The following is a 115,343-nucleotide window of genomic DNA, read 5'->3' on the forward strand; positions in this document are numbered from 1 at the left end:
CGATCGACAACAACGCGGCGGAGCGCGCGATAAAGCCGTTTGTAATCGGGCGCAAGGCATGGCTGTTCAGCGACACGCCCAAGGGTGCCACCGCCAGTGCGCAGATCTACAGTTTGGTCGAGACCGCCAAGGTCAACGGCCAGGAGCCTTATACGTGGCTGCGCCACGTACTGGAAAGACTACCGCAGGCACAATCGGTTGGGGACTACGAAGCCTTGCTGCCATGGAACTGCTCGCCAGAGATGCCACGGTAAACGACTGCCTCATCTTGAGGTAGGTGTAGTTCGTGGATCGGTTACAACGAAGACACTCTCTACGAAGACCTTCTGCGAAAGCATTTACCTGATCGTACTGATCTGGATGAGTGGTTCCACGACCTCTACACACCGCTGATCAGGGCGATGTACGCCACCGAGCCTGAAGAATCCAGCGATTTGCTAAAACAATATTGTGAGGCGTGGTATCCCGCTTTCGCCTCGCTACAAACCAACTGGCATGACAGTCATTTGGACATGGAAGGCGACGATGGCAACTACGTCGGCTACTGGGCTTTGGAAGCAGGCGCGATCGCCTTTTTATACGGCATCGACGATAGCAGAATCGATCACAGGGTTTATCCCAAAGATCTCGTTGAATATGCCCGGCACCAGAAAGCCTTGAATGCATCGCCCTCGGGCATTTAGCTTTAAAACCTGCCCCACAGGAGGCAGGCTTGTTCCAGAGGCTTCAGACCGGCGCCTTCCACCCCATCATCTGCTGCTGCGCAACCAGCAGCAAATCGGACCCATCCTGCGTCAGCAGATAAAGCGCGTGAGTAATGTGTGGAATATCTTGAACATCACCGTTCTTGAAACACTGGCAATGGAGCGTTTCAAGCAACTGGCTGGCGGCTCGGACACGCTGTAAAGCGGCTTCGAGTATGTCTTGGGGATTGGCCTCGGTGTCGATGACCATTGGGCTTGTCTCGGTAACGCTGCTTTTGATTGAGCGATAGCGATCGGGGAATGGATTTAGCGTTGGCATAGTAATTACTCGATGATTAGTAAATAACCGCCAGTACCGTGACCAAACGATGGGAGGCGGACTGTGTACAGGCTTGGTCAACCGATACCATCAAATCGGCTCGCCCGAAGGCGTCCAGCACACAGCCGCCATTGCAACGCATTACGAGGACATAGATGTCCGCAGCGCGAATGATGGCACAGATATGTGTGATGGCATCAGGTGACCAAACCTGCTCGCTGATTTTGCAGCGAGGTCAAACAGTAAACGCTGGTACCTTGCCGACGAAAGACGACAAAGAGTCCGACCGTGTAGGAACGGGCCGAACCTCCCTCAGTTTTTTTACCTACATGAAACCTCTGTCAGAAACCTCCTCACGACAGGCGGCATTCAGTCGGGTTAACCATCGCTTAACCCCGCGGTCCAAAACTTTACTGGACCGCACGCCCTCAGAGTTCTCTGACGCCCAGTGCGGCAGGTTCGACGCCTAAACGTCGAGCTGACATTAAGCCTGCATCGGAGATCGTTCATGAACATGCCCACCTTGCTGATCACCACCGCCCTCGCCTGCACCGCGTTTGCCGGTCTGGCTCAGGCCAATGACACGTCATCCTCCCAGGCCGTGCCCTATCACTACGGCATGCCGCTGCACGTGGGCAAGGTCATTACCTTGACCGAACCGTCGACGCTGGACTGCAAAGTGGTCACAGCCGACATGAAGTACATCGACAGCACCTCGGGCAAGCCTGCGGAAATCTCCTATCGGAAGCTTTCTGACGCTTGCAGTTATCAAAACTGACGGAAAGGTCTGATTCAATACTTTGCGGTATTCCTGTGAGGGGTTCTGGCGCTATGCTCAGCGCCTCTCCCCACTGCCGCAAGGATTCGCCATGCAGTTATCGTTTCGTACCTTGTCGACTTTTACCGCCGCGCTGTGTTTTCTGTTGGCCCTGGTCTGGGGTTTGATGCCGGACAGGTTGCTGTCAATCTGGAGCATCGAATATTCGTTGGCGGTGGGCGTTGTCGCAAGGCGCAGTGCAATGCTGTTCGCAGCATTGGGCGTGATGTTTTATCTGGTTCGAAACGAGTCGCCTTCGATCACCCGCAATGCGCTGACCAATGGTTTCATGGTCGGCTGCTGGGGGCTGGCAGCACTGGGCTTCGGCGAATGGCTCAATGGCCATGCCGGTCCGGGCATATTGCTTGCTGTGGTGGTCGAACTGGCGCTGGGCCTGGCGTTTCTCCAGACCAAGCGCGTGTCGATGGAACTCGAAACCGTGGGTTAAAGCGCTTTCCGGTCTGGATGCAGGGTCCGGGCAATGGTTTGGTGCTGCATGTCAGAGCGCAGCCCAGCGATCAGGTCATTGATTTCTCGGCAACCATTTAGCTGTTTGGCATTTATTCCTGTCTTCATTAGATCGAGGTGATCGGTTTCACGATCGGAATACACCTTGACGGTCATCGACAGGTCCGGCGACAGCGTGCATTGACAACGTTTCGGCAAAAAACTGCTTTCAATGATATTGCGAAGTTCCAAGGCAGAAAGAAACATGGCGACCCTCTCCTTAATGTGAGACTGCCAATCAACTATCGATACTGACGCAATGAAATCCCCGGTCAGCTTAAGACCAGCTTCAGCATAAAACATGCCTTGGATTTCGCACTGCAGCTCATCGGTAAATCAACGATTTAGCGAAACCGCACGTAAATAGCCCCTGCAATATGCAAGAAAGGCGTTGTGGTGCCCCTGCAATTTGCATACATCCAGCGACAAGTTTGCATTGGCCGACCACCCCAGTAAGAATGCGGCCAATCAAATCAGTATCCGCTGACCCCACTCGCAAGCAAGGAGGCATTATGGGTTCTTTGACCTGTATCACTACCGTCGGGCTGATTCTTGCCGGGCTGTCGACCATCGCTCACGCCGCGAAAGTCGAAGAAGTCGCGCCGTTCCCCAAAGCTGAGAGCGGTTTCACCCGCCAGGTCATTCACCTTGCCCCACAGACTCAGGAAGACGGTTTCCAGGTCGAAATTCTCGCCGGCAAAACCCTGACCGTCGACTGCAATCGCCAACGCCTGGGCGGCATTCTCGATGAGAAAAACCTCGAAGGCTGGGGCTACCCGTTCTACCGACTGGAAAAAGTCATCGGCCCGATGAGTACGCTGATGGCCTGCCCGGACGGCAAAAGCAAAAAGGACTTCGTGCCGGTGGTCGGTGACGGTTTCATGTTGCGCTACAACAGCAAACTGCCGATCGTGCTCTACGTGCCCAAAGACGTCGAAGTCCGCTACCGGATCTGGTCGGCGTCGAGCAAGGTCGAGAAAGCCGTCCAGGAATAACCGTTCTATCCCGTTACAGGAGCGCCATTTTGATTACCTGCCACGTCAAATATGTGATCGATCCGTACCAACTCAGCGAATTCGAAGCCTACGCCAAGGCCTGGCTTGGCATCGTCGAGCGTTTGGGCGGTACGCACCACGGGTACTTCCTGCCTTCCGAGGGAGCGAGCAATATCGCCTACTGCCTGTTCAGCTTTCCTTCGCTGGCGGACTACGAAAGCTACCGGCATATCGCGATGACTGACGCCGAAAGCACCGCGCTCGTAGCTTCGCTGGTCGAGAAGAAGTTTATCGTCAGTTATGAGCGAACCTTCCTGCGCCCGCTGCTGGCCTGACACCGCTCACGCCGGGGCGCCGCTCAACGCGGCGCGCTCGGCCACATGGCGCAAACTGTCGAAATTGATGTTGGCGCCCGAGTCGATCGCTACCAGTGTCTGACCACGGGCACCGGTTTGCGCCACGTATTTCTTGATTCCGGCCACGGCCAAGGCACCGGAAGGTTCGGTGATCGAGCGGGTATCGTCGTAGATATTCTTGATGGCGGTGCAGAGTTCGTCGTTGCTGACGGTCAACACCTCATCGACGCAAAACTGGCAGACCTCGAAACCATAAGCACCGATCTGGGCGACGGCGACACCGTCGGCGAAAGTGCCTACGTTCGGCAGGACAACTCGCTCGCCGGCCTGTAATGCCGCGTACAAACACGCGGAATGTTCCGACTCGACACCGATGATGCGGATTTCAGGACGCAGGTATTTGACGTACGCCGCGATACCGGCGATCAGGCCGCCACCACCCACCGGCACGAAGATCGCGTCCAGTGGACCTTGATGCTGGCGCAGGATTTCCATGGCAACGGTGCCCTGCCCCGCGATCACGTCCGGGTCGTCGAAGGGCGAGACAAAGGTGCGACCGGTTTGCCGCGCCAGGTTCAGTGCATAGTCCAGCGCAAACGGAAAACTCTCGCCATGCAGCACGGCATCGGCGCCCCGACTGCGCACACCCAGCACCTTCAGTTCCGGCGTCGTACGCGGCATGACGATGGTCGCCGCAATTCCCAGTTCACGGGCCGCTAATGCCACGCCTTGAGCATGATTACCTGCGGAAGCGGTGATGACCCCGCGAGCCTTTTGCTCATCGCTCAACTGCACCAGTTTGTTGTAAGCGCCGCGGATCTTGAAGGAAAAGGTCGGCTGCAAGTCTTCGCGCTTGAGCAGGATCTGGTTACCCAAAACCTCGGACAGTGCCGGTGCTACCTGCAACGGCGTACGCACCGCGAGCTCATACACGGGCGCGGCGAGGATCTTTTTCACGTAGTGCTCAAGCAAGGTCTGCTGGGCGGTGGTGCTCATGGTTGTCTCCTGTCGTACACCGAATGTGTGTAGGAGCTGCCGAAGGCTGCGATCTTTTGATCTATCTTGCGGACGCCAAGATCAAAAGATCGCAGCCTTCGGCAGCTCCTACGCCGGTCGGCGTTGGTTCAAGACCCAGGAGACAGAAAGTAAAAACCCGCCTCTAGGGCGGGTTGGGTGCTGCAGTCGTGAGCTAGCCCGCCAAATAAGGAATGGCGGTAATAATGCTTGGCTGGCAGCGCAATACAGTGGAAGTCATGTCCGGAAATTAGCCGGGCGCTGATGGCAAGTCAATGGCCAATTTTCCTCGGCCTCTGTAGGCTGACGACTCTGCTCATTGTCCCAAGGAAGGAAACCATGAAGTCTGTCGCCCTGCCCCTCATTGCCCTGATCGCGTTCGCCGGCTACACCGTTTCGGTGATGCTTCAGGCCGAACAGTCATTGATCGACTTCGGCCTCAGCCTGATGTCGCGCCCCGACACGGCGCAGATCGTGATTGATTTGTACCTGCTGGCGACGCTCGCGGGCATCTGGATGTACACGGATGCGCGCAAGCGTGGGCAGTCAGGGCTGTCGGTGGTGCCGTATCTGTTGCTCACCGCAATATTTGTGTCCATCGGGCCGTTGTTGTATTTGGTGGTGCGTGGGCAACAGGATCGGAAGAAATCCGTAACCGTCCATCAAGAGGTCTGATCCTGGATTTGTAGAGCTGTTGAGATTGCCTTCGCGAGCAAGCCCGCTCCCACAAGGGTTCTGTAGAGGACTCGGAACTTGCGTACACCCTGATCAAAATGTGGGAGCGAGCTTGCTCGCGAAAGCGATCTGACAGCCGCCAAAGTTATTTCGCCAACCGTCTGAGCCCGAGCACCATCACTCCAGCCCCCATTATCATCGCAGTCAGAAACAGCGGATACGAAACCCACCACGGCACGCCCGCCGTCATCATGCTGAACTCGGACATGCCGCCGATACTTGCAATCAGGTTCAGCGGCAAAAACACCACATTGATCAACGTCAGTTTGCGCAGCAGGTTGTTCATGCTGTTGTTCATCAGGTTGCCCCGGGCGTCGATCAGCCCGGAGAACACCGTGGAGTAGATTTCCGCCTGTTTGTAGCACTGGTTGTTTTCGATGATCAGGTCGTCGATCAGGCCAATGGCTTCGGCGCTGAAATGTTCCTTTGCGGCGTGATTGCGCAACCGGGTCAGGACTGCGCCGTTGCTGTGAATCGCGTTGATGTAATAGATCAGGCTTTCGCTGAGGTTGAACATCTGGATCAGGTGCTGATTCTGCATCGACGCGTTGAATTTCTGCTGCAACTCCCGGGCAACCAGTTTGATCACCTTCAGGTGGCCCAAGTAGTGATGGATGTTGTTGAACAGCAGGTCGAGCAACACATCCAGCGGCGTGTTCAGGGGCTGGCGCATGCCGAGACCACTGAGCGGCGAGTCGTCGGTGGCGATCACCAGCAAACGATGCTCGGAAAACAGCAAACCGCAGGACGACACTTCGAAGGCCAGGCTGCCCGCGCCGGAATAGTTTTCCGGGCGTTTCCAGATCAGGAACAGGTTATCAGGGTGAAACTCGATGCGTGACACCTCATCGGGGTCCAGGGCCGAGGCCAGGGCGTGTTCATCAACTTTGAAATGGCTGTGCAGCAGATCCCGTTCGGCCGCATCGGGATTACTGAACAACATCACGTCGGCATCCAGCCGTTCGACTTTGTGGAGGGCGCCGTGGATCAGTTGAAAGCTCTTGATCATCGGCCGTTCACCAGGCCTGGCCGCGGCGCTTGAGTTCCAGGCGACGGACGAACTCTTCCAGCACCAGTGAATACAGATCGTCCTGCAAGTAAGCGTCTTCGATGCCGGCGTCCATGTTCGGATTGTCGTTGACCTCGATCACCACCACTTTGTCGCCGGACTGCTTGAGGTCGACGCCGTAGAGGCCATCGCCGATCAGGTTCGCAGTCTTCACCGCCAGCTCCACCACCGCCCGCGGTGCTTCGTGAACCGCCAGGGTGCGGCATTCGCCATTGATGTCCTGGCCCTTGGCCTTGTGGTTGTAGATCTGCCAATGGCCCTTGGACATGAAGTACTGGCAGGCAAAGATGGGTTTGCGGTTGAGCACGCCGATGCGCCAGTCGTATTCGGTGTAGAAGAACTCCTGGGCCAGCAACAGCACCGAATGCTCGAACAGTTCGGCCGTGGCTTCGAGCAAGGCTTGCTGGCTTTCGACCTTGATCACACCCCGAGAGAAACAGCCGTCGGGGATCTTCAGCACCAACGGGAAACCGAGGCGCTCGCCGACCCGTTCAAAGTCTTCCGGTCGCTCTTTATAGAGAATCTCGGTGGCGGGCATGCCCAGTTAATGACTCTTGAGCAGATCGGTCAGATACACCTTGTTGGTGCAACGCAGAATCGACGCCGGGTCGTCCATCACCACCAGCCCTTCGCTCTCGGCTTTCTTGGCAAAACGGTAGGTGTGGTTGTCGACGCTTGTCGTCTCGCGGATCAGCAGCCCGTCGTATTCGGCGATACGTGCGTAGTCCTTGCGCTCGATCAGCTCGACGTCGATACCCAACGTCTTGCCAACCCTGACGAAGTTGTCCAGCGCCTTGGCATTCGACGGCGGCAACGCTTCCTGGGGATCGTGCAGGATGGCCAGGTCATAACGGGCCAAACGCCGGGAACGCGGCACGCGCCAGATCTTGCGACTGAAACTGTCGAGTGAGTGGGCGAACTGATCTTCCTGATCTTCGCGTAACTTATGTATGGCGCCGGACTTTACCCCTTCAATGTGCCAGCCATTAGTTCGGCGAAATTCAACTAACAATATCGGACACGGAAACAATTCAAACAACTGTCGTGCCAGATCCTGTAACGGCTCGATATGAGTCTTGCCAAAGTAGAGCGTCAGGGTAAAGCCTTCGGTATCGCTGTAAAGATGATGACTGAGGGCTTTTTCCAGGGTTTTATCCAAATCATCCAGGGCCAGGCCGTACAAGGATTTTCGAGTCAGTTCGCTGATGGTCCGCACCGAGGGAATCACCTTGTGCCCACGGGCTTCGGCCAGCAGCGAGCAGTAGTAACCGTGCCCCAGGTACTTGTAGCTGCGGCACAGGTTGATCACCTGGACCCGCTTGCCCTGCTCGTTGGCCCGGGGTTTCTCGAGGTATTCCTGGGCGCTGACGATGTCTTCACTGGGGAAGTAGGAGATCCAGTCTTCCTTGCGCTCGACGATGATAATCAACTGACTGGAAGTTCTAACACTGTCATTTAAATAAGTTGCTGCCGGCAAAGTTTGCTCGGATACTTCGCGCCAATGACCCTGTACCGCTGACATAGTGATTGATCCGTTGGAGAACAAGACCTTTCCTATTAAGCACGAACTTTTTAGAAAGTCCCGTTTCGTTACGCAACTTTTACGGTGGTCATATGAACCTGGTTTTTCGCCTGGCGGTGGTTGAAGACTTACCGGCGCTGCTGGAACTCGAACAACACTGTTTCACCACGGATCGGCTTAATCGTCGCAGTTTTCAATGGATGATCACGCGCGCCAATGGGCAACTGTTGGTGGCCCAGCGTGGCGAACACCTGGTCGGTTACGCCGTGGTGCTGTTTCACCGGGGTACTTCGCTGGCGCGACTTTACTCGATTGCGATCGCCACCGACGCGCGCGGCAGCGGCCTGGGCAAGCAATTGCTCCAACGCATCGAGGCCTGCGCCCTTGAGCACGACTGCACCTACCTGCGGCTGGAAGTACGCATCGACAACCCGACGGCGATTGCCCAGTACGAGCGCAACGGTTACCGACGCTTTGCACTGATCCACGACTATTACCAGGACCATGCCGACGCGCTGCGGCTGGAGAAGCGCATCCTCCAGCACCGCGACTCGCGCAACATCAAGGTGCCCTGGTACCCGCAGACCACCGATTTCACCTGCGGCCCGGCTTGTCTGCTGATGGCCATGGGCGCGCTGCAAGCGGATCGCGTGCTGGAGCGTCTCGAAGAACTGCAGATCTGGCGCGAAGCGACCACCGTGTTCATGACCTCCGGCCATGGTGGCTGCAGCCCTCAAGGCCTGGCGCTGGCGGCATGGCGACGGGGTTTTGGAGTGCGTCTGCAACTGAGCATGGCCGGGGCACTGTTTCTCGATGGCGTACGCAATGCGCATAAAAAAGAGGTAATGCGTCTGGTGCACGAGGAGTTTACGGCGCAGCTGCACACCACTGACGTCGAACAGGTGATCGGCGGGCCGCTGGATCTTCCGGGTTTACTGGACGGAGGTGGACAACCGCTGGTGCTCATCAGCAGCTATCGACTGACCCGTTCCAAATCGCCGCATTGGGTGATCGTCACCGATTGCGATGAAGAGTTCGTCTACCTGCATGACCCAGATGTCGATCACAGCCAGCATCGCCAACACATGGACTGCCAGCATTTGCCGGTCAGCCATGGGGAATTTGAAAAGATGTGCAGTTTCGGTCGGGGCAAGCTTCGGGCGGCAGTGATCCTGTACGCCCGAACGTGTCCAAAAACACCCTTGTAGCAGCTGGCGAAGCCTGCGTCCGGCTGCGCAGCAGTCGTAAAATCAGCCACGCGGTCATTCAGGTAAACCAAGGTGGCAGAATTGGCGACTGCTACGCAGCCGGACGCAGGCTTCGCCAGCTGCTACAGGTGTCGGTTACTTCAGTCCGATTTTGTACAACGCCCCGTCGTCCTCGTCGGTCAACACATACAAATACCCGTCCGGCCCCTGCCGAACATCGCGAATCCGCGCCTTGAGTTCACCCAGAAGTCGCTCTTCGTGAACGACCTTGTCGCCATCGAACTGCAAGCGGATCAACTCCTGGCTCACCAGTGCGCCGATAAACACGTTGTGCTGCCAAGCCTTGAAGCGGTCAGCGTCGTAGAACGCCATGCCGCTGAGGCCGGGGGACTTTTCCCAGACATGGTGCGGGGCGACGGTACCTTCGGCGGTCTTGCCTTTGGCTTCCGGAATCGGCTGGCCGGAATAATTGATGCCATGGGTTGCCATCGGCCAGCCGTAGTTCTTGCCACGCTCGATGATGTTGATTTCATCGCCACCCTGGGGACCGTGCTCGTTTTCCCAAAGGGTGCCGGTCCAGGGATTGAGCGCTGCGCCTTGCGGATTGCGCTGGCCGTAGGACCAGATTTCCGGGCGCACGCCCGCCTGACCGACAAAGGGGTTGTCATCCGGCACCTTGCCGTCCGGGTAGATCCGCACAACCTTGCCTTGCAGCTTGTCGAGGTCTTGGGCGGTCGGCCGGTCATTGTTCTCGCCAAGGGTGATGAACAGATAGCCGTCGCGATCGAACACCAATCTTGAGCCGAAGTGGTTACCGACTGAAAGCTTGGGTTCCTGGCGGAAGATCACTTTGAAATCCTTTATGGCTGTCAGGTCGTCAGACAGACGTCCGCGACCAACTGCCGTCCCGGCCTTGTCGCCCTCACCGCCACCTTCGGCATAAGACAAGTAGACCGTGCGGTCTTGCTTGAAGTCGGGCGACAACGCTACATCCAGCAAGCCGCCCTGCCCCTTGGCCCAGACCTCTGGAACACCACTGAGCGGTGCGGAAAGTTTACCGTCGGCGCTGACCACCCGCAGGTTGCCGGGCCGTTCAGTCACCAGCATCCCTTGGCGATCGGGAAGAAACGCCAAAGCCCAGGGATGTTCGAGCCCCTTGGTCATTGTCGTCACCTCAAGGGTGCCCTGTTCGCTTTTCAAATTCTGGGTTGGCGCTGCGAAAACGGGCGCCGTGAAAGTGATCAGTGCGCTGGCACACAGTGTGGCCAGAAGGGTTTTACACAACATGCACGATTCCTTTTGTCGTTTGAATGGCTGGCAAGAACGCTGTCGTGCCGTTCAACGGTTGCTGGTGTCCGCGTCTCGATGAGGTGGATTGGGAATGAATTTCGGAGGGGTGGCGGGAGGCGAGCGATCCTGTGGATAGCGGTTGCCGACGCCACCATTATCAAGCGTCGGTGGCCGCGGCACGGGCACTGTATTCGGCCCACGAATGCTCGGCGCGTTGGGTTGCGTGCCTTGCATGCTGTTGGGATTGGCCCGGCGAATCGGGCTGTTGTAAGGATTGCTGGTGTGGCCCGTCGGGCTCTGGACCAACAGCAATGATGAAGGTGGCGATGCGGTGTCAGCCTGGGCCAGATTGCTCAGCACGCCACTCAACGCCAATGCGGTGCAGCCGAGCACAAATCTGTTCATGGGGAGCCTCTGGACATCAGCGTGGATAGGAACTTCGATATCACGCTACGCCCGGGGTTCGGATTTGTTAACTAAAACCTCCTTCACAAGATGTAACACGAGTTGACCTGACCGCCGATAAGCCCGCAGGACCGGGTCGCAGCCTGCTGAAACTTTTGCACAGCGTCACAGGTCACCTGAACATCACTCGCGAGAAGACGACCATGGCACGGGCAATCTGGAAAGGCGCGATCAGTTTCGGTCTGGTGCATATCCCTGTGGCGCTGGTCTCGGCGACGTCCTCGCAAGGGGTGGATTTCGACTGGCTCGACAGCCGCAGCATGGACCCGGTCGGCTACAAGCGCGTCAACAAGGTCACAGGCAAGGAAGTGACCAAGGAACACATCGTCAAAGGTGTGCAATATGAAAAGGGTCGGTATGTGGTCCTCAGCGAAGAGGAAATCAAGTCGGCGCACCCTCTGTCCACTCAGACCATCGACATCTTTTCCTTTGTCGACAGCGAGCAGATTCCCCTGCAAAACATCGATACGCCCTACTACCTCGCGCCGGATAAACGCGGTGGCAAGGTCTATGCGCTGTTGCGCGAAACGTTAAGCAAGACCAATAAAGTCGCCCTGGCTCATGTTGTGCTGCACACGCGCCAGCACCTCGCCGCGCTGATGCCGCTGGAATCGGCGATGGTATTGGTGATGCTGCGCTGGCCCGCCGAAGTGCGAAGTCTGGATACGCTGGAGCTGGGCAGTGAAGTCACCAAGCCCGAACTGGCCAAAGGTGAACTCGATATGGCCAAACGTCTGGTTCAGGACATGAGCGCAGACTGGAAACCCGAGGATTATCGCGACAGTTTTGAAGACAAGATCATGGCCTTGGTCGAGAAAAAGGCTAATGAAGGCAAGATCGAGGATGTGGAAACGGCGACTGGCGAAGAGGAACGGAAAACCGCGGATGTCATTGATTTGACCGAGCTGCTTAAACGTAGTCTTGGCGGCAAGAGCACGGGCAAAACAAAGTCGGCCGCGAAACCCGCCGCAAATAAAAAAGCCACGAAGACTTCTCGTGGCTGAATAAGCAATGCGTGTCAGTAAGTTACTGGTTGAAAATGCCGGCCTCTTCGCGAGCAAGCCCGCTCCCACATTTGAACGCGGTCGAATGTGGGAGCGGGCTTGCTCGCGAAGGCGTCATACGCCACAACGCGGAAATCAGATCAGAACGATAACCGCCAACAAACCACCAAAAATCGCCCACTTCTCCAGGTAATAGAGCTTGCGGTTGCGCTTTTTCAGCGCTTTGCCGCGCAGGCGAATCTTGTAGATTTTGGCAAACAAGCGGTTGATGCCTCCGGTCTTGTCACCGACATCGTTCGGTGCGCCCGCCGCCGACATCACGTTACGGCTGAACCAGCCATTGAACGCCGCCGCCCAGCGATACTTCATCGGCCGCTCCACGTCGCAGAACAGAATGATGCGGTTCTGCTCGGTGGTGTTTTCGGCGTAATGAATGAAGGTCTCGTCGAACATGACCGCTTCACCGTCGCGCCAGTGGTAGTTCTCGCCATCGACGTTGATGTAGCAACCGGCATCGTTCGGTGTTTCCAGGCCCAGGTGATAGCGGTAGGAACCCGCATACGGATCGCGGTGACGGACCAGTTTCGAACCCGGTGGCAGCTCGGCGAACATCGCAGCCTTGATCGAGCCGATGCTTTGCACCAGTTCGGTGGTGCGCGGACAGAGTTTTATGGCCGAAGGATGGCTGTCGCCGTACCACTTCAGGTAGAAACGTTTCCAGCCAGTCTTGAAGAACGAGTTGAAGCCGACGTCGTCGTATTGATTCGAGCGCTTGATCTCCCCGGCCCTGAGCAGGTTTTGGCCCTCGGCGCGAATGTCTTCCCAATGGTCCTGCAACGGACTCAGATCGGGAAAATCGGCCGGGTTCAGATAAGGCTTGTTGGGGATTTTCGAGAACAGATAAAGGAAGCAGTTGATCGGCGCCAGAAACGTCGAGTGGTCGCTCAGCTGGCGGCCCAGCTTGTGACGCACGCGTCCGCGCAAGTGAACGTACGCAATGGATACAACGTAAATAGCGGCAATGATCAATTTCACAAAAAAACGTCACATGTCAGAAGTGAACAAACTGCGTCCCTTGCCGGCCAATCGGCCCAAGGGTCTTGTGCAGTGTCTGAATACGAAACAACGGTCCCGATGGCGCGTCCTTGAGCCTATGCCGTCTGTCGGCATCAGGTGAGAGTTGGCATTTTAGTCACAGTTTGTAACCAATAGTTAACCTTCAACTGTGAAAATCTGTCCACTGATGCTGCCAAAGTGGCCGTGCGGCCTTAACGCCCTATCGTTTAAAGAGCCAGACCAGTACAATCGCCGCCAAACATTACGCGCCCCCCTTGGTTGATGACGGGAATGAACCCCGTCTCAGCGCACTTCGACTCGGGCCAAGCGCTCCATATGCTGCTGTCCACTTATTGCCAGATGGACCTTCCGCTTCTGACCGGGATGCATTTCCTGTGGTTCGAAAACCGGAAACGGGTACTGAATCGGTACTGCCGCAACCCTAGCTACTCTGAATGCTTCGCAGGAAAAACCTTTGATCTCTACAGCTAACATCACGATGCAGTTCGGCGCCAAGCCGCTATTCGAAAACGTTTCGGTCAAATTCGCCGCGGGCAACCGCTACGGCCTGATCGGCGCCAACGGTTGCGGCAAGTCGACTTTCATGAAAATCCTCGGCAACGACCTCGAGCCGTCCGGCGGCCAGGTCATGCTCGAGCCGAACGTGCGTCTGGGTAAATTGCGCCAGGACCAGTTCGCTTACGAAGAATTCACCGTGATCGATACCGTGATCATGGGTCACGAAGAGCTGTGGAAGGTCAAGGCCGAGCGCGATCGTATCTACTCGCTGCCGGAAATGACCGAAGAAGACGGCATGGCCGTTGCAGAACTGGAAACCGAGTTCGCCGAAATGGACGGCTACACCGCCGAATCCCGTGCTGGCGAACTGTTGCTGGGCCTGGGTATCGGCATCGAGCAGCACTTCGGCCCGATGAGCGAAGTGTCCCCAGGCTGGAAACTGCGCGTATTGCTGGCTCAGGCGCTGTTCTCCGATCCTGAAGTGCTGTTGCTCGATGAACCGACCAACCACCTGGACATCAACACCATCCGCTGGCTGGAAAACATCCTGACCCAGCGCTCCAGCCTGATGATCATCATCTCTCACGACCGTCACTTCCTGAACAGCGTGTGCACCCACATGGCTGACCTGGACTACGGCGAGCTGCGCCTGTTCCCGGGCAACTACGACGAGTACATGACCGTGGCGACCCAGTCCCGCGAGCAACTGCTGTCGGACAACGCCAAGAAGAAAGCGCAGATTTCCGAGCTGCAATCGTTCGTCAGCCGCTTCTCGGCCAACGCCTCGAAAGCCAAGCAGGCCACTTCCCGCGCGAAGGCGATCGACAAGATCCAACTGGCCGAAGTCAAGCCTTCGAGCCGCGTGAGCCCGTTCATCCGTTTCGAACAAACCAAGAAGCTGCACCGTCAGGCGGTCATCGTCGAGCGCATGGCCAAAGGCTTTGACGGCAAGACACTGTTCAAGGACTTCAGCTTCCAGGTTGAAGCTGGGGAGCGCGTGGCGATCATCGGCCCGAACGGTATCGGTAAAACCACCCTGCTGCGCACCCTGGTCAACGAACTGACCCCGGATGCCGGTACCGTGAAGTGGACCGACGCCGCGGAACTGGGCTACTACGCCCAGGACCACGCGCACGATTTCGAAGACGACTGCAACCTGTTCGACTGGATGGGTCAATGGACCCAGGGCGGTGAGCAAATCGTTCGCGGCACCCTCGGCCGGATGCTGTTCTCCAACGACGAGATCCTCAAGTCGGTCAAGGTCATCTCCGGTGGCGAGCAAGGTCGCATGCTGTTCGGCAAGCTGATCCTGCAAAAGCCGAACGTGCTGATCATGGACGAACCGACCAACCACTTGGACATGGAATCCATCGAGGCGCTGAACCTGGCGCTGGAGAACTACCCGGGCACGCTGATCTTCGTCAGCCACGACCGTGAGTTCGTATCGTCCCTGGCCACCCGCATCATCGAGTTGAGCCCTAGTGGCGTGATCGACTTCAGCGGCACCTATGACGACTACCTGCGTAGCCAGGGCGTTGTGTTCTAAGCACCGACTGAAAATGGAAAAGCCCTGTCCTGGTGACGGGGCTTTTTATTGTCTGAAGATCAAAAGATCGCAGCCTTCGGCAGCTCCTACTTTGGAATGCGCCCCCCTGTAGGATCTGCCGAAGGCTGCGATCTTTTGATTTTCGTTAGCCTGCTTCCTTTTATTTGCAGCCCGCGCCATGATGCAGTTCTCCTACCGCCGCCCGCGAACGAGCCCTCATGTCTGTGCAGCAACTGCCACCACAAAGCTCCATGGCGATCACCCTGCAGATCGTCTCTATCGTCTTCTATACCTTTATTGCCTTCCTCTGCATCGGTCTGCCGATTGCGGTATTGCCGGGCTACGTCCACGAACAGCTGGGTTTCAGCGCGATCATCGCGGGTCTGACCATCGGCTCGCAGTACCTGGCCACCCTGCTCAGCCGCCCGATGGCCGGGCGCCTGTCGGACAGCATCGGCACCAAGCGGGCGATTGTTTACGGGTTATCAGGGATTGTGTTGAGCGGCGTGCTGACGTTGATTTCAACGCTGCTGCAAAGTTTTCCGTTGCTGAGCCTGCTAATCCTGATCGCCGGCCGCTTGTTGCTGGGGATTGCCCAGGGCTTGATCGGGGTCGGCACCATCAGTTGGTGCATGGGTCAGGTGGGCGCTGAACATACCGCGCGCTCGATCTCCTGGAACGGCATCGCCTCCTACGGCGCCATCGCCATTGGTGCGCCGCTGGGCGTGGTGATGGTCGGCGAGCTGGGGTTCGCCAGTCTTGGGATCGCGCTGTCGGTGCTGGCGCTGGCGGCGTTGTTGCTGATCCGAAACAAACCCTCGGTGCCGGTGATTCGCGGCGAACGCCTGCCGTTTTGGGCGGTGTTCGGGCGTATTGCGCCGTTCGGCGCGAGCCTGAGCCTTGCCTCCATCGGTTACGGCACGCTGACCACTTTTATTACCCTGTATTACGTCAGCCGTGGCTGGGCCGGTGCGGCTTATTGCCTGACGGTATTCGGCGCGTGTTTCATTCTGGCGCGACTGTTGTTCATCTCTAGCATCAGCCGTTTCGGTGGGTTCACCTCGGCCATTGCCTGTATGAGCATTGAAACGGTGGGCCTGGTGTTGCTGTGGCTTGCGCCTTCGACCGGCTATGCACTGATCGGCGCAGGCCTGACCGGATTCGGTCTGTCGTTGGTGTATCCGGCGCTGGGGGTCGAAGCGATCAAGCAAGTGCCCAATTCCAGTCGCGGGGCGGGATTGAGTGCCTACGCGGTGTTTTTCGATCTGGCGCTGGCGATTGCCGGGCCGTTGATGGGCGCGGTGGCGTTGAACCTGGGGTACACGTGGATTTTCTTCAGCGCGGCGTTGCTGTCGGTGACCGGCCTCGGTTTGACCCTGTTACTGAAACGCCGCGCAATGGCCTGACGCTGCAATCCACTGTGGGAGCGGCGGTGCGGCGATCCGACTTGCTCGCGAAGGCGGTGGGTCAGTTGACATTAATGCTGACTGCTACACCGCTTTCGCGAGCAAGCCCGCTCCCACATTATTGATCCGCCGTCTGCATCCCGGCCCGGGTCGGTTTGCCAAGCGCATGAGAGAAGAAACGCCCGGCTTCGGACACCATGGTGCGATGGATGTCTTTGCGATCGACGCCATCGGCATCGGTGCACAGCGCCGGCATGGCGAGGATCTGCTCTTCATTGCAAGGCGCCAGGAACACGAAGTGCCCTGCCCCGGCCAGCAACTTGAAGTCCGGTGCAATCGGCAGTTTGCGCGCCAGGGCGGCGGCATTCTTGTCGAACGCCACCAGTTTGTCGCCGTCGCCGCTGTAGAGCAGCACCGGCACATGCACGTCGGCCAGGGTATGGCGACCAAACTTCAGGCTCAGCGGCGCCATGAGCAGCAAGGCGCGAACCCGCGGGTCAGCCACCGGTTGCAAGTCATCGCGGTCAGCAATCAATTCGCCTTGGGTGTTGCAGGCATCGCGGTCGTCCGGGCGTTCCTGACAATAGCGGCGCAGACGGTCCAGGTCGGGCGTCGCGCCGGACAGAATCAGCGCCGTCTCTCCGCCCGCCGAATAACCGATCACACCCACCTGATCGGCATTGACGAAGGGCGCGAGCATACGATCGCCCAGCGTCGCGGTAATGGCTTCGGAAATCTGGATGGGCCGACCGTAAAGGTTACTCAACGTACCGAGGCGGCTGTGGTCTTTGGAGTTGTCACCGGGATGGATCACCGCCACCACCACAAACCCTTTGCGTGCCAGCGACGTGGCGAGGTCGTTTAGGGCCAGCGGGGTTCCGGTGTTGCCGTGGGACAGCATTAGCATCGGGAAATGACCGATGGCGACTCGGGTGTCTTCCCCCGCTTCGACCGTGTAGCCCTCGATGATGCTGGAGTGCTCCTTGTCGCTGGAGGGATAGAAGGCGATGGCGCGCATCGGCTGCAAGTCCAGAGGGTCGAGAAAGCTCATCTCATGGAAGCCGACGCTCCAGTGAGGATGCGGCGCAGGCGCGGCGTGCACTGAGTTCAGGCTGCTGAGCAGGCAAATCAGTAACGTTGCACAAAGACGCACCATGGGATGCCCACCTTGTTACTTGACCGGAGACGGTAACCCTCGACTGCATAACTCGGGCCAGGAGATGAAATAGCCAGAAACAAAAAACTCCGTATCTGGCACTTGCGTGATCAGAATACAGAGTTTTTTGGGTATTGCCCGAGCTGTTTGATTTTCTTTACACAGGCCTTACGCTGCGGCGAACAACTGCTCGCTGATTTGTGTGTGAGCGTCGCTCATGGCTTTGGTACGAACTTCGTCACCGTAGGCAAGGCCATGGGCACGGACGAACTCGAGGTCAGTGATACCGATGAAACCGAACAGCACCTTCAAGTACTCTTCGTGAGCAACACCAGTCGCCTGACCCGCATGCAGACCGCCGGAAGTCGAGACGATCACGACTTTCTTGCCACCGCACAGGCCTTCAGGGCCGGCTTCGGTGTAACGGAAGGTCTGACCGGCAACGGCGATGCGGTCGATCCAGGCCTTGAGTTGGGTCGGGATGGTGAAGTTGTACATCGGAGCTGCAATCACCACGGCATCGGCGGCGAGGAATTCGGCCAGGGTAGTGGCGCTCAGTTCGGATTCGTGCTGCTGCGCGGCGTTACGCAGTTCAGCGGTGGTACCGGCGGCAACCAGGGTTGTGGCGGAGAAATGGCTGATGGCATCGGCGGCCAGGTCGCGATAGGTCACCACGGCAGTCGGCTCGGCGGTTTGCCAGGCTTTAACGACTTCGCTGCTCAGCTGACGGGAAGCCGAGTTGTCACCAAGAATGCTCGAATCGATATGCAGCAGTTTCATGTGGGATCTCCAGGTGAGGATCGCTACGAGGCGATCTGATGAGGAGAATCCTACAGGCGAAACCAATAGCTGATTAGACTGCAACAATGCGATAGTTCGTCCTACTGATAGAACAATCGAGCTCATACCATGCAAGACCTCAATGATCTCTACTACTTCGCCAAGGTGGTTGAAGCCGGTGGCTTCGCGGCGGCCGGGCGTTTGCTCGGAATTCCCAAGTCGCGTTTGTCGCGGCGCATCGCCGAGCTGGAAGAACGTCTTGGCGCGCGCCTGCTGCAACGCACGACCCGACAACTGAAGCTGACCGCCGTGGGTGAACGTTACCTGCGGCACTGTCAGGCAATGCTGCTGGAAGCCGAAATGGCCGACGAAGCCGTCGCCAGCATGTCCAGTGAACCTCGCGGGCGATTGCGGGTGTCCTGCCCCGTCGGGTTGGCCCACGAAATTCTGCCGACAGTGATCAGCGATTTCCTTGAGAAGTTTCCTCAGGTTCAACTGGAGGTCATGTTGCTCAACCGCCGCGTCGACCTGGTGACCGAGGGCGTCGATGTGGCGCTGCGGGTGCGTGAGTTGGGCGATGAGGATCCGCTGCTGGTCACCCGACGTTTGCGCCAGGCGCAGATGGCAATGGTCGCCAGCCCCGGGTTTTTGCAGGGACGTGAAATCAACCACCCCGAAGACCTGAAAAACCTGCCCGTGCTCGGCGCCCTGGAAGCCGACCGCCTGGTGCATATCCGCATGCTCGACCAACAGGGCAAAAGCTGCGATCTCACCCTCGAAGCGCGATTGGGCATCGATGACTTTATCGTGCGCAAGGCCTGCACCCTCGCCGGCCAGGGTTTTACCATGCTGCCGATGATGTATTGCGAGCAGGAACTGGAAAACGGCGCCCTGGTGCAGTTGCTGCCCGAGTGGTCGCTGCCTGGCGGCTGGCTGCAAGCGGTCTACCCTCATCGACGCGGGGTGATGCCGGCCGTACGTGCCTGGCTCGACCATTTGATCGAGTCATTCAATGACTGTGGGGACCGACTGATATGAAGGCTGGACGTATGAACGAAGAGGATGTCGCACAATTCTGTCTCGCGCTGCCGGGTGCGCGGGAAGACTACAAGTGGGGCGGCGTGCGGGTGTTTTCGATTGCGGGGAACAAGATGTTCGCCTTGCAGAATCTGCGGGGCGAATCCCTGGCCTTCAAGGTCGACAAGGATTTGTTTCTCGGTCATTGCGACCGCCCGGGAATCCGCCCGGCGCCTTATCTGGCGCGGGCTCAGTGGATCATCATGGAAACGCCCTACCCGTTGGGCCCTGAAGAGCTGCAAGGCTTGTTGCAGCGCTCCCATCAATTGGTGGTGAGCAAGTTGCCCAAGCGCACCCAGGTTGGACTGCTGCTTTAAGGCAGCGCGAAAAGATGGGCGCCGAGAAACAACTGGTCGATCCAGAACACCTGATGCATCAGCACGATGATCCAGAACACCAACTGAAACGAGAGCTTTCGCGTCTTGTGCCGAAACACCTGTTGGGCCAGTAAAGCGCCCGGCCAGCCCCCGGCGAGTTCCACCGCATGCAACACGTTCTCCGGTGTGCGCCAATGGTCGGCGCGCGCCTTGCGTTTGTCGCTCCAGTACAGCAAGAACGCCAGCAGGCTGACGACCCCGTACGCCGCCAGGGGAATCACCGAAACCCCGCGCAGCCACAACGACATCGAGCCGTACAGCGGCAGCGCGCACAGGACCGCAAACACCAACAGTTTCAGCTGAAGATTGCGAATCTCTCCTGCGGGCTTGCGTCCGGGGTTGTTGCGCTCGCTGGCGTCACTCATGGCTTGACCGCGGCCCAGTCAACCCAGCCAAACTGCCAGGTGGCCAGGATGACCAGGCCGAACGCGATGCGATACCAGGCAAACGCTGCGTAGCTGTGGCTGGCGATGAACTTGAGCAAGCCCTTGACGGCAATCATTGCAAAGATGAACGCGGTAACGAAGCCGATTGCGAACACCGGAAAATCCGACGGGACGAACAGGTGGCGGTATTTGTAGCCCGAGTAAACGGCCGCAGCGACCATGGTCGGCATCGCCAGAAAGAACGAGAACTCGGTAGCGGTCTTGCGCGACAGCCCGAACAACAAGCCACCAATGATCGTCGAGCCGGAACGCGAAGTCCCGGGAATCATCGCCAGGCACTGGGCGAAGCCGACTTTCAGGGCGTCTTTCCATGTGATTTCATCAACGGTTTCGGCATGCACTTCATGCTGACGCTTTTCGGCCCACAACATGACGATCCCGCCCACAACCAACGCCGTCGCGACGGTGATCGGGTTAAACAGGTACTCGTGGATCAAATCGGAAAAAATCACCCCCAGTACCACGGCCGGCATGAAGGCAATCAGCAAGTTTGCGGTAAAGCGGCGAGCGCCGGGCTGCGTTGGCAAACCGGTCACCACATCGATGATCTTGCGGCGGAACTCCCACACCACTGCCAGAATTGCCCCCAGTTGAATAATAATGTTGAAAGCGATGGCCCGCTCGCCACCGAAGTTGAGCAAGTCCGCGACAATGATTTGGTGACCGGTGCTGGAAATCGGCAAAAACTCCGTCAGCCCTTCTACAACCCCAAGAATCAATGCCGAAAAGGCAGTCCAAAGATCCATCAATCCCCCAAGAAGCGATGCGCCACGGCATGCCCCGTTAATATTTTTTCAGAACGTTTACTGCGATCAGCCTAGCTGAAGTCCCGCGCGCACAGGATCCAGACGGAACCATAAAAATTCCGTGAAAATCAACTTGGATTCAGGTTTTTCCGTGCGGGGCCGAAATCCTATCAGACAAGTCCGATTAACGCTGCCGCGTTATTGGACTTGGGTCGGATATGACCGATCGGAAAAGTGTGGTTGGATGCTGGCGATCATTTATTACAAGAAAAAGAAACCGGAGTGACAGCGTTATGAACAGCTTGCGCAGTATGTCGATCAGCCGGCGTTTGTGGCTCATCTTGATCGTGGCCGTCCTGATGCTAATGACGTTGGGCGTCTTGATGCTCAAGCAGATTCACGATGACCTGTACCACGCCAAGGCCCAGAAAACCCAGCATGTGGTGCAAACCGCCAGTGGCATTCTGACCTATTACCACGACCTCGAAACTGCCGGCACGCTCACTCGCGACGCCGCGCAAAAGCAGGCACTGAGTGCCGTTCGCGGTTTGCGCTATGACCAGAATGACTACTTCTGGATCAATGACCTGACGCCGGTGATGATCATGCACCCGGCCAACCCGAAGCTTGATGGCCAGAACCTCTCGGCGATCCGCGACCCCGACGGTTTTGCCCTGTTTAACGAAATGGTCGCCGTCGCCAAGACCAAGGGTGCCGGCACCGTCGACTATCGCTGGCCGAAACCGGGCGCCAGTGCACCAGTTGAAAAAACCTCCTTCGTCAAACTGTTCGAGCCTTGGGGCTGGGTGATCGGTTCGGGCGTGTATATCGATGACATGCAGGCCGAGTTCTATGGCCAGGTCTGGAAGGCTTCGTTCGTGGGGCTGGTGATTGCCCTGATCATGGCGCTGCTGGTCATCCTGATTGCCCGCAGCATCGTGCGTCCACTGCAGGAAACCGTGAACGCCATGGCCAACATCGCCAGCGGCGAGAGCGATCTGACCCGCAGTCTCGACACCCACGGCCAGGATGAAGTCACGCAACTGGCACGCCACTTCAACGCCTTCACCGCCAAGCTGCGATTGGTGATCAGAGAACTGCAAGTGTCCGCCAGTGCCCTGGGCCAGTCTTCCAGCGAACTGGGCAACGACGCCGCCCAGGCCCAGCAACGCAGTCAGCAACAGTCCCAGCAAATGGAACTGGTGGCCACGGCCATCAATGAAGTGACGTATGGCGTACACGATGTCGCGAAAAACGCCGAGCACGCCGCCAGCGAAATGCGCGATGCCGAGTCTCAGGCGCAGCAAGGTCAGGTCAACATCGATGGCAGCCTGCAACAGATCGACAAGCTGTCGTCGACCATCGATCAGGCGGTGGAAGTGATTCGTACCCTGGCCGCCGAAAGCACGCAGATCGGCAGCGTTCTCGAAGTGATCCGCTCCATCGCCGAGCAAACCAACCTGCTGGCCCTCAACGCGGCCATCGAAGCCGCCCGGGCCGGCGAGCAAGGTCGCGGTTTTGCGGTGGTGGCCGATGAAGTGCGACTGCTGGCCCAGCGTACCCAGAAGTCCACGGCCGAGATCCAGTCGATGATCGAACGCCTGCAAAGCCACTCCGAAGCGGCGGTCAAAGTGATCGGCGACAGCAGCCGTGCTTCGCAGTTGACCATCGAGCAGGCCGGCCTGGCCGGTGCAAGCCTGAATGCCATTGCCCAGGCGCTGCGCAACCTCAACGGGTTGAACGCCTCCATCGCCAGCGCGACCTTGCAACAGGCGCATGTGGTCGAGGACATCAACCAGAACGTCACCCAGGCGGCCGGTTTGTCCCACAGCACGGCGCTGGCGGCCGAACAGTCGAGCGTGGCCAGCGTTCACCTGAAGGAACTGAGTGAGCAATTGAACGGGCTGCTCAAGCAGTTCCGGGTATAACCACCTTTGTAGCAGCTGCCGAGCCTGCGAGGCTGCGTTCGGCTGCGAAGCAGTCGTCAATCCGGTATGCAAGTTTTTTCTGACACACCGCGGTGTCTGATTTCACGACTGCTACGCAGCCGAACGCAGCCTCGCAGGCTCGGCAGCTGCTACAAAGGGCGGCGCACACCGGTTCTACTTGGCTGCGCCTGCCGTTACAATCCGCCCCCTCTTCGACTTCCCCCAAGGAACCTCCATGTCCGGGCTTGAACTGTTTGCCGCTGCCCTCGGTGTCATTGCCGTCTGGTTGACGGTCAAACAGAACCCCTGGTGCTGGCCGATCGGTCTGGTCATGGTGCTGCTTTATAGCTGGATCTTTTTTGAGGTGAAGCTCTACTCGGACATGCTTTTGCAGGTGATCTACGCCGCATTGCAGCTCTATGGCTGGTGGCAGTGGACGCATGCGGGGGACGCGCGCCATGGTCGGCAGGTCAGCCTACTCGACAGTAAATCGGTCGCTATCAGTCTGGTCATTGGAGCGATCGGCAGTCTGTTGCTGGGCGCTGCAATGGCGAACTGGACCGATGCCGCACAACCCTGGCTCGATGCGGCACTGACTGGCTTCAGCCTGGTGGCGCAGTTATGGATGGCGCAAAAACGCGTTCAATGCTGGCCGCTGTGGTTCACCCTGGATGTGATCTTCGTCGGGCTGTTTATCTACAAAGACCTGTACCTGACCGCCGGGCTCTACGCGCTGTTCGCCCTGGTTGCCGTGCAAGGCTGGCGGGAATGGCGGGCCGATCCGGCGTTGCGCACATGAAAGTTCTGGTACTCACAGGCCCCGAATCCAGCGGCAAGAGTTGGCTGGCAGCCGAGTTACAACAGCATTTCGGCGGGGTACTGGTAGATGAATATGTACGCTGGTTCATCGAACAAAACCCACGAGACACCTGCCTGGCCGACATTGCGGAAATCGCCCGAGGACAGCTGAAATGGGAGGACGAGGCACGCGCCCGGCAGCCGCATTTGCTGATTCTCGACACTCACTTGTTGAGTAACATCCTCTGGAGCCAGACCTTGTTTGGCGCTTGCCCGACGTGGATAGAGCAAGCATTGTTGGCACGGCACTACGACCTGCATCTGCTGCTGAGCCCCGAAACCGTGGCCTGGCATGACGACGGGCAGCGTTGCCAACCGCAACTGGCAGCACGCCAGGCGTTTTTCCAGGACAGCCGCCAATGGCTTGACCTGCACCGCCAGCCTTGCCAGGTGCTGCAAGGTGATTGGAAACAGCGCAAGGACGCGGCATTCGAGGCTGTGACGCGCTTGCTCAAGGCCTGACAGGGGTACCCAGCCCTGCCGCAAATGTCCATTCCTGAAACACCCCCCCCTGCGCAAACCTGCGAGCTGAAGCGGCCCGAGCACTCCAGCAAGAAAACGTTAAGCCACTGATACAACCTGCCTTCAGCGCCCCTAGCGAGCAATACCGCCGGCATGGACGGCGTTTTTGCGTGGCTCTGTCTCAGTGGCGTTACAAAACTTATTGACCACCTCGACAATTAAAGCCAACCAACTGTTTTTAAAAGAAAAGCGAAAACCGGCACACCTTCTGCTCTCTTCCTCACAACGCTGATAAGGGCCAGCGTTCCACTTACAGAAGGAATTGCCGCCGTGGGGAAACTTGTAAACAACATCTATAGCCTCCTGCTGATCGGATGCGCACTGGGCTCAAGTGTCTGCCTGCCTGTACAAGCTGACAACGGCATCATCATTATCAAACGTGATGTCCAACCACGCATGGCAACGCGTGCTCCGTTGATGCCCGACCCTAGCCCCACGACCGCCAATGCCAATCCGTCCAAACAGATCATCAGTCAAACGAACGAGTTGAGCGACGGCGACTTTGCCGGTGTCGCCAGTGGTGCAGGCATCTCCCGCCTGATCACTCAAAACACCAACAACCTGGGCGGCAATATCAGCAACCAGACCCAGCTTTCCAACCTCCCCGCTGGACGTTCGGGAAATGCCGGCAACGGTATTGCCAACATGGTCAATTCAAGCGTCCAGCAAGGCCTGGGTGCTCTGAAAGTCATAACGGGAGACCGTTAAGATGAATCGTACGCTGCTGATTATCGCCATGTTTTGCAGTGCATCGACCTTTGCCCAATCTCCCGTCATCAACAACGCCGAAATCGACGGCTCGGGCACGCAGTACCAGGGCAACCTCGCGGTCAACCAGGCTGCCGGCGATCTACAGCAACAGGCTAACGCCCGGGCCATCGCCGTGGGCCATGGGGCCAGCGCGACCACACAGATTCGCCAACGGCTGCGTACGGTGGTCGACCCCAGGATCGATGCTCGATCCAGCATTCAAGGCGACTCCTTCAGCCACGGCAACGGCGTACTGGGCGTCAACCAGAGCGCGGGCGCCAGCAACCAGCAAGCCAATGCCCTGCGGATAAGCATCAGTACACAGCCGCAAAGCATCGACGACAGCGTCCTCAGGCAACAGAACGTGACGCTGATCACTAACTCCGATCCAACTGACTCTGCACCAGGCTATCGCCAGGTCGCTACCAGCGATCAGGCCTTCACCGGTAGCCGTGGGGTGATCCAGTTGAATCAGAGCGCCGGGGTGGGAAACCGAACGGCCAATACCCTGAGCGTACGGGTCACGGATTGACCCAAACAGGTAAGAACAACACTTAACCTAAAATAAGTACGGAGAATCACCATGAAACCTTCGATGGCAATAAAACCTCTGGTTTTTGCAATCGCTGCGGTCTTGGCTGTTGCTGCTCAAGCTGGACAGAACGATCGACGTAATCACCATAACAACGGTCACCACACCCCTCCTCCAACATGGATCCATACCGACGCGACCGCCAATGCGAACGATAGGCAGACCAGTACCGGCAACCGCATCCACAACGAAGGGACTCAGAACTCAGCCGAGATGAGCAGCTCTGGCGGAGGCGCGAGCGGCAACGTCGGCGTCAACGTGGCAGCAGGCGCCGGCAACCAACAAGACAACGCGGCCGCCATCGCAAACGCTGGCTCCACCTCCAGTCTCGATAACAGCTTCGTGTTCGGCACTTCCGAAGCCACCGCTCGAGTCTCGCAATTCAGCAACAATAACAAGGTCAACAACTACGGCGTCACAAACTCTGCCGTGATGAGCGGTTCGGGCGATGGCAGTAGCGGCAACATGGGTATCAACATTGCTGGCGGCGACCTCAACCAGCAGAAAAACACCATGGCAATTGCCAACTCCAATGCCCCGCTGGGTAACGCAACAGCCAGCGCCTCTGCCAATCAAAGCGGTCCTGGCCTGACAGTGAATAACACCGCTGATCGGACCTACCGCGTGGATACGATTACCGTTACCAACACGGCCAGCGGTAGTTTCTCTAAAGATAAGTCGTTCGAGGTTAGCGGCAGTGAAAGCGCTTCTTCGAGCTGGGCCGCGGCCGGTGCCAAGAGCTCTAATTCCAGCGGTTCCCTTAGCGTTGATATAAGCGGTTCGAAGAGCAGCAATGCGAGCGGTTCCAACAGCAGTTCTGCGAGCGGTTCTAACAGCAGTTCTGCGAGCGGTTCCAACAGCAGTAGTGCAAGCGGTTCTTCGAGTGCATCCTTGGATGCTTCCTTGAGCGCTACGTTGGACGCTGCTACTGCGGCTTCCCATTCCACTACCGTCAATAATGGCAATGGCGATCGCACCCGCAGCAGCAGTTCCGACGCATCGCTTACCGCATCGCTTGACGCAACGCTTAACGTAGCGGTAAACAAATCGTTCGACACATCGCGCGATTCCTCCTTCGACAGATCTCGCGACTCCTCGTACGACAGATCGAGCGATTCCTCGTACGACAGATCGAGCGATTCCTCGTTCGCAAAATCGTTCGATAAGTCGTTCGAGAAATCGAACGCCTCCTCGTTCGAAAAATCGGGCAGTAAATCGTCCGAATCCGAGTTCGCAAAAGCGGGAAGCTTCAGTGAGAGCAGTTCATTTGATTTGAGCAACACCTATTCCTATCAAGTGCTGACTCCAACTGGCTGGGCCAACCCTGTGACCAACACTGCAACCCTGAGCGGTTCGGTGAATGGCGGCAGTGGCAACCTGGGCGTCAACGTGGCTGCCGGTGTGGGTAACCAACAAAGCAACTCGCTGTCCATTGCCAACCAGTCGTTCTAATTGCTGTCTCTGGAGGCCCCCTTATGGGGGCCTTTTTTCAACACAACCAGAAGGCGTCCCACTATGCGCATTATCGCCTTGGTATTTTTGCTTTGCGTGGCCAGTGTGATCGAGGCTGCACAACTGCCGCTTTCCGTCCTGCCGGGCGGCGCGGTGGTGTTCAAGCCGATCCAAAGCGTGCGTGAGCGCAAGTTTGCCGACCTGGTGCAACAGAAAACCGACTTCAGTTGCGGCGCAGCTGCGCTGGCTACCGTCTTGCGCCAGGCCTATTGGCTGGACGTGAACGAAGAACAAATCATCGAAGGCATGCTGTCACACTCCGATCAGGATCTTGTCCGCGTCCAGGGCTTTTCCATGCTCGACATGAAGCGCTACGTGGAAAGTATCGGCATGCGGGCCCGTGGCTACCGGGTAGCGCCGGAAACGTTGAGCGAGATCAGAATTCCGGTCGTGGTACTCATGGATATCCGTGGCTACAAACATTTTGTGGTCATGCAAAGAGTCCATCAGGGCTGGGTATATATCGGAGATCCGGTACTCGGTCATAAACGTTACAAAGTCGAAGACTTTGTAAAAGGCTGGAACGGCATCATCTTTGCCGTCATCGGCCAGGGCTACGACAAAGCCAATGCGTTGCTCGCCCCCCCACTGCCACTGACCGCCAAAAACCGCATCAACACCTTCAGCCCGGTGCAAGACGCAGAGTTGATGGATTTCGGATTCATCCAAAGCGACTTCTTCTAATAACAAGGGAGCACGACGCTCCGGGAGCATTCCAATGAAGACTCCAATCTGGCTGGCCGTGGTTTGCCTGGCCGCCAGCCTGCCGACCCAGGCACAGACGTTCAAACCCATTGAACTGAATGATCAGGAATTGGCGACCCTGCGAGGCCGCTATGTCATGCCGGGACGGATCGTCAGTTTTGGCATTGTCATGACCAGTACTTGGCAAAATGCCAACGGTGAAGTGATCGGGGCAACTTCCTCGATGCAAATTCAACAATCGACCATCAAGCCACAGTTCTATGTATTGATGATCGACGAAAAAGGTAACGGTTCAGCGAGTTCGCAAGGCACCGGCACTGTCATTGGCGGCAGCGGCCTCAACAGCACCGAAGGCGTCACTCAGGTCGTGCGCGCTGCCGGCGACCATAACACTGCCTACAACAACGTTGATATAAACGTCACAAAAGCTAACCAAGCACCAGCAACGCAACAGCAGGGCCAGGCACTGGCCGCAGGCTCGACGTTGGTCGGCGCCAATGGCGCGGGCTCGCTGAGCATTTCCTCGACCGGTACGGGTGTGCAACTCAACATCGTGGCCAACAACAACCAGGGGAGTACCGAACAACGCCTGGCACAGGGTGGGCTGATGCAGAACACGACTTTGCTCGGCGGTGGTAACCAGGTCCGCAACTTCACGTCCCTCAATGTCGTGCTGAGTGACAACGTGGCGACAGGCGGGTCGCTGAATGGCAACCTGGACCAGCTCAAAGGTCTTCGCACTCAAGGATTCTGATCTACGCTCAGTCTCATCAGATGAAGTCAGAAGGGACGGCTAACCTATGCACCGATCGTTAACGTTCAGAGCTATCGTTTGTTTGAGTAGCCTGGCCCCGGCGGCACTGCTACACGCAGCACCGGACCCCCAGGTCGAAATACTAAAACAAGAACTAATGGAGTTGAAACAGCGTTACGAAGCACAACAGAACGCGCTGATGGTACTCGAGCAACGCGTTCGCCAAGTCGAAGAAACACCTGCGGCACCGGCTCCCAAACGCCTGACCAAATCCCCTGCCGAAACGACCAAGGGTGCCCAGACGGTGGCCGCCGGTGCGCCGGGAACCACAGGCAGTTCATACGGCCAATCGCTCAAGGATGATTCGGAGCCTGCGCAAAGCGTTTCCAACCTGTATGACGAAGCCAGCGGCTTCTTCGGTGGCGGCAAGTTCAGCCTCGAAACCGGCATCACCTACACGCACTACGATACCCGTGCGCTGACGCTCAATGGCTTTCTGGCACTGGACTCGATTTTTCTCGGCAACATTGATATCGACCGTATCAAGGCGGATAACTGGACACTGGACCTGACCGGCCGCTACAACGTGGCACAACGTTGGCAGTTCGACATTAACGTTCCCGTAGTTTATCGCGAATCAACGTATTCCTCCGGTGGCGCAGGTGGCGCAGGCCCGGTGACGTCGGACGCAACCGTTACCCGCGACCCGACCATCGGTGATGTGAACTTTGGCGTTGCTTACAAGTTTCTGGATGAGTCGGCCAGCCTGCCCGACGCGGTCGCTACACTGCGCGTCAAGGCGCCGACCGGCAAGGATCCATACGGCATCAAGCTGGTCAAGGACCCGGGCAACGATAACCTCTCGGTACCCGAAGACTTGCCTACCGGCAATGGCGTCTGGTCCATCACCCCGGGTATCTCGCTGGTCAAGACCTTCGACCCGGCCGTGCTGTTCGGCAGCCTGGCCTACACCTACAACATGCAAGACTCTTTCAGCGACATCAGCCCTCAGGTCAACTCCAAGGTACGCGGGGACGTGAAACTGGGCGATTCCTGGCAGGTCGGCGCAGGCATTGCATTCGCCTTGAACGAGAAGATGAGTATGTCGTTCTCGTTCACCGATCAGTTCGCCCGCAAGAGCAAGATCAAGCCGGACGGTGGCGATTGGCAATCGATTACCAACAGCGATTACAACTCGGCCAACTTCAACATCGGCATGACCCTGGCAGCAACCAATAACCTGACCATCGTTCCCAACCTGTCCATCGGACTGACCGACGACTCGCCAGACTTTTCCTTCAGCCTGAAATTCCCGTACTACTTCTAATCCACAACAACAAAGCCCCGCTGCGACTTCAATCCCAGCGGGGCTTTTTTTGTTGTAGATCAAAAGATCGCAGCCTCCGGCAGCTACAGGATGAACCCATTCCAATGTAGGAGCTGCCGGAGGCTGCGATCTTTTGATTTTTAGATCTTGCGTCTAACGTATCTGATGCTTGTGCAACAAACGGTAGAAGGTAGGCCTGGATATCCCCAGCACCTTGGCGGCGATGCTCAAATTATCGCTGTGGCGGTTAAGTACATCACACAAGGCCTGGCGCTCTGCCCGGTGCTTGTAGTTCTCCAGCGTGCCCATCGGCGCGGCAATGGCCTGCTGGCTGATCAGCCCCAGGTCTCGCGCTTCGATCTGCCGGCCTTCGGCCAGTACCAACCCGCGACGTACCCGATTGGCCAGCTCGCGCACATTGCCCGGCCAGTCATGCTTGCCCATGGCAATCAAGGCATCTTCACTGAAGCTGCGCGGACGGCGGCCGGTTTCATGGCTGTAGAAATGGGAAAAGTGGTTCGCCAGCATCGACAGATCGCCATTGCGCTCACGCAGGGGTGCGGTCGCGACCTGCAACACGTTCAGGCGATAGTACAGATCTTCGCGAAAGCGTTTCTTCTCGATCGCGGCCTCAAGATCGACATGGGTCGCGGCCAACACCCGCACATCCACGGGAATCGGCTGACTGCCGCCCACCCGCTCGATGTGCTTTTCCTGGAGGAAACGCAACAGGTTCGCCTGCAGCTCCAGGGGCAGATCACCGATTTCGTCGAGAAACAGCGTGCCGCCATTAGCCGCTTCGATCCGCCCGACCTTGCGTTGATGGGCGCCAGTAAAGGCCCCCTTCTCGTGGCCAAACAGTTCGGACTGGATCAAGTGTTCGGGAATTGCGCCGCAATTGATCGCAACAAAGGGTTTGCTGTGACGCTGGGATTGTCGATGGAGCGTGCGGGCGACCAGTTCTTTACCGGTACCGCTTTCACCACGGATCAATACCGGAGACTCGGTGGGCGCCAGCTTGCTCAGCAACTTGCGCAGTTCGCGAATGGGTTTGCTGTCGCCAAGCAGCTCGTGTTCAGGCTGATCAATGTGAACCGTGCCCTGCCCACGCAGGCGTGCCATCCCGAATGCCCGGCCCAGCGTCACCTGAACCCGGGACACATCGAATGGCAAGGTATGGAAATCGAAGAACCATTCGCAGACAAAGTCCCCGACATTCTGCAATCGCAGGACTTCCTGGTTGAGTACGGCGATCCACTCGGTACCGCTACGGCTGATCAGCTCTTTGACGGCTTCCGGGCGTTCGAGGTGAAAAGGCTGCAAACGCAACAGGCCGACATCGCAGGTTTTGTCGGCAACGTTTTCCAGGGTGCAGCTGTCAACGTCCCAACCCACAGAGCGCAAAACCGGCAGCAGACGATGACAGTCGTCGCAAGGGTCCACTACTAACAGACGTCGTAAGGCAGGCGCTTCGATCATGACTGTTCCTTGGCGCCAAATTTATGAAATATTATTAAAAACAGTCGTTTGGCGGACCTGGCTGTAACGTTAGCAATAATTTGACGTGACCTTGTACCGTTTGACTATAGAGCAGTTGCGTTATTAGTTATAAGAAGCGACTTAGTTAGTTACCTAACGAGTCCTGCCTTTCATTCAGCTTTCAAACCCTGTCCAAACCTTGAGCCAATGAAAGAAAGTTGATATTTCTTTTAATTGTATGTGACCCACCCCCCGGTTGCGGGCATCAGTACAAGTAACCAGCCGAACGGTAAGCCCAACCGACGGCACATCACTTGATTGGGCATACAGAGAGAAAAACCCATGAACGCCCCGCTCCGCATCAACGAAGCTCTTTTGATTGCCGACCGCGCATTCCAACCGTTCCAATGCGTGGCCTGGGCCCCACAAGACGGCAATGGCGAACTCAGCCTGACCGTTATCGATCGCACCAACACCCGCAGCATCGGCCGCAAGCAGATCCCAAGCAGTGCCTATACCGATCCTGCGCAACTTGAATGCCTGCTTGAAGCGGCACGTGCGGAATTGAGCGAGGAGGGTTACAAACTCCAATCGTGGTCGATGCCACACTAAGCGTTTTGCGGGTTACTAAACGGTAACCCGCACCCTCCCCGATTATTCTTCGAACTTGCACGCACCCAACTACTTGGCAGGCTTGTCAGTGGGTCGAAAAGACACTGTTCTGGCACACAGCGACCCTCCGCCTGTTAGTTATGACAGTTGTGCATCCAGGCGTTCAGGGATTGAATGTTTCCTTATACAGTCGCCACCCAAACTCCCGGTTCAGGACGACTCGCAAGGAGCTGCGTGCATGTCAATCCAGACCGCATTTGCATTACCGGCAACCCTGAACAACGCCGGCAAACTTGATACAACCTTTGCCTCGTCTGGCAAAACCCAGGTGTATTTCGCTGGCAGCCTCTCAAGCATGGCCAATGGGGTCGCGATTGACTCTCGTGGCAGGTTGCTGGTGGCGGCGAAGGTCGGAACGCCAGGCGGTAGCCGCTTCGGCGTGGCACGCTTGCTTGAGGACGGCTCGGCGGATCTGGCGTTCGGCAATCAAGGCAGCGTCATCGGGCAATTTGAACACGGCTTCGAGGCCATGGCCGGCAAAGTCAACGTACTGCCCGACGGGCACATTCTGGTAGCCGGCCTGCACTACGAAAATGCTCACCGGACACTGCCCGCCCTCGCCCTGTTTGATCAGCATGGCCGCCCGGTTCAATGTTTTGGCGACAATGGCCGCTGCGTCGTGCGTCTGCCGGGCGGCCTTTCCCAAGGCGTGCGTGACACCTGGCTCCCCCCTGGCGTATCGGGCGCAGAAGGTTGTGATATCTGCGTGCAGGAGGATGGTCGAATCCTGCTGCAGGCCAATCATCACTTCGAACTGTCCGATCATGTCGGCATGCTGATACGCCTCAACACCGACGGCTCGCTGGACGATACCTTCAACGGTCGTGGCTTCGTGATTGTCAGGCACTTGTTGATGAACACCTGGCTCAGCAGCCTGATGGTGCAACGAGACGGCCGGATCCTGGTGGGCGGGTCGATCAACTTCCCTGAAGAAGGTCTGTTGGCCCGCTATCAAACCGACGGCAGGCTCGACGATTGTTTCGCCGTGGATGGTTTCATGACCTTCAAGGCACGTGGGTATAGCGCTCAGGTCAGCCGGATCGTCCAACAGGAAAATGGCGATGTGCAGTGCTTTGGCAGCAGCCGCGACCCGATGCATTGCCTGGCACTGAAAGTACACAGCAACGGCCGCCCGGACATTCATTGCAATGGAGGCCAGGCCCAACTGCTGGAAATCGGTCACAGCGGCTGCCAGTGGACCGACGCAAAGGCACTGCCGGACGGCTGCGTGGTGACGGTCGGAGCCACGATCGGCGGCGTCGAGGCGGATTTCATTCTGGCGCGACATCTACCCGACGGGCAACTCGATCGCAGCTTCGGCAATGGCGCCGGCTGGGTTCGCACCCGCCTGAGCCGCAGCCTGGATACCGCGACTTCAGTGGTCATGCAGGCCGATGGAAACATCGTCGTCGGAGGCTATTCACTGGACGGCAACTATCGATCGATCGTCGCACGCTATCTTGGGTAGGCCTGCACAGTTTTCCTACACTTGATCTTCCGTTCCGCTTACGGCAAGTTGCGCGCTTCTTAATACAAGGAGTAGCCGATGCCCGGTTCAATGGCTCAGGCGTTCGCGCACAATTTTCTCGGGCATTCACCCCGCTGGTACAAGGCAAGCATTGTCGGTTTCCTGATTCTCAACGCATTGGCGCTGTGGACCGTAGGCCCGGTGGTGGCCGGCTGGCTGCTGGTGCTGGAGTTCATCTTCACCCTGGCCATGGCGCTCAAGTGTTATCCGTTAATGCCCGGCGGCCTGTTGTTGATCGAAGCACTGTTGCTGAAGATGACCACGCCCCAGGCACTCTACGACGAGCTGGTGCACAACTTTCCGGTGATCCTGCTGCTGATGTTCATGGTGGCCGGCATCTACTTCATGAAAGACCTGCTGCTGTTTCTGTTCTCACGGCTGCTGCTCGGGATTCGCTCCAAGGCGCTGCTGGCGTTGATGTTCTGCTTCCTGTCGGCGTTTCTGTCGGCGTTTCTTGATGCCTTGACCGTGACCGCCGTGATCATCAGTGCAGCCGTAGGCTTTTACTCGGTGTATCACCGCGTCGCCTCCGGCAATGATCCGCGTCAGGACAGCGCGTTTGGCGATGACCAGCACCTGCCCACACTCCATCACGCCGACCTCGAACAATTCCGCGCCTTTCTGCGCAGCCTGCTGATGCACGGTGCCGTGGGTACCGCACTGGGCGGTGTTTGCACATTGGTCGGTGAGCCGCAGAACCTGCTGATCGGCCACGAGATGGGCTGGCACTTCTCTGAGTTCTTTCTGAAAGTCGCCCCGGTTTCATTGCCGGTCCTGGTGGCCGGCCTGGTGACCTGCGTCCTGCTGGAGAAACTTCGCTGGTTCGGTTACGGCACGCTGTTGCCGGACAACGTGCGTGCGGTTCTGGCCAATTACGCCGCCGAAGACAATGCCGAACGCACCTCGCGCCAACGTGCAGCGCTCATCGTGCAGGGATTGGCAGCGCTGATTCTGATTGCGGGGTTGGCGTTCCATGTTGCTGAGGTCGGCCTGATCGGTTTGATGGTGATCGTGCTGATCACCGCATTCACTGGCATCACCGACGAGCACCGTATCGGCAACGCGTTCAAGGACGCCATGCCGTTCACAGCGCTGCTGGTGGTGTTTTTCGCGGTGGTGGCGGTGATTCACGATCAGCAACTGTTCACGCCTTTGATCCAGTGGGTGCTGGCGCTGCCAGCGGATCAACAGCCGGGCATGCTGTTTATTGCCAACGGCTTGCTGTCGGCCATCAGCGATAACGTGTTCGTCGCGACCATTTACATCACCGAAGTCAAACAGGCCTTCATCTCCGGCCACATGAGCCGTGAGCATTTCGAGACGCTGGCGATTGCGATCAACACCGGCACCAACCTGCCGAGCGTGGCGACGCCCAATGGTCAGGCTGCGTTTCTGTTCCTGCTGACCTCGGCGATTGCACCGCTGATTCGACTGTCGTACGGACGGATGGTGTGGATGGCGTTGCCGTACACCGTGGTGATGGGTGTTCTTGGCTGGTATGCAGTGAGTTTCTGGCTGTAAACACCGGCCAAACCTGTGGGAGCGGCGGTGCGGCGGTCCGACTTGCTCGCGAAAGCGGTGTGTCATTCAACATTAACGTTGCCTGACACGGCCTCTTCGCGAGCAAGCCCGCTCCCACAGGGGTTTTGTGTGGTTATCGAGGGAGAATGTAGCGCTCGATCGCCTGGGCCGCACCGTCCTCGGTATTGGCGCCCGTCACCACGTCCGCCTGGCGCTTCACTGCCTCTTCCGACTGCCCCATGGCAATCGACAAGCCTGCGCGGTGAAACATCGCCGGGTCGTTGCCGCCATCGCCCAGCGCCGCGGTCTGCTCCAGCGGCACACCGAGAAATTCGGCCAGTGTCGCCAGCGCTGCACCCTTGTTGGCTTGCATCGCGGTCACGTCCAGATAAATCGGCTGTGAACGGGAGACCTGTGCCTGGCCTTCCACTTTGGGCAGCAGGAGCGCTTCCAGCTCAATCAACAACTGCGTGTTGTTGCTGGTGGCGACGATCTTGTCGATGCGTTCCAGGTACGGCTCAAAACTCTCGACCACCACTGGCGGATAACCCAGGCCGTGCTGTTCACGAGGCACCATTGGGCCGTTCGGATCTTTCAGCAACCAGTCGCCACCACTGAACACCCAGATTTCGATGTCCGGCCGGTCGGCAAACAGCGCCAATGCCGTCAGCGCCGCCGTTGCCGGCAAGTAATGCGCGACCAGCAAACTGCCGTCCGGATTGACGATGGTGCCGCCATTGAAGGCTGCCGTCGGCAGGTCGACGCCCAGGGCTTCAATCTGCTGCAACATGGCTTTGGGTGGACGGCCGGTGGCCAGGCTGAACAACACGCCCGCCTCGCGCAAGGAACGGACCGCTTCTATGGTGCGTTGGCTGAGACTGTGATCAGGCAGCAACAAGGTGCCGTCCATATCACTGAGCAGAAAACGGATGGGTTGCGACGTGGTATCACTCATCCGAGACCGTGCCAGACGCGACCGTCGCGAGTCAGCAGATCTTCCGCAGCCTGCGGGCCGTCTTCGCCAGCGGCATAGCTCTGCACGCTCACGTCCTGCTGCCAGGCATCAAGGAAAGGCTGTACGGCGCGCCAGCCGTTCTCGATGTTGTCGGCGCGCTGAAACAGCGTCTGATCGCCGGTCAGGCAATCGTAGATCAGGGTTTCATAGCCGGTGGACGGCTGCATTTCAAAGAAATCCTTGTAGGCAAAGCCCAGTTCGATATTGGCCATTTTCAAGGCCGGCCCGGGCCGTTTGGCCAGCAGATCGAACCACATGCCTTCGTTAGGCTGAATCTGAATTCGCAGATAGGTCGGTTGCAGCTCATCGACCTCGGTATCGCGGAACTGCGCATACGGCGCCGGTTTGAAGCAAATGACAATCTCGGTGTCGCGCACGCTCATGCGCTTGCCGGTGCGCAAGTAAAACGGCACGCCGACCCAGCGCCAGTTGTCGATCATGACTTTCAGCGCGACGTAGGTTTCGGTATTGCTGTCGGGCGCCACGTTGTTTTCCTGGCGATAACCCGGCAACGGCTTGCCATCGATTTCGCCGGGCGCGTATTGGCCGCGCACCGAGTTGGCCAGTGCTTCCTCGACCGACCAGGGGCGAATCGCACCGACCACCTTGGCTTTCTCGCCGCGTACCGCATCGGCGCCAAAAGCGGCCGGCGGCTCCATTGCGACCATCGCCAGCAATTGGAACAGGTGATTGGGCACCATGTCCCGCAAGGCGCCGGTGTGTTCATAAAAACTGCCACGGGTTTCCACGCCAACGGTTTCGGCGGCGGTGATTTGTACGTGGTCGATGTAGTGATTGTTCCAGAACGCTTCAAACAGGCTGTTGGAAAACCGGCTGATCAAAATGTTCTGCACGGTTTCCTTGCCCAGATAGTGATCGATCCGGTAGATCTGGTTTTCCGTCATCACCTTGAGCAAGCAAGCGTTCAAGGCTTCGGCAGTATGCAGATCGGAACCGAAGGGTTTTTCGATCACCACCCTTCTGAACGCTTCTGGCGACTCTTGCAGCAAGCCGGCGGCGCCGAGACGACGCACCACCTCGCTGAAGAAACGTGGCGCGGTGGCCAGGTAGAAGACGGCGTTGCCGGTGCCGCTGGCGGCGATTTTCGCCGCCAGGGCTTGATAGGTGCTGTCGTCCAGGAAGTCACCCTGGACGTAGCTGATGCCTTTGGCCAGCTTGGCCCACAAGTCCGGGTCAAGGGCCTGATCGCCCTTGCCGACCTTGGTGGCCACTTCGGCTCGAATGAAGTCTTCGAGTTTTTTCGCAAAGGCTTCATCGGTGATGGCGTTGTGGTCGACGCCGATGATCCGCAGTCCATCCCCAAGCAGACCGTCACGACTCAGGTTGTACAGCGCCGGCATCAGCAGACGCTTGACCAGATCACCATGGGCACCGAACAGGAACAGCGTGGTCGGTGGTGCGGGTTCTGCCTTGGATTTATTGCGGATCAAACGGGTCATTTTTTCGAAGTCTCCACGTGGCCGCCGAAGCCGAAGCGCTGGGCCGAGAGAATCTTGTCGCCAAAGGTGCCTTGCCCGCGCGAACGGTAGCGGGAGAACAGCGAGTTCGACAGCACCGGTACGGGAACCGATTGCTCCATGGCGGCTTCGATGGTCCAGCGACCTTCACCGCTGTCAGCCACTTCACCTGTGTAACCGTCGAGTTTCGGATCGCTGGCCAGCGCGTCGGCGGTCAGGTCGAGCAACCAGGACGACACGACGCTGCCACGACGCCAGACTTCGGCGATGTCGCCGACGTTAAGGTCAAAACGCTGATCTTCCGGCAGGTTGGTGCTGGCCTTGGTCTTGAGGATGTCGAAGCCTTCAGCGAAGGCCTGCATCATTCCGTATTCAATGCCGTTGTGGATCATTTTCACGAAATGGCCCGAACCGGCCGGGCCTGCGTGGATGTAACCGCGTTCGGCACGATCGTCTTCGGACTTGCGGTCCTTGGTCCGAGGAATGTCGCCCAGGCCCGGTGCAAGGCTTTCGAACAGCGGATCAAGGCGTTTAACCACCTCGGCTTCGCCACCGATCATCATGCAGTAGCCCCGCTCCAGGCCCCAGACGCCGCCGGAGGTACCGACGTCGACGTAGTGCAGGCCTTTTTCCGAAAGGGTTTTCGCCCGGCGGATGTCGTCCTTATAGAAGGTGTTGCCGCCGTCGATGATGGTATCGCCAGCTTCGAGCAAGGTGCTCAGGGTGTCGATGGTGTCTTCGGTCGGTGCGCCGGCCGGCAGCATGACCCACACCGCACGTGGCTTGGCCAGGCCAGCGACCAGCGCCGGCAGGTCGATGACGCCAGAGGCGCCTTCTGCGGCCAGGGTGTCGACAAAGGCGGTATTGCGATCGTAAACAACGGTGGTATGACCGTTAAGCATCAGGCGCCGCGCAATATTACCGCCCATGCGGCCCAGTCCAATAATCCCGAGTTGCATGTGCTGATGCTCCCTACTACAAATAATGTGTGTCAAAGGTTATAGCCCAACGCGACTCATTCGACTTAGTCCAGCGTTGGGGCACATAGTTTCCGGGCATTGTGCCCGATCCAGATTGATAACGTCGGTAATCGCGCCGAAGACACAACGACCATAAAAAATAAAAAAGTTCCCTTCCGGGGCAAAAGAAATCAAAATCGCAGCCGATAGTAAATAAGCACCGATGTCGGGGCGGATTTACAGTTGAGACAGCCATTTGCGAGGTGAGCAATGGGCACAGTACACGCAGCACTGCCAGCACAAACCCTTTACGTCACGATCCGTCGCGATGAATTGCGCCAGTTGAAAGACGAGCGCGACCAGTTGAAGCAGGAGCTCGCGCATTTGCGCTTGTTGACACAAAGCAATCAGGCCCAGCCTTTGCCCGTCACTCACCGTGTGCCTCACGCCTGATCCCCTCGCTTGATTCGGAAGCAGCCCAGTGCTGTTTCCGACCTGCCATCCCCCTTTCCCTACGCCATTGCGCGACTGCTCTGTCAGACACCCCCCCCAAAGATAATAACTATTCTCGTTTAGAGCTAAATCCCGCCTCTCCCCTTCGTCTTTTAACAAACGGAATTTTTTCTTCGAAGACAAGGAGTCGGCTGCGATGTTCGCGCCTATCACCCGTTCCATGACTTTTACCCTGGGCCTGTGCAGTGCCGCCCTGTGCCCCGACTTGCTGGCTGAAACCGGCCCTGACAAAGAGCCTGGCCGCCCCCTCGAACTGGGCGCCACCAATGTCACCGCCCAAGGCTTGGGCAGCACCACCGAAAACACCGAGTCATACACCACCGGCGCCATGAGCACTGCGACGCGCTTGAACCTGTCGATCAAGGAAACACCGCAATCGGTGTCCGTGGTCACGCGTCAGCAAATGGACGATTTCAAACTCGGTACGCTTTCCGAAGCCATGGGCCAGACCACCGGCGTGGTGGTTCAGCACAACGATTCGGATCGGGTCAGTTATTCGTCCCGGGGTTACACGATCAGAAATTTCCAGGTCGATGGCATGCTGAACACCTTCAGCTACATGAAGTCCGACTCGGACACCATCATCTACGACCGCATCGAAGTGGTTCGCGGAGCAACCGGCCTGACCACTGGCGCCGGAGACCCTTCGGCCACCATCAACATGGTGCGTAAACGGCCGACGTCGCAGTGGGAAGTCCAAACCGGGGCCAGCGGTGGTAGTTATGACGACTACTACAGTTATCTGGATGTCGGAGGCCCAATGGCTTTCGACGGACGCGTGCGCGGACGCAGCGTGCTGGCCTATCGCGACAGCCATTCGTTCCGCGACAAGTACCAGCAACAACGTGAAGTCGGCTACGGGATTCTTGAAGCCGATTTGACCGATGACACCGTATTGGCGGTGGGTTACGACTATCAGAACAAACACGTCCAGGGCTCCTCCTATGGCACCACGCCCTATTGGAACGCTGACGGAGGCAAAGCGAACCTGGGACGCTCCACCAACATGGCCACGTCCTGGAGTTCCTGGCCGTTAAAGGACAAGACAGCGTTCGCCACTCTGGACCAACAACTGGGCGCCGGCTGGCACTTCAAAGCAGCCTACACGCACCGCGAAAGCGATACGGACGGCAAGTTGTATTACGGCGGTGGCGGCTTCCCGAATGAGGACCGCAGTGGCATGAGCGCCTACTTGGGCCATATGCTCGGGACGCAGAAAATGAAGGCTTACGACTTTAACGTGGCAGGCCCCTACTCGCTGTTCGGTCGGGAACACGAAATGATGTTCGGGTATGGCGAGGCCGAACGCCGCGAAGAAAGTCCCTACCTGGTTGAGGGCGCACAGCCGTCGGGTTACTTGAACATCCCCGACTGGAAGTACATGGGCGGCATCGCCAAGTATCCCGACACCGTCACCCACCTTTCAGGTTCAAAAACAATACCCGCCAGAAGGCTGGCTATCTGGCCACTCGCCTGAGCCTGACGGATGACCTGCACGCGGTGCTCGGCAGTCGTTATGGCAGTTGGAAAGCCTCGAGCACGACCAACAGCTACGACGACAACCTGCAGTTGAGCAGCGTCGATGCTACCCGTCAGGAACACAACGACATGTGGACGCCCTACGCCGGGCTGCTCTACGACCTCACCCCCGAATACACGGCGTACATCAGCTACACCGACATCTTCAACCCGCAAGACAACCGCGACAGCCATCGCAAATACCTCAAGCCAGTGGTGGGCAGCAACTATGAACTGGGCCTCAAGGGCAGCCTGCTTGAAGAACGTCTGAACCTCGCCACCGCGTTGTTCTGGAGCAAGCAGGACAACGTTGCCGAACGCGACGACTCGGTACCGCCGGACCCGGTGACCGGCGAGGAGTTCTTCAAGTCAGGCGGCAAAGGCAACAAGGTTCAGGGTTTCGAAGTCGAGGTCTCTGGCGAGGTCATGGCCGGCTGGAATATAACGGCCGGCTACACCTACACCCACTCGGCCAATGGCGAGAAGAAACGCGCCAATACCAACCAGCCGCTGAATATGTTCCGGCTCTCCACGGCCTATCGCCTGCCCGGCGATTGGCAGGCACTGACGGTGGGTGGCGCGGTGAACTGGCAGAGCGATGTGTCCCGCGCCGCCAGTCGCCCGGTGGGACGTAATACCGATGGTGCGGTGATCACCGAAAGGACCAACATCCGGCAGGAGGCTTACACGGTGGTCAAACTGATGTCGCGTTATGAGTTCGACAAGCACCTGTCCGCCTCGCTGAACGTCGATAACCTGTTCGACAAGAAGTATTACGACAACGTCGGGTTCTATAACGGTGTGTTTTGGGGTGACCCGCGCACGGTGACCCTGAGCCTGGACTGGAAGCTCTAGACGCAGGTAATTCCCATTTAACGGAATCGGCGGATAATGTCCCTTCGACATTGCTTCATGGAAGAAAGGACCCGACAACTCGTAGTGGGGCACACCATGAAACGTACAACCATGATCCTCGCCGGCCTGATGATGTTCAGTTCAACAGCTGCATTCGCCGAAGGTGGCGCTGAACGCATGCGGTACTACTTTGAGAGCCTGCGGCTCAGCCAAGAGGCGAATCAAAGTAACGCCAGCAACACCGCTGAAATCAGGGTTCCGGATGATCAAACTGCGCAAGTGACAGAGCACTACAAACCGTAACGACAAAGGGCGTCCTGATGGACGCCCTTTTTGTTTGCTCGTAATACCTTAAAGCGCCTTGGTCCAGAACAGCATCCGACCGTGCGCCGGGTCGAACATGCCTGCAGCAAAACCGAACTTGCCATAGGAAGCCTGGGCGACAGCATTACCTTCCAGCACCTCCAGTGTGATTTTGCAGCAACCGCGCTGGCGAGCGATGTCCTCGACCTTTTGCAGCATCTTCTGGCTCAACCCCAAGCCGCGAAACTTCTTCACCACCACCACATCGTGCACATTGACCAACGGCCGACAGGCGAAGGTCGAGAAACCTTCAAAGCAATTGACCAGTCCGGCCGGCTCGCCACCGACAAAGGCCAGAACGCTGAACGCGTGGGGACGTTTGGCCAGTTCCGCCGGCAGTTGCTTCAACAAGTCGGCGGGCAACGAGTGGCCGCCACCCATCGGGTCTTCGGCGTAAGCATTCAGCACCAGTCCAATAGCCTCGGCATGCACTGGATTGGTATAGCTGGCCTGAAGTACAAGAATTTCTGCGGATTCCATTTCCACCCTCGTTCACACATTAAGTTGCCCCAGTGCATCTCGCACTGAAGGGCCGACCGACAATATCGCGGGCACAGCCGTGTCGACAACCCGATCCTGCTGTAATTTTTCGCTCAAGCGCCCCAGATCAGCGCCTCGGTCCACCCCAGCTCGGCAAAATCCTCAGCCCTCAGGCCTGACTCACCAGCACAGAAAAACTCGTCCAGTTGCGGTGGTTTGACCGAGGTACCGCTGAGCATGGCGTGAACCTGCCCGCGATGATGAATCTGGTGCTCGAACAGATGGGAGAGCATGCGTACGCGGCTCTCATGTTGCGGCGTGTCCCGGGCGATGGTCACGATCTTGCCGAGGTCGGCGTCGCGCATTTGCTCGCAGTAGGCGATCAGTCGACGGTCCACCAGCGCTTGTTCGCGCTTGAGGTGTACCGCTTGCGTAAACGGCTCGTCCTGATTGAAAAACACGTAGCAGTCGGGATGCGGATCGTCGCCGCGCAACTCCCGCTCCAGCGCATCCACGTAAAACCAGTCGCAGGTCAGGATGTGATTGAGGGTCGCGCGCAGACTGGGAAAGAAGCTGACCCGCCGTGCCGCCAGATCGGCCGGGCTCAACTGGCTCCAGGCCTTGGCGAGTCGATGATTGGCCCAAGCGTTTTGATAGGCCATGGTCAGAAGATGGTGCGACAAAGGCTGATTCATGTTCGCGGCTCCTTGTTCAAGCTTCGGCGAAACGTTGCAGCTGCATTTCCTGTAAACGGCTGAGGGTGCGGCGGAACGGAAACTCCAGATATCCCTCGGTGTACAACGATTCCATGGGCACCTGCGCTTCGAGGCACAGCGGCACCTTGCGGTCGTAGCACTCGTCCACCAGGGCAATGAAACGCCGTACACCGTCGTCATGCACCGACAATTGCGGCAGCTCGCGATCACCCGCCACCACCCGTTCGACGCCGTCTTCAGTGCCTCGGGCGATGCGCCCTTCGCGCTTTTGCGCGCTAAGGTTGGGCACGTCACTCAACAGAATAGCGCTGAAGGTATCGCACAGGGCGATGAAATCCATGGCGGCAAAAGGCTGTTCACAGAGATCGGCGTAACGAGTCCAGAGTACGGCTGGGCTGGCCTGCACGACATTGAGTGGGCGGTAGCCCACCTTGATTGGGTCACTGGACACCAACTGGCCGACGGTCAATGCCTTGAACACTTCTCCCAGAGCGCTGGGTTGCCCCGGTGCCGCCACCCAGTAACGTTGCAAACCTTTGCCGGGGTGCAGGCGATGATCTTCGCCGCCATCCACCGCAATCACCTGCATATGTTTCTTGATGGCCTCGATGGCGGGCACGAACCGGTCGCGATTGAAACCATCGGCGTACAGCTGGTCCGGTGGCTGATTGGAGGTGCAGACCACCACCACGCCCTGCTCGAACATCACCTGAAACAAACGCCCGAGAATGATCGCGTCGCCGATGTCGTTAACGAACAATTCGTCAAAGCACAGGACCCGCACTTCCTCGCTCAGTTCGCGAGCCAGCGCCTTCAACGGGTCGGCGGTGCCGGTCAGTTGAAACGAACGCTGATGGACCCAGCCCATAAAGTGGTGAAAGTGTTGGCGACGGGCCGGGACCTTCAGGCTTTGGTAAAACTGGTCCATCAACCAGGTTTTGCCGCGCCCGACCGGGCCCCAGAGGTACACGCCAGTGATCGGCGTACGCCCTTCATGCAGCGCCTCGTAGCATTTCTGCAGCGCCCACACGGCATGTTCCTGGGCTTCGTCCTGGACGAAGCCCTTCTGTTCGATGGCGTGTTGCCAGGCGCTAAAGGGGGAGTCGACATTCATGCGCGGCAGTATGCCACGCGGTCTGGTTAGAGAGAGATGTCTAGCCGGGCGATCTTGCCCTGTTCATTCAGGCGAAACATGTAGCGCAATTCCAGCGGGCTGCCGGGAAACGTTCCGGAGATCAGGTTATGCACCAGCACTTTGCCGGTGCGCAGTTGCACGTCGAGTACTTCGACCCGTGGCTGGTAACGCTGGGCGGTGTCTTGCATCCATTGCGCGATGGCGTGAGTGCCGACCTGGTGCTGGCCTTCATCGAACACATTGGCATCCTCAGCGAAAAAACTGGCGACCCGCGAGGTGTCGCGAGCATTGGCCGCAGCGATATAGGCGGCGATGGCGGGTGCCAGTGGAGAGGCGGGATTGGACATGGTTACGGCTCCTTGTTTGTTGATTCTGGAGCCATGCTAAAACAAGCCTGTGTCAGTTCTTGTCAGGAGTGAAGCGCCCTGCTTCATCCAGTTGCATCTGCTTGCGCCAGGTGCGCAACAGGTCGCTGCGTCGCCCCGGATAACGCTCGCCCTGCTCGTTCGCCGCCGAGATCCGGTCAGTGCGAAAGGTGCGATAGGCGCTGCGCAATTCACACCAGGCGACGATGATTCGCACCTCGTTTAGAAACCCCAGGGCCAGCGGCCAGATCAACCGCTGACTCGGCACCTGGTTGGCGTCCGCGTAATCGATGTGCAGCTTGGCCTGATCGCGGATGGCCTGGCGGAACACATTCAGTGGCACGACGTTGGGCGCAAAGCCATAGCCGGGCGGCCCCGGCAACACCGTCGGGTTGCGTAACGCGTCCAGCGCTTCAGGCGCCAATACCGCGGCAATCTTGGCCAACGCATCTGCCGCAGCCTTGCTCAACACCTCATCGCCGCGCTGATCCACATAGCGCAACCCCAGCACGATGGCTTCGGTTTCATCGGCGTTAAGCATCAACGGCGGCAGAAACAAACCGCTGCGCAGCACGTAGCCGATCCCCGCTTCGCCGTAGATTGGCGCGCCAAGGGCGGTGAGTTCGGCGATGTCGCGGTACAGCGTACGCTCGGAAATCTCCAATTCGCCAGCAAGTGTTGCCGCGGTCACTGGACGACTTTTGCCACGCAGCACTTGCAACAAGGTCAGTAAACGAGTGGTACGCGACACGATCAGCAGGCTCTGTCCGTAAAAGTTGTCGGAGCTTAGCAGAGGACCCTGTCAGAAAGTGGCAGTAGCGATGACGCCGATGGTCGGCCTTTCTCTTGCGAACGGGAAAGCGCCTTGACGGCCGTTGCCGCGGAACTGGGCGCGGCGGGGCATATTCGACTGGGGTTGGTGGTGGATCAGCTGAAGCTGGCGGATGCGTGCCAGCGGATTGCGTTGTGTGCGGCGGACCTTCTGGAGACCCGTCGGGCCTGAAGTTGTGCTGGCTTTGATGGCCCCTGCGCAAGACACAAGCGGGCTTGCTCGCGAAAGCGGACTGACATTCAGCTTAAATGTTGAATGTTATGTCCACTTCGCGAGCAAGCCCGCTCCCACATTTTTCTTGTGTGTTACCGGTCGACCTTATGTTTAGCTGCATACAAACACAGCATTTCCATCGCCAACGTCGCCGCCGCCAGTGAGGTAATGTCCGCACTGTCGTAGGCCGGCGCCACTTCCACGACGTCCATTCCCACCAGATTAATCCCGCGCAAGCCACCCAGGATTTCCAGCGCCTGCACCGTGCTCAAGCCGCCGCACACCGGCGTTCCGGTGCCTGGAGCGAAAGCAGGATCGAGGCAATCAATGTCGAACGTCAGGTACACCGGGTTATCACCGACCCGCGCCCGAATGGCCTCGACAATCGCATCAACACCACGTCGATGCACTTGTCGCGCATCCAGCACCTGGAAACCCTGGTGATCATCATTGGTGGTGCGCAAGCCGATCTGCACCGAACGCGACGGATCCACCAACCCTTCCTTGGCCGCGTGCCAGAACATCGTGCCGTGATCGACGCGCTTGCCGTCTTCGTCCGGCCAGGTGTCACTGTGGGCGTCGAAGTGGATCAACGACAGTGGACCATGTTTACGCGCATGGGCCTTGAGCAGCGGATACGTGATGAAGTGATCCCCGCCGAACGTCAGCATCGCGCTACCGGCGTTGAGTATGTGTTCGGCATGGGCTTCGATGCTTTCCGGCACCGAATGCGGTGTGCCGTAATCGAAGTCGCAATCGCCGTAGTCGATGACCGCCAGATGGTCGAACGGGTCGAAGGCCCACGGCCAGTGACGTTCCCAGGCAATCCCGGTGGACGCGGCACGAATGCCGCGTGGTCCGAAACGCGCACCGGGACGGTTGCTGGTGGCAGTGTCGAACGGGACACCGCTGACCGCTACGTCAACGCCGCGCAAGTCGCGACTGTAGCGACGACGCATGAAACTGGTGATACCGGCGTAGGTACTTTCGGCGGCGGTGCCATAGAGGCTGTCGCGGGTCATGGCCTGATCGTTTTGCATCGGGACGTCCATCTCAGGTTCCTTATTATTGGCGGCTACGGAAAGTGGTCCACAAGCGAGTGCGTTGACGCATGTCCTTGAGGCTCATGCTGCGGTCGGCGTACAGCCGGTCACGCACGTCGGCGGGTGGGTAAATGTCCGGGTCGGTGCGCACGGCCTCATCCACCAGCGGCGTGGCGGCCTGGTTGGCGGTGGCAAAGAACAAGGTGTTGGTCAGTGCTGCGACGGACTCCGGACGCAACATGAATTCAATGAACTGGCGTGCGGCTTCGGGATGGGGCGCGTCCTTGGGGATCGCCAGGTTGTCCTGCCACACGATCGTGCCTTCCTTGGGAATCCGGTAGGCGATTTCATAGGGTTTGTTGGCCTTGCGCGCCTGATCGGCGGCCATGCTCGCGTCACCGTTATAGGCCAGGGCCAGACAGACACTGCCGTTGGCCAGATCATTGATCTGTCGGCCACTGGCGATGTACAACACGTTAGGCTGCAACTGATGCAGCAACGCTTGCGCCGCGTCCAGGTCGTTCTTGTCTGTGCTGTAGGGATCTTTACCCAGATAGTGCAACGCCAGACCGATCACCTCCTGCGGCGAGTCAATGATCGCGATGCCGCAGTCCTTCAGTTTGCTGGCGTACTCCGGTTTGAACAGCAGGTCCAGGCTGTTGAGCGGCACGTTCGGCAAGCGTTTCTGCACCGCTTCGACATTCATCCCAAGCCCCAGCGTGCCCCAGGTATAGGGGACACCGTAGAGATTGCCCGGGTCGACCGCGGCGAGTTTTTCCAACAGATCCGGATCAAGGTTGGCGTAGCCCTTCAGGCCTTCGTGAGGAATGGCCTTCAGCGCACCGGCCGCCAAGCCACGGGCCAGCACGCTGGACGATGGCACTACCACGTCATAGCCGCTGCCACCGGTGAGCAGTTTGGTTTCGAGCACTTCCGGCGCGTCGAACGTGTCGTAACGTACGTGAATGCCGGTTTCCTGCTCGAACCGCTGCAAGGTTTCCGGCGCTACGTAATCGGCCCAACTGTAGAGATTGACGACTTTTTCCTCGGCTTGAGCCGATACGGCCATGGCGAGAAACAGCGCGGGGAAACACAGTTTGAAGGTGGGAGCCATGACGAACACCTGACCAGAGGAAGTGGATGCAGAATGCGTCGTCGGATACATTGGTGAAATATCAAGTTTGTTATCCTGACTTTATCCCGGAGTAATGTTTGATGCTCGGCCAACTCCATGATCTCGATCTGCAACTGTTGCGCCTGTTCGTCAACGTGGTGGAGTGCGGCGGTTTCAGCGCGGCTCAGGGTGAGTTGGGCTTGAGCCAGTCGAGCATCAGCCAGCAAATGGCCAAACTGGAAACCCGACTCGGCTATCGCCTGTGCAGTCGCGGCAAGGGTGGTTTCAAGATCACGCCCAAGGGTGAACAACTGCTCAACGCGACTCGTAGCCTGTTCGAGTCCATCGAAGCCTTCCGCCACCAATCCAATGGTGTGGCCGGGCGTTTGATCGGCGAGGTTCGTCTGGGGCTGTCCGAAGCACTCGATCAATCCGTGCTGCAACGGGTGGCCGATGCGATCCGGCGCTTTCGTGAACGGGACGAGTCGGTACGTATCGAGTTGATCAGCGCCATGCCCGGCGAAATGGAACGGTTGCTGCTGCAACAACGACTGGACCTGGCGATCGGCTATTTCTCACAAGTGCAAAGCGCTTTTGACTACCGCGAACTGTTTACCGAAACCCAGCACCTGTATTGCGCCCCCGGCCATCCGCTGTTCACCGACGATGCGCCTGATGATCTAGCGCTACAGGCTTGTGATCGGGTCGATCACCCTTACCGTTTCCTGCGCAGCGACGAGCCCTTCCAGGGGAAGATGTGTTCGGCGCGCTCGGAGCAAGTCGAAGGCACCCTCGCCTTCATTCTCTCCGGCAAGCATGTCGGTTATTTGCCCGAACACTTTGCCCGGAGCTGGGAAGACAAGGAATTGCTGCGCGCCGTGCGTCGTGGCGATATGAGTTTCGACGTGGCATTCCATCTGGCCCGCCATCGCGCCCAGGTGCCGGGGGATGCGCAAAAAGCCTTTGAAGAGGATTTGTTGGCGGCGTTTGCCTGAAGGTCAAAAGATCGCAGCCTTCGGCAACTCCTACATGAGATTGGCGTAGGAGCTGCCGAAGGCTGCGATCTTTTGATCTTGCTTCGGTCGTTTTTTTGCCGTGGCCCGACCGTTCTGGCATCCTGCGCCTCCATTTTTTGACCCGGCCCGCCTTCTGGCATGCACACCACCATGACCGCCTCTGAAAAAGCCCCTGCCCCGCGCAATAACGACCTGATTTACGGCCTCGACGATCGCCCGCATCTGACCGCCACCGTCTTCGCTGCCCTGCAACACGTACTCGCCAGTTTCGTCGGCATCATCACCCCGACCCTGATCATGGGGGGCGCCCTCGGCCTGCAAAGCGAAGTGCCGTACCTGATCAGCATGGCGCTGTTCGTCTCGGGGCTGGGCACGTTTGTTCAGGCACGACGTTTCGGCCCGATCGGTTCCGGCCTGCTGTGTCTGCAGGGCACCAGCTTCTCATTCATCAGCGTGATTCTCAGTGCCGGTTTCATGGTCAAGGCCCGGGGTGGCGGCACCGATGAAATCCTGTCGACGATCTTCGGTGTGTGCTTTTTCGCCGCCTTCATCGAAGTCGTGTTGAGCCAGTTCATCGGCAAATTGCGGATGCTGATCACCCCGGTGGTGACCGGCACGATCATCACGCTGATGGGCCTGTCGCTGATCAAGGTTGCCATGACCGACATCGCTGGCGGCTTCGGTGCGGCGGATCTCGGCGCGGCCAGTCATCTGGCCCTGGCGGCCCTGGTGCTCGGAACGATTGTGCTGTTGAACCGGGTCGATGTGCCGTTCCTGCGCCTCGGTGCGATCGTCATCGGCCTGACCTTCGGCTATGTCGTGGCCTGGCTGATGGGTGACGTCAACTTCACCAGCCTGCCCGACGTACCGCTGATGAGCGTACCGGTGCCGTTCAAGTACGGCTTTAACTTCGATTGGGTGGCGTTTGCGCCAGTGGCGGTGATTTTCCTCGTCTCGCCGCTGGAAGCCGCCGGTGACTTGACCGCCAACTCGATGATTTCCCGGCAGCCCGTCAAAGGCCCGATCTACATCCGCCGGATCAAGTCCGGTCTGCTCGCCGACGGCCTCAACTCGGCCATGGCCGCAGTGTTCAACAGCATGCCGATGGTGACCTTCGCCCAGAACAACGGCGTGATTCAGCTCACCGGCGTGGCCAGCCGTTACGTGGCGTTCTTCATTGCCGGTTTGTTGGTGGTGCTGGGGTTGTTCCCGATGATCGGCGCGGTGCTGCAGCTGATGCCCAAACCGGTACTCGGTGGCGCTGAACTGGTGATGTTCGGCACCGTCGCCGTCGCCGGGATCAAGATCCTCGCCGAAGCCGGCCTGCACCGGCGCAACATGCTGATCGTGTCGATTTCCCTCGGCATGGGCCTGGGTGTTGCGGCGGTTCCGGAAGTGCTGCGCGAGTTGCCGAAGGCGCTGCACAACATCTTCGAATCGCCGATCACCGTCGGCGCGTTGTGCGCTATCGTGCTGAATATCTTCCTGCCCGAAGAGTTCATTGAGCTGGAGGAGGACGATTTCGATCCGGAAGCCTCGATCCTGCGGGTCATGGAAAACCCGGATGTCCCGGCCAAGGGTGAACCCGTCTCGCCTGCCGCTGTCGCACCCTTGAACCGCTAGAAAATGCTCGAGGCCGAGCCACTGGCGGTTCGGCCTTTTCTTTAAGAGAGCACGTTTATGCGCAGTGTCCACGCCGTTATCCTTTCCCTGCTTTTGCTCTCCCTGAGCGCCTGTGCCCTGTTCCCCAATCGCGACCCGCTGAACATCAACGTGGTCGGCTTCGAGCCGCTGCAAAGCCAGGACATGGAAGTACGCTTTGCCGTGAAAATACGCGTGCAAAATCCCAATGAAGCCGCGATTGACTACAACGGCGTGGCCCTGGACCTGGAGGTCAATGGCCAGCCACTCGCCTCCGGTGTCAGCGATCAATCGGGTTCGATTGCACGCTTTTCCGAAACCGTGCTGACCGTTCCGGTAAGTGTTTCGGCGTTCTCCGTGCTGCGCCAGACCCTGGGCCTGAGCAAAACCCAAACCCTCGACAACCTGCCCTACGTCCTGCGCGGCAAACTCGCGGGCGGCTTGTTCGGCACGATGCGTTTCGTGGACAGTGGAAAACTCAGCCTGCCAACGTCGACGACCGGCACCTGGTAAGTTCGATTCAAGGAGCGACAAAGAACATGGAAGCCACCTTCACGCTCTACACCGAACTCTATTCATGAACACAACAGGTGTGAACGTCACAAATCAAATGTGGGAGCGGCGGTGCGGCGATCCGACTTGCTCGCGAAGAGGCCGGCACATCCAGCATAGATGTTGAATGTTATGGCCCCTTCGCGAGCAAGCCCGCTCCCACAGGGGGTTATGCGGTGAAGCTAACACCCGGTTTGGCGCGCTCATCTACTGTCAATTCGAAGACGTCCGGGCGCGCGTAGTGCCCCACCACGTCGAAGTCGTAACGGGCACGGACCAGATCATCGGTGTCGATTTCTGCGGTGAGCAAACCGGCGCTGTCACGCAGAGGTCCTGCCAGAATATCGCCCATCGGCCCGACGATCACGCTGCCACCGGCAATCAATGGCCGGTCCGCCGGCCAGTTGGCGATCTCCACGCCCAAGGCTTGCGGTGAATCCTGAACCTGACAGGCGCTGACCACAAAGCAGCGTCCTTCATGGGCGATATGGCGCATGCTGACCTGCCACATTTCCCGCTCATCCACCGTTGGCGCGCACCAGACTTCCACGCCTTTGGCGTACATCGCGGTGCGCAGCAACGGCATCATGTTTTCCCAGCAAATCACCGCACCGATCCGCCCGATCTGACTGTCGATCACCGGCAGCGTCGAGCCATCGCCTTTGCCCCAAATCAACCGCTCGGTGCCGGTGGGCATCAGTTTGCGGTGCTTGGCGACCAGCCCGGCCTGCGGATCGAAATACAACGCGGTGCAGTACAAGGTGCTGCCGGCGCGTTCGATGACACCGATCACCAGGTTGGCGCCGGTGCGCGCAGACAACCCGGCCAATGCTTCGGTTTCCGCGCCGGGCACGTCGATCGCATTGGCGAAATACCGGGCAAAGGCTTCACGCCCTTCCGGCAGTCGATAACCCAGCTGAGTACCAAAGCCCTCGCCTTTGGGGTAACCGCCGAGCAACGCTTCCGGCATGACCACCAGCGCAGCGCCGGATTCGATAATCGCGTTTTCCCAGGCAAGGATCTGTTCCAGGGTCTCGGCTTTGCCGCCGGGTAAAGAGCCGATTTGCAGTGCAGCAACGATTGACTTGGGCATCGCAGTAACTCCGAAAGCAATGAGGTGTTGCTCATTCTCAGGCGCCACGGGATCATGAATAAAGCCCCATTCACTGCTGAATGATATGAACCAAATGAATATCGCCACCGTCGATCTCAACCTGCTGAAAGTCTTCGAAGCGCTGCATGAAGAGTCCAGCGCCAGCCGGGCCGCGTTGCGTCTGGGCGTGACGCAATCAGCCGTCAGCGCCGCACTGCGAAGGTTGCGCGAGGTGTATGGCGATCAGTTGTTCGTGCGCACCGGTCGAGGACTCGCGCCCACACTCAAGGCCAACCAGTTGAAACCGGTGGTCAGCGATGCCCTGAACAAATGCCGGCAGAGCCTGGCGATGGTCGATCCGGCCGCCCACCATTACGACGGGCGCTCGGTGACCGTGGGGATGTCAGATGATTTCGAGATCGCTTATGGGCGCCGGCTGATCGAAGAAATCGCCCGCGTCGCGCCGAAGCTGCGGTTGATCTTTCGTCAGACCCATAGCCAGATCGTCGCCCAGGCGTTGATGGAACGCAGCATTGATCTGGCGATCACCGCCGGTGGGTTTGCCGAGCGCTTGCTCAGCCGTCAGGTGTTGGGAGAAGGCGGTTATCTGTGTTTGGTGGACCCGCTCAGCCTGGCCGAGGGACAGCAAACCCTCAGCCTTGATGAGTTCGTCGACCGCGAGCACATTCTGGTGTCGTCGGGCGGCTTTATCGGGATCACCGATGAGGGGCTGGCGGCGCTGGGGTTGACTCGGCGGGTATGCGCTTCGACCACACACTTTGCCGCGTTGCCGCACTTGCTCAAGGGCAGTCAGGCCGTGGCGACCATTCCGGCCCATGCGGCCCAAAGCATTGCAGCGCTCAGCGGGCTGGCACTGCTGCCCTGCCCTTTGGCGTTGCCGCGTTACCCGATCGAACTGGGCTGGCGCACCAGTACACAGCTCGATCCGGTGGTGCTGAAAGTACGGGAAGCGATTGTCGCGAGTTTTGCGAGCGCGTAGGAGCTGCCGCAGGCTGCGATCTTTTGATTTTGCTTTTTTAAAACAAGATCAAAAGATCGCAGCCTTCGGCAGCTCCTACAGAGATGTGTGTCGGGTTCAGGTTACTTGGCAGCCATCAGACGATTAATCTCGCTGCGCACCATGTTCGCGAATTCCGGGGGCGACATGCCGTCAAGCTCGGCACGGACCCACTCCGCCCATTTGCCTTTGCGCTTGGCGCGTTCACCGAACAACCGCGCGGCCTCGCCCTTGGACTTGCCCAGGTTGCTTTGCCAGAGATCGAACAGACGGGATTTCTCATCTTCAAGCGCAGCGCGCTCGGCAAGGGGTTTGTCGGCCAGATTGAAGCTCATGGGAGTTACCTGCTGCGTAAAATAGGCGCCATCTTACACTGTAGGAAGAAATGTCCGACTCAGGATTTTTCCTCAGGGTTGGGTCAACGCGAAAATCCACTGCAACTTTTTCGCTGACGACAGACTCCATTGTTCACTGTCCATTTATCTGCAAGGAGTACCTCAATGGCCCGAAAAACCGCCGCACAAGTCGCCGAAGACCAGATCAAGGATCAAGCCTTCAGCGAACTTCAGGCTCTGATCGAAGAGTCGGAAAAGCTGCTCAAGAGCAGTGCCTCACTGGTGGGTGAGGAAGCGGACACACTTCGTGGGCAGATCGCCCAGAAACTTCAGCAGGCTCGGGACTCCGTCACCAGCGTTCGAGACCGGACCAAACCTGCGGTCGAAGCCACTGAAACCTACATCGGTGGTCATCCGTGGCAAACCGTGGCGATCTCTGCCGGTTTCGGCCTGGTAGTCGGGTTGTTGCTGGGCCGGCGTTAAGCGGTTCTGCTTTAGGTACAAAAGCAAAAAGGCGAGCATTGAGCTTAATGCCAATCAGTTAAGAAACGACACAATCCGTAGCAGCTGGCGAAGCCTGCGTTCGTCTGCGCAGCAGTCGTAAAACCTGGGTTTGCGGTCTTCCTGAAACACCGCATCGTCTGATTTCACGACTGCTGCGCAGCCGAACGCAGCCTTCGGCAGCTGCTACAAGGAAGTGCGTCGCAGCTGAAATTGCTTAACTGACCGGCATTAAGCAACGAGCTCGCCTTTTTCTTGCCCGGGTTTTATGCAGGACTCAGAGTCCGGCCAATTCCCGCAAACTCGCCAACGTCTGAGTATCGAGCCGGATGCCTTCGGTGCTGGACTTGGCCCGTTGTTGGTGACGTCGATCACCTGGCAAACGCTTGAGCCCCACACCGTGCATCTGCCGGACCAGTTCCTGACTGCGCTCGGCAAAACTCTGCCCGGCCGCCTTGCTCGGGTCGATCACGATCAACAGTTGGCCAGTCCACGGTGTCTTGGCGCCCGGATGATTCGACCAATCGAACTCGAAGGAAAAATTGCCACCGGTCAACGCCGCCGCCAACAGTTCCACCATCATCGACAGCGCCGAACCTTTATGCCCGCCAAACGGCAGCAATGCGCCACCCTCAAGAATCGCTTTCGGGTCCTGGGTCGGCTGGCCGAGACCGTCCACCCCCATGCCTGGCGGCAGACGCTCACCCTTGCGTGCGGCGATCTGCACATCGCCATGGGCAATGGCGCTGGTCGCCAGGTCGAAGACAATCGGATCGCCGTCAGCCCGAGGGGCGGCAAAAGCAATCGGGTTGGTCCCGAACAGCGGACGATCGGCACCGTGCGGCACCACGCAGGTCATGCTGTTGACCACGCTCAGCGCCACCAGCCCTTCATAGGCAAAGGGCTCGACATCCGGCCACAAGGCTGCGAAATGGTGGGAGTTACGAATCGCCAGCACCGCAATGCCGGCACTCCGGGCTTTTTCCACCAACAAACCGCGTGCTGCGGCGAGGGCCGGTTGGGCGAAACCATTACCGGCGTCGACCCGGACAAAGCCCGAAGCCACGTCCTCGACCACCGGCACGGCCTGGCCATTGACCCAGCCGCTCTGGAGCGTCGACACGTAACCGGGAATGCGGAACACGCCATGGCTATGGGCGCCATCGCGTTCTGCGCCGGCGCAGTTGAGGGCCAGTATCCTGGCCACCTCGGCGGAGGTGCCATGGCGCTGAAAAATCTGCTCAAGCAAAAGAACGAGCGCGTCGAAATCGAGCGTTTGAGTGTTCGAACTGACGGCCACTTCGGGCGTTGCGGTCATCTGAAGCTCCAGTTTTATTATTGAGTACGGGCAACAGGGTGAAGCGAGGTTGCAGGGCAACCCAAAACAGTTGTCGATTAAGCGCTGTTCTACCGGCTTCCTGTCAAGTCTCGACAGTCTGTTCGGCTCAAGCAATATGTACCGCCCCCGAGCCTTCCACTGACCGTACTGTTTTTCCTCAATCCAACGACCGGCGATTACCCGCCGATCGCAGCACAACGAGGAAAAACCATGTCTGCTCCCCTACTCCCGTATTTTTTCGACGAGGCAGAACTTGCATCCAATGCCAGACAGCCCGATGAACGTGAAATGGCACTGTCCTTCACGATTGATGACCTGAAGTGGTTGAAGGTTGTTTATCTGGCGACGCATGCAATCCGTGGCGCCAATAGCAAGCCTATGCACGTCGATCAGCTGCTTTTAAGCGTGCCTGATGCACCCGATATCCCCCTGGCCGGCGCTTTTGCCATGAGCCGGCCCAACGATGGAGAAGTCACGCTCTACACACCGTGGAAAGGCCTGATCAAATTCGCGGACATGGAGGACCTCAAAAGCAGACTCAAGGAATGGTTGGCACAGCCCACCGGGAAGCGTGAGTTATTGCGCTTTCTCTCCATCGAACAACGCAGCGCTTTACCCGCCACCACTGCGCCAGACATTGCCACGCAAATAGTCGAAGGTGCGGTGTTCCAGGACCAGGAGCTCACCCTCGAGCGCAATCAGGCTCAGAACATCAAGACGATGATGGGTGAGCTGGTCAAGCTGCCAACGCTGCAATCGATGCTGGACGATACCCTCAAGAACGCGTTGCACAAACCGTTCCCCAGACTGGACCAGCGCCTTACTCGACTGAAGAGCTTTGTCATCGACAGCGATGACCAACAATTGCTTTCCTCGCATTCACTGAGCGATGCCCTGCTGCATTACTACCTGACCAACGAGTGGCCGACTGGCGATTCCAGAGTCTTTTCCAATCCCCAACACAGTGTGAGCAGCGACGCCGATAACCAGGCCTGGGAAAGCGCAGTCAAAGAGATCGCGCAAAGTTTTACCCCTCACTTGCAGAGCCTGCTCAAGACGTTCTGGAACACACCGATGAGCAACGGGCAGTCACGCTCGGAGTTTTTTGCCGAGGGTTTGCGCGATACCTATCACGTGAAGCTTTTGCTTCAGCGTCAGCAAGGTGTTCTGACGACGCAGGAATACCTGCGACTGATGAATGTCAGCCTCGAACCTGAAACCGTCGATCCTCTTCGCATCGAAAAAGTACGTATCACCGCGCCCTTCAAGCATTACGCGCAGCTGGCCTCGACCTTGATGATCGGCAGCCGCGAAACCCTGGGCTTTCTGTACACACAGTCCAGAGGCATTGAGGCGACGAGCGACCTGCCCGCTGTCAGGAGAATCGTCCTGGAGATGATGAAAAGCGAAGGCCACGAAGACACGCTGCTCAACTTCATGTCTTTGGGCGAACGCGGCACGTTTCTTTCATTGGAGCCGGATGAGCGCGTCATTGTCGGTGAACCGATCATCAGCCCGGTGTTTGAACAATTGATGGACGACATCCTTGGCAAACAACGGGAGAACCTGTCCCACGCGCTGAGCCGTTACCGTGAAAGCGAAGGTACACAGGATCCTCATGCCTTGATCGACAAGGCACTGGATGTCCGGGGATTGATCGACGACCGACTGCTGGCGGCCGATACCGCAGGACGTTGGAGTACACACGCGGACCAGCGCTGGAGCGCACAACCGGCCACCGTTCGTGCCGAGTCGGCCAAAGAGCAACTGGCCCGACTCTCCTCCGTTAAGGTGGCGCTCGACCAACTCCTCGACAACCATCCGGTCATTCCCACAACAACCCGCACGATTACCGAGGCGCAGCGCATCGTCGGTTCGTCGCTCGGGAGCTTGCAATCGAGTTTCACTCACACCCTGTCAACGGCATTGCGCAGTGAATTGAAGCTGCACGCCGTCACGCGCACCCTGGGTGCGATGGAACAGGCGATCATCAAAACCGTGCTTGATACCCCGGTACGCTTGCAGCGAGCTGCATTGAACGGCTTTTTGCCGGACGTATTTTCCTTGGCGTTGAAGGCAAGCGAAGCCACGGCCCCGTTGAAACTGGCTAGTTGTTTTGTGCTGACTGAACGTGGAGGCCTGGACCCAAAGCATTCGGGCAAGGCGATTTTGTGGACGCCGGCGTCGGGATTTGAAGCCTTCAGGGCATTGACTCCGTTGCTGACCGAGCTGGATCGACGCCTCAAGGACGCCGATGATCGCACCACCCTTCTGGAGAACCTTGGACGTAGCGAGAGAGTGGCTGGGCAGACTTACACCCTGGCGCCGCTACAGCGAATAGATGAGCATTTTCTCGATCACGTGCAAAAGCCCTATGTCCAGCTGGACCAGGCGTGCGTCACCCGTGCGCTGGCCACGAAGCTCCCCGCGACGACCCAGGGCAGTCTTCTGAAGCTGGTGGCGTTACGCCAACCGATGACCGGGTTAGACCGCGCGACGGACATCGCCCAATCCTTGACGACCCAGCAAAAACTGCCGGCATGGCTGGCCAAGGCGTCCATTCAAGACCAGATACTGCATGCGGAGTTGCTTCAGCAATACCTCGACAATGTCACCGACGACCAGGACTACCTAACCGGCATACGCTCCCTGACGCGCACGGCGCACCATGTACTTGAAAAACAACTCAAGGCTGACACCTTCGACATCGATCCGGACAAAGTCCAGATACAGATCGACACGCGTTCGAGCTCTACGACCAGCACCCAAACCCTGACCGACTTTGCACTGACCCATTTCAAGGATCTGGACAAAACCCATTTCAAACTGGTGTCGCTTGATAACACCGAGATTCCCGAGGTCATGGACCAAAGCTACATCAGAGACCTGATACGAAACTTGAAGCTGGGTGAACATCAACAAAAAACACTGAACGAAGCCTTTGCAGACACCCAGGCGAATGCAACGGACCGCAGGAAGCGGTTTTACACGCAATTACCCTGGCAGCTGATGCATTACGCCCACACGGAAAAACTGCAGGAGCGCCTGAGCGAGACGGGGTTTGATCTGATACGCCAAGTCATGGACATGCCTGACGCTATCGCCCGCGCGGCAGTCGACGGTGCCCACGCGATTATCCGACCACTTGAGCTCCTGGGCATCAAGAGTGAACAGGCGATCAAAGTGCCAGGCGTCTATCTGATTGGCTCATCGGCCGATAGCACCGCGCCACAGGTCCTTGTCGCGCCTCATAGCCCTCGGCACGGAGTGAAAGAATACAAGAATGAAACACAACTGCTGATAGAACTGAAGACTCGCGGCGGTCTGCTCGACTGGGTACTCATGAACCTGCCGCAGCCTGATCGGATACAGCTTGAGTACAGGATGATGACCTCCAGTAACCGCCTCCCCGAAGTGACGCTGGCGTCCAATCCGATCAAGGGGAATCTGTTCAAACACTTGTTCAACGACAACGTCGGGTTATTAGTCCGATTGCTCGGTTGTCAGATCGATGACAACAAGCAGGGTGAATGGGCAACCATCAAGCATGTGCTGAGTGAAGATTTGCATGAGGCATTTACGTTCTTGACGGGCAAGCTTGCCTACCCGATCACGGTGTGGCGCAGTTATCGCGACATCAAGCAATCCGCCGAAGACCTTCAAACGCACAAATGGGGGGCGGCGATAAAGGAATTTATCAGCGGCATTGCGCAACTGGCCTCGTTGCGACAATCGCTGGAAGCGCAAGCGAAGTCATCTTCTACGCCAAGTACACCTGCGCCAGAAACGCCCAATACCCGGTTCAAATGGCAGAACGTTGCCATTACAGCCCCCGAACGTACGCAGTTGAAGCGTCATGAAAGCATCGACGTCGATCTGAATTCGCTCACATTGAACTCAAGTCTTGGGCTCTATACCCATCCGACGACAAAAAAAACCTACGCACCGGTTGAAGGAAAGGTATATCCGGTCGCAAAGCGCGGCACACACTGGCGCATCGCTGACACAAAAATTCGTGGGCCTCGGCTGACTCAGAACGTGTCGAAACAATGGGTTCTGGACAGGCAAACGCCAGCGCCCCGTTTCAGCATCGGCAATCGGTTGAGCACCGCATATTCGGTTTGGGAGGGCATGAACGTCGATGCCAGTGGAATGCCCGAAATCCGTCGACTGTTTCCGCAAAAGGCTCGTCAGATTGACGAAGCGCTGGACCTGGCAACCACCTATGCCTGGAACTGCTTTCAAAACCTGCAATTGCTGAAGTCTTCCGACAAAACGGTTACCCCCGTGCATCAACTCATGATGGATTTTATTGATGTACCGCAGGTGCAGTCCGCGCATGTGGAGCAGTTTGAAAAAGTCTTGGGCGACATTTTTGCGGCCTTGTTGGACCCCTCACTCAGAAAGCCGAAGAGCAGCCGTTTTGTAGTCGGCAGGCTGGTCAGTGGTGCGGAAACGTCATTCGCTTTCACCATTCCAACGGATGCAAAGCGGAAAATTTATCTGGCAGAAAAATTCTTCAACACCGGTTTCGACAGCTACCACCCACATCTTTCCGACCCCTCCTTCCCAATCAACACCCATGCTCGAGCAGCAACCCTTATTCATGAGCTTTCCCACCTCTTCTGCAACACCGAAGACATTGCTTACCTCGATTCCGGCAAACCATTCTCCCATCTGATCGATACGACCAGCACAACCGCCAGAGACCTCAAGGACGCGTTGAACACCCTTCAGGACACCGCACTCTCGATCAAGACACCCCTGACTCAGCTGTTCATGACCCAGGATCCTGATACCGGTGAGTGGGAGGATCCGGGCAGCACTTCATATGAAAATACTGATCGGGTAAAAGCGCATATATTGACCTTGACCGGCGGAGAAAATCTGAGCGGTGCCCGCAAAATTTTCAAGAGAGATCCACTGGTCAGACTCAAAGTGCTACTCGGAAACGCCGACAGTGTTGCATGGCTCATCAGCCATATGGGGCGCCAACTGCATACCAGCACCCCGTGAATCAGAAAAATAAACTCCCATTTGGTGGGTCATTGCCATGACGGTTGTTCTCGCAGACTTCCACACAAGGTTAGAATGCAGGAAATCAGGATGAGTCAATGACCGACAACCCTCTCTCGCAAGCCGAATACGACGCTGTCACCGATGCCGCTGCGCATTGGTGCATGCGTCTGCACGCCAACGATTGCACTGCTGAAGAGCGGCTGGCGTTCGAGCAATGGCATGACGCTCATCCGCTTCACGCGTTCGAGTACGAGGCCATGCTGGAGATCTGGGATGTCGCGGGGGACCTGCCACGTCCAGAAACCGTGGTCCCGATGGTCCGCGCCAAAGCTGCTACGCCTTGGCGCACCTTCGGTATCGCCGCCGCGGTTTGCGCCATGGCATTGCCGCTGGCGGCCTATACCGGCTGGAACCTGGGCTGGCTACCCAATTCCTACCAACATTTCGAGGCGAACGACAATGTCCGCCAGGTCACCCTGAGCGATGGCAGTCAGGTGGAACTGAACCTGGGCACTGAGCTGACGTTCAGTAACTACAAGGATCAACGTCGGATTACGCTGAAAAAAGGCGAAGCCTTCTTCAGCGTCAGCCATGACACTCGGCACCCCTTCATTGTCAAAGCGGCCGAAGGCAGGATTCGGGTCACCGGAACCAAATTCAACGTCTGGATGTATGAAGATCAGGTACGTGTGAACCTGATAGAAGGTTCGGTGCTGGTGAGCAGCAATGATGCCCTGACGGGTGACGGCTTGCGCCTTGAGCCCGCGATGCAGGCGAGCTTTAGACGCGGCGACTTCACTCCCCGGATCAGTCAGACCTACGACAATGACAACTCAATGGCGTGGCGCAGCGGAAAACTGGTGCTCGATGATCTGGCGCTGACCGACGCATTGCCATTGATCAATCGCTACTTGAGCAAACCGGTGATGGTGGCCGACAACAGCACTGGCTCGATTCGCATCGGCGGCATCTACAACATCAAAGAGCTCAACAACCTGGTGGCTTCCCTGCCCAAGGTGTTACCGGTCTACCTGACCCGCAACAAGGATGGCAATCCGGTCCTCAATTCCATTCCGCAACAAACCCCAAAAAGCTGAAGGCCGCGACCTTTGCAAGGTGCGGCCTTCATTCTTCGTTCAAACACCATCAGCGTTACTGTACGGCCACCTTCCCGGCTTTTTCATCCTGCTCGCGGATCGTCTGAACCTGGTACTGCGGATCGGACGTGATCTGCTGTTCGGTGAACGGCAACACACTCAACTGCTTCCTGGAAAATGCCACGGTCTGATCTCTGGAGTACTTGGAGGCCGGGTCACTGGAGAGCGAGAATGCCAGCAGCCCCTGGGCCTGCGGTCCCTTGTCATCGAAGGTCACCACCTGCAAATAGCTGGTCCCGCTGACGACCTCGAGTTTACCGTCGGTTCTCGGCACGCTCTGAATGGCGTTATAAACCCCCAGAGTGCCAGGTCCGCCGTGAATCGGTGTCTGCTGGCCACCGCTGCTGACCACCTGGATATCACCCCAGCGGCTATCGGCCTTGAGCCCCATCTTGTTGATCTTCGCTATCGATGCCTGCATCGCTTCGCGAACTGCCTTTGCGACTTCCGGACGATCGACCGCCAGGCCACGCGGGGTGTGTTGCGGGTCTTTCGGATCGAACGCCACACGCCACAGATCAGGCGTTTCCTGTAGCGACGCCATGACATCCTGGAAATGCACAAACCCCAGGCCGCTGTCCAGATTCGCACTGCGATCCCAGGCCTTGAGACTGGCACACAGCGGCGCGAGCGCTGGCGCATCGGTACCCAGTGCCGCCCCACAGAACTGCAGCAGGTCCGGCATCACTTGTGCCGCCTGATACACCTGGTCGTCCATCACCATGTGTTGCAGATCCGTCGCTGCTATGGGACCTGCCTTGTTCAACGTGTTCAGGCGATCCAGCGCAAAACGCGAGCGCAGCCCCAATGGCTGGCCATCCTGGCTGATCAGCGGCGAAAAACCGGTGAGCGGTTGCGCCGGGTTGGCCATCCAGGCCGAATCGTTGGAGTGCTGCACAAAATCCTTGCGCAACAGTTGCGGCAACTTGTCTGCCGCAAAAATGCCTTTTTGTGCAGCCGTCGGGTCGATGTCCCAGGCACACGCACTGTTGGAACCGTCGAGGACGATCATCTGCAAACCGGCCCGCGGATCACTGCACCTGGCCAGTTTGTCGGCACTGACGTTCGGCACGACCGAGAGATTCATGTACAGCGTCTGCCCCTGATCATCCGTCGCCAGGGTGTTGACCCACGGGATCCCCTGGATCTTGTGCACCGAGGCCTGCAAGTCCTTGAGGCTGACCGCGCGGTTCATTGCATACCACTGCTGCAAGACCCGGTCGTTATCCAGATTGGCGTCGCGCAAGCTGTAGGCGAACTGGTTGTCCCAGTCGAGCTTTCCGGGCCACTGCACGATCGGGCCGAACTGCGAACTGTAGACCACATGAGAAACTGGCCGAGTCTGGCCATCCGGTTGCTTCACGTTCACAGTCAGGGTCTGTTTCTGCATCGGCAAGGACTTGCCATCAAGCAGATAGCGGGTCGAATCCTTGGGATCGAGTTGCAGGCGATACAAGGTGAAATGCTTGGACGTATCCACTGTATGGGTCCACGCCAGGTGCTGGTTGAAACCGATGTTGATCATCGGCAACCCCGGCAGCGCCGCGCCCATGACGTCCAGTTTGCCGGGAATGGTCAGGTGCATTTGATAGAAACGCATCCCGCCGACCCAAGGGAAATGCGGATTGGCCAGCAACATGCCGCGGCCGTTGAAAGAACGCTCACTGCCGACCGCCACGGCGTTGCTGCCGCGGTCCAGGGCAAACCGCTGCATGCGCGAGGCGGCCATTTGGAACGACACCGGTTCGCCTGCCACATGTGCAACGGCTTTAGGGGGGGTGGCACCGGCCAAGGCTTCGGCAAACTGCCCTACTCCGCCTTCGACCAGCAGGCGCCGCGTCAACTTGACCAGGTCCTGGGCGGTAATCTCGCGTACCCAGTCGCCCTGACACTGCTGCGGCAAACCCTGCACCCGACGTTCTGTCAGCGAACGGTTATAGCCCGCCACATACCCTTCAATGAGATCGCGCACTGGCGGGGTTTGCGCCTGCCAGAAACCCTCGACGGCCTGTGGCGTGTTCAGCCAATTGAAAAACAGATCGCTGACCAGGTTTTCGCGTTCTTCGACCGTGAACTGATCCGGGCCGAAATAGCGTGAACGTTCGCCGTTCACGGTAGTGATCTCATTGGCCAGCAGGCACAGGTTGTCCTGAGCGTAGGCGTAACCAATGCCATAACCGAGCCCGCGCTCGTTGTCGGCACGGATATGCGGCACACCGAAACTGGTCCGGCGAATGTCGGCGCTCGCCTGCTCCTGCTGACTGCGTGCGTTTGCCGCAAGACTCAAGCCTACCAACACGCCTGCAAGGCTCAACCGGGTTAACTGCCTGGAAATAATCACGCTCGCTCCTGATCGAAAAGACAAACACCCTGCGTCATACACGCACTGCGCCTTCCCCTAGGAACGAAAAAAATGACAAGAATTTAGGCCCTGAAAGGCGCTTTTCACGGACATCTCACAGGCCACTGACGTGATGGCGACAAAATTTCTACATTTGGGGCTTCATTATTTGCCCTGCTCGTACGTCTTATTGAATGAGAGCACCCATCACATTTCCTGGCCGGCTCGGAAAAGGAGTTTTTGCATGTACAACTCGCAACTGCCAACGGACGGTAGCAATGCGCCAAAGGGCTCTGCCATGGGCTCCGGTGTTTTCAGTCAACGCAGTGAGCGCAATGGCAACGAGCGGATCAGGTTACTGCTCAAAAGCTATGGTCTGCGAACCAGTCTGATCCGCCTCAAAGTCATCGACGCCTTGCTGAGCGCCGCCGAAAGCGACCGTAGCCTTGGCGTGCGTGGCGTGCACAGCCACTTGCTGGACCTGGATATTCCCCTGTCCTTTCTCAGTGTGCGGGAAGTGTTGAAACGCTTGTGCAGCGAAGGCGTGATCACGCTCACCCCGGACAAAAGCTACAGCCTGCATCCCGACGCTGTAGCCATGCTCCATCGCGAGTAATCAGCTTGGCTTCGTCACTCAGGGTTTGACCTTGCGGCGCATCACGCCATTGATCACCACTACGATCACCGCCACGCCGATGGCGATGTACTGAAACAGCTTCTCGCTGATGACGCCTGCGTTTTGCAGATACGAAAGGCCGAACATGATCCCCAACACCACGAGGGAGATCAGAATCGAGTATTTCAAACGTTGCGACTGAGTCATTGCGAGTTCCTGAACCTGAAAAATGTATCCGGTTTGTATCAGAGCGCATGCCAAGCCCCTACCGTTCTCCGGGGATGGAACGCTACAAACGGGGTCTCATGTTACAGCCGATGAAGAGTTTTGGCTTCATAGTGGCGATAACCATGAGGATTTTGAAATGTTCCGTCGAATCACACTGCTGATTCCGCTGCTTGCCATACTTTCCCTGAGCGGCTGCATCATTTTCCCCCACGGCGGCTGGCACGGCGGCCATCATTACGACCGTGGCGGACCGGGTTATTACCAGCATCGATAACGGTTGGCAGTTTCATATCGTGTGAATAATTGAACACTCATTCGTAAGACAAATACCCTACCCAATAACCACTGAACAAATGCCCGCCCTGTCGCGGGCATTTTTCGTACATGCGTATTCACTTCTTGTTTCCTTCCCTGTGCACATCGAAACATAGCGATAACCATTGAAGCTTTCGGTCTTAATCGTTCATTTGAGCTATTCAAATTCGATGATTACTCTCGGTGCATCGCAATAAACCCGCTATTAAATTTTGAGCAAAGAACAGGGATGCCATGCACAAACCTTTAATCAATATCAGCCCCCACCATTTGTTTGGCTTTTGCCTTGCAATAACTTTTTTCGAACTGCTGACCTATATGGCCAGCGACATGATCATGCCGGGCATGTTGACCGTCACCCGACAACTGGATGCCAGCCCCGACCATGTCCCCTACGCCTTCAATCTATATCTGGCCGGCGGCATGCTTCTGCAATGGCTGATTGGCCCGCTGTCTGATCATTTCGGTCGCCGCCGGATGTTGCTCATCGGTTGCGCGGTATTCGCCCTGGCCTGTGCCGCCGCGTTCAACGTGCAAAGCATTTATGCGTTCAATGGCTTGCGACTGATTCAGGGCATGGGGTTGGGGTTTGTCATCGCGGTCAGCTACCCGGCCCTGCAAGAAGTTTTCTGCGAAGCCGACGCGGTCAAAATCATGGCGTTGCTGGGGAACGTTGCACTGCTCTCCCCGCTTCTGGGGCCGTTGCTCGGCAGTCTGCTGCTGGAGTGGTTGTCCTGGCGTGAATTGTTTTTACTGCTGGGTATCGGCGGCGTGATGGTCTGGCTCGGGCTTTACCTGTTCATGCCGGAAACCGTGGGCACCCTGCGCCACGACGGTCAGCGACTGGAAGCCGTGCGCTTTGAATGGCACAGCACTCTGCGCCGCTATGCCGCGCTGCTGACTAACCCGCGATTCCTTTGCGCCGCAGTCGCGCTGGGCGTGATGAGCCTGCCCTTGATTGCCTGGATCGGGTTGGCGCCGCTCTTGCTGATCCACAACCAGGGGCTTTCAACTCTGCACTATGGCCTGTGGCAAATCCCGGTGTTCGCGGCCGTCATTCTCGGCAATCTGATCCTCAACCGACTGATTGCCAACGCTGAATTGCCACAACTGATTCGATACTCGCTTTGGCCGTTTTGCGGTGGGCTCATCGCGTTAGTCGCCATCAGCGTCTACGGCGCTTCGACAGTCGTGCTGATCAGCTGCCTGGCGCTTTACGCCGTTGGGCTTGGCATGAGCAATGCCGCGCTGTACCGGCTTGCACTGTTCGCCAGCGACGACAGCAAAGGTCTGGTCTCGGCCATGATCGGCATGATCTCGATCGCCGTCATGGGTGGCGGCGGCTCCCTTATTGCGGCCGCCGGTGCCGGTGACAGCCACGAATCGTTCGCTTTGATGGCGGGTATCGCGGGGCTACTGAGCCTGGCGCCCCTACGCCTCTTTCTGCGGCGCGCTCACATCGCGCTTGCCGTCTGACACCACACAGTAGGTCTTTTGATGATCCATTTACCCCACACCGATGCGCTCTGCGCGTTAACGCAACCCTATTGCCTGGATTCCGTACCCGAGGGTCTGTTCGACCAGGCGATGGGGGAAATCAGCCTGTTTCATTGTCATCACACGCCCGGCTACGAACGCTGGCTAAACGCCAACGGGCTCGATGCCCAGGACCTGGAGACACTGGATGACTGGTCCAGGTTGCCACCGATTTTCGCCAACTATTTCAAACGCCACTTGTTGTTCGGCCCCACCGGCGAAGGCGCGCTGGAGCTGACCTCATCCGGCACCAGCGGCCAGAGGAGTCGCATGCGCTATGACCCTCGCAGCATGGCGGCGGCCCAAGGCATGGTGAGCCACATTTTCCGGCACTACGGTTGGGATACTCCGCAAAGCCCCTGCAATTATTTGCTCCTGAGCTACGAGCCCGAAGCGGCCATCACCTTGGGCACTGCTTACACCGACCAGTTTCTCTGCAGCTATGCGCCCGTCAATCGAATCGTCTACGGATTGCGCCGGTCGGGTAAAGGTCACGAGTTCGACCTGTTTGGCGTGATTCGCGCCTTGCAGGAGTTTGCCGACGAGGGATTGCCCGTACGGATAATCGGATTTCCTGCGTTTCTTTCGCATGCGCTACAGCACATGGAAAACACCTGCGCACCGAATCTCAAGCTATCCGCTCAGTCATTGGTGTTTTTGGGGGGCGGCTGGAAAACCCAGGCAGCACAAGAGATTCCCTTGCTTGAGTTGTATGCCCGAATCAACCGGCAACTGGGCATCGACCTGTCCCGCTGTCGGGATGGTTACGGCGCCGTCGAGCATGCCGTGCCCTACATCCAATGTGCCCACCATCATTTTCATGCGCCCATTTACTCGAAGGTTTTCGTGCGCAACCCATCCGATTTCACGGTCCGGCCATACGGCCAACGCGGCTTGCTGGAATTCGTCTCCCCGTACATTTCGTCAAGCCCTGCTCATGCTGTGGTCATGGGCGATCTGGCGACATTACACCCCGGCGCACATTGCGGATGCGGCCTGACGACCGATTGGTTCGAGCTGCACGGACGCGCAGGCACCACCGCCAGCCGCAGCTGCGCCATGGCGGCCTCAGAACTGCTGGGAGAGGCTTGATATGTACCTCATCAATGGCCAACTGCGTGACGACGTTAGCCCGAAAAGCGCCCTCGACAGCCTTCGAAAACAATTGCCCGGATTGCTTTCTGCACCGATCGACAGCGAGACCGTCATCGAAACCGCGGCTCGTTTCGCCACGCAACTACAGACTCGCAGCCTGAACCTGCCTCTGGACGACGATCAATGTCAGGGGCTGATCGAGTTCTGCCAGCGCAGCAACCTGAGCACGAAGCTTGAGCGGGAACTGGGCTCGCAACCCCGTTCGCTGAGGTGTATCGACTACCGGCAGCCGCGCTTTGAAAGCTGGCACCCCTTGGGACTGGTGGTGCATGTGACGCCGGGCAATGCGCCGATGCTGGCGTTCTGCGCGGTTCTCGAAGGCCTGCTGGCCGGTAACATTAACTGGTTACGCCCCAGCGCCAGCGATGCGGGTTTGACTGCGCAATTGCTGGCTGCCTTTGTGAAGTGCGACACCAGTGGCAGGCTTGCCGAATTTGTCGCGGTGCTGCCCGTGGGCACTTCCCGGATAGCCGAACTCTGCGCCCAGGCCGATGGCGTGTCAGCCTGGGGCGGTGAAAAGGCGCTCAAGGCGATTCGTCAGCAGATCCCCACTGGATGTCGCTGGATTGATTGGGGGCACAGGATCAGTTTCGCTTATCTGTCGCCTGACGCGGCCAACTCTTCGGCGCTGGATGCGTTGGTGGATGAGGTTTGCAGTCTGGATCAGCAAGCGTGTTCCAGCCCGCAATGGCTGCTGGTGGACAGCAACGACCCGGCCATCCTGCAGGACCTGGGCGAGCGTTTGAGCGAAGCCTTCAAGCGTCGCGCATCGCACTGGCCGGCGCTGGTGCCCACGGACCAGGAAGCGTGCGAGATCACCACCCGCACGGCCATGGCGCAACTGGATTATTGTTTTGCGAACCAGACCGGCCAGGTCTGGGCCGGCCACGGATGGCGGATCATCTGGGAACACCATCAGACGCTCGCGCCTTCACCGCTGTTTCGTACTGTGCTGCTCAAGCCCGTGCCGCAACACATGATCGCCGAGACGCTGTTGCCCTGGCGCACTGTCCTGCAAAGCTGCGCACTGATTTGCTCTCCGACAGAAACGTCAGGACTTGTGCGAACGCTGGTCAACGCTGGGGTCACCCGTATTGCGCCTTGCGCGGCGATTCATGACGGCTACGCCGGTGAGCCCCATGATGGCGTCTACGCGTTGACGCGTCTGAGTCGCCGCCTCTCGGTGAGCCTGTCGCCGGATGTTTTGCCTGGCCGGGCAACGCTCGACCCGGTCCCGCCCGCCCCTGACACCCCCCGTGTGCCGATCATGGACAAAAACACCTTCACGACCCAGCCGATGGGCGCTGCGGCGCAATTGTATTTTCGCTCAGGAGGGAGCAGCGGTACTCCAGCCCTCGCCGGTTTCAGCTATCGCGACTTTCAACGGCAGATGCGCGCAGCGGCCGACGGCCTGTTCGCCGCCGGGCTCGATCCTTCACAGGACCGGGTCATGAACCTGTTTTACGGCGGCAGCCTGTACGGAGGCTTCCTCAGTTTTACCAAAATACTGGAACAGATGGGCGTCACACATTTCCCCATGGGTGCGCCCCAGGACGATGACTTCAGCGAAATCGCCCAACTGATCGTTGACCAGCGTGTCACCGTGCTGATTGGCATGCCGAGCACCTTGCATCGTCTGTTCTTCAACGAGCAGGCCCGACTCCGCACGTACGCAGGTATTGGCAAAGTGTTCCTCGGCGGCGAGCATCCGGGCCAAACCAGCCTGAGCCTAATGGAAAGCTGCGGGGTCTCGATGATCCGCTCGGCGATCTATGGCTCCGTCGATGCAGGTCCCTTGGGGCATGCGTGCGCAGCCACCGCGAACGGGGTGTTTCACTTGATGTGCGATACCCAGCATCTGGAAATTGTGCAGATCGAACAGGATGAACCGGTTCAGGCGAATGAGATCGGTCGCCTGCTGTTTACTTCACGAGCGCGGCAAGGCCAAACCGTGCGCCGATATGACGTTGGAGACACCGGTCGCTGGATACCCGGACCTTGTCCGTGCGGGCTGGACTCACCCCGATTCGAACTGCTCCAGCGCCACGGAAAACTGGTGCGAATGGGCACGGAGTTCATTTCGCCGTCGGCTCTGCAGGATAGCGTCGGCGCGCCCATTCAGATTGTTCTGGACCACGCCCCTGATGGCGTCGAGCGACTCAACGTTCTAACGGATGCAGACATCAACCAGGTTCGCAACGCATTGCTGAACCATGAAGCGCTGGCAAATGCCGTAAACGCCAACCTGTTAACTGTCGAAGTTCAAGTGTGCACGGAGCAAGCGTTCACTCGAAACAAACACAGCGGCAAAACACCGTTGGTTATTGATAAAAGAAAATAAAAATACCGCCGACTACTCACAACTTGTTTTTAACCTCTAGACGCCTGATAAAAAAAAGAGAGCCCCCAGTGAAATCAACTTATTCGCTCGAACAACTACTGCCTTATATAAGGCAACATTCAAACTTCTACCGCCAACAACTGGAACACTTACCGTCGCAGGGCATTACGTTACAAAATATACCGCTCACCAACGCCGTGGACTATTGGTCTGGCAGCAATGACTTGAGTCATTGGCCGGTCCTGACCGCAAAGGTCGACGATGCGCTGGTGTTTAAAACCGGCGGATCGACCAGCCAGGGCAAACTGACGGTGTACACCTATAACGAATGGCAAGAACTGGTCAGTACTTTCGGAGAAAGTTTCTCCTCTCAGCTGAACGACGGCGACCGTGTCGCCAATCTGTTTTTTTCCGGTGATCTTTACGCCAGTTTTCTGTTCATCCACGACTCACTGGCGCACGTCAGGCGATCGATCTGCGAGTTTCCATTTACCGGGCAAGTCGAGCTGGATGTATTGGCCGATGCGATTGATCAGCATCGGATCAACGTGCTGGTCGGTGTCCCGGCACAGCTGCTGCGACTGGCGGCCTACCTGAACCAGCATCGGCGAGTACTGTGCGGGGTTGATACGTTGCTGTACGGCGGCGAAAGCCTGTTTGCCCCGCAGGTGGCAATCCTCACCGACATGTTTCCCAACGTGCGCATTGCTTCCATTGGCTACGCCAGTGTAGACGCCGGCCTTATCGGGGCCAGCGGTCGCGACTGCGCCTTGGGCGAGCATCGGGTGTTTGAACCACAAACCTTGCTGGAGATCGTCGATGAACTCACCGGTGAAGTCATCGAAGAATGCGATCGCACCGGATTATTGGTGGTGACCAATCTGACTCGCCGGCTCATGCCACTGCTGCGTTATCCGGTGGGCGACCGCGCGTGCTGGCGCGAACCCGTCTCAACCCCGAAGCGCAAATTCGCCCTCAAGGGACGTAGCGTGCACAGCCAGCGAGTGCGAGTCGGGGTGCTGTCGCTGCTGATCGATGACATCCAGCAGATCGTCCAGCGCATTGCCCACAACGACCAATGGCAATTGCTGATCGAACATGACGATTACAAAGATATTTTGAGTGTGAAGTGGGTTCCCTCAGCGCTATCAATGGCCACCGTACCGGTGTGCCGAGAGTTGTACGAGGCCCTGGTTGAACACTATCCCGCCATCGAGGAACTGAGCCGCGAGGGTCTGTTGGAGTTGCGAGTGTTGTCCTGTGCGGTCACCGCATTGAAGCTTCACCCACGCTCCGGCAAACAACTGCGGGTCCTGGACTTGCGCGTGTATGACGCACCGTCGCCGGAGCCCGCATGATGCCTCATTTGATTTTTCGACCCTATCGGCCATCCGACGCACGTGCCGTGAGCCAGTTGTTTCGCGAGGTCTATGGCGATCATTACGTTCAGCCGGATGTTTACTTGCCGAATATGATCAATCAGCACAATGCCGAGGGGCGCTGGAAGTCGGTGCTGGCGGTGGACGACGTACGCGTTCTAGGGCATGCCGCGTTGTGCCATGACACACCTGCGGACACCACCGAGCTGGCCCTCAGTGTGGTGCATCCCGCCGCGCAGGGGCAGAGTATCGCAACCCGTCTGGGACGGGAGTTGCTGTCGCGGTCAGGTTCCATGGGGTTCAAGAGCGTCTCGATCAAACAAGTGACACACCATCCCTACACGCAACGCATGGCAGCAAACATCGGCTTCCACAGCACGGGTTTGCTTCCTGACTACGTCCCTTCGCCCTTCGCTGAGCCGCTGCCGGAAACCATCGTGATGGGTTGTTACGTCGCCGAAGGACATACGCGTCCACTCCCCGACATCCCATGGCCTGACAGCTGCCGGGGGGTTATGCAGCACTTGTGTTCCGTGTTCGGGACTCATCCGGACACGACGCCGTTGTCTTCTCTGCCCTTGCAACTCAAGCAACACCATAAAAGATTCGACATGGTCATTCAGCGTTTGACCAAACGTCTGCTTGACCAGATCGGTCAATTGCCCAGGCACTGGCTGATCTCGGTCAAACTTCAGATGTCACGGCACTTTGCCCAGGACTTTCGCAACTTGGCGGCCCTTGGCTTCACCTTTACCGGGCTGATGCCTACATCAAACACCAATGGGTGGTTCGCCCTGTTTCATCGAGGGGCGCAGTCTCGACACCTCAACCTGCACTGCCCTCACATGCAACGCTTGCATGACGATTTACAGCAAAACGCCAACACGCACAGTTGCGCCGAAGCGCTGAACAGAGACCGCTCAGCCGCGTGAGTCTTTTCGATAAAAGTCATTGCCCGGCTGCGCGCAAAGCTCAACCAGCCAATCGACGAACACCCTCACCCGCCGGGACAACTGACGGTGTGGCGGATAGAGCGCCGTCAGCGGCATCCCCGGTGTCGGCACCGTCCTGAGGACTTCACACAAACGGCCTTCGCTCAGCTGGCGGGCTACGTGGTAATACGGGGTCTGGACCAGACCATACCCCGCCTCACAAGCGGCCAGGTAACCATCGGCGCTGTTGACCGAAACCTGCTTGGGCAGATTAATGGCCTGAACCTGATCATTGACCTTGAACTCCAGCCCATAACGTTTGCCATTGCTGCTGGAGAAGTACTCCACCATCTGATGGCCTTCAAGGTCAGCCAGACACTGAGGCGTTCCGAATCGCTTCAAGTAGTCGGGGCTGGCACACGTGACCTGGTCCAGCATGGCCAACGGCCGCGCCACCAGTGAATCGTCCAGTGAGTCGCCGCCCCGCAGCACGCAATCGACGCCTTCGCGTATCAGGTCGACTGGCCGGTCATTCAAGCCGATTTCCAGCTCGATCAAGGGATACCGGGCAGTAAAGTGCGGTAATGCCGGGATCACCATCAAGCGTCCCACGCCCGCCGGCATGTCCACGCGCAACAGCCCCTTGGGGTTGTTGCGTGCAGCGCTGAACACCGCTTCGGTTTCCTCCAGGTCCGCCAGCAACCGTACGCAACGAGGGTAATAGGCCGCACCGTCGAGCGTCAGGCTGATCTGCCGCGTCGTGCGTTGCAGCAACTGCACACCGAGATGCGCCTCCAGCTGCTTGATCAGGATGGTCACTGAGGCCCGGGGCAATTGCAGGCTATCCGCCGCCTTGGCAAAGCCGCCCAGTTCGACGATTCGAGTGAATACGCGCATGGCGTTAAAACGGTCCATTGCTTTTGCTTACCGGCTGATTATTTAGAAATTACGAACAGTGATAGCAGTTTTAGCCGGTTTATCTAGTTTCTGTCGAGGTCAACAATGGACTCCACATTCACAAGGAGCTGATTTCATGCAAACACGTCAACTGGGCAAAAACGGTCCACAAGTGAGCGCGATAGGTCTGGGCTGCATGGGCATGAGCGATTTCTACACGACTGGCGTGGACATCCGCGAAGCCACGGCCACTCTGCACCGCGCGCTGGAGTTGGGGATCAACCTGCTCGACACCGCCGACATGTACGGCCCGCACACCAATGAAGAACTGATCGGCAAAGCCATCGTCGGCAAACGTGACCAGGTGTTTCTGGCCAGCAAATTCGGGATCGTCCGCGACCCGGGCAATCCGGTTGCGCGGGGCGTCAACGGCCGACCGGATTACATTCACGCCTCTATCGACGGCACCCTCAAGCGCCTCGGTGTTGAAACCCTGGACTTGTACTACCAGCACCGTATCGATCCGCAGGTGGCCATCGAGGAGACCATCGGCGCCATGGCCGAATTGGTGAAAGCTGGCAAGGTTCGGTACCTGGGTTTGAGCGAGGCCTCGGTCGCGACGCTTGAGCGGGCACACAAGGTCCATCCGATCAGTGCGCTGCAGAGCGAGTATTCGTTATGGAGCCGTGACCAGGAGGAAAACGGTTGTCTGGCTGCGTGTCAGCGCCTGGGGATCGCCTTCGTCCCCTACAGCCCTTTGGGTCGTGGCTTTCTCACCGGAGCGCTGAAAAGTCCTGATGATTTTGCGGCAGACGACTACCGGCGTTTCAGCCCGCGGTTTCAAGGAGAGAACTTCGCGAAGAATCTGTTGTTGGTGCGGCAAGTGCAGGATCTGGCCGCAGAAAAAGGCGTGACCGCCGGCCAGCTGGCGCTCGCGTGGGTACTGGCTCAGGGCAATAACGTGATCCCGATTCCGGGAACCAAACAGCGTAAATATCTGGAAGAAAATGTGGCCGCGCTGGATGTGAAGCTCAGCGGCGAAGACTTGCAAGCGCTGGAAGCGATATTCCCGACCAATGCCACGGCTGGCTTACGTTACCCGGAGGAAGTCATGAAGTTGCTTGACCGGTAACCGCCACCTGGCCCATTCGACGATTTGAGTGGGCCAGGACAACCCGTCACGCCTTCGAGGTGACGCCCTTGTCGGTCGGCACTGATGTGCCATTACCCTTGCCGTAAGCTTGTAAATTCTGCAGTACGTAGATCGCTTTCTTGTATTCCGGGATCAGGCCCGTGGCGTACTTGTCACCCTTGATACTGTTGTTCTGGATGGTGTCCAGCTGGGTGGCGAAATACTCCAGCGCGTTGAATTTCGCATCCGGGTCTTTCTGTATCCCAAACCGGTCAAACTTGTCACCGGCATTCATTAGCGTCATCGACGTAATATCAGAAATCAGTCCTTTGGCTTTCAAGAAGGCACTGAGATTGCCCAGTTGTTTGGAGGTGACGTTTTCCGGGTCGAAGCCTTTGATGTTTCTGTGCAGTTTCTGCTCATCCATCAACTTCGTGTTGAGCACGCTGGGATCGCTTCCCACCAATGCCAGCATTTGCTTGACCTTGGCGCTTTGCGTCACAGGCTTGCCGGCGCCCGTGTCGTTGATCAGCAAACCTGCCTTGGAAGTCCAGGCCCCGGTATAGCCGATAGTCATGACCGAACTTCCGACTGCGCTACCTGATGCAGACGTCCGTGTGAGGCGACCATAAAAAGCTCCTTGTTTAATCTGGTTTAGAGCGGGCGAGTATCAGCCTGGCCACTAGCCACACCTACAATTATTTCCGACTTTTTACAATTCTCATACATTTACGATACAACCAGGCAAGTGCCCTTTTTCATTGATCCAGGCATTAACTTGGAAAGTGAAATAGCAACTAACCAAGTGGTACGTACGCTTTGGTTAGTTAGTTTGTATCCATCACTATACCGCGCACCGCCCGTCACCCCGCACCGTTCCTGCACGATGGTACCTAAAGCTCGGCTTTCGCGAGCCGATAGCCCTTGGAAGCGTCGACTTCATACCGACGACCACAACAAGAACGCTGCACTAAGGACCGGTCCCATGCCCGCATTCCGTACCATTCAGGCTCGTTACACGCTGTTTCTGGTCCTGTTCATCCTGCTGTTGTCCGTGCTGACAGTGGTCGGCATCAGCCAATTGGTCGCACCGAAGCTGCGTCACACCGAAGAACAAGTGGCCCTCAACCGAATTGCCGAAGTCGCCGAGCAAATCCAGGGCGAACTGAACAAGGTTCAGGCGCAACAGCGAAGCATCACCCAGACCATTCCCCTGCTCGACAGCGCCGCCATCGACACCGTCCTGCCGGGCCTGGTCGACCAGTACGGCGAGCTGAAAGTGTTCGGCGGCGGGATCTGGCCGCTGCCCGGTCAGCGCGAAGCCGGGCGCAACAAGTTCAGCACGTTCTGGCACCGGGATGCCTCGGGAAAACTAGCCGTTAACACCTTTTGGAACAGCGATGCCGCGCCCAACTACTACGACCAGACCTGGTACAAAGGCGGCATGCAAACCCCGCGCGGCCAATGCGCGTGGGCGGCCGCCTATAAAGATGACGCCAGCGCCGAGCCGCGCACCAACTGCGCCATGGCCATCCAGAAGAATGGCGCGGCCTACGGCGTGTCGACCATCGACGTGACCCTGGGTTTTTTCAATGACCTGGTGGCACGCAAGGAGAAAGACCTCGGCGCCGAAATGCTGATCGTCGAAGCCGACGGCAAGATCATCAGCAACAGTTCGCGCATCAGCGGGCCGATCGTACTGAAGAACATCAGTGAGCTGGCCGGCAACTCGCCGTTCGCTACCCAGGTGAAGGCCGGCTTGCAAAACCGTGACCAGTCGCAGCGGGGCGAGTTCGACAACAACGGCGAAGCCAGCACCTTCTTCATGCGCCCGATCGAAGGCACACCCTGGTTCCTCGCCACCGCCCTGCCGACCAAGCTGATCACCGCCCAGCGCGACGACGTGCTCAGCACCCTGAGCCTGCTGCAAATCCCGATGGTGATCCTGCTGGTGTTGCTACAGATCTATGCGATTCGCCAACTGGTCCAGCGTATGAAAGCCCTGAAGGCCAACATCGACGCACTGTCAGCAGGTGACGCCGACTTGACCAAACGCATCACCATTCGCGCCGAAGACGAACTGGGCGCCATCGGCCACTCGGTCAACGCCTTCATCACCTACTTGCAGAACATGATCGGCGAAGTCACCCTGGCCACCGGCGCCATGGCCTCCAGCCTGGATAACCTGCAACGCACCTCCGCCCACACCAGCCAGATACTGGTGCGTCACGCCTCGGAAACCGATCAGACCGTCACCGCCATCACCGAGATGAGTTCGACCGCCGAAAGCGTTGCGCAAAACGCCGCCGAAACCGCTGCCTTCACCCAGCGCGCCAACGAAAACGCCGACCGTTCGCGGGTCGTGGTGGGCGAAGCGTCCAGCAGCGTGATTGCGCTGATCGACGAAGTGGCCAGCGCAACCCATAAAGTCGAAAGCATGCAACAGGACGCTCAACGCATCACCGAGATTCTCGGGGTCATCGGCGCCATAGCCGGGCAAACCAACCTGTTGGCCCTCAACGCTGCCATCGAAGCCGCGCGCGCCGGCGAGCAGGGCCGCGGTTTTGCCGTAGTCGCCGATGAAGTCCGCGCCCTCGCCGCCCGCACTCAGGCCAGTACGTCGCAAATCAATGAAATGCTCACCCGCCTGACGCAGGGTGTGAGTTCGTCGGTAACCGCCATGGAAAACACCCAGACCCGCTGCCAGTCGGCCGCTGATGCCACGGCACGGGTCAACACCGGTCTGGATGAAATGGCCGGCAACGTCAGCCACATCAACAGCCTTAGCACCCAGATCGCCACGGCCGCCGAGCAGCAAAGCGCGGTGACCGAAGAGATCAACCGCAGCATGGTGCAAATCCGTCACATGGTCGACGAACTGGTGAAAAGCGGCCAGGCCAGCGAGCTCAATACCCAACAACTGCTGGAAGCCAACAGTCGCGTGAGCGCGATCATGGGGCGGTTCAGAGTTCGTTAATTCTGCCCTACCCTGAGTGCCGTCCCCGGCACTCAGCGGCCAACCTGACAATCTTGTAATGTGCGCCTCATCTGACTGACAGCTTTGATCTACGATGATCAAGGCTGGCCAGTTTTGTATTACTTCGAAACACTCCTTGAATGCCTGGCCAAAAAAAATGGTCAGAATGCATTTTTTTGGCCGCAATTCGAAACGAGATTCCCATGCGAACCCACCTGCGTCTGGTCGCCCTGAGCGCCCTGTTCATTTCCTCCCTGGCCCAGGCCGCCGACCTGATCCCGATCGAGGTTCACCGCGATGCCAATTGCGGTTGCTGCAAAAAATGGATCAGCCATCTGGAAGCCAACGGCTTCAAAGTCGAGGATCACGTCGAAGCCAATATGAGCGAATTCAAGCAACAGCACGGCGTGCCTCCGCGTCTGGCGTCGTGCCATACCGGTTTGATCAACGGCAAATTCGTTGAAGGTCATGTCCCTGCCGATCAGGTGCTGGCCTTGAGCAAGCGCGACGATCTGTTGGGCGTGGCCGCACCCGGTATGCCCATGGGGTCGCCGGGCATGGAAATGGACGGCACGAGCGATGCGTATCAAGTGATCGGCCTGAAAAAGGACGGCTCTGACGTGGTAGTGGCGGACTACCCCGCCCATTGATGTTCGGTGCGTACATCGGGCTGTTCTTCGCCGCATTCGGTGCGGCAACCTTGCTGCCCTTGCAGTCCGAAGCGGTGTTGGTGGGGCTGTTGCTCAGCGGCAAGTATTGGCTCTGGTCGCTGCTAGCCGTGGCGACATTGGGCAATGTTCTGGGGTCGCTGGTGAACTGGTGGCTGGGGCGCGGTATCGAGCGGTTTCGTGATCGGCGCTGGTTTCCGGTCAGCCCGCGCCATCTGGAAAAAGCCCGAGTCCATTATCAGCGCTACGGTCATTGGTCGTTGCTGCTGAGCTGGGTGCCTGTGATCGGTGATCCGCTGACCTTGGTGGCCGGCGTGATGCGCGAGCCGCTGGGGCGATTCCTGCTGATCGTGACCCTTGCCAAAGGCACCCGTTATGGTGTGTTGGCCATGGCCACATTGGGCTGGATGGGTTGAACGATCATCCACGGCGATTGCCTGTGTTTAATGTCGCCCTAATCATGCCGATCCAGCATCGGCCGATTTCCAATGGAGTTCACCCATGTCCCTCACCCGCTCCCGCTGGCTGCCCGGCCTGCTGCTGACCGCTGCATTGCCTATCATTGCTCACGCCGAAGGCCCGGAATACGGGCCGGAGCTGCAAGGCTTCGAGTACCCCTACACGGTCAAGCATTTTGCCTTTGAGTCCCAGGGCAAATCCCTGCAAATGGGTTACATGGATGTCGCAGCCCACGGCAAGGCCAATGGACGCAGCGTGGTGCTGATGCACGGCAAGAACTTCTGCGGTGCCACCTGGGACACTTCGATCAAGGCCCTGAGCGAGGCCGGTTACCGGGTCATCGCCCCGGATCAGATCGGTTTCTGCACCTCCAGTAAACCGGACAACTATCAGTACAGTTTCCAGCAACTGGCAACCAACACCCAGCAACTGCTCAAGGCCCTGGGCATTCAGAAGGCCAGTGTTCTCGGGCATTCCACCGGCGGCATGCTCGCCACTCGTTATGCCTTGCAATATCCCGATCAGGTCGAGCAACTGGCGCTGGTCAATTCCATCGGACTGGAAGACTGGAAAGCCCTCGGCGTGCCCTATCGCACCGTTGATCAATGGTATGAGCGCGAGTTGAAGGTCACCGCACAAGGCATCCATGACTATCAACGCAGTACCTATTACGACGGCCGCTGGAAACCCGAGTTTGACCGCTGGGTGGACATGTATGCGGGCCTGAGCAAAGGCCCGGGTAAAACCCAGGTAGCGTGGAATTCGGCGCTGATCTACGACATGATCTTCACCCAACCGGTGTACTACGAGTTCAAGGACCTGAAGATGCCGACCCTGCTGCTGATCGGTACGTCCGACACCACGGCCATCGGCAGCGACATCGCACCGCCCGAGGTCAAGGCGAAACTCGGTCACTACAACGTCCTCGGCAAACAGGTGGCGAAACTGATTCCCCGGTCGACGCTGGTCGAATTCCCCGGCATGGGACACGCGCCGCAAATGGAGGAACCGGCGCAATTCCACCAGGCCCTGCTCGCCTGGCTGAACAAAACCAACCCCCTTCATTGATGAGGTAAGGCTGATGGCAGTGCAGATTGCGGTGATTGATGACTGGCAGGACGTGGCCCGTGACGTGGTGGACTGGTCGGTGCTGGACGACATCGGCCAAGTGAATTTCATCCATGACTACCCTGCCGACAACGAAATCCTGGCGGCACGGCTGGGCGAGTTCGAGGTGATCTGCGTGATGCGCGAGCGCACCCGGTTCGATGAGGACCTGCTGCGACGCTTACCGAAACTCAAGCTGCTGGTCACCGGCAGCATGCGTAACGCCGCCCTGGACCTGAAAGCGGCCGCCGCGCTGGGCATTCAGGTCTGTGGCACCGACAGTTACAAGCACGCCGCGCCGGAACTGACCTGGGCGCTGATCATGGCGACGACCCGCAACCTGGTGGTCGAAGCCAACGCCCTGCGCGCCGGTTTATGGCAGCAAAGCCTGGGTGGCGACCTGCACGGCAAGACCCTGGCGATCCTGGGTCTGGGCAGCATCGGCACTCGCGTTGCCCAGTTCGGTCAAGTATTCGGCATGCGGGTGATTGCCTGGAGCGAGAACCTGACCGCCGAACGTGCAGCCGAGGTCGGCGTGTCCTACGTCAGCAAACAGGAACTGTTCGAACAGGCCGATGTGCTGTCGGTCCATCTGGTACTCAGCGATCGTAGCCGAGGCTTGGTGGACGCCCAGGCGCTGGACTGGATGAAACCCACGGCGCTGCTGGTCAACACGGCGCGTGGGCCGATCGTCGATGAAGCGGCGTTGATCAAGGCGTTGCAGAAACGGCGACTGGCAGGCGCTGCGCTGGACGTCTTCGAGCAGGAACCCTTGCCGCCTCATCATCCGTTCAGAACCCTGGACAATGTGCTGGCCACGCCCCACGTCGGGTATGTCAGCCAGCAGAACTATCACCAGTTCTTTTCGCAGATGATTGAGGACATTCAGGCCTGGTCTGCGGGAGAACCGATCCGTCTACTGAGCTAATACCGAGTCATCGTTCTTCGCGAGCAAGCCCGCTCCCACATTTGATCTGTGTCGTCCACAAAATCAATGTGGGAGCGAGCTTGCTCGCGAATGGCCTCACCACCGATCTAACTGCCCTTCTCTGCCACAAACGCCGCCGTCTCATAGGGCACAGCGACTACGTCTCTGCCACGCAGATCAGGCTCCGCCGCAATCAGAGCCCTGATCTGCTCATCCACCTTCGCCCGCTCCTCCGCTGGTAATGCCTCCACAAAACTGGTGGAGCGCACGCGGTTGAAAATCACATCTTCCGGCGAACCTGTATGCCCATGGCTGAAACGCTGTTCTGCCAGCGGTCCGAACGCCGCATGCGGAAACGCCCGGCGCCAGGCCCCGGTGTAATAGCGCGGCGTATCGCCCTCCAGCGCATTGACGATCGCATCCAGTTTCGGCACCCAGCTCACCCGGGAATCACGCAGGTTCCACACCAGTCCCAGCTTGCCGCCGGGTTTGAGTACACGGGCAATTTCGGTCAGTGCTTCAGTACTGGCAAACCAGTGAAAGGCCTGGGCGCAGATCACCACGTCCACCGAAGCATCGGGCAGCGGCAGGTCCATGGCGGTGCCGCTGACGGCCAGCACTTCGGGGAAGGCTTCGGACAATTTCTCGAGCATCTGCGCCACCGGCTCCACCGCAATCACTTGCGCACCCGTCGCCACCAGCCGACCGGTGAACTTGCCAGTGCCGGCGCCCAGATCAACCACGGCTTTGTCCGCGTTCAAACCAAGGGTGCCCGTCAGCCAATTGGCCACTTGCGGCGGATAGTCCGGACGACCGCGAACGTAGGTATCAGCGCCGGCTTTATAGCCGGCGGCCGCCGAGTGATGGACCTGATCTTTCATGGCAGTGCTCCAGATCTACAACGAATGCTATCGAGCATAGCGCCTCGATTTGAGCTTTCCTTGCATAGACCGCCAGAAAGAAATGAATAATTGTTCACCCTGTGGTGTTCACCTTTCATCCCCCATGAGAGTTCACCATTTCAGCCTGCGTGATAATACTTTGCGCCGCACATTGCCGGGACGTGGTACGAACTGAAACGAATTAACCTGTGGAGCATCGCCCATGAACACCCGTTTCGCTGTGTTAACCGCCCCGTTGCTGCTGGCAGTCGCCTTGTCCAGTTCGCTTGCATTCGCCAATGGTGGTGGCGATGACGCCCCCGCAAGACCCAATTGCCCCAAAGGGCAGGTCTTCGACTCCCGGTCGCAAAAATGCCTCAAGCAAACCAGCAGTCTGGTGCCGGACGCCGACCGCGCCGATTACGCTTATCGCCTGGCCAAGGACGGTCGCTACGAAGAAGCCTTGGCCCTGCTCGACACCCTCAAAGAGCCAAACACCGCCAAGGCCTTGAACTATCGCGGCTACGCTACACGTAAACTGGGGCGCACCGACGAAGGCATCGGTTATTACCTGCAATCGGTCCAACTTGACCCGCACTACGCACAAGTTCGCGAATACCTTGGCGAAGCGTATGTGATCAAAGGTCGGCTGGACCTCGCCCAGGAACAGTTGCAGCAGATCAAAACCATCTGCGGCAGCACCACCTGCGAGGAATACCAGGACCTGGCCGAAGCCATCAACGATTCATCGAAAACCTGACACACCGAGCAGACGGAGGTCGCCATCGCCAGCGATCAGGCAATACGGACAGAACTGGGGCAGCACCTGGCGCGTTTATGGCGCTACGGCTTGCTGTTGTCCCGGCAACGGCATGTCGCCGAAGACCTGGTGCAGGCCACCTGCGTGCGGGCGCTCGAGCGTGCCGGGCAGTTTGTCCCGGGCAGCCGCATGGACCGCTGGTTGCTGAGTATTCTGCACTCGATCTGGCTCAACGAAGTCCGCTCCCGAAGGGTGCGTCATGGACAGGGGCTGGTGGATGCCGACAACGCCTTGTCGTTCGATGGTGAATACGCGGCGCAAACCCATGTCCTCGCGGCTCAGGTGATCAGGCGTGTGGATGGCCTGCCCGAAGCCCAGCGCGAAACGGTGTTTCTCGCCTACGTCGAGGGTTTGTCCTACCGCGAAGTGGCCGAGGTCCTGGACGTGCCCATCGGCACGGTCATGAGTCGCCTGGCCGCCGCACGCGCGAAACTGGCCGAGTATCCGCCATTGCACACTGTGCCGAACCCTTCCACTGGAGAACGTCGATGAACGACAGCGCACGACCGACGATACCCTCGGATGAGCAACTGGTGGCCTACCTCGACAACCAGCTCGACAGCGAACAGCGCACCCGTATCGACGCGGCCATCCTTGATGACCCAACGCTCAACCTGCGCCTGCAATGGCTGGCCCGCAGCAGCCTGCCGTTCAAGGAGGCCTACGACGAGTTGGGTCGACAGGCGCCCGTGGATCGCTTGCAATCGATGCTCGACACCTTGCCTTCACCTGAACGCCCGGCCATGAATCGGCGCTGGTTTCTCGCAGCGGCCGCCGGATTGGTGGTGAGCGGTGTGGTAGCGGATCGGCTGTTCCTCGGTTGGCAGTTGAGTCAGCAAAAGGAAAACTGGCGCGGGCTGGTGGCCGAGTACATGTCGCTTTACGTGCCGCAAACCCTGGACCACTTGCCCACTGACGAAGCCGCTCAGCAGGCGCAACTGCGGACCATCGATGCGCGTCTTGGCCTGAATCTTGTGCCGGCGAAACTGACCCTGCCACGGTCCGAGTTCAAGCGCGCGCAAATCCTCGAGTACGACGGTGTCGCCATTGCCCAGATTACCTACCTGGACCCGGCCCACGGCCCCATGGCGCTGTGCGTCACCCGCTCCAACAGCGGCAGCCGGCATTTCGCCCAGGAGCGCCGGTACGGGATGAACATTGTCTATTGGGCTGACATGCAACATGCCTGGATGTTGATCGGGCATAACCCGGTGGCGGATCTGGAGGACATGGCGAAATTGTTGAGAGGCCGGCTTAGTGCGTGATCTCATTTGTCACTATGCTGGGTGTCCCAATTCCAAGGAGGAACCTACCCATGCCGATTTCTTCACGCACTGCTTTGCTGGTCATCGACGTACAGAACGACTTCATCCCCGGCGGCCATCTACCGGTGCCGGAGGGCGACCGGATCGTCCCGCTGATCAACCGCCTCGGCGCCCGGTTCACTCAAGTCATCATCGCCCAGGACTGGCACCCGGCCGGACATGCGTCCTTCGCCTCCAGCCACCCGGGCCGCGCGCCTTATGACGTCATTCAACTGCCTTATGGCGAACAGACGCTCTGGCCGGACCATTGCGTGCGAGCCACGCCCGGTGCCGAGTTGCACAAGGATCTGGACCTGCCCCAAGCCCAATTGATCATCCGCAAGGGCTGCAACCCGGACATCGACAGTTACTCGGCGTTTCTGGAGGCGGACCGAACGACCACCACAGGCTTGGCCGGGTACTTGAAGGAACGCGGTATCGACACGGTTTATCTGGTTGGGCTGGCACTCGATTTCTGCGTGATGTTTTCCGCACTGGATGCGCGGGCGGCAGGGTTTAACGCGTTTGTGGTGTTGGATGCGTGTCGGGCGATTGATCTGGACGGCTCACTGGCCGCGGCGATCGAGCGGATGCAGGTGGCTGGGGTTGGGTTGATTGAATCCACCGAAGTGCCAGGTTAACCCCCTGTAGCAGCTGTCGAGCAGCGCGAGGCTGCGTTCGGCTGCGTTCGGCTGCGAAGCAGTCGTAAAGTCAGGCACCCCGTTCTTCCAGGAAAACCGCATCCGTCGGGTTGGCGAGGACTTCGGTCGAGCGCGACCCCGGCTCGAACGCAGCCTCGCGGGCTCGGCAGCTGCTACAAAAAATGCGTCAGGCTGAGGTGGGCAGCCACAAACGGAACCGTGCGCCGCCCAATGGCGACGGTTCCACAGTCAGTGTGCCGCCCTGGGCTTCCAGCGCCCGCCGACTGATTGCCAACCCCAGACCGAAGCCTCCCGTGGCCCGATCCCGACTGCGATCCAGCCGATAGAACGGTTCGAAAATCCGCTCACGCTCCTCATCCGGAATACCGATCCCGTCATCGTCCACCCAGATTTCAGCCCCCTTGGCACACACCCGCACACCAATCTGAATGCGTTTTTCGCAGTAGCGCATCGCATTGCGTAGCAGGTTCTGAATAGCACGGGCGGTCAGCCTTGGGTCGAGGGCGAAGCGTTCAAGTTGTCCGTGCAAGAGCACATCGATAACGATGTCCGGGGATTCCAGTTCTTCGTCGACACTGCCAAGGATGCTGTCGATAAATTCATCCAGCGACACTTCGACCTGCTCCGGCAACCGCGCCGGGTTTTGCAGGCGGCTGTAGGACAGCAGTTCCAGCACCAACTCATCGAGTTCGCGAATGTGCGCGACCAGACCTTGCAGACGCTCGCGACTGGCGGCGGGTAAATCGTCGGACAGTGCCAGCGCCAGGCCGAAATCCAGTCGTGTCAGGGGCGTGCGCAATTCGTGAGAGACGGCATTGAGCAGGTCGCGCTGCTGGTTAAGCAGGTTCTCGATATCGCCAGCCATGGTGTCGAAGACATTGGCCAGGCTGCCGATGTTGGAGCTTGGGGAAATCTGCGTGCGCTCGCCGAGGTGACCCTTACCGAAACGTTCAGCCGTACCTTTGAGGCGTTCCAGGTCGCGCCAGTGCGGGCGCAACCACAGCAACAGGCAGGCGAGCATGGTAGCGCCGATCAGCACGTTGATGCTCCAGTACAACAGGCTGACGTCCATCGGGTCCGGCGGCACGACCATCTCCACCACCGTCCGCTCGTTCAGCGGCGACACCGCCAGGGTGCGCCAGCCCCAGTCGCCAATGCGCACGACGTTCTCGCCACGCTGCAGACGCTTGCGCTCATCAGGGGTGAAATCGGCATCGTCGTTACCGGTCAGGACGATGTGCAGCGGCTTGAATTCCTTGTCCATCTCTGCGGCCAATGCCGGCCACTGTTCCGGGGGCACGGCGTGAAACTGTTTGACGATGAGGGTTTGCAGCCCGCGCGAATAATCGAGGTTGTAGGTGACAAAGCGCTCCTGGAAGACCTTGATCACCACGTCAGGCACCAGATAGATCGCCGCGCTGTACGAAACGATGGTCACCAGGTACAGGCGAAACAGGATTCTGAACATCGACTCAGCATTCCCACTCGGAACGGCTGAACAGATAACCCTTGCCCCACACGGTCTTGATCTTGCGCGCCTCGCCGGCGTGGTCGTCGAACTTGCGGCGCAGCTTGGAAATCGCCACGTCCACCGAGCGGTCGGTGCCATTGAACTCGATGCCGCGCAGGCGTTGCAGAATCTGGTCGCGACTGAGCACTTCGCCGGCATGCCGGGCGAGCACCACCAGCAGGTTGTATTCGCCGCTGGACAGTTCGACCAACTGCTCGCGCCAGGTCACGGTGCGCTCGGACAGGTCGATGCACAGATTGCCCATCAGAATGCGGTCGTTGGCCGTCTGCGGTTCAGTCAGGCTGCTACGCCGCAACAAAGTCCGCACCCGGGCCAGCAACACCCGCGGTTCACAGGGTTTGGTGACGTAGTCGTCGGCGCCCATTTCCAGGCCCAGCACCTGATCGTGGCTGTCATCGCGGGCGGTGAGCATCAGGATCGGCAACGTGGCCGAATCGGCGCGCAGCAAGCGGCAGACTTGCAGGCCATCGAGCCCCGGCAGCATCAGGTCGAGGATCACCAGGTCCGGCGGATTGACCCGCGCACGTTCGCGCACATGGTCACCACGGCTGATCACGCTGACGCTATAGCCGTTGCGTTCCAGGTAACTGGCAATCAATTCGGAGAGCGCGGTGTCGTCTTCGACCAGGAGGATGTTGGGCATGGGTGTTTCCAGAAGGTGCTGTAGCGCCTGATACACCGCTATCGCGAGCAAGCTCGCTCCCACAGGGGAATGCATTTCAAAATGTGGGAGCGGGCTTGCTCGCGAAGGCGGCCTGACAGTCGCAAAAGGAATCAAGCTGCCAAGGATATACGCCCTCGCCCGTGCCTGAGTAAAACCCTTACACAATTTCACACAGCGCCTACAAAGCTTCACCGCTACCCTCGTCGCCTCCCCGTAGGATGCTGGGGGGTCATTATTGGGGTATTACATGTCAAAGAATCTGCTTGCCAGGCTCAGCCTGATTGCACTGGCGGTGACGCTGAGCGCTTGTGACAAGGCCTCGACGGACGAAGAACAGGCGCCTCTGGCCACGGTTCGTATCGAGACCATCCAAGCCAGCCCCCTGTCGATCACCAGCGAATTGAGCGGGCGGATTGCCGCGCCACGCATTGCCGAAGTCCGCGCCCGGGTTGCCGGGGTGGTGTTGCAACGGGCGTTCCGTGAAGGCAGCGATGTGAAAAAAGGCGAAGTGTTGTTCCGTATCGACCCGGCGCCGTTCAAGGCTGACCTGGACAGTGCCGAAGCGGCGCTGCGCAAGGCTGAAGCCAATGCGTTCCAGGCGCGCCTGCAAGAGCAGCGTTACGCGCAGTTGATCGAAGGCAATGCCATCAGCGGCCAGGATTATGACAACGCCCGGGCCAGTGCCCGGCAAACCGCTGCCGACGTCGCCGCGAACAAAGCCGCCGTGGAGCGGGCGAAACTCAACCTGGGTTACGCCACGGTCACGGCGCCGATCTCCGGGCGCATCGGCCGCGCGTTGGTGACCGAAGGCGCACTGGTCGGGCAGAACGAAACCACACCGCTGGCATTGATTCAGCAACTGAACCCGATTCATGCCGACCTCACCCAATCGACCCGCGAACTCAACGACCTGCGCCGGGCGTTCCGTTCCGGCCAGTTGCAGCAGGTCGGTCAGGACCAGGCCAAAGCCACGCTGATCCAGGACGACGGCAGTCTCTATCCGTTGCCCGGCAAGTTGCTGTTCGCCGACATCACCGTCGACCCCGGCACCGGTCAGATCATTCTGCGCAGCGAATTTCCCAACCCGGACCTCGACTTGCTGCCGGGCAGCTTCGTTCGCGTGCGTCTGGAGCAAGCGGTCAATCAGCAAGGCATCAGCGTGCCGCAACGGGCCATCCAGCGTGACAGTGCCGGCATCGCCCAAGTGCTGTTGCTCGACGCCGAACAGCGGGTCGGCCAGCAACCGGTCGAACTGGGCGCCGTGCAGAACGATCGCTGGATCGTCACCGCCGGGCTCAAGCCCGGTGATCGCATCGTCACCGAAGGCCTGCAACACGCCCGTCCCGGTGAAAAAGTGCAGATCGACGACACCCCTCTTCCACTTGCCCAGGCTTCTGGTCAGTAAGCAGGACGCTTCTTTATGCCGCAGTTCTTTATCGATCGCCCGGTGTTCGCCTGGGTGGTTGCCCTGTTCATCCTGTTGGCCGGCGCCTTGGCCATTCCACAGTTGCCGGTGGCGCAATACCCCAACGTAGCGCCGCCGAAAGTCGAAATCTACGCCGTGTACCCCGGTGCTTCGGCGCAAACCGTGGACGAAAGCGTGGTCAGCCTGATCGAGGAAGAACTCAACGGCGCGGACCATCTGCTGTATTTCGAATCCCAGAGCAGCCTCGGCAGTGCCACCATCACTGCGACGTTCCAGCCGGGCACTGACCCGGAAATGGCTCAGGTCGATGTGCAAAACCGTCTGAAAGTGGTCGAGTCGCGCCTGCCTCAAGCGGTGACGCAGCAGGGTTTGCAGGTGGAGAAAGTTTCCGCCGGTTTCCTGCTGCTGATCACCCTCACCTCCAGCGACGGCAAGCTCGACGACGTGGCGCTCAGCGATTACCTGGCGCGCAACGTGATGAACGAGATAAAGCGTCTGGACGGCGTCGGCAAGGCGCAGTTGTACGGTGCCGAACGGGCGATGCGAATCTGGATCGACCCGCAGAAGCTGATCGGTTTTAACCTGACCCCGGCTGACGTCAATGCCGCCATCGTCGCGCAGAACGCGCAAGTGTCGGCCGGCAGCATCGGCGATTTGCCGACCCGCACCACCCAGGAAATCACCGCGACTATTCTGGTCAAAGGCCAGTTGTCGACGCCGGAAGAATTCGCCGACATTGTCCTGAAAGCCAATCCTGACGGCTCAACTGTGCGCATCAAAGACGTGGCGCGCGTCGAGATCGGCAGTCAGGAATATCAGTTCTCCACCCGCCTCAACGGCAAACCGTCGACTGCCGTCAGCGTGCAGTTGGCACCGGGCGCCAATGCCTTGAGCACTGCCACGTTGGTGCGGGCGAAGATGGACGAGCTGGCGAGCTACTTCCCGGCTGGCGTGGAATACAAGATCCCGTATGACACCTCGCCCTTCGTCAAAGTCTCGATCACCAAGGTGGTTTACACCCTCGGCGAGGCGATGTTGCTGGTGTTTGCGGTGATGTTCCTGTTCCTGCAAAACATCCGCTACACGCTGATTCCGACCCTGGTGGTGCCGGTGGCGCTGATGGGCACCTTTGCGACCATGTTGGCCCTCGGCTTCTCGATCAACGTGCTGACCATGTTCGGCATGGTACTGGCTATCGGCATCCTGGTGGATGACGCGATTGTGGTGGTGGAAAACGTCGAGCGGATCATGGCCACCGAGGGCCTGTCGCCCAAAGAGGCAACGCGCAAGGCGATGAAGCAGATCACCGGCGCAATCATCGGCATCACGCTGGTGCTGGTGGCGGTGTTCATTCCGATGGCGTTCATGCAGGGTTCGGTCGGGGTGATTTACCGGCAATTCTCCTTGTCGATGGCCACCTCGATTCTGTTCTCGGCGTTCCTCGCCCTGACCTTGACCCCGGCACTGTGCGCAACGTTGCTCAAGCCGATTGCCAAGGGCGAACATCACGAGAAGCGCGGGTTCTTCGGCTGGTTCAACCGGCGTTTCGAGCAACTGACCGAGCGTTATCAGGGCTGGGTCGCCTATGCGTTGAAACGCTCTGGCCGTTACCTGCTGATCTACGGCGTACTGCTGATCGGATTGGGCGTGTGCTTCAGTCGACTGCCCTCCTCGTTCCTGCCGGTGGAGGATCAGGGATACACCATCACCGACATTCAGTTGCCGCCGGGTGCAAGCAAGAACCGAACAGTGCAGGTGGTCGAGCAGATCGAAGCCCACAACGCCACTGAACCCGGCGTTGGCGACAGCACGGTGATTCTCGGTTTCAGCTTCTCCGGCAGCGGTCAGAACGCGGCGTTGGCGTTTACCACGCTCAAGGATTGGTCTGAACGGGGCAGCGACGACTCAGCCAGTTCGATTGCCGATCGCGCCAACATCGCGTTGAGCCAGATCAAGGACGCCGTAGCGTTCGCGGTACTGCCGCCGCCGGTTGACGGTCTTGGCACCTCCAGCGGTTTCGAGTTCCGCCTGCAGGACCGTGGCGGTCTTGGCCATGCCACGCTGATGCAGGCACGCAGTGAATTGCTCGCTGCCGCCGAGAAAAGTCCGATCCTGATGAACGTGCGCGAAAGCGCCCTGGCCGAAGCGCCGCAGGTGCAACTGGAAGTCGACCGCAAACAGGCCAACGCGCTGGGTGTTTCCTTTGCCGACATTGGCAATGTGCTGTCCACCGCCGTCGGTTCGGCCTACATCAACGACTTCCCCAACCAGGGGCGGATGCAGCGGGTGGTGGTTCAGGCCGAAGGCGATCAGCGCAGTCAGGTCGCCGATCTGCTGAAGATTCACGTACGCAACAGCGCCGGAAAAATGGTGCCGTTGTCGGCCTTCGTCCAGGCCAAATGGACTCAGGGCCCGGCGCAATTGACTCGCTACAACGGCTACCCGGCGATCAGCATTTCCGGCGAACCGTCGCCCGGTTACAGCACCGGCGAAGCCATGGCGGAAATCGAACGACTGGTTGCACTTGGCCCGGCGGGATTGGGGCAGGAATGGACCGGGTTGTCATTGCAGGAACGGTTATCCGGCAGTCAGGCGCCGATCCTGCTCGGGCTGTCGCTATTGATCGTGTTTCTGTGTCTGGCGGCGTTGTATGAGAGCTGGTCGATTCCGACCTCGGTGCTGCTGGTGGTGCCGCTCGGCGTGCTCGGCGCGGTATTGGCCGTGACCTTGCGCGGGATGCCCAACGACGTGTTCTTCAAGGTCGGGCTGATCACCATCATCGGGCTGTCGGCGAAGAACGCGATCCTGATCATCGAGTTCGCCAAGAGCCTGTACGACGAAGGCCACGACCTGATCGACGCAACGCTGCAAGCCGCGCGCCTGCGACTGCGGCCGATTGTCATGACGTCGCTGGCGTTCATCCTCGGCGTGGTGCCGTTGGCGATTGCCACCGGTGCCAGCTCGGCAAGCCAGCAAGCGATCGGCACCGGGGTGATTGGCGGGATGATCACGGCGACGCTGGCGGTGGTGTTTGTGCCGGTGTTTTTTGTGGTGGTGATGAAATTGGTCCGCAAGCGGAGCACGGATATCTGACCCGACACCCATCACTGTGGGAGCGAGCTTGCTCGCGATGAGGCCATAAAAGTCGATATCTATGTTGGCTGTTACGCCGTCATCGCGAGCAAGCTCGCTCCCACAGGAGGCCTCATCGCCTACAGCTTGGTGGTCACAACGAACTGCGCTGGGCTAAGGTGTTTGCAAAGCCCTGACGCATCGAGTTCACATGCCCTTCCTCGCCCGCACCCACCCTCGCCTGTCCGCCGCCTTCACTCTCGGCGTTGCGGCAGGCATTCTGACACCAGCCGACTCGATCATCAGCAAAATCCTCATCGGCTGGAACACCGGGGTCTGGACTTACCTGATCCTGATGCTCTGGCTCACCGCGCGCGCCAAAGCGCCGGACGTGAAGCGCATTGCCGAGGTCGAAGACGAAAACGCCGGGCTGGTGCTGTTTGTTGTATGCGTCGCCGCAATTGCCAGCCTGGCGACCATCACCTTCGAGCTGGCCGACAGCAAGGACCTGGAAACGGCCCGCAAGCTGCTGCATTACGGTTTTACCGCGTTGACGGTCATCGGTTCATGGCTGCTGATCGGGGTAATTTTCAGCGTGCACTACGCCCGTCTGTTCTACACCTGGGGCGGCAAAGACCCGGCACTGCGTTTTGCTGAAGGTCTGACAACGCCCAATTACTGGGACTTCCTGTATTTCTCTTTCACCATCAGCGCGGCGGTCCAGACGTCCGATGTTGGCGTGGCAACTCGGGATTTGCGCAAGATTGTCCTGGCGCAGTCGCTGATCGGCTTTCTGTTCAACACGGCCATTCTCGGGTTCTCGATCAACATCGCGGCGGGACTGTTTGGCTGACAGTTACACCAACCGACAGGAACCGTGACTGCCGCTTGTGACACCAAAGCTCGCAAGTACCCGTATGCCGATACCAACCTCGACCTCCGGCAAGCCTTGAAATGCTTCTAAAAATACCAGCAGCTATATTACTGGCTGCTGCAATGTCAGCAATCTGGTTATAAAAAATCGAATTAATGTTCGCCAGTTGTAAATAGAACCCCACAAAACAACAACCACCAAACACAAAACCAGCATTTTGTATAGCTGCTATATCTGACAGTTTACAAAATATTGATATTGGTCTTATATGAAACATCCAGGCATTTCACATCGAAAGATGTGGCCTGGACTTCCCTGCTAAAAATATGGAGAGTGTAATCATGAGCAACACCGCCTTGAAAGCTCGCTGTGCCCCTTCAGCTCTGGATGAAGTATTTACTGCAAATCTGGAAGATAGCTCTAACTTTGTCGCCACACTGACCGAACTAAGAAGCTCGTCAACCCCAGGTCGAGGTGAAATTTGGGTCGTGATTGCGACTGATCGGAGAGACAACAATGTAAAAACTTTCACCATCACATTTTCAAAAGACATTCAAAGTAACATCGGGAAAATCACTGACGGCGATGATGAGGTCTCGCTTTTCTATAACAACTATGAAGACTTGAACAACCCAACTCTTCAAAAAGCCAGAGCAGGGACGATCCAATATACATTGAATCTCGAAAATATGACCTTCATTGGCAATTTCAATGCTGACATAGATAAATCTGATGGGGCCGGACATTATTTGTGCACAGGGCACTTCAATACAGTTCTTAGTCGTTCCAGCCCGACGCTCATTCGCTAAACCGAAAAAATAAGGGCCTCGGCATTCAACCCTGGCCCTTTTATACCTATTTACAAGCCTGGATATGCGTAACAGCCCTCTACCACTTGAATTGCACGCCCACAGTGCCTCCCATTGGCATTTCAATATTCTTACCATTCATGTATTCAATTTCTGCATGCGCTTGCCAACGTCCCGACAGATTGATTGCAATGCCCGCCCCGACCTCAGCCCTCGACCCTGAAAGATCATTGTTGAACACGTTATTATTGACCTTGACTTCGTTGTTCGTCGAAAACTCATGGGCGAATGCCCCTCGAACATAAGGCTGTAATTTAGTACCGCCATTCAGCTGCAAATCACGCCCGACTGTGACCCCGGCCTTGCCGAGCAAGGAACGTGTACGATCGCCTTCGGCCTGCAAGCCATTATCCAGTTTGTAATCCTTGCCCTGAATTACCACCGCGGACCACTGAGTGAAAGGTTCGATGAAGTAGCTTTTCTCCAACTTGATATGGCGCCCCACTTCCACAGAGCCACCGATGGCGCTGTTGTCATAGTCGCCTTTGGAACGTTTGCCGTCAGTCATCCCGACCTTTGCATCGTTCTGGAACCGATTGAGTTTGAGCATGCTGTCGACATAGTAGCCACTGACGTCATCCATCCAGGTCAGGTAAGTACCCAGGTAGTAGCTCTTAATCGTACCGGATGTGCCACGGTGCAAATCCAGATCAGCGGAACTATGGCCGGCCATTACCCCCAATAACCACTGCCCGTCACCCAAATGCAGGGGAGCATCGGCGCCCAATGTAAAACCTTGCTGGGATTGTCGGTAGCCATCACCAAAAGCGTCACTGGCGTTGTACTTGTTGCCATAGGCTCTGAGCCAAGCGCCTGATTTGTCCGGGTTGAAACGCAGTTCTCCCATACGACTGCGCAATGAGGTCAATTCACCGTACCAAACGGTTGGAGCGGTATTAAACAAAGCCGCCACTGCACGAGTGGAGGGGCTTATCGTGCGACTCTCAGGATCCAGGAACCAGTCATTGCCGGTTCCGCCCTGTTTCAACCCATAGGAAAACGTCCCCAGATCAACTTGACCCTCAGCATTGGCCAACGAGAATCGGGCATCCCCACCTGCGGTGTGAACAACCTGGATGGGCTGGCCGCTGGCTGGTTCGCTGCCGGTACTGGTAATCAGCAATTGATGATCACCGGTTGCGGTACCGGTGACATTTAGAGAATCACTTTGATTGGTAGTGAAGTTGACCCCCATCTCAAACAAACCGCTTCCAGACAGGTTATGGACACTCAATTGGAAAAAATCGTTATCAGCACCCAGTTTCACCGTGCCACCGTTCAGCACAAGGTCACCGACCTGGCTGTTGCCCGTCAGGTTCCACCTGGACGTGGCATCAATGCCAGCCGTGCCAACACCATTCAGGACACCGCTCAACTGCGAACCCTGCTGTAGCGAGACAGTCGCAGTGCTACCCGCATCAGCGCTCACATCTCCTATCAGCGAAGCGCGGGTAAAATTCAATGAAGTATTGCTGTTATCAGATACCAGGACACTGCCTGTCAGGGCACTGTGCTCCACGTTAAGTGCAGCATCGCTCGAGCCCCTGACGTCCAGAATCGTTCCGTTACTACCGCCCAGTGTTGACCCATTGAGAACATCAATTCGAGATACGGGCGCCGATATGCCGGCGTTGTCGACTACGATGGCTGCGCCGCTCTTGCCTTCGACACTCGATTGATCCAGTCGCAATTGACTGGCCGGTAAACCCGCAGCTTCCAATCCCAATGTCACGCCGTTTTGTGCGCCAATAATGTGTGAGCCATTTACCGCAGTCGTTGCACCACTGAGCAAAGTGAGGCCGGTACTGCCCGTCCCCGTGCCCTCTAGCGTCGACTTATCCAGGGCAAGTGTGCTGAAGGCCGTTACGCGAGCGCCTCCCGTTACACCGATGACGCTGCTGTCTGTCAGCGTGGCACTTGAGCCAGTGTTCGTGCCGACAGCATGCCCCACCTGCAAGCCCAGCCGATTGCCGCTGATTGCACTGCCGTTGATCGTGGCAGTGCTGTTGACAAGTTCCAATCCCGCACGTGCATTACCTCCAACTACAGTCGTGTTGATCAGGCTGACCGTAGACCCGCGACTGGCCGAGATCTGTTGAGTCACCGCACCACTCGCATTCAACGTCGATTCAAACGCGGTGACATTGAGCGTCTGAGCCCCGTCGACGTTCAAAGTAGCATTTTGAGAAAGAACCCATTGCTCCACGCTGGAGCCATTTGTAATCGTTTGAGTGCCGCCTACCAATGTTCCGGCGTTTACTGTCTGAGACATCAACAATGGAAAAAAACACAGCGAGGAACCACCCAGCCACATTTTCGTCATCGTTATTTGGGTGGCATATTTTTTTGACCACATAAAAGAGTTTTCCGATTTTTTGTTCCCTGAAGAACGAAGAAATGAAATTTGAGAACGAGCGGATGCCGTCCGTAAACGTCGGCACACTACAACCATCCGCAACCCTGGTATGTAGGAATACTCTGCGAAAACAATAGGAATATGTTACCTACTGCAATAGGAAAAATACCGGGAGAGCGTACTCTCCCGGCAAACACTCAGTCAGCCTTCATTGGTTGGAGTACCCTCACAGTAATTTCCACTGTCATTCAGTAACGAAACTTCATTGAGGAAACTCAATGATGCAGTCGGCACACCAAAAATGCTGACTTCATACCAAATTTTTATATATCCATTAGCTAGACCGGAGCTGCGCGGCGGCTGAATGGGTTTTAACTTCGTCAAGTATGGCTGGATGTTTTCTTCAAAAACACCACTCGTTTCGGCGCCGGTTATTGTGTAATTTTTACTGAATTCAGTACCACTAATTTCCTTCAGGCCTTGTGCATCCTCAGTACCAACCGATTTTACTGTTACAACTGTGTTTGTCGGCATGTAAGTCGGATCAATCGTAACCTCTACTGGCAACTCAAAATTGGGGCGAGTCAGGTACCGGCATGATACGTATCCATTGAACAACCGGACTGTCGGCTGGGGCAGAGTAACCCGAACGTTATCAATGATCACCTCTGTGTCAGGCGACTTGATTACATTGCGGCCGCCCGTCTCTTCGATCGTCCAGTACGCAATTGCTGTACCAGGACCTGCTGCGTCAATCTCGGAAGGATCTATCGTAAAGGTCAAGTCGGTTACCGTACCAGCCGTTAGCAAAACACTATGTATCTCCTTTCCGTTGAACCAGAGCTTTGCAGTTTCATCGCCTATTGGCGTCCATAATACGGGGGTGGTAATCATTGGAGTATTAATGTTCGCGTCTTCACCTCGGTCATCGGCAGTAATGTGGTTTGGCGTATTACTGGGGCCTACAACGGTAACCTTGGTCATATTGGGATTTTCCCGTCCAGGGAAAATCGGATTTTCCGGGCCTCGGTAAGTAAAATCGAGGGCTGAAAAAGTATCGGTCGAGCGAAGTAACGGTTCCAGGCCACGAGTAAATTGATAATTGGCGACAATCGAGACCTCCGCTGTAGCAGACCCCCAAAGTGCCAACAATCTACTGGCAGAGATCTGGAACTGCAGAGTCCTTGGTGTCGTCCCCAAGGTCTGACTACCCAGAGAAACCGGTAATATTCCGTTGGTGACTGTCGGGGTAATCCGATCATTCCCCTGGCCGTTAGTGGTATACGGCACATTCACAAAAACAGGGGTCTCAAGATCCTCCAGATCAATGGCATCCGGCGAAATACCCTTGGGAATTACACAAGGGATCAACGAAGGTGGCGGAAGACGCCGAACATTAAATGAGCCCGAAAGAGCGGGGTCACTTTCATTACGCACCACATCACGCAATACGTACCAGATAAAATAAAGCGAATCGAGTTCCGGAAGCTTATCCCGTGGAATATTCACAGTGGGCGAGGTCAACGCTTGACTATGGACAGGTGTACCAGTCCCATAGTTAGTGTCGATATAGACATCAATCACATCGTCCGGACGATAAAACTCATAGCCTGTATTGACGGTTAGAGAAAGCTGCGTGTTATCTCTTAGCCAAACATCGTCAATCGTTCCACGCGGCGGCAAGTTTTGAAAAACAACTGCGTCCGGTTTAAACTTGGTGCCGGAGAGTTTATCCTGTTCAGGAGCAGTACGATCAATCTCCGCCGTCACCCACGGCAAGTCATCCGGATTACCATCACTGCCTTTATAAAAGATAAATTGATATTGGTAAGTCGTTGAGATCTTTGTCAGATCATCATCGACAAGCGCAGTTGTAGTCACCGGAATATCAAGAAACTCTGGCCGGGTTGCTACCGGCCCAAATACATCACCGCCAACTAATACGGGAGTTCCTGACGCTCCTTTTGCGCTGGTAAAGCTCCCATTCATCATCATCGTGAGGCGCAACGATTGTTTTAGTGTCGAATCTTACAGTCATCGGCCCCGGATCCAGAATCGCTTTTGGAATCAGATCGTCGACAATCTTCCCAACAATTATCGGAGCCTCGGCCGTAATGCCTACGTTAACCGTAGACGTGCGCAACGCCAAACGAGCACGCTTGGCTATTTCCTGGGCTGTTAACTTTGTTCCTTTACTGAATTTCTCTTGAATAGTCATATTTATTCTCCGAACAAAATGTCCAAGTCAAATCAATCCCGGTACGCTAACAACTCGACGAGAACAGCACGGAAGCTCATCAATAACTTTCACCAGGAGACAGACCACCTGTATAGCAATCACAACGGCACAACAAAAACCAATGAAAGGACAATCGCTTTATATCTCATGGTGCACCACCACAGGGAATGTCCTCACCGGGTATAATTCGATCTATTTTCACAACACCATTGTAAGATTTCGCAATCGGCACACCGTTTCTAACAATCGTATATCGCGAAACGCCTGAATCGTTATCAAACATGGGTCTTACGTAGGGATCGAAAGGTATATCAAAGACAAAACCATTAACCGCATCGTTTTCACTTAATATTTTGCGCAGCTCGTATAATGGGGTCAACGCCGGTGGTGCGCCATTGAGTGTGGCAAAGCCCTGCCATTCCAACACAAACTCGTCAAATTCTTTGAAAATGAGTTCAGCCGATATCTGCAGTCTGATTTTCTCCCAAACAGGCGGGCTTTCCGGGCAAAGTGGAGTGCAGTTTATATACCCCCACAAATTTGCATCCGGAAAGCCGGGACTTTTAAGGGACGGTACGAGAGTATGATCAATCGTCAGTGTCTTTATAGGTGATGGATCTTCATTCCCATCATACCCCTCAAGTACATACTGAATAAAAGCGACCCCATCCACGCTCATTCTTTGCGGAGTCAGTGGAAACGTAAACTCCGGTTTGTCGTCTACCTGTGTGTATGTCTCCGTATATATTTCGTCTCTAACACTGTTTTGTGTCCAATAGATGTGAAGAATCGTAAAACGCCCCGGCCGATCCGGAAAACGATCCCATCGAGGAATCCTTATAGTCGTCCCATTGATTAGTTGCTCCAAGGAGATCCGGCCTGCTGGATCGGATTCGCTGACACCATCTATCCGCAAACCCGCAGCGGTGACTTGTTCATTGGATCGTGACATCGCAGATTCTCGCTCTGTGAAGTGTTCTCATTGCATATTTCTTGTTGAAGGCGTTTTCAGATATTAAGCGCGATTTCCTTAAACTGCCTACTGACAGATCTGACAGGTATTGATACCGTCTGTCGGAAACCGCGTAAAGATCTACAGAAGACTTGCTTGACGACAGTCAGGTTTATCGTGTTTCCTGAAACCGGTTTCAGATACTCCTACAAAAATAAGGTCAGTCCTTTGAACGACTTCTCCGCCGCCCAACGCAGCCGCGTCACCATGCTCGACGTCGCCGAACACGCCGGCGTCTCCAAAGCCAGCGTCTCGCGCTTCATCGGCGATGACCGCGCCCTGCTCTCTGATGCCACTGCGTTGCGCATCGAGCAGGCAATCGCCGAACTCGGCTATCGCCCGAACCAGATGGCCCGCGGTTTGAAACGCGGGCGAACCCGCCTGATCGGCATGCTGGTGGCCGATATCCGTAACCCTTATTCGATTGCCGTGATGCACGGGGTCGAAACCGCCTGCCGTCAGCACGGCTACAGCCTGGTGGTGTGCAACACCGACCGCGATGATGAGCAGGAACGCCAGCACCTGGCCCTGCTGCGTTCCTACAACATCGAAGGCTTGATCGTGAACACCCTCGGTCATCACCGCGACGAATTATGTGAACTGCATCGGGAAATGCCGCTGGTGCTGGTGGATCGCAAGGTCGAGCAGCTGGAGAGTGATCTGGTCGGGCTGGACAATCCTGCCGCCGTTGAAATGGCCCTCACCCATTTGCAAGAACGCGGCTATCGCGACGTGCTGCTGGTCACTGAACCCTATGACGGCACCAGTTCGCGCATCGAGCGGGTTAGCAGTTTCAAGGCGCAGATCGAACAACGTCCGACTCTGCGCGGCACCCTCCTCGAAACCGGTAGTGAACTGACCGCCAAACTGAAAACCTTCCTCGAAACGCCAGGCCCCGGCCCGAAAGCGCTGTTCTGCGCCAACGGAATCGCCGCGTTGGCCAGCACCCATTCGTTGCGTGAACTGAAGTGCAATCTGTTCGAGGACGTCGGCCTGATCGCCCTCGATGATCTGGATTGGTATCCGCTGGTGGGCAGCGGGATCACCGCCCTCGCCCAGCCGACGGCCGAAATTGGTGCCAGCGCGTTCGAGTGTTTGCTCAAGCGTTTGCGCGGTGATGACGGGCCGGTGCGGACCCTGGATTTTTCGGCGAAGTTGATTGTGCGTGGGTCGACTCTTGGAGATTGTCGGTGACTGGACTGGCCCCTTCGCGAGCAAGCCCGCTCCCACAAGTGCACCGCGTTCCAAGGTGGGAGCGGGCTTGCTCGCGAAGAGGCCCTCAAGAACACCGCACCACCCAGACAGCCATTTTTTTTGAATAAAAATGAAACCGGTTTCAGAGGTATACAACAATGAATAAACCACCCGTTTCCATCAGCCTTTCGAGCTACGGCGCCGACCTTGTTCGCCAACGCGGCCAGGGATCGTTTATTGAGGTGTTGGCCGCCGCCGGCGCCACGCGCATCGAATGGCGCGAGGAACTGCTGACCGTCGAAGACCCCGCGCAACTGGCTGACGCCACTCAGGCCCAGGGCCTCGAAAGCGTGTATTCCTCGCCGATGGAGTTGTGGCTGGCCGGCCAGTCCAAACCCAATCCCGAACTGATCTCTGCGTTACAGCGCGCCCAGGCATTCGGTGCCAAATGGCTGAAAGTGTCCCTGGGCTATTTCACCGACAACAGCGACCTCCAGACCTTCGCCCGCGTACTGGGAAAAAGTGCGGTGCAGTTGCTGGTGGAAAACGATCAAACCTTGCACGGTGGCAGGATCGAACCGTTCCAGCGCTTTTTCGCTAAAGTCGAGCAACACAGCCTACCGGTCAAAATGACCTTCGACATCGGCAACTGGCATTGGCAAGACCAGTCCGCCGCCAGCGCCGCGCGGTTGCTCGGTCGCCACGTCGGCTACGTGCACTGCAAAGCCGTGACGCGCCGGGCCGACGGCAAACTGGTCGCCATACCGCCGGCAGCCAGTGACCTGCATGTGTGGGAACAACTGCTGCGGCACATGGCCCAAGGCGTCATGCGGGCGGCGGAATATCCGCTGCAAGGCGACGACCTGGTGCAGTTGACCACCGAGCACGTCGCCACCCTCGCCCGCCTCGGTCAAACCCGGTTGGAGAGCGCTCATGTCTGAGATCGATATTCTGTCGTTCGGCGAAACCATGGCGATGTTTGTCGCCGAGCAGATCGGCGACCTGGCCGACGTAGGCCAATTCCACAAACGTATTGCCGGGGCCGACAGCAATGTCGCCATTGGCTTGTCGCGGTTGGGTTTCAACGTGGCCTGGCTGAGCCGGGTGGGCGCTGATTCGCTGGGACGGTTCGTCATCGATACTTTGGAGAAAGAAGGCCTGGATTGCAGCAACGTCGCCATCGACACCGCGCACCCAACCGGTTTTCAACTCAAGTCGCGCACCGACGATGGCAGCGATCCGGTGGTCGTGTATTTCCGCCGTGGGTCTGCGGCGAGTCATCTGTCGCGGCAGTCGATCGCGCCTGAATTGCTGAACGCCCGGCACTTGCACGCCACCGGCATTCCCCCGGCGCTGTCCGAAACGGCGCGGGAAATGTCTTTCGAGTTAATGACCCGCATGCGTGATGCCGGGCGCAGCGTGTCCTTCGACCCGAACCTGCGTCCGAGCCTGTGGGCCAGCGAGCAACGGATGATTACCGAGATCAACCGCCTCGCCACCCTCGCCCATTGGGTGCTGCCGGGGCTGAGTGAAGGCCGCTTGCTGACCGGTTTTGAAGACCCGGCCGATATCGCGGCGTTTTACCTCGATCAGGGCGCTGAAGCCGTGGCGATCAAACTGGGCCCGCACGGTGCGTATTACCGCACCCATCTGGATCAGGGTTTCGTGGCGGGCGTGCCGGTGGAAACGGTGGTCGACACCGTCGGTGCCGGCGATGGATTTGCCGTCGGCATGATCAGCGCCCTGCTGGAAAACCACAGCTTTTCCGACGCGGTGAAGCGTGCCAATTGGATTGGCAGCCGCGCGGTGCAGAGCCGTGGGGATATGGAGGGGTTGCCCAATCGCCTCGAAATGTCTGCCGAGTTTGAGGCCGCCATCGTCGGATCGCCGCCCGGAGACAAGCTCGCTCCCACATTGGATCGGGTTCAAACACAAATCACCTGTGGGAGCGAGCTTGCTCGCGATGAGGCCCGCACAGTCACTGAAAATCTTTAACCCGTTACCTGCTGCGACAAAAACAACAAGCTCAGGAGCACCAACCATGAAAACCGCAACACTCGCCGCCCGCCGCTGGTGGTACATCATGCCCATCGTGTTCATCACCTACAGCCTGGCGTACCTGGACCGCGCCAACTACGGGTTCGCTGCCGCCTCCGGGATGGCCGCCGACCTGATGATCACGCCGGGCCTGTCGTCGATGCTCGGCGCACTTTTCTTCCTTGGCTACTTCTTCTTCCAGGTGCCGGGCGCGATCTACGCCCAGAAGCACAGCGTGAAGAAGCTGATTTTCGTCAGCCTGATTCTCTGGGGTGGTTTGGCCACGTTGACCGGGATCGTCTCCAACGCCTACTGGCTGGTCGTGATTCGCTTCATGCTCGGCGTGGTCGAAGCCGCGGTGATGCCGGCGATGCTGGTGTACCTGTGCCACTGGTTCACACGTGCCGAACGCTCGCGCGCCAACACGTTCCTGATCCTCGGCAACCCGGTGACCATGCTCTGGATGTCGGTGGTGTCGGGCTATCTGGTGCAGCATTTCAGCTGGCGCTGGATGTTCATCATCGAAGGTTTGCCGGCGGTGCTTTGGGCATTTATCTGGTGGCGTCTGGCCGATGATCGTCCCGCTCAAGCCAAATGGCTGAGCGATCAAGAGAAGCAGGATCTGCAAAGCGCCCTGGCGGCCGAACAGGTCGGTATCAAAGCGGTGAAGAACTACGCAGAAGCCTTCCGCTCGCCGAAGGTGATCATCCTGGCCCTGCAGTTTTTCTGCTGGAGCATTGGCGTTTACGGCTTCGTGCTGTGGCTGCCGTCGATCCTCAAGGCCGGCGCGCAAATGGACATGATCGAGGCCGGCTGGCTTTCGGCGCTGCCGTATCTGGCAGCGGTGATCGGCATGCTGCTGGTGTCCTGGGGCTCGGACAAATTGCAGAAGCGCAAACGCTTTGTCTGGCCGCCACTGCTGATCGCCTCGATTGCGTTCTACGGATCCTACGCTTTGGGTGCCGAACACTTCTGGTGGTCCTACACCTTGCTGGTGATCGCGGGCGCCTGCATGTATGCGCCGTATGGACCGTTTTTCGCCATCGTCCCGGAAATCCTGCCGGCCAACGTCGCGGGTGGCGCCATGGCGCTGATCAACAGCATGGGTGCGCTCGGCTCGTTTGGCGGTTCGTATCTGGTGGGCTACTTGAACAGCTCCACCGGCTCGCCGGGTGCTTCTTATCTGTTGATGAGCGGCGCGTTAATGCTCTCGGTGGTGCTGACGATACTCCTCAAACCCGGCGCCAGTGACCGGGTTGTGGCCAAGGTCGTTGTGCAACGGTCGACGGCTGCTCATTCCTGAATTGAAGTTGAGATGATGACGATGAAAAAGCAGGTTGTGCTGTACAAGAAACTCTCGCCGCTGCTGATGGCTCGCCTGCACGAGCAGACCGAGGTGACGCTGATCGACAACCTCAATGCCGACGGCCTGGCAACGCTGCGCGAGGCCCTGCCCCGCGCCCACGGATTGCTCGGTGCAAGTCTGAAACTGGATGCCGGATTATTGGATCTGGCACCTGACCTGGAGGCCATCGCCAGCGTCTCCGTGGGGGTCGACAACTACGACATCGACTACCTGACCGAACGACGGATCCTGCTCAGCAACACCCCGGACGTACTCACCGAAACCACGGCCGACACCGGTTTCGCGCTGATCCTGGCGACCGCCCGGCGCGTGGTGGAACTGGCGAACATGGTTCGCGCCGGTCAGTGGAAGCGCAATGTCGGTCCCGCGCAATTCGGTACCGATGTGCACGGTAAAACCCTGGGCATCATCGGTATGGGGCGGATCGGTGAGGCCTTGGCCCAGCGTGGGCATTTCGGGTTTGGCATGTCGGTTATCTACCACAGCCACTCGCCAAAACCGGCGGTGGAACAACGGTTCGACGCGCAATACCGAAGCTTGCCGGAGCTGTTGCAGCAGGCGGATTTCGTTTGCCTGACCTTGCCGCTGACCGCTGAAACCGAAGGGCTGATCGGCGCCGAGCAGTTTGCCCTGATGCGCCCCGAAACCATCTTCATCAACATTTCACGGGGCAAGGTGGTGGACGAGCCAGCGCTGATTCAGGCCTTGCGTGAGGGGCAGATTCGCGCTGCGGGGCTGGATGTGTTCGAACGCGAACCGCTGAACACTGACTCGCCGCTGTTGCAACTGAACAACGTGGTGGCGACGCCGCACATTGGTTCGGCGACGCATGAAACGCGGGAGGCGATGGCCACTTGTGCGGTGGATAATCTGCTGGCGGCGCTGGCGGGTGAAAGGCCGGCGAATCTGGTGAATGTCGGGGCGTGGAAGGCTTGATGGATTTGGCGTTTGTTAGATAGCTTTCGCGAGCAAGCCCGCTCCCACATTTGATCGCGGTCGAATGTGGGAGCGGGCTTGCTCGCGAAGGGGCCATCAAAGCCAGCACAACTTCAGGCCCGACGCGCCTCCAGAAGGTCCGCCGCACACAACGCAATCCGCTGGCACGCATCCGCCAGCTTCAGCTGATCCACCACCAATCCCAGTCGAATATGCCCCGCCGCGCTCGGGCCGAACGCTTCACCCGCCAGCACCGACACGCCATAACCTTCCAACAGCCGCTCGGCAAAACTCTGGGCACACAACCCGGTCTGGCGCACATCGATCATCACGAACATGCCGCCATCAGGCCGGATCGGCCGGATGCCCGGGCAATCACTCAGGCTCGCGCACACCAGGTCGCGACGCTGGCGATACTCCTCGCGCATCAACGCCACTTCCGGCAGATCCTCATCCAGCGCCAATTGCGCGGCGTTCTGAATGAAATCCGGAATGCCAAACAGCATGCACAACGACAGGTGCACCAAGTGTTCGGCCAAAGGTTTCGGCCCGATCACCCAGCCCACACGCCAACCGCTCATGGCGTGGGATTTGGACAGGCTATTGATGGTCGCCGTGCGCTCGGCCATGCCCGGCAGGCTCGCCGGGCTGATGTGTTCGCCTTCGTACAACAGATCGCTGTAGACCTCGTCGCTGATCAACCACAAGTCGTGACGAACACACAGCGATGCCAGTTCCTGCCAGACCATCAGTGGCAAACTGGCGCCGGAAGGATTGTTCGGACTGTTGAGCACGATGGCGCGGGTTTTAGGCGTGATCAGCGCCGCGACATCCGCCGGATCGACCCGAAAGCCGTTCTCGGGGCGCACCGCCACCGGCACCACTTTGGCCGCGCAGGCACCGAACACGCCTTCATAGGTCACGTACATCGGTTCGGCGACGATCACTTCATCGCCCGGATCGAGCAGGCATTGCGCGACCGAATACACCGCACATTGCGCACCCGGCAGCACGATCACATGATCGGCATCCACCGCTTGACCACTGCGACGTCGATGACGGTTGGCAATGCTATCGCGCAACCCCCGACTGCCACGTACTGACGGGTAGTGGGTGTCACCGGCCAACAAGCTATCAATGCACGCCTGAACGATGGGCTGCGGCGTATCGAAGTCGGGATCGCCGATCGATAGCAGCAGCACATCAACGCCCTGCTCGATTAATTCCAGTGCTCGGTCATGAATCTGCCAAGCCGCTGCGCCGTCACCGGCAATTCGTTTGGTCAAGGCTGAATAGCGCATGTATTTCTCCAGTCGCGCGGGTTCCAAGCCACAACCCTATCTCAAATCACGAAACGCGCCACCATGGCATTTAAATCCACGGCCAGGCGCGACAGTTCGTGCGTCGCGGCGCTGGTCTGGTTGGCGCCGGCGGCGGACTGGGTGGCCAGGTCGCGGATGTTCACCAGGTTGCGGTCGACCTCGCGGGACACCTGGGCCTGTTCTTCGGACGCGCTGGCGATCACCAGGTTGCGCTCGTTGATCAATTGGATCGACTGAGTGATCTGCTCCAGCGCAACGCCGGCGGCGCGGGCCATTTCCAGGGTGCTTTGGGTGCGTTGATTGCTTTGCTGCATCGACGCGACCGCATGGCCGGTACCGTTCTGAATGCCGGCGACCATTTTTTCGATTTCCTGGGTCGATTGCGCCGTGCGATGGGCCAGCGCCCGGACCTCGTCCGCCACCACCGCAAAACCGCGCCCGGCTTCACCGGCACGGGCGGCTTCGATTGCAGCGTTCAGCGCCAGCAGATTGGTCTGTTCGGCGATGGCGCGGATCACGTCCAGCACCTTGCCGATGTCGCGCCCCTGAGCGGCCAGGCCTTCGATCATCACCGAGGTGTTTTGCACATCGTGGGTCATGGTCTGGATCGCGCCGACGGTTTCCACCACACGGTCGCGACCTTCGCGGGCGGCCTGAGTCGACTGGTTCGAGGCTTCGGACGTCGACACCGCGTTGCGTGCCACTTCTTCCACGGCAGCGGTCATTTCGTTGACGGCGGTGGCGGCCTGTTCGATTTCGTTGTTCTGCTGTTGCAGACCGCGGGACGCTTCTTGGGTGACCGTGCTGAGTTCTTCAGCGGCGGCACCCAGTTGGGTGGCGGAACCGGCGATCTGTTCGATGGTTTTGCGCAGGTTGGTTTGCATCGTGGACAAGGCACCGAGCAAACGGGCCGGTTCGTCCTTGCCGTCGATGTCGATTATTTTAGTCAGGTTGCCGCCCGCAATGTTTTCGGCCGCCTGGAGCGCACGGTTGAGCGGCGTGACGATGCTGCGGGTCAGCAGCCAGGCCAGCAGCACGGTCATCAGCGCCGCAGTCACCGCCACTGCGATGATGCCGGTCACGGCGTTGCTGTAGTGCTCGCCCGCTTCGGTTGCGGCGGTTTTCGCATATGTGTTGTTGAACGCTACCAGTTTGTTCAGCTGCTCGCCCATCTGGTCCGTACCGTCCTTGATCCGGGTGTTGATCAGCGTGCGCATCTCATCGAGTTTGTTCTGCCGCGACAGCTCCAGCATCTGATTCTGGTCTTGCATATAGCTGTCCAGTGTTGTCGTGAACGTCTTGTACAGCGCGGCTTCTTCCGGGGTGGCCGGCAACGCTGCATAACTGGCTTGTGCGCTGCGAACCTTGTCGACCAGCAAGCCGGTACGTGTCTGGGCTTCCTGCAACGCGTTAGGATCACGGTTGACCAACACCCGGAAAGAAAGAATGCGCAGGCGCAGGATGTTTTCTGTCAGGTTGCCGAGAAACACGATGCTGGGCAGCTGCGTGGTTGCCATGTCGATGGAGGCTTGGCGGATGGTCGACATGCGGTTCACGGCAAACACGCCCAGCACGATGACGAGCAAGGCAATGAAGGAAAAACCCAGGAAGGCTCGAGGCGCGATATTCAGATTACGCAGTGACATAGGATGATTCTCGGGTGATGGGGCTACGAGCATCCTTGCGTGATCGCTGAAGGGCGGGCGGTGGCGCACGCGCTTTCAGTTTGGCGCCACTGTTGGAATAGGTTTGTGTGGGCCTATTGGCTGTATCGGCCGGGGATGAGGTTTCCTGCGGATTTGGAGAAAAATATTTCACCGGATTACGAGTGTTTCAACCATGAAACACTCTAGCTCTATGTAGCAGCTGCCGAGCCTGCGAGCCTGCGAGCCTGCGTTCGACTGCGCAGCAGTCGTGAAGTCATGCGGCGCGGTGTGTCAGGAAAAACCGGTTGCCGGATTTACGACTGCTTCGCAGTCGTACGCAGCCTCGCAGGCTCGGCAGCTGCTACAGGCGATTGTACGGCTTCAGGCTTTGCGAGCGGCCACCCGCCAAACCCGCGCAACATCACTGGCCCGTTCCCGTAACAACCGGGGCGCCTCGGCACACGCCTGCTCCAGCGTCATTGGCCCGCTGGCCAAGGCAAACGCGGCATCGATGCCATGTTCGTACAGTGCTTGATAACCCTCACCCAGTGTCCCGGCGATGACGATCACCGGCACGCCATGCTGCCGAGCAATACGCGCCACACCAAACGGCGTCTTGCCGCGCAGGGTCTGAGCGTCGAAACGGCCTTCACCGGTGATCACCAGGTCGGCGCCCTTTACCGCATCGTCCAGGCCGACCAGTTCGGCGACCACTTCGACCCCGGCCTTGAACTGCGCCCCCAGAAACGCCTTGGCGGCAAACCCCAGGCCGCCTGCCGCACCGCTGCCCGGTTCGTCACGTACGTCTTTGTTCAGGATCTGAGCGCACCGTTCGGCAAAGTGCCCGAGCGCTCGATCCAGTTGCTCGACTTGCTCGGGTGATGCCCCTTTTTGCGGGCCGAAAATCGCTGAGGCACCGTGAGGTCCGCACAGTGGATTGTTGACGTCGGCGGCGATGTCGAATTGCACTTCGGCCAGTCGCGGGTCGATTCCACTCATGTCGATTCGCGCTAGTTGCGCGAGGGCCAAGCCGCCCGGTGCCAGTATTTGGCCCTGGGCGTCCAGCAGTTTGACGCCCAAGGCTTGCATCGCCCCCGCCCCGCCGTCGTTGGTGGCGCTGCCGCCAATCGCCAGAATCACCCGTTGCGCCCCGGCATCGAGCGCCGCGCGGATCAACTCGCCGGTGCCGAACGTACTGCTGATGCAGGCGTCACGCTTGCCCGGCGGAACCAGTTGCAAGCCACTGGCTTCGGCCATTTCGATGATCGCAGTGTGGCTCTGGGGCAACCAGCCCCAAGCGGCCTCAACCATTGCGCCGAGCGGCCCACGGACATGGGTACGGCGCAGTTCGCCCTCGCACGCCGCCAGAATAGACTCGACGGTCCCCTCCCCGCCGTCAGCCATCGGGCATTTGACTAGGAGCGCATCGGGCCAAACCTGCGCCAACCCCAGAGCAATGGCATCAGCCACACCCTGGGCACTCAGACTGTCCTTGAACGAATCGGGGGCGATGACGATTTTCATGCGAATTCTCCAGTTCCAATGCGTTCCATGCTGCCAGCAGGCAAGAACAATAACGCCGGTCCGCTGCACAAGCGGCCAAGACGATTATTGTTCATTTCCACAAAACCTCCCTCCACACCGTTCGTTGTAGCAGCTGCCGAGCTGCGCTAGGCTGCGTTCGGCTGCGAAGCAGTCGTAAATTCTGCAAGCACGGTTTACCTGATGCTCCGCGGCGCATGATTTCACGACTGCTGCGCAGCCGAACGCAGCCTCGCAGGCTCGGCAGCTGCTACGGATTGGTGTTGGGGAGTTCGGTTTGGGGAAGGAGCTGGACGCCGAGATAAAGCGCAAGCATTCCATCCAGCCTTAACGGGTCAACACCACTGAGCTCGGCAATCCGCTCCATCCGATAACGCAGGCTATTGCGGTGGATGCCCAGCGCATCGGCACACGCCTGGCTCTGACCATCGTGATCGCACCAGCAGCGCAGGGTCGCCAGCAGTTGGCCGTTGCCATCCTTGGCGATGACTTTACGCAGCGGTTTGAGCAACTCGTCCAGCGCGTCGTCGTTGCGGTGCCGCCAGAGCATCACCGGCAACCGGTAACGGTTGAGCGTCAGCAAACGGGAGTGCGGCAACACATCGCGCCCATAGGCCAGCAAGTCGCCGACGCGTCGATAGCAACGACGCAGCCCGGACAATCCATCGGCCTGCCCGCCCACGGCAATGCGCAGAATGTTCCAGCCGAGCCCGTCGAGTTTTTCCAGCAGTCGGTCATTCTCGATCGCCTGCGCCGCCGGTCGGCACCAGAGCAACGAGGACTTGGCCGAACTCACGCACCAACTGTCCGGGTAGCGTGAGGTCAACCAGGCGCTGAGCGCTTCGACAGTTTGCCCGGGACCGTGTTCCATCCCTAACTCGAACAGATACGGCACCCGCGTCATCTGCGGCTTGAGCCCCAGTTGTTGCGCTTCGTCGATCAACCGCGGCGAATCCCCGGCCTCGCTGAGCAGCAATGCCAGCAGATCGTCGCATCGCTGGCGCCGCCATTGCTGTTCGGCCTGCTGATTGCGCTGGCCGACCAGCATCTCGGCGGTCATCCGCACCAGTTCGGCATAGGTGCGCAATTGCTCGGGTTCACCGGTGATGCCCAGCACGCCAATCAAGCGCTGATCGAGCAACAGCGGCAGGTTGATGCCCGGCTGCACGCCTTTCAGATGAATCGCCGTTTGGGCGTCGATCTCCACCACCCGCCCGTTGGCCAGCACCAGTTGCGCGCCTTCATGGCGGGTGTTGACCCGCTCCGGTTCGCCGCTGCCGAGTATCAGGCCCTGGCTGTCCATGACGTTGACGTTGTACGGCAGGATGGCCATCGCCCGGTCGACGATGTCCTGAGCCAGGTCGTGATCGAGTTCGAACATAGCGGGGATCCTTGAAAGCGTGATGAAGCGGATTGTTCACCCGCACAGGCCTTGGTTGCAAACCCTGTGCTCAGGCACAAAGACAATCACCCAAGCGGTGGCCGAGACTCACTGGGCGGTCAACGTTACCCTTGCATCGCAAAAAATCATAATAAAGAGAGAGCCCGCCATGTCACAGAGCGCCGCCGCTACCCAGGCCATCGTTGACGAGAAAAACGCCGTCTACAAACGCATTACCCTGCGTTTGATTCCCTTCATCTTCATCTGCTACCTGTTCAACTACCTCGACCGGGTGAACGTTGGATTTGCCAAGCTGCAGATGCTCGACGCACTGAAATTCAGTGAAACCGTGTACGGCCTCGGGGCCGGGATCTTCTTTATCGGTTACGTGTTGTGCGGCGTACCCAGCAATCTGGCCCTGACCAAATTCGGCCCCCGCCGCTGGATCGCGCTGATGATGATCGTCTGGGGCTCGCTCTCGACCTGTTTGCTGTTCGTCACCACCCCGACCGAGTTCTACACCTTGCGCCTGTTCACCGGCGCGGCCGAAGCCGGGTTCTTCCCGGGCGTGGTGCTTTATCTCTCGCAGTGGTTTCCGACCTTCCGCCGGGGCCGCATCATGGCGCTGTTCATGTCGGCGATCCCGGTGTCCGGCCTGCTCGGCAGCCCGTTTTCCGGCTGGATTCTCAACCACTTCGGCGCAGGCCAGGCAGGTTTGGCGGGCTGGCAGTGGATGTTCCTGCTGCAAGGCATTCCGACGATGATCCTCGGCGCCCTCGCCTACTTCCTGCTCAGCGACAGTTACGCCAACGCCAAATGGCTCACGCCGTTCGAGCGCTCCGTGCTGGAAGCCGACCACGCCGAAGACCTGGCCAACAAACCGAAAACCACCACCGACTCGTTGCTGGCCGTGTTCAAGAACCCAGCGATCTGGGCCTTCGGTCTGATCTATTTCTGCATCCAGAGCGGCGTCTACGCGATCAACTTCTGGCTCCCGTCGATCATCAAGAACCTGGGCTTCAGCGATAACCTGGTGATCGGCTGGCTCAGTGCGATTCCGTACCTGCTGGCGGCACTGTTCATGTTGATGGTCGGCCGCTCGGCGGACCTGCGCAAAGAGCGCCGCTGGCACTTGGTGGTGCCGATGCTCATGGGTGCGGTCGGTTTGCTGATCGCTGTGAACTTTGCGACTACGCCGGCCATTGCTATCCTCGGCCTGACCATCGCCACCATGGGCGCCCTCACCGGTTTGCCGATGTTCTGGCCGGTGCCTACCGCGCTGCTGAGCGCGGGCGCTGCGGCGGGTGGTTTGGCGTTGATCAACTCCATGGGGCAGATGGCCGGGTTCCTGAGTCCGTATCTGGTGGGTTGGGTCAAGGACAGCACCGGGTCGACCGATGCCGCACTTTACCTGCTGGCGGGCGTGATTGTGTGCGGGAGTTTGCTGGCGTTGCGCATGACCCGTACGCTTCGCGTCTGATCACCGAAGATCCCCTGTGGGAGCGAGCCTGCTCGCGAAAAGGGAGTGTCAGTCGGCATCAAGGTTGCCTGGCACACCGCTTTCGCGAGCAAGCTCGCTCCCACATTTGATCTGAGGGTGTTTTAGATTTGCGTTTGCTCTGGACAGTCGTTCTGGTATTTGATTGAGCCTTTCCCCCACCGGTAAAAGGATTTCGTCATGAGCTATCGCACGCTGGGTCATTCGGGTTTACAGGTTTCCACCCTGACCTTGGGCACCATGATGTTCGGCGAACAGACCAGCACCGAAGATTCCCTGCGGATCATCGACAAGGCCTGGGACCAGGGCATCAATTTCATCGACACCGCGGACGTTTACACCAACGGCCGCTCCGAAGAGATCGTCGGCGAGGCGATTGCCGGGAACCGCCACGAATGGGTGCTGGCGACCAAGGTCGGTTTCGGCCCCGTAGACGGCGTTCCGAACCGCAGTGGCCTGAGCCGCAAGCACCTGTTCAATGGCATCGACGCCAGCCTGACGCGTTTGGGCACTGACTATCTCGACATCTATTACCTGCATCGCGAAGACCACAACACGCCGCTGGAAGTCACGGTGTCGGCGATTGGCGATCTGATTCGTCAGGGCAAGATTCGCTATTGGGGTTTGTCGAACTACCGCGGCTGGCGCATCGCCGAGGTGATTCGTGTGGCCGATCAACTGGGCGTCGACCGGCCAGTGATCAGTCAGCCGCTGTACAACATCGTCAACCGTCAGGTGGAAACCGAGCAGATTACTGCCGCGCAAAACTATGGCTTGGGCGTGGTGCCTTACAGTCCGCTCGCTCGTGGTGTGCTCAGCGGTAAATACGCGCCGGACGCAAAGCCGGATGCCAACAGCCGCGCCGGCCGCGCAGATAAACGCATTCTGGAAACCGAATGGCGCGTCGAGTCCCTGCGCATTGCTCAGCAGATCCAGCAGTACACCCAGGGTCGCGGCGTGGGCATCGTCGAATTCGCCATCGCCTGGGTGCTGAACAATAGCGCCGTGACTTCGGCCATCGTTGGACCGCGTACCGAAGAACAGTGGGATGCCTACACCAAGGCGCAGGCGGTGAAGATTACGGCCGAGGATGAAGCGTTTATTGATTCGCTGGTTGTGCCTGGGCATGCGTCGACGCCGGGGTTTAATGATGTGAGCCACTTTGTGTCGGGGCGCAAACCGCGCAGCAACTGAAAAAGCACAAAACTAATGTGGGGCTTGCTCGCGAAGGCGGTTTCTCGGTCGACATTGATTTTGAATGTGCCGGCCTCTTCGTCGGATCGCCGCCCGGAGCAAGCCCGCTCCCACAGTGGGCCAGTGTTGATCGATCGGACAATATTCAACTCAAAAACCACGTATCCTCTGCGCCCGTTTCACGTTCAACTTCGCGAGGACAGTTTGTCTAAAGGTATCGCTCTATCGGTTTCAGCCTCGGTGCTGTTTGCCGTCATGTATTACTACACCTCGCTGCTCACGCCTTTGAGCGGCGTGGAAATCTTCGGTTGGCGAATGCTGCTGACCCTGCCATGCATGACCGTGTTCATGGTGGTTTCCGGTGAATGGAAACGCGTAGTCGCCCTTTTTCGGCGGCTGGTTGGCCAACCAAAACTGCTCGCCGGCCTGATCGTTTCCGCGACTTTGCTGGGCCTGCAACTCTGGCTGTTCATGTGGGCGCCGCTCAATGGCTATAGCCTCGATGTGTCCCTGGGCTACTTCCTGTTGCCGCTGTCCATGGTGCTGACCGGGCGGGTCGTCTATGGCGAGCGACTGTCTTACCTGCAAAAGGTTGCCGTGTTTTTTGCTTCCCTCGGCGTGCTCAACGAGCTGTATCAGGTCGGCGGCTTTTCCTGGGCGACCTTGCTGGTCGTCATCGGTTATCCGCTCTACTTCATCCTGCGCAAGCGACTGGCGACCGACAACCTCGGCGGTTTGTGGATGGACATGGCGTTGATGTTGCCCGTGGCGTTCTGGTTCGTTCAGGGCGGTGAACAGGGTTTCGCCGTGTTCGATCAGCACCCGTGGCTGTCACTGCTGATCCCGTTACTCGGGGTGATCAGTGCTTCGGCGCTGGTGGTTTACATCATCGCCAGCCGACTGCTGCCGTTCAGCCTGTTCGGGTTGTTGAGTTACGTCGAGCCGGTGCTGTTGCTCGGCGTCGCGTTGCTGCTGGGGGAAAGCATCAAGCCCGGTGAGTGGCTGACGTACATCCCGATTTGGTTGGCTGTTGTGGTGTTGGTATTTGAAGGGTTCAAGCATTTGATGCGACATCGACGCCCTTAAAAGCAAAAGATCGCAGCCTTCGGCAGCTCCTACAGTGTGAACACAATATCCCTGTAGGAGCTGCCGAAGGCTGCGATCTTTTGAACTTAAAAAGCCCGGCCAGCATTGCTGCTGACCGGGCTTTTTTACATCTGAAACGGCTTAGTCGGTGGAGAGCACACCACGACGAACCTGGTCGCGTTCAATGGATTCGAACAACGCCTTGAAGTTGCCTTCGCCGAAACCATCGTCGCCTTTACGCTGGATGAATTCGAAGAACACCGGGCCCATCAGGGTTTCCGAGAAGATCTGCAACAGCAGACGCTTGTCGCCCGATTCGGACGAACCGTCCAGCAGAATGCCGCGCGATTGCAGTTGATCAACCGGTTCACCGTGGTTCGGCAAACGGCCTTCGAGCATTTCGTAGTAGGTTTCCGGCGGCGCGGTCATGAAGCGCATGCCGATGCTTTTCAGGTGATCCCAGGTCTTGATCAGGTCATCGGTCAGGAAGGCAACGTGTTGAATGCCCTCGCCGTTGAACTGCATCAGGAACTCTTCGATCTGCCCGGCGCCCTTGGACGATTCTTCGTTCAGCGGGATTTTGATCATGCCGTCCGGCGCGGTCATGGCCTTGGAGGTCAGGCCGGTGTATTCGCCCTTGATGTCGAAGTAACGGATTTCGCGGAAGTTGAACAGCTTCTCGTAGAAGTTGGCCCAGTAGGCCATGCGACCGCGATACACGTTGTGGGTCAGGTGGTCGATGATCTTCAGGCCAGCCCCGACCGGGTTGCGGTCAACGCCTTCGATGAATACGAAGTCGATGTCGTAGATCGAGCTGCCTTCACCAAAACGGTCGATCAGGTACAGCGGCGCACCGCCGATGCCTTTGATCGCGGGCAGGTTCAGTTCCATCGGGCCGGTTTCGATGTGAATCGGCTGGGCGCCCAGTTCCAGGGCCCGGGCAAACGCCTGCTGGGCATTCTTGACGCGGAACGCCATGCCGCACACCGACGGACCGTGCTCGGCCGCGAAGTACGAAGCGACGCTGTGCGGTTCGTTGTTGAGGATCAGGTTGATCTGGCCCTGGCGATACAGGTGCACGTCTTTGGAACGGTGGGTCGCGACCTTGGTGAAGCCCATGATCTCGAAGATCGGCTCCAGGGTGTTCGGGGTCGGCGATGCGAATTCGATGAATTCAAAGCCCATCAGGCCCATTGGGTTTTCGTATAAATCTGCCATGGTTGGCGCCTCATCATTTTCTTGTCAATTAACGGATCGTTAGTTGCTAGCAATGCTGAGACCGGCGGGTGGCGCGCAGGAGATGCCCCGCACGCTGCGGGCGAGGAAGTCACCGTAGATCAATTGAAACCCAAAACTCTTCATTGTCGACCCAAGGCTCTTGCGGGCGAGGCTTCTGCTGCCAGAAGACGATTATTCTTATATGCGTAACCCGATTCTACACAGCGTAAATAGGTTTGTCCGCCTTCTGTATCAAATCCCCTTTTTCCCTGCGCGCGCAAGGGGTTTGTTGCACAGGAAAATCCCCGCGAGGATCAGCCCTCCTCCCAGGCACATCACCAGGGTCAACTGCTCGCCTAACAACAGCGCACCGAGGATCACCGCAGTCAGCGGGTTCAGGGCGATGAACACGCCTGAACGCGTCGCGCCGATTTTGCGAATACCGTCGTAATAGCCGATATAGGCCAGCGCCGAGCCCAATACGCCCAGGTACATCAGGCTCAACCATTGCGTTGGTCCGAGGCTGGTGAGTGCCGTAATACTCAACTCACCGCGAACAGCACTGGTCACCCACAGCATCAGCGTGCCCATCAGAATTGAGTACGTCACCGTTTGCACCGGCCCCAGGGTTTGATTCAGGTCTTTGGAGAACAGCGAATAAACGCCCCAG

103 protein-coding genes and 6 pseudogenes (1 of these 109 only partly in view) are annotated in these 115,343 nt (G+C 58.2%); 66 read left to right on the forward strand and 43 right to left on the reverse strand.

Annotation, left to right across the window (positions count from 1 at the left end):
• Together CUN63_RS31790 and CUN63_RS28185 are read left to right on the forward strand one after the other, a co-directional pair.
• Nucleotides 1-254, forward strand: a 254-nt coding sequence (locus CUN63_RS31790; RefSeq protein ID WP_165353237.1) for a transposase domain-containing protein, incomplete at its 5' end; no start/stop codon positions are given.
• 39 nt (nt 255-293) lie between these two features.
• A pseudogene (locus tag CUN63_RS28185) lies at nt 294-683 on the forward strand (PoNe immunity protein domain-containing protein); the annotation flags it as partial.
• 43 nt (nt 684-726) lie between these two features.
• Here the strand turns inward: CUN63_RS28185 and CUN63_RS28190 are convergent.
• The gene (locus tag CUN63_RS28190; RefSeq protein ID WP_129444306.1) at nt 727-1,023 is read right to left on the reverse strand and encodes a hypothetical protein; all 297 of its coding nucleotides are present in this window, start codon (nt 1,021-1,023) and stop codon (nt 727-729) included.
• A gap of 508 nt (nt 1,024-1,531) precedes the next feature.
• Between CUN63_RS28190 and CUN63_RS28200 the strand changes: the two genes are divergently transcribed.
• Nucleotides 1,532-1,801, forward strand: coding sequence for a DUF2790 domain-containing protein (locus CUN63_RS28200; protein WP_129444308.1), 270 nt, complete (start codon nt 1,532-1,534; stop codon nt 1,799-1,801).
• 91 nt (nt 1,802-1,892) lie between these two features.
• Nucleotides 1,893-2,288 (forward strand): hypothetical protein, encoded by a 396-nt coding sequence (locus CUN63_RS28205; RefSeq protein ID WP_129444310.1) that lies wholly within the window; start codon nt 1,893-1,895, stop codon nt 2,286-2,288.
• Here CUN63_RS28205 and CUN63_RS28210 read toward each other — a convergent pair.
• Nucleotides 2,285-2,554 carry a DUF1652 domain-containing protein gene (locus CUN63_RS28210; protein WP_129444312.1) on the reverse strand — a complete coding sequence of 90 codons (270 nt, stop codon included), beginning with the start codon at nt 2,552-2,554 and terminating at the stop codon, nt 2,285-2,287. The genes CUN63_RS28205 and CUN63_RS28210 overlap by 4 nt on opposite strands.
• 305 nt (nt 2,555-2,859) lie before the next feature.
• Between CUN63_RS28210 and eco the strand changes: the two genes are divergently transcribed.
• Both eco and CUN63_RS28220 read left to right on the forward strand, forming a co-directional pair.
• Nucleotides 2,860-3,342 (forward strand): serine protease inhibitor ecotin, encoded by a 483-nt coding sequence (gene eco / locus CUN63_RS28215; protein WP_129444314.1) that lies wholly within the window; start codon nt 2,860-2,862, stop codon nt 3,340-3,342.
• 29 nt (nt 3,343-3,371) lie between these two features.
• Nucleotides 3,372-3,677: an NIPSNAP family protein gene (locus CUN63_RS28220; RefSeq protein WP_033055038.1), complete on the forward strand. Its 306-nt coding sequence runs from the start codon at nt 3,372-3,374 to the stop codon at nt 3,675-3,677.
• A 24-nt stretch (nt 3,678-3,701) separates the two neighbouring features.
• On the opposite strand, the pseudogene ilvA reads toward CUN63_RS28220, so the two are convergent.
• Nucleotides 3,702-4,694: pseudogene (gene ilvA, locus CUN63_RS28225) on the reverse strand (threonine ammonia-lyase, biosynthetic); the annotation flags it as partial.
• Between the two features lie 357 nt (nt 4,695-5,051).
• Between ilvA and CUN63_RS28235 the strand changes: the two are divergent.
• The gene (locus CUN63_RS28235) at nt 5,052-5,387 is read left to right on the forward strand and encodes a DUF2834 domain-containing protein (RefSeq protein WP_129444318.1); all 336 of its coding nucleotides are present in this window, start codon (nt 5,052-5,054) and stop codon (nt 5,385-5,387) included.
• A 145-nt stretch (nt 5,388-5,532) separates the two neighbouring features.
• On the opposite strand, the gene CUN63_RS28240 is transcribed toward CUN63_RS28235, so the two are convergent.
• Complete coding sequence (locus tag CUN63_RS28240) at nt 5,533-6,456, reverse strand: magnesium transporter CorA family protein (RefSeq protein ID WP_129444320.1); 924 nt, start codon at nt 6,454-6,456, stop codon at nt 5,533-5,535.
• 7 nt (nt 6,457-6,463) lie between these two features.
• Nucleotides 6,464-8,038 (reverse strand): annotated as a pseudogene (locus CUN63_RS28245) (RimK family protein).
• 92 nt (nt 8,039-8,130) lie between these two features.
• Here CUN63_RS28245 and CUN63_RS28250 point away from each other — a divergent pair.
• Nucleotides 8,131-9,246 carry a GNAT family N-acetyltransferase/peptidase C39 family protein gene (locus tag CUN63_RS28250; protein ID WP_129444322.1) on the forward strand — a complete coding sequence of 372 codons (1,116 nt, stop codon included), beginning with the start codon at nt 8,131-8,133 and terminating at the stop codon, nt 9,244-9,246.
• A 135-nt stretch (nt 9,247-9,381) separates the two neighbouring features.
• On the opposite strand, the gene CUN63_RS28255 is transcribed toward CUN63_RS28250, so the two are convergent.
• Nucleotides 9,382-10,533, reverse strand: a complete 1,152-nt coding sequence (locus tag CUN63_RS28255; RefSeq protein WP_129444324.1) for a PQQ-dependent sugar dehydrogenase — start codon at nt 10,531-10,533, stop codon at nt 9,382-9,384.
• Nucleotides 10,534-10,584: 51 nt separating this feature from the next.
• On the reverse strand, nt 10,585-10,941 hold the full coding sequence (locus CUN63_RS28260) for a hypothetical protein (protein ID WP_129444326.1): 357 nt from the start codon (nt 10,939-10,941) through the stop codon (nt 10,585-10,587).
• 203 nt (nt 10,942-11,144) lie between these two features.
• Here CUN63_RS28260 and CUN63_RS28265 point away from each other — a divergent pair, with 203 nt between their 5' ends.
• Nucleotides 11,145-12,005 (forward strand): Ku protein, encoded by an 861-nt coding sequence (locus tag CUN63_RS28265; protein ID WP_129444328.1) that lies wholly within the window; start codon nt 11,145-11,147, stop codon nt 12,003-12,005.
• A 135-nt stretch (nt 12,006-12,140) separates the two neighbouring features.
• On the opposite strand, the gene lpxO is transcribed toward CUN63_RS28265, so the two are convergent.
• A complete protein-coding gene (lpxO, locus tag CUN63_RS28270; RefSeq protein ID WP_129444330.1) occupies nt 12,141-13,040 on the reverse strand; it encodes a lipid A hydroxylase LpxO in 900 nt (299 codons plus the stop codon).
• A gap of 496 nt (nt 13,041-13,536) precedes the next feature.
• Here lpxO and CUN63_RS28275 point away from each other — a divergent pair, with 496 nt between their 5' ends.
• The gene (locus CUN63_RS28275) at nt 13,537-15,126 is read left to right on the forward strand and encodes an ABC-F family ATPase (RefSeq protein WP_074876433.1); all 1,590 of its coding nucleotides are present in this window, start codon (nt 13,537-13,539) and stop codon (nt 15,124-15,126) included.
• A gap of 218 nt (nt 15,127-15,344) precedes the next feature.
• Complete coding sequence (locus CUN63_RS28280) at nt 15,345-16,532, forward strand: MFS transporter (RefSeq protein WP_129444332.1); 1,188 nt, start codon at nt 15,345-15,347, stop codon at nt 16,530-16,532.
• A 118-nt stretch (nt 16,533-16,650) separates the two neighbouring features.
• Here the strand turns inward: CUN63_RS28280 and CUN63_RS28285 are convergent, their stop codons facing one another.
• Nucleotides 16,651-17,688 (reverse strand): dienelactone hydrolase, encoded by a 1,038-nt coding sequence (locus CUN63_RS28285; protein WP_129444334.1) that lies wholly within the window; start codon nt 17,686-17,688, stop codon nt 16,651-16,653.
• Nucleotides 17,689-17,856: 168 nt separating this feature from the next.
• Nucleotides 17,857-18,468 (reverse strand): FMN-dependent NADH-azoreductase, encoded by a 612-nt coding sequence (locus tag CUN63_RS28290; protein WP_129444336.1) that lies wholly within the window; start codon nt 18,466-18,468, stop codon nt 17,857-17,859.
• Nucleotides 18,469-18,597: 129 nt separating this feature from the next.
• Here CUN63_RS28290 and CUN63_RS28295 point away from each other — a divergent pair, with 129 nt between their 5' ends.
• Both CUN63_RS28295 and CUN63_RS28300 read left to right on the forward strand, forming a co-directional pair.
• Complete coding sequence (locus CUN63_RS28295; protein WP_129444339.1) at nt 18,598-19,506, forward strand: LysR substrate-binding domain-containing protein; 909 nt, start codon at nt 18,598-18,600, stop codon at nt 19,504-19,506.
• Entirely contained in the window at nt 19,503-19,862 is a 360-nt protein-coding gene (locus CUN63_RS28300; protein ID WP_129444341.1) for an MmcQ/YjbR family DNA-binding protein, read from the forward strand. Before CUN63_RS28295 ends, CUN63_RS28300 begins: the two co-directional genes overlap by 4 nt.
• On the opposite strand, the gene CUN63_RS28305 is transcribed toward CUN63_RS28300, so the two are convergent.
• Both CUN63_RS28305 and CUN63_RS28310 read right to left on the reverse strand, forming a co-directional pair.
• Nucleotides 19,859-20,287, reverse strand: coding sequence for a DUF1294 domain-containing protein (locus CUN63_RS28305; RefSeq protein WP_129444343.1), 429 nt, complete (start codon nt 20,285-20,287; stop codon nt 19,859-19,861). The two genes, CUN63_RS28300 and CUN63_RS28305, sit on opposite strands and share 4 nt — an antisense overlap.
• Nucleotides 20,284-21,114, reverse strand: coding sequence for an undecaprenyl-diphosphate phosphatase (locus CUN63_RS28310; protein ID WP_129444345.1), 831 nt, complete (start codon nt 21,112-21,114; stop codon nt 20,284-20,286). Before CUN63_RS28310 ends, CUN63_RS28305 begins: the two co-directional genes overlap by 4 nt.
• A gap of 293 nt (nt 21,115-21,407) precedes the next feature.
• Here CUN63_RS28310 and CUN63_RS28315 point away from each other — a divergent pair, with 293 nt between their 5' ends.
• From CUN63_RS28315 to CUN63_RS28360, 9 genes are all read left to right on the forward strand, one after another.
• Nucleotides 21,408-23,042 carry a methyl-accepting chemotaxis protein gene (locus CUN63_RS28315; RefSeq protein WP_129444347.1) on the forward strand — a complete coding sequence of 545 codons (1,635 nt, stop codon included), beginning with the start codon at nt 21,408-21,410 and terminating at the stop codon, nt 23,040-23,042.
• Nucleotides 23,043-23,277: 235 nt separating this feature from the next.
• A complete protein-coding gene (gene pnuC / locus CUN63_RS28325; RefSeq protein ID WP_129444351.1) occupies nt 23,278-23,841 on the forward strand; it encodes a nicotinamide riboside transporter PnuC in 564 nt (187 codons plus the stop codon).
• Nucleotides 23,838-24,362, forward strand: a complete 525-nt coding sequence (locus CUN63_RS28330) for an AAA family ATPase (RefSeq protein WP_129444353.1) — start codon at nt 23,838-23,840, stop codon at nt 24,360-24,362. The genes pnuC and CUN63_RS28330 overlap by 4 nt, the downstream gene beginning before the upstream one ends.
• 330 nt (nt 24,363-24,692) lie before the next feature.
• Entirely contained in the window at nt 24,693-25,130 is a 438-nt protein-coding gene (locus CUN63_RS28335; RefSeq protein WP_129444355.1) for a hypothetical protein, read from the forward strand.
• A gap of 1 nt (nt 25,131) precedes the next feature.
• On the forward strand, nt 25,132-25,704 hold the full coding sequence (locus CUN63_RS28340) for an adhesin (RefSeq protein WP_129444357.1): 573 nt from the start codon (nt 25,132-25,134) through the stop codon (nt 25,702-25,704).
• A 51-nt stretch (nt 25,705-25,755) separates the two neighbouring features.
• On the forward strand, nt 25,756-27,216 hold the full coding sequence (locus CUN63_RS28345) for a heme utilization protein (RefSeq protein WP_129444359.1): 1,461 nt from the start codon (nt 25,756-25,758) through the stop codon (nt 27,214-27,216).
• Between the two features lie 63 nt (nt 27,217-27,279).
• Nucleotides 27,280-27,960 (forward strand): C39 family peptidase, encoded by a 681-nt coding sequence (locus CUN63_RS28350; protein WP_129444361.1) that lies wholly within the window; start codon nt 27,280-27,282, stop codon nt 27,958-27,960.
• Nucleotides 27,961-27,994: 34 nt separating this feature from the next.
• Nucleotides 27,995-28,735, forward strand: a complete 741-nt coding sequence (locus tag CUN63_RS28355) for a hypothetical protein (RefSeq protein WP_129444363.1) — start codon at nt 27,995-27,997, stop codon at nt 28,733-28,735.
• Between the two features lie 46 nt (nt 28,736-28,781).
• Complete coding sequence (locus CUN63_RS28360) at nt 28,782-30,062, forward strand: hypothetical protein (RefSeq protein ID WP_129444365.1); 1,281 nt, start codon at nt 28,782-28,784, stop codon at nt 30,060-30,062.
• A 153-nt stretch (nt 30,063-30,215) separates the two neighbouring features.
• Here CUN63_RS28360 and CUN63_RS28365 read toward each other — a convergent pair whose 3' ends face one another.
• Entirely contained in the window at nt 30,216-31,541 is a 1,326-nt protein-coding gene (locus tag CUN63_RS28365) for a sigma-54 dependent transcriptional regulator (protein WP_129444367.1), read from the reverse strand.
• Between the two features lie 342 nt (nt 31,542-31,883).
• Between CUN63_RS28365 and CUN63_RS28370 the strand changes: the two genes are divergently transcribed.
• From CUN63_RS28370 to nhaB, 3 genes are all read left to right on the forward strand, one after another.
• On the forward strand, nt 31,884-32,153 hold the full coding sequence (locus tag CUN63_RS28370) for a hypothetical protein (RefSeq protein WP_008149930.1): 270 nt from the start codon (nt 31,884-31,886) through the stop codon (nt 32,151-32,153).
• Between the two features lie 238 nt (nt 32,154-32,391).
• The gene (locus tag CUN63_RS28375; RefSeq protein ID WP_129444369.1) at nt 32,392-33,681 is read left to right on the forward strand and encodes a hypothetical protein; all 1,290 of its coding nucleotides are present in this window, start codon (nt 32,392-32,394) and stop codon (nt 33,679-33,681) included.
• Between the two features lie 78 nt (nt 33,682-33,759).
• Nucleotides 33,760-35,262, forward strand: coding sequence for a sodium/proton antiporter NhaB (nhaB, locus tag CUN63_RS28380; RefSeq protein ID WP_129444371.1), 1,503 nt, complete (start codon nt 33,760-33,762; stop codon nt 35,260-35,262).
• A 133-nt stretch (nt 35,263-35,395) separates the two neighbouring features.
• Here nhaB and CUN63_RS28390 read toward each other — a convergent pair whose 3' ends face one another.
• From CUN63_RS28390 to gnd, 3 genes are read right to left on the reverse strand one after another with little or no spacing between them, the layout of a single operon-like run.
• A complete protein-coding gene (locus tag CUN63_RS28390; protein ID WP_111450047.1) occupies nt 35,396-36,217 on the reverse strand; it encodes an HAD family hydrolase in 822 nt (273 codons plus the stop codon).
• Nucleotides 36,214-37,737 (reverse strand): glucose-6-phosphate dehydrogenase, encoded by a 1,524-nt coding sequence (gene zwf / locus CUN63_RS28395; RefSeq protein ID WP_129444373.1) that lies wholly within the window; start codon nt 37,735-37,737, stop codon nt 36,214-36,216. The genes CUN63_RS28390 and zwf overlap by 4 nt, the downstream gene beginning before the upstream one ends.
• Nucleotides 37,734-38,714 carry a phosphogluconate dehydrogenase (NAD(+)-dependent, decarboxylating) gene (gene gnd / locus CUN63_RS28400; protein WP_129444375.1) on the reverse strand — a complete coding sequence of 327 codons (981 nt, stop codon included), beginning with the start codon at nt 38,712-38,714 and terminating at the stop codon, nt 37,734-37,736. The genes zwf and gnd overlap by 4 nt, the downstream gene beginning before the upstream one ends.
• A gap of 270 nt (nt 38,715-38,984) precedes the next feature.
• Here gnd and CUN63_RS28405 point away from each other — a divergent pair, with 270 nt between their 5' ends.
• The 3 genes and pseudogenes from CUN63_RS28405 to CUN63_RS28415 all read left to right on the forward strand — a co-directional run bounded on the left by CUN63_RS28405 (nt 38,985) and on the right by CUN63_RS28415 (nt 41,903).
• Nucleotides 38,985-39,167, forward strand: a complete 183-nt coding sequence (locus CUN63_RS28405) for a DUF6026 family protein (protein WP_129444377.1) — start codon at nt 38,985-38,987, stop codon at nt 39,165-39,167.
• Between the two features lie 196 nt (nt 39,168-39,363).
• Nucleotides 39,364-41,600 (forward strand): annotated as a pseudogene (locus CUN63_RS28410) (TonB-dependent siderophore receptor).
• Nucleotides 41,601-41,696: 96 nt separating this feature from the next.
• Entirely contained in the window at nt 41,697-41,903 is a 207-nt protein-coding gene (locus CUN63_RS28415) for a hypothetical protein (protein ID WP_046054123.1), read from the forward strand.
• Nucleotides 41,904-41,951: 48 nt separating this feature from the next.
• Here CUN63_RS28415 and CUN63_RS28420 read toward each other — a convergent pair whose 3' ends face one another.
• The 5 genes from CUN63_RS28420 to CUN63_RS28440 all read right to left on the reverse strand — a co-directional run bounded on the left by CUN63_RS28420 (nt 41,952) and on the right by CUN63_RS28440 (nt 45,410).
• On the reverse strand, nt 41,952-42,443 hold the full coding sequence (locus tag CUN63_RS28420; RefSeq protein ID WP_129444379.1) for a GNAT family N-acetyltransferase: 492 nt from the start codon (nt 42,441-42,443) through the stop codon (nt 41,952-41,954).
• A 113-nt stretch (nt 42,444-42,556) separates the two neighbouring features.
• The gene (locus CUN63_RS28425; RefSeq protein ID WP_129444381.1) at nt 42,557-43,138 is read right to left on the reverse strand and encodes a DinB family protein; all 582 of its coding nucleotides are present in this window, start codon (nt 43,136-43,138) and stop codon (nt 42,557-42,559) included.
• A gap of 16 nt (nt 43,139-43,154) precedes the next feature.
• Complete coding sequence (gene zapE, locus CUN63_RS28430) at nt 43,155-44,273, reverse strand: cell division protein ZapE (RefSeq protein ID WP_129444383.1); 1,119 nt, start codon at nt 44,271-44,273, stop codon at nt 43,155-43,157.
• 26 nt (nt 44,274-44,299) lie between these two features.
• Entirely contained in the window at nt 44,300-44,641 is a 342-nt protein-coding gene (locus tag CUN63_RS28435; RefSeq protein WP_056739979.1) for a nuclear transport factor 2 family protein, read from the reverse strand.
• A 52-nt stretch (nt 44,642-44,693) separates the two neighbouring features.
• Nucleotides 44,694-45,410 carry a YafY family protein gene (locus CUN63_RS28440; protein ID WP_129444385.1) on the reverse strand — a complete coding sequence of 239 codons (717 nt, stop codon included), beginning with the start codon at nt 45,408-45,410 and terminating at the stop codon, nt 44,694-44,696.
• A 114-nt stretch (nt 45,411-45,524) separates the two neighbouring features.
• Here CUN63_RS28440 and CUN63_RS31795 point away from each other — a divergent pair, with 114 nt between their 5' ends.
• Nucleotides 45,525-45,662: a hypothetical protein gene (locus CUN63_RS31795; protein WP_165353213.1), complete on the forward strand. Its 138-nt coding sequence runs from the start codon at nt 45,525-45,527 to the stop codon at nt 45,660-45,662.
• Between the two features lie 134 nt (nt 45,663-45,796).
• Here the strand turns inward: CUN63_RS31795 and speB are convergent, their stop codons facing one another.
• Together speB and CUN63_RS28450 are read right to left on the reverse strand one after the other, a co-directional pair.
• Nucleotides 45,797-46,756, reverse strand: coding sequence for an agmatinase (speB, locus tag CUN63_RS28445; RefSeq protein ID WP_129444387.1), 960 nt, complete (start codon nt 46,754-46,756; stop codon nt 45,797-45,799).
• A gap of 13 nt (nt 46,757-46,769) precedes the next feature.
• A complete protein-coding gene (locus CUN63_RS28450) occupies nt 46,770-47,861 on the reverse strand; it encodes a polyamine ABC transporter substrate-binding protein (protein ID WP_129444389.1) in 1,092 nt (363 codons plus the stop codon).
• 101 nt (nt 47,862-47,962) lie between these two features.
• Between CUN63_RS28450 and CUN63_RS28455 the strand changes: the two genes are divergently transcribed.
• From CUN63_RS28455 to CUN63_RS28465, 3 genes are all read left to right on the forward strand, one after another.
• Complete coding sequence (locus CUN63_RS28455) at nt 47,963-48,856, forward strand: LysR family transcriptional regulator (protein WP_129444391.1); 894 nt, start codon at nt 47,963-47,965, stop codon at nt 48,854-48,856.
• Nucleotides 48,857-49,027: 171 nt separating this feature from the next.
• Nucleotides 49,028-50,500 (forward strand): nucleobase:cation symporter-2 family protein, encoded by a 1,473-nt coding sequence (locus CUN63_RS28460; protein WP_129444393.1) that lies wholly within the window; start codon nt 49,028-49,030, stop codon nt 50,498-50,500.
• A 57-nt stretch (nt 50,501-50,557) separates the two neighbouring features.
• Nucleotides 50,558-51,031, forward strand: a complete 474-nt coding sequence (locus CUN63_RS28465; RefSeq protein WP_129444395.1) for an LEA type 2 family protein — start codon at nt 50,558-50,560, stop codon at nt 51,029-51,031.
• A 208-nt stretch (nt 51,032-51,239) separates the two neighbouring features.
• Here CUN63_RS28465 and CUN63_RS28470 read toward each other — a convergent pair whose 3' ends face one another.
• On the reverse strand, nt 51,240-52,163 hold the full coding sequence (locus CUN63_RS28470) for a carbon-nitrogen hydrolase family protein (protein WP_129444397.1): 924 nt from the start codon (nt 52,161-52,163) through the stop codon (nt 51,240-51,242).
• 85 nt (nt 52,164-52,248) lie between these two features.
• Between CUN63_RS28470 and CUN63_RS28475 the strand changes: the two genes are divergently transcribed.
• Entirely contained in the window at nt 52,249-53,163 is a 915-nt protein-coding gene (locus CUN63_RS28475; protein ID WP_129444399.1) for a LysR family transcriptional regulator, read from the forward strand.
• Between the two features lie 101 nt (nt 53,164-53,264).
• Here the strand turns inward: CUN63_RS28475 and CUN63_RS28485 are convergent, their stop codons facing one another.
• Nucleotides 53,265-53,516: a hypothetical protein gene (locus CUN63_RS28485; RefSeq protein WP_129444401.1), complete on the reverse strand. Its 252-nt coding sequence runs from the start codon at nt 53,514-53,516 to the stop codon at nt 53,265-53,267.
• A gap of 165 nt (nt 53,517-53,681) precedes the next feature.
• Between CUN63_RS28485 and CUN63_RS28490 the strand changes: the two genes are divergently transcribed.
• Complete coding sequence (locus tag CUN63_RS28490) at nt 53,682-53,999, forward strand: YqjD family protein (protein ID WP_123364977.1); 318 nt, start codon at nt 53,682-53,684, stop codon at nt 53,997-53,999.
• Between the two features lie 295 nt (nt 54,000-54,294).
• Here CUN63_RS28490 and CUN63_RS28495 read toward each other — a convergent pair whose 3' ends face one another.
• Entirely contained in the window at nt 54,295-55,335 is a 1,041-nt protein-coding gene (locus CUN63_RS28495) for an Ldh family oxidoreductase (RefSeq protein WP_129444403.1), read from the reverse strand.
• Nucleotides 55,336-55,566: 231 nt separating this feature from the next.
• Between CUN63_RS28495 and CUN63_RS28500 the strand changes: the two genes are divergently transcribed.
• A complete protein-coding gene (locus CUN63_RS28500) occupies nt 55,567-60,372 on the forward strand; it encodes a dermonecrotic toxin domain-containing protein (RefSeq protein ID WP_129444405.1) in 4,806 nt (1,601 codons plus the stop codon).
• A gap of 98 nt (nt 60,373-60,470) precedes the next feature.
• Complete coding sequence (locus tag CUN63_RS28505; protein WP_129444407.1) at nt 60,471-61,472, forward strand: FecR family protein; 1,002 nt, start codon at nt 60,471-60,473, stop codon at nt 61,470-61,472.
• Between the two features lie 55 nt (nt 61,473-61,527).
• Here the strand turns inward: CUN63_RS28505 and CUN63_RS28510 are convergent, their stop codons facing one another.
• Entirely contained in the window at nt 61,528-63,873 is a 2,346-nt protein-coding gene (locus CUN63_RS28510) for an acylase (protein WP_129444409.1), read from the reverse strand.
• Between the two features lie 244 nt (nt 63,874-64,117).
• On the opposite strand from CUN63_RS28510, the gene CUN63_RS28515 reads away from it, so the two are divergent.
• On the forward strand, nt 64,118-64,489 hold the full coding sequence (locus tag CUN63_RS28515; RefSeq protein WP_129444411.1) for a fe2+ zn2+ uptake regulation protein: 372 nt from the start codon (nt 64,118-64,120) through the stop codon (nt 64,487-64,489).
• A gap of 18 nt (nt 64,490-64,507) precedes the next feature.
• On the opposite strand, the gene CUN63_RS28520 is transcribed toward CUN63_RS28515, so the two are convergent.
• Complete coding sequence (locus tag CUN63_RS28520; protein ID WP_008024801.1) at nt 64,508-64,696, reverse strand: hypothetical protein; 189 nt, start codon at nt 64,694-64,696, stop codon at nt 64,508-64,510.
• 157 nt (nt 64,697-64,853) lie between these two features.
• Here CUN63_RS28520 and CUN63_RS31800 point away from each other — a divergent pair, with 157 nt between their 5' ends.
• The 6 genes from CUN63_RS31800 to CUN63_RS28545 all read left to right on the forward strand — a co-directional run bounded on the left by CUN63_RS31800 (nt 64,854) and on the right by CUN63_RS28545 (nt 72,375).
• Nucleotides 64,854-64,991 (forward strand): hypothetical protein, encoded by a 138-nt coding sequence (locus tag CUN63_RS31800; RefSeq protein ID WP_165353291.1) that lies wholly within the window; start codon nt 64,854-64,856, stop codon nt 64,989-64,991.
• A 275-nt stretch (nt 64,992-65,266) separates the two neighbouring features.
• Nucleotides 65,267-66,508 carry an MFS transporter gene (locus CUN63_RS28525; RefSeq protein ID WP_129444413.1) on the forward strand — a complete coding sequence of 414 codons (1,242 nt, stop codon included), beginning with the start codon at nt 65,267-65,269 and terminating at the stop codon, nt 66,506-66,508.
• Between the two features lie 21 nt (nt 66,509-66,529).
• Entirely contained in the window at nt 66,530-67,660 is a 1,131-nt protein-coding gene (locus CUN63_RS28530) for an acyl-protein synthase (protein ID WP_129444415.1), read from the forward strand.
• Between the two features lies 1 nt (nt 67,661).
• Nucleotides 67,662-70,064, forward strand: a complete 2,403-nt coding sequence (locus tag CUN63_RS28535; RefSeq protein WP_129444417.1) for an aldehyde dehydrogenase family protein — start codon at nt 67,662-67,664, stop codon at nt 70,062-70,064.
• Nucleotides 70,065-70,132: 68 nt separating this feature from the next.
• Entirely contained in the window at nt 70,133-71,422 is a 1,290-nt protein-coding gene (locus CUN63_RS28540) for an AMP-binding protein (protein ID WP_129444419.1), read from the forward strand.
• Nucleotides 71,422-72,375, forward strand: a complete 954-nt coding sequence (locus CUN63_RS28545) for a GNAT family N-acetyltransferase (RefSeq protein WP_129444421.1) — start codon at nt 71,422-71,424, stop codon at nt 72,373-72,375. Before CUN63_RS28540 ends, CUN63_RS28545 begins: the two co-directional genes overlap by 1 nt.
• Here CUN63_RS28545 and CUN63_RS28550 read toward each other — a convergent pair.
• Nucleotides 72,364-73,290, reverse strand: coding sequence for a LysR family transcriptional regulator (locus tag CUN63_RS28550; RefSeq protein ID WP_129444423.1), 927 nt, complete (start codon nt 73,288-73,290; stop codon nt 72,364-72,366). The genes CUN63_RS28545 and CUN63_RS28550 overlap by 12 nt on opposite strands.
• Before the next feature lie 118 nt (nt 73,291-73,408).
• Here CUN63_RS28550 and CUN63_RS28555 point away from each other — a divergent pair, with 118 nt between their 5' ends.
• Complete coding sequence (locus CUN63_RS28555) at nt 73,409-74,404, forward strand: aldo/keto reductase (RefSeq protein WP_129444433.1); 996 nt, start codon at nt 73,409-73,411, stop codon at nt 74,402-74,404.
• Nucleotides 74,405-74,450: 46 nt separating this feature from the next.
• On the opposite strand, the gene CUN63_RS28560 is transcribed toward CUN63_RS28555, so the two are convergent.
• Nucleotides 74,451-74,981, reverse strand: coding sequence for a hypothetical protein (locus tag CUN63_RS28560; RefSeq protein ID WP_129444435.1), 531 nt, complete (start codon nt 74,979-74,981; stop codon nt 74,451-74,453).
• A 408-nt stretch (nt 74,982-75,389) separates the two neighbouring features.
• Here CUN63_RS28560 and CUN63_RS32825 point away from each other — a divergent pair.
• From CUN63_RS32825 to CUN63_RS28585, 6 genes and pseudogenes are all read left to right on the forward strand, one after another.
• Nucleotides 75,390-76,520 (forward strand): annotated as a pseudogene (locus CUN63_RS32825) (cache and HAMP domain-containing protein); the annotation flags it as partial.
• A 333-nt stretch (nt 76,521-76,853) separates the two neighbouring features.
• Nucleotides 76,854-77,381 (forward strand): annotated as a pseudogene (locus CUN63_RS32830) (methyl-accepting chemotaxis protein); the annotation flags it as partial.
• A 203-nt stretch (nt 77,382-77,584) separates the two neighbouring features.
• The gene (locus CUN63_RS28570) at nt 77,585-78,031 is read left to right on the forward strand and encodes a DUF411 domain-containing protein (protein ID WP_129444439.1); all 447 of its coding nucleotides are present in this window, start codon (nt 77,585-77,587) and stop codon (nt 78,029-78,031) included.
• Entirely contained in the window at nt 78,031-78,465 is a 435-nt protein-coding gene (locus CUN63_RS28575; protein ID WP_129444441.1) for a YqaA family protein, read from the forward strand. The genes CUN63_RS28570 and CUN63_RS28575 overlap by 1 nt, the downstream gene beginning before the upstream one ends.
• Before the next feature lie 85 nt (nt 78,466-78,550).
• Nucleotides 78,551-79,576: an alpha/beta fold hydrolase gene (locus tag CUN63_RS28580; RefSeq protein WP_129444443.1), complete on the forward strand. Its 1,026-nt coding sequence runs from the start codon at nt 78,551-78,553 to the stop codon at nt 79,574-79,576.
• A 13-nt stretch (nt 79,577-79,589) separates the two neighbouring features.
• On the forward strand, nt 79,590-80,543 hold the full coding sequence (locus CUN63_RS28585; protein WP_129444445.1) for a D-2-hydroxyacid dehydrogenase family protein: 954 nt from the start codon (nt 79,590-79,592) through the stop codon (nt 80,541-80,543).
• A 107-nt stretch (nt 80,544-80,650) separates the two neighbouring features.
• On the opposite strand, the gene CUN63_RS28590 is transcribed toward CUN63_RS28585, so the two are convergent.
• The gene (locus CUN63_RS28590; RefSeq protein WP_129444447.1) at nt 80,651-81,424 is read right to left on the reverse strand and encodes a class I SAM-dependent methyltransferase; all 774 of its coding nucleotides are present in this window, start codon (nt 81,422-81,424) and stop codon (nt 80,651-80,653) included.
• Between the two features lie 223 nt (nt 81,425-81,647).
• Here CUN63_RS28590 and CUN63_RS28595 point away from each other — a divergent pair, with 223 nt between their 5' ends.
• The 4 genes from CUN63_RS28595 to pncA are packed head-to-tail and all read left to right on the forward strand — an operon-like array spanning nt 81,648 to nt 84,189.
• The gene (locus CUN63_RS28595; RefSeq protein WP_129444449.1) at nt 81,648-82,184 is read left to right on the forward strand and encodes a tetratricopeptide repeat protein; all 537 of its coding nucleotides are present in this window, start codon (nt 81,648-81,650) and stop codon (nt 82,182-82,184) included.
• Between the two features lie 54 nt (nt 82,185-82,238).
• Nucleotides 82,239-82,736 carry a sigma-70 family RNA polymerase sigma factor gene (locus tag CUN63_RS28600; RefSeq protein ID WP_129444451.1) on the forward strand — a complete coding sequence of 166 codons (498 nt, stop codon included), beginning with the start codon at nt 82,239-82,241 and terminating at the stop codon, nt 82,734-82,736.
• Entirely contained in the window at nt 82,733-83,509 is a 777-nt protein-coding gene (locus CUN63_RS28605) for an anti-sigma factor (protein ID WP_129444453.1), read from the forward strand. Before CUN63_RS28600 ends, CUN63_RS28605 begins: the two co-directional genes overlap by 4 nt.
• Before the next feature lie 50 nt (nt 83,510-83,559).
• Nucleotides 83,560-84,189: a bifunctional nicotinamidase/pyrazinamidase gene (pncA, locus tag CUN63_RS28610; RefSeq protein WP_129444455.1), complete on the forward strand. Its 630-nt coding sequence runs from the start codon at nt 83,560-83,562 to the stop codon at nt 84,187-84,189.
• Nucleotides 84,190-84,376: 187 nt separating this feature from the next.
• On the opposite strand, the gene CUN63_RS28615 is transcribed toward pncA, so the two are convergent.
• Both CUN63_RS28615 and CUN63_RS28620 read right to left on the reverse strand, forming a co-directional pair.
• Nucleotides 84,377-85,678: an ATP-binding protein gene (locus CUN63_RS28615; protein WP_129444457.1), complete on the reverse strand. Its 1,302-nt coding sequence runs from the start codon at nt 85,676-85,678 to the stop codon at nt 84,377-84,379.
• A gap of 4 nt (nt 85,679-85,682) precedes the next feature.
• Nucleotides 85,683-86,384, reverse strand: coding sequence for a response regulator transcription factor (locus CUN63_RS28620; protein WP_008155184.1), 702 nt, complete (start codon nt 86,382-86,384; stop codon nt 85,683-85,685).
• Nucleotides 86,385-86,652: 268 nt separating this feature from the next.
• Between CUN63_RS28620 and CUN63_RS28625 the strand changes: the two genes are divergently transcribed.
• The 4 genes from CUN63_RS28625 to CUN63_RS28645 all read left to right on the forward strand — a co-directional run bounded on the left by CUN63_RS28625 (nt 86,653) and on the right by CUN63_RS28645 (nt 92,586).
• Complete coding sequence (locus CUN63_RS28625) at nt 86,653-87,810, forward strand: efflux RND transporter periplasmic adaptor subunit (protein WP_129444459.1); 1,158 nt, start codon at nt 86,653-86,655, stop codon at nt 87,808-87,810.
• A 15-nt stretch (nt 87,811-87,825) separates the two neighbouring features.
• Entirely contained in the window at nt 87,826-90,924 is a 3,099-nt protein-coding gene (locus CUN63_RS28630; RefSeq protein ID WP_129444461.1) for an efflux RND transporter permease subunit, read from the forward strand.
• A gap of 190 nt (nt 90,925-91,114) precedes the next feature.
• Nucleotides 91,115-91,756, forward strand: coding sequence for a DUF1345 domain-containing protein (locus tag CUN63_RS28640; RefSeq protein WP_129444463.1), 642 nt, complete (start codon nt 91,115-91,117; stop codon nt 91,754-91,756).
• Nucleotides 91,757-92,118: 362 nt separating this feature from the next.
• Entirely contained in the window at nt 92,119-92,586 is a 468-nt protein-coding gene (locus tag CUN63_RS28645) for a hypothetical protein (protein WP_129444465.1), read from the forward strand.
• A gap of 79 nt (nt 92,587-92,665) precedes the next feature.
• On the opposite strand, the gene CUN63_RS28650 is transcribed toward CUN63_RS28645, so the two are convergent.
• The 4 genes from CUN63_RS28650 to CUN63_RS28660 form a co-directional block, all read right to left on the reverse strand.
• On the reverse strand, nt 92,666-95,089 hold the full coding sequence (locus tag CUN63_RS28650) for an autotransporter outer membrane beta-barrel domain-containing protein (RefSeq protein ID WP_256657620.1): 2,424 nt from the start codon (nt 95,087-95,089) through the stop codon (nt 92,666-92,668).
• A gap of 114 nt (nt 95,090-95,203) precedes the next feature.
• Nucleotides 95,204-96,991, reverse strand: coding sequence for a hypothetical protein (locus CUN63_RS28655; RefSeq protein ID WP_165353292.1), 1,788 nt, complete (start codon nt 96,989-96,991; stop codon nt 95,204-95,206).
• Complete coding sequence (locus CUN63_RS31805) at nt 96,930-97,220, reverse strand: hypothetical protein (protein WP_165353293.1); 291 nt, start codon at nt 97,218-97,220, stop codon at nt 96,930-96,932. The genes CUN63_RS28655 and CUN63_RS31805 overlap by 62 nt, the downstream gene beginning before the upstream one ends.
• 166 nt (nt 97,221-97,386) lie before the next feature.
• Entirely contained in the window at nt 97,387-98,193 is an 807-nt protein-coding gene (locus CUN63_RS28660; protein ID WP_129444469.1) for a hypothetical protein, read from the reverse strand.
• Nucleotides 98,194-98,421: 228 nt separating this feature from the next.
• Between CUN63_RS28660 and CUN63_RS28665 the strand changes: the two genes are divergently transcribed.
• From CUN63_RS28665 to CUN63_RS28685, 5 genes are all read left to right on the forward strand, one after another.
• Nucleotides 98,422-99,447 carry a LacI family DNA-binding transcriptional regulator gene (locus CUN63_RS28665; RefSeq protein ID WP_129444471.1) on the forward strand — a complete coding sequence of 342 codons (1,026 nt, stop codon included), beginning with the start codon at nt 98,422-98,424 and terminating at the stop codon, nt 99,445-99,447.
• A gap of 158 nt (nt 99,448-99,605) precedes the next feature.
• Complete coding sequence (locus CUN63_RS28670; protein WP_129444473.1) at nt 99,606-100,388, forward strand: sugar phosphate isomerase/epimerase; 783 nt, start codon at nt 99,606-99,608, stop codon at nt 100,386-100,388.
• Nucleotides 100,381-101,442: a sugar kinase gene (locus CUN63_RS28675; protein ID WP_129444475.1), complete on the forward strand. Its 1,062-nt coding sequence runs from the start codon at nt 100,381-100,383 to the stop codon at nt 101,440-101,442. Before CUN63_RS28670 ends, CUN63_RS28675 begins: the two co-directional genes overlap by 8 nt.
• Nucleotides 101,443-101,488: 46 nt before the next feature.
• Entirely contained in the window at nt 101,489-102,787 is a 1,299-nt protein-coding gene (locus tag CUN63_RS28680; protein ID WP_129444477.1) for an MFS transporter, read from the forward strand.
• Between the two features lie 21 nt (nt 102,788-102,808).
• Nucleotides 102,809-103,786, forward strand: coding sequence for a D-glycerate dehydrogenase (locus CUN63_RS28685; RefSeq protein ID WP_129444480.1), 978 nt, complete (start codon nt 102,809-102,811; stop codon nt 103,784-103,786).
• Between the two features lie 113 nt (nt 103,787-103,899).
• On the opposite strand, the gene CUN63_RS28690 is transcribed toward CUN63_RS28685, so the two are convergent.
• The 4 genes from CUN63_RS28690 to CUN63_RS28705 all read right to left on the reverse strand — a co-directional run bounded on the left by CUN63_RS28690 (nt 103,900) and on the right by CUN63_RS28705 (nt 109,677).
• Nucleotides 103,900-105,087: a pyridoxal phosphate-dependent aminotransferase gene (locus CUN63_RS28690; protein ID WP_129444482.1), complete on the reverse strand. Its 1,188-nt coding sequence runs from the start codon at nt 105,085-105,087 to the stop codon at nt 103,900-103,902.
• Nucleotides 105,088-105,128: 41 nt separating this feature from the next.
• Nucleotides 105,129-106,754, reverse strand: a complete 1,626-nt coding sequence (locus CUN63_RS28695) for a methyl-accepting chemotaxis protein (RefSeq protein ID WP_129444484.1) — start codon at nt 106,752-106,754, stop codon at nt 105,129-105,131.
• 381 nt (nt 106,755-107,135) lie between these two features.
• Complete coding sequence (locus CUN63_RS28700) at nt 107,136-108,278, reverse strand: glycerate kinase (RefSeq protein ID WP_129444486.1); 1,143 nt, start codon at nt 108,276-108,278, stop codon at nt 107,136-107,138.
• A 268-nt stretch (nt 108,279-108,546) separates the two neighbouring features.
• Nucleotides 108,547-109,677, reverse strand: coding sequence for a sugar diacid recognition domain-containing protein (locus CUN63_RS28705; RefSeq protein ID WP_129444488.1), 1,131 nt, complete (start codon nt 109,675-109,677; stop codon nt 108,547-108,549).
• A gap of 169 nt (nt 109,678-109,846) precedes the next feature.
• Here CUN63_RS28705 and CUN63_RS28710 point away from each other — a divergent pair, with 169 nt between their 5' ends.
• The 3 genes from CUN63_RS28710 to rarD all read left to right on the forward strand — a co-directional run bounded on the left by CUN63_RS28710 (nt 109,847) and on the right by rarD (nt 113,455).
• Nucleotides 109,847-111,157, forward strand: a complete 1,311-nt coding sequence (locus CUN63_RS28710) for an MFS transporter (protein ID WP_129444490.1) — start codon at nt 109,847-109,849, stop codon at nt 111,155-111,157.
• Nucleotides 111,158-111,355: 198 nt separating this feature from the next.
• Entirely contained in the window at nt 111,356-112,369 is a 1,014-nt protein-coding gene (locus CUN63_RS28715) for an aldo/keto reductase (protein ID WP_129444492.1), read from the forward strand.
• Between the two features lie 204 nt (nt 112,370-112,573).
• Nucleotides 112,574-113,455: an EamA family transporter RarD gene (rarD, locus tag CUN63_RS28720; RefSeq protein ID WP_129444494.1), complete on the forward strand. Its 882-nt coding sequence runs from the start codon at nt 112,574-112,576 to the stop codon at nt 113,453-113,455.
• Between the two features lie 141 nt (nt 113,456-113,596).
• Here rarD and hppD read toward each other — a convergent pair whose 3' ends face one another.
• On the reverse strand, nt 113,597-114,673 hold the full coding sequence (hppD, locus tag CUN63_RS28725; RefSeq protein WP_129444496.1) for a 4-hydroxyphenylpyruvate dioxygenase: 1,077 nt from the start codon (nt 114,671-114,673) through the stop codon (nt 113,597-113,599).
• Nucleotides 114,674-114,925: 252 nt separating this feature from the next.
• A protein-coding gene (locus CUN63_RS28730; RefSeq protein WP_129444498.1) for a DMT family transporter crosses the window boundary here: on the reverse strand, nt 114,926-115,343 show its end. It continues 527 nt past the right edge of the window; only the last 418 of its 945 coding nucleotides appear in the window; the start codon falls outside the window, past its right edge; the stop codon is at nt 114,926-114,928.

The organism is Pseudomonas sp. ACM7, assembly GCF_004136015.1.
GTDB classification, from domain to species: Bacteria; Pseudomonadota; Gammaproteobacteria; order Pseudomonadales; family Pseudomonadaceae; genus Aquipseudomonas; species Aquipseudomonas frigoris.

Coding starts and splice junctions, on each gene's coding strand:
- CUN63_RS28490 (WP_123364977.1), top strand. CDS start 53,682: ATGGCCCGAAAAACCGCCGCACAAGTCGCCGAAGACCAGATCAAGGAT.
- CUN63_RS28505 (WP_129444407.1), top strand. CDS start 60,471: ATGACCGACAACCCTCTCTCGCAAGCCGAATACGACGCTGTCACCGAT.
- CUN63_RS28580 (WP_129444443.1), top strand. CDS start 78,551: ATGTCCCTCACCCGCTCCCGCTGGCTGCCCGGCCTGCTGCTGACCGCT.
- CUN63_RS28695 (WP_129444484.1), bottom strand. CDS start 106,754: ATGTCACTGCGTAATCTGAATATCGCGCCTCGAGCCTTCCTGGGTTTT.
- CUN63_RS28710 (WP_129444490.1), top strand. CDS start 109,847: ATGTCACAGAGCGCCGCCGCTACCCAGGCCATCGTTGACGAGAAAAAC.
- eco (WP_129444314.1), top strand. CDS start 2,860: ATGGGTTCTTTGACCTGTATCACTACCGTCGGGCTGATTCTTGCCGGG.
- CUN63_RS28365 (WP_129444367.1), bottom strand. CDS start 31,541: ATGATCGAAGCGCCTGCCTTACGACGTCTGTTAGTAGTGGACCCTTGC.
- CUN63_RS28345 (WP_129444359.1), top strand. CDS start 25,756: ATGAAACCTTCGATGGCAATAAAACCTCTGGTTTTTGCAATCGCTGCG.
- CUN63_RS28590 (WP_129444447.1), bottom strand. CDS start 81,424: ATGAAAGATCAGGTCCATCACTCGGCGGCCGCCGGCTATAAAGCCGGC.
- CUN63_RS28550 (WP_129444423.1), bottom strand. CDS start 73,290: ATGGACCGTTTTAACGCCATGCGCGTATTCACTCGAATCGTCGAACTG.
- CUN63_RS28560 (WP_129444435.1), bottom strand. CDS start 74,981: ATGACTATCGGCTATACCGGGGCCTGGACTTCCAAGGCAGGTTTGCTG.
- CUN63_RS28470 (WP_129444397.1), bottom strand. CDS start 52,163: ATGCCCAAGTCAATCGTTGCTGCACTGCAAATCGGCTCTTTACCCGGC.
- CUN63_RS28515 (WP_129444411.1), top strand. CDS start 64,118: ATGTACAACTCGCAACTGCCAACGGACGGTAGCAATGCGCCAAAGGGC.
- CUN63_RS28315 (WP_129444347.1), top strand. CDS start 21,408: ATGAACAGCTTGCGCAGTATGTCGATCAGCCGGCGTTTGTGGCTCATC.
- CUN63_RS31800 (WP_165353291.1), top strand. CDS start 64,854: ATGTTCCGTCGAATCACACTGCTGATTCCGCTGCTTGCCATACTTTCC.
- CUN63_RS28390 (WP_111450047.1), bottom strand. CDS start 36,217: ATGAGTGATACCACGTCGCAACCCATCCGTTTTCTGCTCAGTGATATG.
- CUN63_RS28530 (WP_129444415.1), top strand. CDS start 66,530: ATGATCCATTTACCCCACACCGATGCGCTCTGCGCGTTAACGCAACCC.
- CUN63_RS28260 (WP_129444326.1), bottom strand. CDS start 10,941: ATGAACAGATTTGTGCTCGGCTGCACCGCATTGGCGTTGAGTGGCGTG.
- CUN63_RS28460 (WP_129444393.1), top strand. CDS start 49,028: ATGACCGCCTCTGAAAAAGCCCCTGCCCCGCGCAATAACGACCTGATT.
- CUN63_RS28405 (WP_129444377.1), top strand. CDS start 38,985: ATGGGCACAGTACACGCAGCACTGCCAGCACAAACCCTTTACGTCACG.
- CUN63_RS28705 (WP_129444488.1), bottom strand. CDS start 109,677: ATGTTCGAACTCGATCACGACCTGGCTCAGGACATCGTCGACCGGGCG.
- CUN63_RS28265 (WP_129444328.1), top strand. CDS start 11,145: ATGGCACGGGCAATCTGGAAAGGCGCGATCAGTTTCGGTCTGGTGCAT.
- CUN63_RS28455 (WP_129444391.1), top strand. CDS start 47,963: ATGCTCGGCCAACTCCATGATCTCGATCTGCAACTGTTGCGCCTGTTC.
- CUN63_RS28420 (WP_129444379.1), bottom strand. CDS start 42,443: ATGGAATCCGCAGAAATTCTTGTACTTCAGGCCAGCTATACCAATCCA.
- CUN63_RS28475 (WP_129444399.1), top strand. CDS start 52,249: ATGAACCAAATGAATATCGCCACCGTCGATCTCAACCTGCTGAAAGTC.
- zwf (WP_129444373.1), bottom strand. CDS start 37,737: ATGACCCGTTTGATCCGCAATAAATCCAAGGCAGAACCCGCACCACCG.
- CUN63_RS28495 (WP_129444403.1), bottom strand. CDS start 55,335: ATGACCGCAACGCCCGAAGTGGCCGTCAGTTCGAACACTCAAACGCTC.
- CUN63_RS28330 (WP_129444353.1), top strand. CDS start 23,838: ATGAAAGTTCTGGTACTCACAGGCCCCGAATCCAGCGGCAAGAGTTGG.
- CUN63_RS28280 (WP_129444332.1), top strand. CDS start 15,345: ATGTCTGTGCAGCAACTGCCACCACAAAGCTCCATGGCGATCACCCTG.
- CUN63_RS31805 (WP_165353293.1), bottom strand. CDS start 97,220: ATGACTATTCAAGAGAAATTCAGTAAAGGAACAAAGTTAACAGCCCAG.
- pncA (WP_129444455.1), top strand. CDS start 83,560: ATGCCGATTTCTTCACGCACTGCTTTGCTGGTCATCGACGTACAGAAC.
- CUN63_RS28685 (WP_129444480.1), top strand. CDS start 102,809: ATGAAAAAGCAGGTTGTGCTGTACAAGAAACTCTCGCCGCTGCTGATG.
- CUN63_RS28670 (WP_129444473.1), top strand. CDS start 99,606: ATGAATAAACCACCCGTTTCCATCAGCCTTTCGAGCTACGGCGCCGAC.
- CUN63_RS28675 (WP_129444475.1), top strand. CDS start 100,381: ATGTCTGAGATCGATATTCTGTCGTTCGGCGAAACCATGGCGATGTTT.
- CUN63_RS28415 (WP_046054123.1), top strand. CDS start 41,697: ATGAAACGTACAACCATGATCCTCGCCGGCCTGATGATGTTCAGTTCA.
- CUN63_RS28235 (WP_129444318.1), top strand. CDS start 5,052: ATGAAGTCTGTCGCCCTGCCCCTCATTGCCCTGATCGCGTTCGCCGGC.
- CUN63_RS28285 (WP_129444334.1), bottom strand. CDS start 17,688: ATGGTGCGTCTTTGTGCAACGTTACTGATTTGCCTGCTCAGCAGCCTG.
- CUN63_RS28520 (WP_008024801.1), bottom strand. CDS start 64,696: ATGACTCAGTCGCAACGTTTGAAATACTCGATTCTGATCTCCCTCGTG.
- CUN63_RS28305 (WP_129444343.1), bottom strand. CDS start 20,287: ATGAGTGACGCCAGCGAGCGCAACAACCCCGGACGCAAGCCCGCAGGA.
- CUN63_RS28355 (WP_129444363.1), top strand. CDS start 27,995: ATGAAGACTCCAATCTGGCTGGCCGTGGTTTGCCTGGCCGCCAGCCTG.
- CUN63_RS28370 (WP_008149930.1), top strand. CDS start 31,884: ATGAACGCCCCGCTCCGCATCAACGAAGCTCTTTTGATTGCCGACCGC.
- CUN63_RS28655 (WP_165353292.1), bottom strand. CDS start 96,991: ATGAATGGGAGCTTTACCAGCGCAAAAGGAGCGTCAGGAACTCCCGTA.
- CUN63_RS28240 (WP_129444320.1), bottom strand. CDS start 6,456: ATGATCAAGAGCTTTCAACTGATCCACGGCGCCCTCCACAAAGTCGAA.
- CUN63_RS28585 (WP_129444445.1), top strand. CDS start 79,590: ATGGCAGTGCAGATTGCGGTGATTGATGACTGGCAGGACGTGGCCCGT.
- CUN63_RS28350 (WP_129444361.1), top strand. CDS start 27,280: ATGCGCATTATCGCCTTGGTATTTTTGCTTTGCGTGGCCAGTGTGATC.
- CUN63_RS28715 (WP_129444492.1), top strand. CDS start 111,356: ATGAGCTATCGCACGCTGGGTCATTCGGGTTTACAGGTTTCCACCCTG.
- CUN63_RS28545 (WP_129444421.1), top strand. CDS start 71,422: ATGCCTCATTTGATTTTTCGACCCTATCGGCCATCCGACGCACGTGCC.
- CUN63_RS28450 (WP_129444389.1), bottom strand. CDS start 47,861: ATGGCTCCCACCTTCAAACTGTGTTTCCCCGCGCTGTTTCTCGCCATG.
- CUN63_RS28340 (WP_129444357.1), top strand. CDS start 25,132: ATGAATCGTACGCTGCTGATTATCGCCATGTTTTGCAGTGCATCGACC.
- CUN63_RS28290 (WP_129444336.1), bottom strand. CDS start 18,468: ATGAAACTGCTGCATATCGATTCGAGCATTCTTGGTGACAACTCGGCT.
- CUN63_RS28690 (WP_129444482.1), bottom strand. CDS start 105,087: ATGCGCTATTCAGCCTTGACCAAACGAATTGCCGGTGACGGCGCAGCG.
- CUN63_RS28575 (WP_129444441.1), top strand. CDS start 78,031: ATGTTCGGTGCGTACATCGGGCTGTTCTTCGCCGCATTCGGTGCGGCA.
- speB (WP_129444387.1), bottom strand. CDS start 46,756: ATGGACGTCCCGATGCAAAACGATCAGGCCATGACCCGCGACAGCCTC.
- hppD (WP_129444496.1), bottom strand. CDS start 114,673: ATGGCAGATTTATACGAAAACCCAATGGGCCTGATGGGCTTTGAATTC.
- CUN63_RS28660 (WP_129444469.1), bottom strand. CDS start 98,193: ATGTCACGATCCAATGAACAAGTCACCGCTGCGGGTTTGCGGATAGAT.
- CUN63_RS28645 (WP_129444465.1), top strand. CDS start 92,119: ATGAGCAACACCGCCTTGAAAGCTCGCTGTGCCCCTTCAGCTCTGGAT.
- CUN63_RS28300 (WP_129444341.1), top strand. CDS start 19,503: ATGAAGGCTGGACGTATGAACGAAGAGGATGTCGCACAATTCTGTCTC.
- CUN63_RS28640 (WP_129444463.1), top strand. CDS start 91,115: ATGCCCTTCCTCGCCCGCACCCACCCTCGCCTGTCCGCCGCCTTCACT.
- CUN63_RS28605 (WP_129444453.1), top strand. CDS start 82,733: ATGAACGACAGCGCACGACCGACGATACCCTCGGATGAGCAACTGGTG.
- CUN63_RS28555 (WP_129444433.1), top strand. CDS start 73,409: ATGCAAACACGTCAACTGGGCAAAAACGGTCCACAAGTGAGCGCGATA.
- CUN63_RS28190 (WP_129444306.1), bottom strand. CDS start 1,023: ATGCCAACGCTAAATCCATTCCCCGATCGCTATCGCTCAATCAAAAGC.
- CUN63_RS28680 (WP_129444477.1), top strand. CDS start 101,489: ATGAAAACCGCAACACTCGCCGCCCGCCGCTGGTGGTACATCATGCCC.
- CUN63_RS28465 (WP_129444395.1), top strand. CDS start 50,558: ATGCGCAGTGTCCACGCCGTTATCCTTTCCCTGCTTTTGCTCTCCCTG.
- CUN63_RS28205 (WP_129444310.1), top strand. CDS start 1,893: ATGCAGTTATCGTTTCGTACCTTGTCGACTTTTACCGCCGCGCTGTGT.
- CUN63_RS28615 (WP_129444457.1), bottom strand. CDS start 85,678: ATGTTCAGAATCCTGTTTCGCCTGTACCTGGTGACCATCGTTTCGTAC.
- CUN63_RS28485 (WP_129444401.1), bottom strand. CDS start 53,516: ATGAGCTTCAATCTGGCCGACAAACCCCTTGCCGAGCGCGCTGCGCTT.
- CUN63_RS28595 (WP_129444449.1), top strand. CDS start 81,648: ATGAACACCCGTTTCGCTGTGTTAACCGCCCCGTTGCTGCTGGCAGTC.
- CUN63_RS28535 (WP_129444417.1), top strand. CDS start 67,662: ATGTACCTCATCAATGGCCAACTGCGTGACGACGTTAGCCCGAAAAGC.
- CUN63_RS28295 (WP_129444339.1), top strand. CDS start 18,598: ATGCAAGACCTCAATGATCTCTACTACTTCGCCAAGGTGGTTGAAGCC.
- CUN63_RS28375 (WP_129444369.1), top strand. CDS start 32,392: ATGTCAATCCAGACCGCATTTGCATTACCGGCAACCCTGAACAACGCC.
- CUN63_RS28250 (WP_129444322.1), top strand. CDS start 8,131: ATGAACCTGGTTTTTCGCCTGGCGGTGGTTGAAGACTTACCGGCGCTG.
- CUN63_RS28360 (WP_129444365.1), top strand. CDS start 28,782: ATGCACCGATCGTTAACGTTCAGAGCTATCGTTTGTTTGAGTAGCCTG.
- CUN63_RS28200 (WP_129444308.1), top strand. CDS start 1,532: ATGAACATGCCCACCTTGCTGATCACCACCGCCCTCGCCTGCACCGCG.
- CUN63_RS28310 (WP_129444345.1), bottom strand. CDS start 21,114: ATGGATCTTTGGACTGCCTTTTCGGCATTGATTCTTGGGGTTGTAGAA.
- CUN63_RS28435 (WP_056739979.1), bottom strand. CDS start 44,641: ATGTCCAATCCCGCCTCTCCACTGGCACCCGCCATCGCCGCCTATATC.
- CUN63_RS28620 (WP_008155184.1), bottom strand. CDS start 86,384: ATGCCCAACATCCTCCTGGTCGAAGACGACACCGCGCTCTCCGAATTG.
- CUN63_RS28700 (WP_129444486.1), bottom strand. CDS start 108,278: ATGAAAATCGTCATCGCCCCCGATTCGTTCAAGGACAGTCTGAGTGCC.
- nhaB (WP_129444371.1), top strand. CDS start 33,760: ATGCCCGGTTCAATGGCTCAGGCGTTCGCGCACAATTTTCTCGGGCAT.
- pnuC (WP_129444351.1), top strand. CDS start 23,278: ATGTCCGGGCTTGAACTGTTTGCCGCTGCCCTCGGTGTCATTGCCGTC.
- CUN63_RS28425 (WP_129444381.1), bottom strand. CDS start 43,138: ATGAATCAGCCTTTGTCGCACCATCTTCTGACCATGGCCTATCAAAAC.
- CUN63_RS28210 (WP_129444312.1), bottom strand. CDS start 2,554: ATGTTTCTTTCTGCCTTGGAACTTCGCAATATCATTGAAAGCAGTTTT.
- CUN63_RS28570 (WP_129444439.1), top strand. CDS start 77,585: ATGCGAACCCACCTGCGTCTGGTCGCCCTGAGCGCCCTGTTCATTTCC.
- zapE (WP_129444383.1), bottom strand. CDS start 44,273: ATGAATGTCGACTCCCCCTTTAGCGCCTGGCAACACGCCATCGAACAG.
- gnd (WP_129444375.1), bottom strand. CDS start 38,714: ATGCAACTCGGGATTATTGGACTGGGCCGCATGGGCGGTAATATTGCG.
- CUN63_RS28625 (WP_129444459.1), top strand. CDS start 86,653: ATGTCAAAGAATCTGCTTGCCAGGCTCAGCCTGATTGCACTGGCGGTG.
- CUN63_RS28525 (WP_129444413.1), top strand. CDS start 65,267: ATGCACAAACCTTTAATCAATATCAGCCCCCACCATTTGTTTGGCTTT.
- CUN63_RS28255 (WP_129444324.1), bottom strand. CDS start 10,533: ATGTTGTGTAAAACCCTTCTGGCCACACTGTGTGCCAGCGCACTGATC.
- CUN63_RS28630 (WP_129444461.1), top strand. CDS start 87,826: ATGCCGCAGTTCTTTATCGATCGCCCGGTGTTCGCCTGGGTGGTTGCC.
- CUN63_RS28500 (WP_129444405.1), top strand. CDS start 55,567: ATGTCTGCTCCCCTACTCCCGTATTTTTTCGACGAGGCAGAACTTGCA.